Source organism: Butyrivibrio sp. DSM 10294, assembly GCF_028539135.1.
In the GTDB taxonomy this organism is placed as follows: Bacteria; Bacillota; Clostridia; order Lachnospirales; family Lachnospiraceae; genus Butyrivibrio.
The window spans coordinates 1-115,343 of sequence record NZ_JANSWL010000078.1 but is presented as its reverse complement, the minus strand read 5'-3'; the positions used below and the strand labels follow the sequence as shown (position 1 = coordinate 115,343).

The following is a 115,343-nucleotide window of genomic DNA, read 5'->3' as shown; positions in this document are numbered from 1 at the left end:
CATGAAGGTTATTGCGGATTCTCTTCTTGCTCAGGAGGAAGTACCAAATGAGCTGTACAGGGATTTCATGAATGATATTTCCCATGAGATTGACCGTGAGGACAAGATAATCAACGATCTTCTGGTGCTGGTCAAGATGGACAAGAAGGCATCGGGACTTATTGTCACCAATGTTGATGTGGTCAATCTTACGGAATCTGTTCTTAAGAGGCTTCGTCCCATTGCCATGCAGAGAAACATTGACCTTACTCTTGAGAGTAAGAGAGCTGTTACGGCTGAGATTGATGAGGTCAAGATATCGCTGGTAATAATGAACCTGGTGGAGAATGCCATCAAATACAACAATGACAACGGCTGGGTCAGAGTTACTATAGATGCGGATCATCAGTATTTTTACATTGAGGTTAAGGACTCGGGGGTAGGTATTCCCGAGGACTGCTTCGACCATATTTACGAGAGATTCTACAGAGTGGACAAGTCCAGATCCAGAGAGGTAGGAGGCACAGGCCTCGGACTGTCCATAGCAAGAAGCGCGGTTATTATGCACAGAGGTTCAATAGACCTTAAGAGTAAGCCGGGAGAAGGCACCACCTTCACCATCAAGATTCCGCTTATCTGTGCAGGCAACAAGAAGCAGCAGTGAGAGGCTACGGATATGATAGGAGCAAAGCATAAGCTTTTTATTAAAAAACTGAATACCCTGCTGGTTGTCACGCTGCTTGGCATCGTTTCTTTTGGCTGCAGCAAGCAGAAGGAGCCGCCGGAAGGCAGTATCAAGGTATATTATGTGAACAGTGAGGAGACCGGCATTATTTCCGATGATTATGTTCTCAATGCCGGTATGGAGGATGCTGACGCCGCCATAGCGGAGCTGATGGAGGTTCTTCGGACCATGCCTGACAGGCTGCAGTATGAGGCGCCTATTTCCGATAGCAATGAGCTGATCAGCTATACCCTTAAGGATAAGCTCCTTACCTTGAATTTCGGGGCAGGTTATATGGAACTTGGAAGAACCATAGAGATCCTTGACAGAGCTGCAATAGTCAGGACTTTTACCCAGCTTGACAGCGTTGATTATGTGTCCTTCCAGATAGACGGAGCGCCCCTTACAGATCACTACGGGAATATTGTCGGAAATATGTCAGCAGATACCTTTATCAATAATGTGGGCAATGAGATCAACACCTATGAGAAGGTACAGCTCAAGCTCTATTTTGCCACCAAGGAAGGCAACAGGCTAAGCCCTGTGTACAGATCCGTTGTGTATAACAGTAATATTTCCATGGAGAGACTTGCGGTTGAGCAGATCATAAACGGGCCCAACACAGACATAGTTTTTCCTTCGATTTCCAAGGATACCAAGATTAAGAGTGTCAATGTCAAGGACGGAGTCTGCTACATTGACTTTGACAATGGCTTCCTTAGCCCGGTGGATAATGTTACGGCAGAAGCTGCAATCTATTCCATCGTCAACACGGTAACAGAGCTTCCTGCAGTTAACAAAGTGGCATTTTCCGTTAACGGTGAGGATTCCTTTACTTTCATGGACTTTCTTATAAGCGGACAGTACGAGAGAAATCTTGATATTGTCGACTAATTCTAAATAATCAGGAGTTTGTCATTAATTATGAAACGGCCGTTATGTCTGATTACCATAGTCATTGCGGCGGCTGTGTTTTTGTACCTGGAGTTATTTTCAGACAATCTGCTCTCTGATACTTCGGGGGAGATTGACGGAAGCCACATTTCCATATGCGGCACCGTCAGCTTTCGCGAGTATCGGAAGGACTATATCGGCAATGTTTTGCCTGTCTTGTATCTTATCCCGGATAACGGTGAGTATTCCGGGAATCTGAAATATATTCAATGTTACATGAGTTCTTCAGAAGGGTATATTCCTTCAATTGGGGAAAAAATTAAAGTTGAAGGCAGGGTGAAGGCATTTATGCCTCCCACCAATCCCGGAGAATTCAACAGTCTGCTGTATTATTCAACCTTAAAAATTTCATACAGATTGACCGGAGCGCAGGTGCTGGGAGCCTCCGGAGAAATGGATCATGTAAAAGAGTACCTGTGCAGGATCAGGTTCTTCCTTGAGAGATCACTGGACAGAGCACTTGAGCCCCGGGACAGCGCCATGCTTAAGGCAGTTCTTCTCGGGGACAGGGCCTATATGGACGAGGAGCTGAAAGAGCTCTATAAGCAGTGCGGGATTATTCATATTCTGTCGGTCAGTGGTCTTCACATTTCAATAATGGGAATGGGAATATATGAACTTCTTAGGAAAATCCGGGTGAACCAAAATCTGGCGGGACTTCTTTCCATAGGCTTTATATACCTGTACGGCACCATGTGCGGTATGGGAACATCACCCTTTAGGGCAATACTTATGTTTTCGCTAAGAATGCTGGCGCCTATGTTGAGAAGAACCTATGATATTCTGACAGCTTTGGGGCTGGCGGGATTACTGCTCCTTATAAGCCAGCCCCTTTACCTGTATAACAGCGGCTTTTTGTTCTCCTTCGGGGCTGTTATTGGAATCGCTTATTTAAGACAATCACTTTTACCTGTGTTTTTGGAAAAAAAGTGGAAAATGCATCTGGTTACGGATGATGAGGAAAAGCGGTGGCAGAAGGTATTTTACTTTTGTACGGAAAGCCTTATATCTTCGCTGGCGATATTTATTGTGACGCTGCCGGTATATGCCTCGTCTTACTATACTTATCCGGTCTATGGCTTTATGCTCAATCTTTTGATAATTCCTCTAATGATCCCATTTATGATTGTGGGATTCATATGCCTTGTTCTGGCAGCCATATCATCGAAACTGGCGTTTATACCGGGAATAGTAGTGCATGTGATACTTGAGGGGATCAGTTTATCCTGCGAAGCGATGAGGGGAATTCCCGGCAAAACCTGGTACATCGGGCATACCGATCATATTAAGATCACCATATATCTTGCGATCATACTGGCTTATCCGCTTATATCGGATATGGTGAAGAAGAGGCTATCCGGTAAGAAAAAGATAACCGCGCAAAGGAGACTGTTATATGAGGCGGCAAGGTATGCGGTTCTTATAGGAGCCATGGTCATATTACTGTTTAGCATAAAGGCGCCTGTCACGGTGACGGCGCTTGATATCGGACAGGGAGATGCGATTGTTCTTGAGGTAGAGAATAAGACCATGCTTATTGATGGCGGTAGTACCTCCGAGAAGCAGATAGGTAAATATAAGCTGATTCCCTTCTTGCAATATGAAGGTATCGGTTATATCGACATAGCGGTTATGACCCATGAGGATACGGATCATATAAGCGGGCTTCTGGAGCTTATGGATGATATGGAAAAGGGTGGAATTGCTATTGGTAACCTGGTGCTTCCGGGGATTCCTGAGAGCCTTAAGGGCGATAATTATCATGAGCTGGAGAGTAGAGCCTCTAAGCTTAATATTCCCATAACATATATCTGCGAGGGCAAGAAGCTGGTTATTCCCGGAACAAGCGCTGAACTTATCTGCCTCAATCCGGATCCGCATATTTCCTATGAAGGTGCCAATGAATACTCTACTGTTCTGTATATGCGATATGGTGATTTCTCCGCTCTTTTTACCGGAGATGTGGAAGGCGCCGGGCAGGAGAATCTCAAGGAAAATATTGCATTGGCAGGGGGTGAATATTCAGGTCTTACGCTACTTAAAGTGGCCCATCATGGTTCCGAATACACCACCGATGAGGAATTTCTTAATATGGTCAGGCCAAAGATCGCAGTGATCAGCTGCGGAAAAGACAATTCCTACGGGCATCCCCACAGAGCCCTTCTTGAGAGGCTTAACTCCTTTGGCGCAGGAATCTGTCGCACCGATGAAAGCGGCGCGATAAGGATAGAAACAAACGGGAAGAACTGCAAAATCATCCCATTCGTGAGCTTAGGAGAGTAAACATGGAAATTGGTCAAATAGTCAGTTGTTATTGGTCAGCCAACTTGCTAAAATATTAGGGATATTATTACAACCATTTGGAAAAGGAATAAAATGCCGGCTAAAACGTCAGACTTTCAGGTAAAGCAAAAACAACTAAACGATGATATCAAGAACGGGGTTTTTAAGCCTTGTTATCTTATCTGTGGTGAGGAAGCCTATCTGAGATACCAGAACAGGGACAAGCTTCTCAAGGCTCTTTCCGCGGATGCTTCTTCCATGAATTTCACAAGATATGAGGGAGACGGCATCAATCCTCTTGAAATAATCGATATGGCAGAGACAATGCCTTTTCTTGCGGATAAAAGAGTACTGCTTATAGAGGACAGCGGCTTTTTCAAAAACGGATGTCCTGAGCTTGCGGATTACCTGAAGAGTCCTGCTGAGTCTGCAGTCATAATATTTGTGGAAAAGGACCTGGATAAGAGGAAAGATATTTATAAGGCCCTCAGTAAGACGGGCTTTGAGATAAGCTGTGATGTACAGGATGATCAGATGCTTATCAGGTGGATCCTTTCCAGAGTCACTTCCGAAGGAAAAAACATTTCACCCGGTGCTGCGTCTTTTTTCCTTGAGAGAGTGGGAACGGATATGTCCAATATCAGCACGGAGATTGAGAAACTTGTGTGCTATTGCATGGACAGAGACCGCATAACGGAGGAGGATATCGAGGCAGTCTGCGCCAACTGGCTTACCAGCCGCATTTTTGCCATGACTGATGCCATTGTTGAGAGGAATCAGAAGAGAGCCATCGATCTTTATTATGATCTGCTGGCACTTAAGGAGCCTCCTGCCAAGATCCTTGCACTTATCACAAGGCAGTTTAATATCATGCTGCAGGTCAAGGAGATGACAGACAACAGGCGTGATAAGGGAAGTATCGCAAGTGCACTTAAGATTGCCCCTTTTCTTGTCGGAAAATATCAGAACTGGGCCAGAGGATACAGCAATCAGGAGCTTATGGATGCTCTGGAGCTGTGTGCCTCCAATGACGAAGCGGTCAAGACCGGCAAGCTGGATTATGTCATCAGTGTCGAAATGGTCATAATAAAATGTACAACGGTCAAAAAGGTGGTTTAAAAAAAACTGACTTAAGGTTATACTAAATAAATGTGTATTGATTTAGGAGGTTATAAGGTGGAAAGACCGGTTAAACCAAGCCCACAGGAGTTATACAGGCATTTTAAAGGAAATCTGTATCAGATAGTTACAGTGGCCACTCATTCCGAGACCAGGGAAGAGATGGTGGTATATCAGGCCTTGTACGGTGATTACAAGATATATGTACGTCCGCTTGATATGTTTATGTCCAAAGTGGACAGAGTAAAATATCCTAACGCCGTTCAGGAATATAGATTTGAGAAAGTCAGCCCTTCCAAGGAGGTTTCCGTTAAGGAGTTGAATGATACTTCTTCCTTCGAAACACCTTCAGGAAAAAGAACTTTTGAACAGGCCAGAGAGGACTTCAGGAAAGAACCATATAAGCCCTCGCAGGTTATGGCCAAGACAGCCGATGAGGAAGCCAGTGAGCTCAATCTTGATCCGCTGGTGATCAAATTCCTGGATGCAGACCTGGCAGCGGAGAAGAACGATATTTTATCCAAGCTTCGCCCCATAATAACCAATGATATGATAGACATAATGGCAATGTCTTTGGGCGTTGTTGTGGAGAAGGGGGATGTGTACGATCGCTTTAACGATCTTCGTACCTGTCTCAGTGCCATAGAAAAATTTGAAAGCAGTAGATTAAGGAGTTAAGAAACAAATGAAATTACTTTCAGTAGCAGTACCTTGCTATAATTCAGAAGCCTACATGGAGAAATGTATCGAATCTTTGCTTCTCGGTGGAGAAGAGGTGGAGATTCTTATCGTAGATGACGGATCCAAGGACAGAACTGCAGAAATCGCAGATGAGTACGCAAGAAAATATCCTACGATCGTCAAAGCAATTCACAAACCCAACGGAGGACACGGTTCTGCTGTAAATGCAGGTCTTGAGAATGCCACCGGACTTTATTTCAAGGTTGTTGATTCCGACGACTGGGTAAAAGAGATAGCTTACAGAAAGATCTTATCAACTCTTTCAGAGCTTTCAGGAGGGGAGAAGCCTCTTGACCTTCTTATCAGTAACTTTGTATACAACAAGGTTGGAGAGAAGAGACACAAGGTAATGCGCTACAACACCATGTTCCCCATCGAGCAGCTCTTTACCTGGAAGGATGTTAAGAGAACTCCAAAGGGACATTATCTTCTTATGCATTCCGTAATCTTTAGGACCAAACTTCTTAAACAGTGTGGTCTGAGACTTCCGGAGCATACCTTCTATGTTGATAACATTTATGTTTTCAATCCGCTTCCTTTTGTTAAGAACATGTATTATCTTGATGTTAATTTTTACTATTACTACATTGGAAGGGAGGATCAGTCCGTTAATCAGAAGATCATGCTTTCAAGAATCGATCAGCAGATCCGTGTAAATAAGCTTATGATCGATTACTATGTAGAGAACTATGGCATGATCCGTTCTCAGCGAGAGAGACATAAATACATGTTTAACTATCTGGAGATCATTACAGCTATTTCTTCAGTGCTTCTTATCACTGAGGATACTCCTGAGAACCTGGCTAAGAGAAAAGAGCTTCTTCAGTACATCAAGGACAAGAACTTCCTTCTGTATATGAAGATCAGATACAGCATTGAGGGCACCTATATTTACCTGCCCGGAAAAGGCGGAAGAAAGATAACTCTTGCAGGCTACAAACTGTTGCAGAAGATCTTCCACTTTAATTGATAACGATAATATGATATAATTTATCTTTGTAGATGATCATAATCTACTTGAGGAGTAATGCGATTTAGTGCAAGAGCTGACATAATTACATATACAGTTTCTTTGCAATGAGGATTTATTTATGAAAAAACTATACGAGAAGTGGGCCGGAAGACCGTTTGACAGAGATACGGTGTCTGATCTTTTGAAGCTTGCGACACCGATTTTTGTCTATGCGCCTATTTATCTTATCTGGTTCATTTGGATAGAGCATCACAGATTTTCGCATTATGCGATAATCCACACGCAGCTCGATGACCTTATTCCCTTTGTGGAAGCGTTTATTGTTCCTTACTACATGTGGTTTTTGTATGTTTCGGTAACACTGCTGATACTTATGTTTAGCTTTGAAGTGGAGGATTATTACAAGAATTTCTTCTTCCTGGCTACAGGAATGACGATATTCCTTATTATTTCAACCCTGTTCCCGAACATGCATCACCTTAGACCTGTAGTAATGCCAAGGGACAATTTATTTACACACCTGGTCCTTGGAATATACAAGGCCGATACACCTGCCAACCTGTGGCCCAGCATTCATGTTTACAATTCAATCGGAACCATGATCGCCATTCAGCGCAGCAGGAGATTTAACAAGACAGCCAAGGTGATCGGACATATCATAGGAGCATCGATTATCCTTTCAACAGTATTTGTTAAGCAGCATTCCGTTTATGATGTTATTACTGCCTTTATCATGGCAACGATTTTCTACTATGTGTTCTATCACACATCACTGGTGGAGAGCTTTTGCAGGAAGAGGCAGGAGCGGGTTGCTTACAGATACAACTAAGATTATCATAACAAGAATATCAGAAAGAGCATGAGATATTACATCCCATGCTCTTTCTTACTGTTGATATTGGTATATGCACTTAGCTCATAAGCTGAAGTTTTTTGCGGAGACACTCAAGTGTGATGTTGTCGGATTTAACCGATACTTCGCCGTCTGTGTGAACCCACATGGGTTTATCTGTCTTGATGGTGATCTTATCCGTGAGATAATGATCAATTCCTCTTATCCAGTAGTGATGTCCGAAGAAAACAAAGGGGAGAGCGCCCAGCATCTTGAATCTTCCCAGATTACCAGCCATGCAGATATCAAAAAGTCCGTCTGTGAGATCCGCTTTGGGAGCAAATTTGAAGCCTCCGCCTTCATAATGATGAATCATAGCTGTTATAACGATGAAGTGATCAAGCTTAACAGTATTTCCGTCGGCAAACTTTACTTCGCAGGGAATCTTCTCAGCACCCAGGAGCTGCTTGATGGCAATGGTTCCATAGGTGAGCTTGCCAAGACCTATTTTGTTAAAAAAGTTCTTGGTTCCGGAGGAGAGGGCCTCTTCGCATACGGCGGCGTCAAAGCCGATTCCTGAACTTACGTCAAAGAGTCTTGTATTAAGAATATGCTCGTCATGAAGACGCGACATGTCTCTGGACATGGCATTGTAGGTGAGTTTACCAAGGTCAAGATGACGTCTGACCTTGCCCTCAACTATTCGGTTCAGCAGATCGTCGATATTCTTGGGATAATCCAGATCCCTTGCAAAATCGTTACTGGAGCCGATGGGAATATAACCCAAAAGAGTGTTGTCGAAGTCTTTGATACCGTTAATGGCTTCGTTTAGTGTGCCGTCGCCGCCCATAACGACGATTTTTTTTGGAAGCTCATGGCCTTTCTTTTTATCGTCGGCGATTTTCTCCGTTATCTGAGATGCAAGCCTGGTTGCATGTCCCGGACCTTTGGTATAAACCACCTGGTATTCGATTTTCTTTTCTATGAAACGTTTTTCAAGATTGTCCCAGATTTCTTTTCCTTTTCCCGAGCGGGCAGAAGGATTAACAATGCAATAATACATATCATTCCCCAACTTTTCTTTTGTTAATTATTAAATTAATACAGTTATTATAGCATTTTTTACGAGAGTGTGTTACGATAAGCGGGATGTTGCTTTAGTGCATTAAATTGAAAAAATATAATAGTATTAATCTATCTTTTTCAGGAGGGAATGGAAAATGTATTCAATTGATGAACTTAAAAAAGTGGATCCTGAGATAGCAGCTCTTATCGAAAAGGAAGTTGCACGTCAGAACGATCACATCGAGCTTATCGCTTCAGAGAACTGGACCAGCAAGGCAGTTATGGCCGCAATGGGCAGCCCCCTTACCAACAAGTATGCTGAGGGCCTTCCGGGAAAAAGATATTATGGTGGATGCTATGTGGTAGACGAAGTAGAGAACATAGCAAGAGACAGAGCCAAGAAGCTCTTTAACTGCGATTATGCCAATGTTCAGCCCCATTCCGGAGCTCAGGCCAATCTGGCTGTTCAGTTTGCTCTTCTTCAGCCCGGTGATACCATCATGGGCATGAACCTTAACCAGGGCGGACATCTTACCCACGGCAGCAGTGCCAATATTTCAGGAACCTATTACAAGGTAGTTCCTTACGGTGTAGACGAGAACGGTGTTCTTGACTACGAAGAAATGTACAGACTTGCAGTAGAACACAAGCCCAAGCTTATCATTGCCGGTGCTTCCGCATACTGCAGAACCATTGATTTCAAGAAGTTCAGAGAAGCAGCAGATGCCTGCGGCGCTGTACTTATGGTTGATATGGCTCACATAGCAGGTCTTGTGGCAGCAGGTGTTCATCCGAGCCCATTCCCATATGCTGACGTTGTTACCACAACAACACATAAGACACTCAGAGGACCCAGAGGAGGACTTATCCTTTGGAACCAGGCTGCACAGGATAAATTCAAGTTCAACAAGGCCGTATTCCCCGGAATACAGGGAGGACCTCTTGAGCATGTTGTTGCAGCCAAGGCTGTATGCTTTAAGGAAGCTCTTTCACCTGAGTTCAAGACCTATGCTGAGAATGTTGTTAAGAATGCCAAGGCCCTTTGCGATGGCCTTATGAAGAGAGATATCAAGATCGTATCAGGAGGCACTGACAATCATCTGATGCTGGTTGACCTTACCAACTACGGTCTTACCGGTAAGGAGGTTGAGGCATGGCTTGACGATGCTCATATCACCGCCAACAAGAACACTATTCCAAACGAGCAGCAGTCTCCCTTCGTTACAAGTGGTATCCGTCTCGGAACACCTGCAGTTACAACCCGTGGCATGAACGAGGAAGACATGGACAAGATCGCTGAGGCTATTGCTATTGTTATCAAGAACAAGGGCGAGAAGAACGACGAAGCCCGCGCTATTATCAAGGAGCTTACAGACAGATATCCCCTTGATTGAAATTGATTTAATATGATCAGATGACAATGGGACGGTTTTTATACCAGTGGGGACGGTTCTGTTTGGTAAAGTTTTGTCTGCAAAACTTTACCAAACAGAACCGTCCCCACTGGTATAAAAACCGTCCCATTGTCATCCCCTCAGTCAACTGTTGGCATAGATCATTAAAAATTCTGTAAATATATCATTTGCTATTTTTGGGGGATGTTAAGTGTGTGAAAACAGATTTTGCATTATCACGGCATTTATAACAGCTGAGAATGAATCTGCATAATTGTGTATAATGTATATTCAATTAGAATAATACACAGATTATTTTACAATTATGGCCTAATAATCAAAAAACATTAATTTTATTGCAAAAATGTATTGACAACTTAATGCCGGGTGCTATAATGAGTACATCAAGAGAAAAGAAACACAAATACTTCTCTAGCCAATATGTCGATTTGGGGAGAAAGAAAGGCAGGTATGGTCCAAAGGGATAGTTAATTAAAATATTCAGGGAAAGGATGGTACAGACCACCAGACTACTAAAAAGGTTTTTTAAAAAGATTTAGAGTTTTAAAAGTATTCAAACGAAGTATTAGGAAATAAGATCCCAAAATACAGCATTTCAAGTACATGAGTAGTGGCTAGGACAAACGTAACGGTTTGCAACCACAGCATATGAATGCAAAAGTAAATGGAACGAATTGGCTGAGAAGATCGGAGGACGGTCCATTGGACGGAATAAACAAGGAAATTGAAGATAAGTACTCGGTATGAGGGCAGAAGCAGGTAATATAGATGAAGCTTCTGCCCTAGTTTTTTGTCTTTTTTATCTCAAGATCAGGCCATTTTATGTTAAAATAGAACAGTAGAAATTAGTTTTGTTTGACGGGGATAAAATGGGTAAATTTGAAGATCAGGATTTAGATGAGAAAAGACTTCGCAGGAGACAGAGGAGGAAGAGAAGCCAGCTGATGGCGGCTATTACTCTTGCTGTCTTTTTATTGCTTATAATTTCGGGAGCGGCATTTGGCATACACTATCTTAAGGGGATTCTTAAGGATAAGAAAATCGTGCAGGAGGTACAGGAGGCTGCAGCTGCTGAACAGTCCAGCCAGGAGATAGTTATTGAGACGCCTCAGGAAGAAGAGGAAGTCCCGGAACTGTCTGAGGAGGACCTTCTGGAGGAAATAGTAGATACCTGTATTTCAGAGATGCCGTTGGAGGATAAGGTGGCAGGATTGTTCATCGTAACTCCGGAGCAGATAACAGGTGTTGAGACGGCGGTTAAGGCCGGAAGCGGAACCCAGGATGCTCTTGCGCAATATGCAGTTGGAGGAATATCCTATGCAGCCAAGAATATCAAGTCAGAGGACCAGATAACCGATATGCTTAAGGCTACAGTATCCATGAGTAAATATCCTATTTTTACCATGGTTTCCGAAGAGGGCAATATTCAGTCAGCCATAACCTCCTCCATAGATACTGTTGGAGCGGATGAGATCACTGATGTAGCATCTGCAGAGCAGGCAGGCTCCAAGATCGGAGCTGTTATGTACAAATACGGATTCAATATGAATCTGGCACCGACAGTAGTGTTATCAGAGGACAATCATTTCGGAGCGGACCCCGGTGAAGCCGGAAACCGTATGACATCGTTCATAATAGGACTTAAGAGTCAGGGCATTAACAGCTGTGCCAATTCTTTCCCGGTATCAGCTGATACAGATGAAGAGACCCTTTCTCAACTGACCAAAGAGGATCTTGAGGCAGGGGCATACATACCTTTTAAGAATGCTATTGAAGGGGATAATCTTACGGCAGTGCTCGTTGGCAATGCGGTACTTCCTAACATTGCAACTGATTCATCTCCCGCAAGTCTCTCCGAGACAATGATAAATACAGAGCTTAGAGGGAACCTTGGTTTTAACGGAATCGTTATTTCCGGACCTTTTAATGACAAGGCTATAACAGACAGTTATCCTGCAGACAGAATTGCAGTGCAGGCTTTGAGTGCCGGAGCGGATATGATTTACCTCTGCAGTGATTTTGAAGCAGCCTACAATGGCCTTCTGGAAGCAGTTAAGAGTGGTGAGATATCCGAGAGCAGGATTGATGATTCCCTGAAGCGTATATACAGGATCAAGTACGCTGACAGAGTTGATGAGATAACAAATTGATAGAAAAGGACGGCCATGGCCGTCCTTTTCTGCTATTAATCTCTGGGCTTCATATAGAAGTTACCCATAATTTCTTCTGTTCTGACTGAATTGATAAATGCATTTCTGTCAATCTCTTTGATCTTGGGAATAAGCTTTCTGGTATCAGAAGCGCTTACTATCGAGTAAACAATCTTTTTATTCTTATGTGCAAAAGAACCTTCGCCGTCAATAAGTGTGGCACCGTGTCCGCAGGTTGCGTAGATGAGAGAACATACTCTGTCGGGCATGTCGGTAATGATAAACAGGGTTCTCTGCTGATAGGTCTTGTACAGTACGTGAAGCGCCTGAGTTGTTACATACTGGAATATCATGGAATAGAGCGCTTTGTCCCAACCAAAGACGATACCTGCAACTGTAAGGATGACGATATTACCTGCCAGAATATAAGGGAAGGCATCAATTCCTTTTTTCTGTGACAAAAAGATTGATATGAAATCTGTTCCGCCGGAGGTGGCATCCACCTTAAGGCACATGGTAATGGCTATTGCGTTTACAATACCTCCGAACACAGCCACAAGAAGCGGATCATGTGTCACCTGGAAGGATGGGAGAATATCGACGAATACACCGTTGAAGAACACCATTATCATTGAGAACAGGGTGAACTTCTTGCCGATATATCTGTAGCCGATATAGACGGGAATCGCGTTGAGGACAATGTTTATCGGAGTATACAGCAGGTTGATGCCAAAGTACTTGCTGAATATTCGCTGTGTGATGATGGTGATTCCCTGGGCGCCGCCTGGATACAGTCCTCCTGCATTGATGAAGGTGTTGATGTTAAACGCCATGAGAAGAGCTGACAAAAGAACGACCACCAGTCTGAAGAAGTCTTTTTTGAGCGTCGTTTTGATACTTTTTTCTGATGAATCCATATATTACCCCATATTTTTAAGTATTAATATAATTTAAGTATACAATAAAGTAGGTTCAATGGACAAATCACAAATTATCGTGATCTATAACCGGCAGAACAGGCGGCTGTGTTACCGTAGTAAGTTCACTTGTAGCTTCAACGGAAATGAATTTTTTTGCCTCGGCTGCATTTCTTTTCTGAACAGGAGTGCCGTCTCCTGCCTTGAAAGCTCTGACAAACTCGGAGATTGAACCAATCTTGTAGGGGAAACTTGTTCCGCCCATGTCTTTCTGACCCAGAAGATGAATATCAGAGCCGCCTGTCATCAGGAAATCATGCTCTTTGCCAAAATGGTAACCAAGAGCGTTCTGATAATCCGGGTTGGCTGCATTGTAGCATTCTATTCCATCGCATACAGAGGGCATAAGGTGTATTGCGGACAGATAGTCCCTTTCTCTGTAAGGGTGAGCCTGAACCATAATGCCGCCTGCTTCGTGAACCAGGTCTCTTACAAGGCATCTGTCCCTTTCCATGATCTCAGGGTGGGCAAGAAGCCATTCTTTATCTATTCCGTAGAGAAGGTATTCATCCCCCTGGAAGTTATATTCTATTCCAAACATTACGGTAAAGTCGCGGCCTTTGGCTGCTTCAAGGGCATGCTCATAGCCGCTGCAGTACATCTCGACTCTTTCGCTCCAGGGAAGGTCTGCCGGTACGCAGCTGTTGCCGGTAAAAAAGTGATCGGTTACGATCATTCCGCTGTAACCAAGATCTATCATATAGTCTATGTAGTCTTTACCCGGAGTTTTGCCGCATTTGCTGGCTTCCACAGTGTGAAGATGAGTCTCGTATACGTAATTCATGTTTTATCCTTTTCCTTTTTTTGATTTTGACCAATGGATATTATAACACAGTAAAAAAGGTTGAATATGCGCTTTTTTTTGAAACGAAAAGCAATATAATAAAATATAATGCTTAGGTCAGAGAGGGAAAAAAGATGGGAGAGTTAAGGTATTTTGCGGTAAATGATATTGAAGACAGAAATATAAATATCTACGGAAGACTTGGCAGGGTAAGACAGCCCTTGCCGCTTCTTTTTAACGGCAGCGCCGTTGAGATCAGGGTTTCTGGCTCCGACTTATGGATCGAGGTGGAGACGGACAACGACTTCCATGAGCCATGGGTTGCCTATGAGTTGAACGGAGCACTTATGGGGAGACAGATGCTGCTTCCGGGAAAACACAGGATCTGCCTGTTCAGAAACATGGATCCCGCCGGAATTAAGACCGTGAAATTCTACAGAGAGCTTCAGGCTATGAGCGAGGATGAGAAATGCAAGGTTCTGGTTCACGGCTTTGAACTAAACGGCGAATTTCATGAGGTGAGAAAGCTCACAAGAAGACTTGAATTCATCGGAGACAGCATCACCTCCGGAGAGGGGAGCTACGGCGCTGTTACAGATACAGACTGGCTTGCCATGTATATGAGCGCCTCCGTGAACTATGCTGTTATGACGGCCAAAGAGCTTGATGCTGACTACCACATTCTGTCCCAGGGCGGCTGGGGAGTATTCTGCGGTTGGGACAATGATCCAAGGCACAATATTCCCAAGGTATATGAGAAGGTCTGCGGTCTTGTGACAGGGCCTCTTTCTAAGGAACTTGGTATGGATGAGCCCTATGACTTTACATCCTGGCAGCCCGATGCTATAGTTGTAAACTTGGGAACCAATGACATTACTTCTTTTTCACAGCCACCTCTTGTAAATCCTGAGGATGGCAAGACCTACAAGATGAGAAGAAATGAGGACGGATCCCTTAACAGGGAGGACGAGCTCAAGGTAGAGAATGCAGCGGTGAATTTCCTGAAAATGCTCAGAAAGAACAATCCCAAAGCCCATCTGGCCTGGTGCTATGGCATGCTGGGATGTGATCTGAACCTTACAATCACTGAAGCAATAGCGAAGTACAAGGAAGAAACAGGGGACACCAATGTATCCTTTTTCCAGCTTCCAAACACCACCATGGAGACCTTCGGAGCTCATATGCACCCCGGAAAAAAGTCCCATGAGAATGCCACAGCAGCTCTGACGGCGTATCTCAGGGAGAAACTAAACTGGTAACTAAAACCGGTATTGATATAATTGAGGATTTTTTATGGCCCAGACAGCATCAAAAAAGTTTTCCAGGGACATGACTGAAGGCGTACCCTATAAGCTTATTCTGTCCTTCATGCTTCCCATGATGATGGGAAACATCTTTCAGCAGTTTTATAATATCGTGGATACAATAATCGCAGGAAGATTCATAGACGCCAAGGCACTGGCTGCAGTTGGATCCACCGGCTCAATTACCAATCTGTTCTTTGCACTTGGTAACGGTCTTGCGACAGGAATCGGAATTTTGATATCTCAGAATTTCGGAAGCGGCGATATGAAAAGTGTTAGGAAGGTGATAACCAATGCTTTTGTTATGGTGAGTGTCACAGCGTTGTTTGTGGGATTTCTTGGATTTAGCCTGTCGGGATATGTGCTCAGGAACCTTCTGAAAACTCCTGCGGATATCGTGGATTCCGCCACAGCCTATATGGCCATTACCTGCATAGGTTTCATAGGAACAGCTCTTTACAATACGATTTCCTATATTATGAGAGGTGTGGGAGATTCCAAGACACCTCTGTATTTTCTTATAGTATCCAGCTTTCTCAATGTTTTTATGGATCTTTTGTTTGTAATATATTTCAAGATGGGAGTTGTGGGACTTGCGCTTGCCACAATTACGGCGCAGGCTCTGTCTGCCGCAGGCTCCATTGCATATGCTTTTTGGAGAAATCCTGTCTTTAAGATTGAGAGAAGCGACTGGAAACTGGATCCGGATGTTATCCGCAAGTGCTATACCCTTGGAGGTTCAATGGCACTTCAGAGCGGACTTATTGCGCTGTCCTTCGTTATCCTTCAGAGAGTTATCAATTCCTTTGACTCTATTGTTGTTGCTGCTTTTACCACCACCAGCAAGATTGAGAACATTGTCAATATGCAGTTCAAGGCTCTTCAGGATTCGCTGTCTACCTACACCGGTCAGAATATCGGCGCCAAAAAAGGTGACAGAGTCAAACAGGGCTTTAGAAGCGGCATGATAATGATGGTTATATATGCTGCGGTGATGATATCTGTTATGATGCTTTTCAGCGATATGTTCGTGAAAATATTCATTGATGGTTCGGAGACCGAGATCATAAGCTTCGGATCAAAAGCAATGAAGATCCTTTCTATATTCTATCTGCCACTTGGAGCAATCTATGTGGGAAGGGGAATACTCAATGGGGCAGGAGATGCCAAGTTTCCGCTTATCTCAGGAATAGCCGAGATGACGGGAAGAGTAATATTCCCCGCATTTCTGTGTTCGCTTCCTTTTCTCGGAGCCTGGGGACTGTGGGTTGCAACGGGAGTTACCTGGACTATAGTGGGAGTTACAGCCATTGCCAGATATAATATGAAGGATTGGAGAAATGGACTGTTTTAATTTGTGGGATCAAAGCTTTGAAATATAAGCTTATGAAACTAGAATTAAGAAAAAACAGGAATGGAGAAAGTGATTTAAGTATGTTTAATAAAGAGAATTTTGTTGGGACTATTGTTGGATCAGTGTTATTAGCTCTTGGCTTGATTTTCTTTGGTGTCGGAATTTTTATATCCGTTTTTTTCCATAATTTTCAGGCAAACGCTGTTGAGATAACCGGAGTTATATCTGACATAGAGGTTGAAACCAGAACGGTTCATAGAGACGGAAGAAACAGAAAAGAGAAAACTTATTACACCTATGTGGATTATACTTACGAAGGCAGAGCCTATGAGCATGTAAGTTACGGTTTTTACACTACCGGAATGGAAGTTGGAGATGAGGTGCAGATTCTTTTGAATCCCGATGATCCTTCCAAGATCATGGCACCCGGTATGAATATCATTGGATATATATTTGGCGGAATAGGTTTCGTATTTGCAATAGCAGGAGCCATCATAGTAAGTATCGTCGTGGCTGCGAAAAAGAAAAAAGAGAGACTGCTGCAAAATGGCTGGATTGTACAGGCCATAATTACAAATATTACCGGAACCGGTAACGCTTTTAGCAGGAGACAGCGACCTATTGTTGTATATGCAAACTATGTAGAGCCATCAAGCGGTGCGGAATACCGTTTTGTCAGCGAAGGATTATACAACGTAACTAATGATGTCAGAGCCAGATTAAATGTGGGCTATCCCGTAAATGTATATGTGGAGCCCGGTAATTTCAGAAATTATTACGTTGATCTGGGTGTCTGCTGAAGTTCATAAATTTTAGTTGAAACCTTAAGTTTAGTGTAAATATCGGCATATTGGGATGGAGAAAGATCTTCCACGTAGTTAAGTTGGAAATTTTTCTTTATCCCATTTTTTTTGAGAATATCAGCGGCTTTATTATAGGCGATGGCTGCCTCGGCTTCTGTGTTGTACTTGCCGATCACATAATTACTCTTGACATGTATTACGCTTTTGTAGCGGATGAAGCCTTTTTCGGCAAATTGCCTTACACCTCTGTATCTGTTCAGAATGATGATGTTTTCATATCTAAGGTCTGTACTGTCATCATTGGCAAAGCGGTAATCTCTTCCTTCCACGGCATAGCTCTTGATCCCGTAGCGGGCAAGGACGGACAGCTGACTGCCGTAGTCCGCAACAAAAAGATGACGTCCTCTTTTCATGATCTTATGAGAAGAGTAGTAAAACAGATCCTCTATATCGAATTTGTAGACAAGCGTTGGAGACAGATAATAAAAGAAGTATTTCTTTTCAAGATAAATAGGATTGGAGATGTACATGCCCTTATCCCTGAAATTAATAAGGCACACGCACTTATCAAAGGGAAGGTACATATTGGAGTTGTATGAAGAAACAACAAAGTCAGGGTCCGATAATATGTGACGGGCTTCTTTGTAAACAACGGCAGCAGTGTTCGCATCGGAAAAAGACCCCAGGGAAATATGCTTTCCGCCGTGGGTGATGGAGGCTCTGAAGGAGGGAGTACCGTCCTTCAGGGCAGTTTCGTAGACGCCGATATTGCGGATCTTACTTATCTTTTCTGCCATCTTTACAAACCTTCTGTTTAGTGCTTTAATAATTCAAAGTATTAAAATGAATGGTAGATATTTTCGTGGGTATTATGGTATACTGATTACTCAAAGGGCAAAATCTTACCTTGAAAAATCTATAATTATCGCTATATCAATTAATATTTTACCAATAAATGAGGAGTGAAAGCAATGGCAAAGGAAGTTTTGTACAGCAGTACCAGAGGAGCAAAAGGACAGATCAAGGCGTCTGAGGCGATTCTCAGAGGTTTGGCACCGGACGGAGGATTATATGTTCCGGATCATATTCCCACCCTTGAGAAGTCATTGAGAGAATTAGCACAGCTTGATTATCAGGGCACAGCCTATGAGGTTATGAAGCTTCTTTTGACGGATTATACTGAGGAGGAACTCAAATACTGTATCTCACACGCGTATGATTCCAAGTTTGACACAGAGGAGATTGCACCCTTGTCAGAGGCAGGTGGAGCATATTACCTGGAGCTCTATCATGGAGCAACCATTGCCTTTAAGGATATGGCTCTTTCAATTCTTCCATATCTCATGACAACAGCTGCCAAGAAGAACAACGCCAAGAATGAGATCGTTATTCTTACAGCTACATCCGGAGATACAGGTAAGGCTGCACTTGCAGGTTTTGCAGATGTTCCAGGCACAAGGATCATTGTTTTTTATCCCAAGCACGGCGTAAGCCCCATACAGGAACAGCAGATGGTTACACAGAAGGGTGATAACACCTGTGTTATCGGTATCGAAGGAAACTTTGACGATGCCCAGACAGGCGTTAAAAAGCTCTTTACAGATCCTGAGCTTGCCAAGGTTATGGATGAGAAGGGCTTCCAGTTCTCTTCAGCCAACTCCATAAACATCGGAAGACTGGTTCCTCAGATCGTTTATTATGTTTATTCTTACTGCAAGCTCCTCAAGGAGGGCAGAATCGCCGACGGCGACAGCATCAATGTAGTTGTTCCCACAGGTAACTTTGGAAACATTCTTGCGGCTTATTATGCCAAGAACATGGGTGTGCCTATTGCAAAGCTTATCTGTGCATCCAATTCCAACAAGGTTCTCTTTGACTTCTTCATGTCAGGAGCCTATGACAGAAACCGTGAGTTTGTGCTTACTTCATCGCCTTCAATGGATATTCTTATCTCTTCAAATCTTGAGAGACTTATCTATCACATTGCAGGAGATGATTCAGCAGCAGATGCAGCTTACATGAAGGACCTTTCCGAGAACGGCAAGTATGTTATCACAGATGAGATGAGAAGTAAGCTCACAGATTTCTATGGTAACTTCGCTTCAGAGGAAGAGACTTTTGCCACCATCAAGAAGCTTTTTGAGGATGCAGGATATCTCATCGATACACATACAGCGGTTGCAAGTGCTGTTTACGACAAGTATGTTAAGGACACCGCAGATAAGACCGTAACAGTTATTGCTTCCACAGCAAGCCCATATAAGTTCACAAGAAGCGTTATGAATGCCCTTGGCAAGGGCGATGAGAGCAAGGATGACTTTGCTCTGGCAGATGAGCTAAGTGCTGTTTCAGGAATTGCTATACCCGAGGCAGTTGAATCCATCAGAACCGCTGAGATAAGACACAAGACGGTTGTGGAAAAGAGCGAGATGGAGAGCGCAGTTAAGAACTTTCTTGGAATCTAAAGGATGATTTATGGATACATACAGCAATATTTTTGATATAGCCATCGTTCTGGGCGGTATTTACATGATTTATGCTGCTCAGATGATGAAACTTAATGATATAATAAAAGTAGGCGTTATTTTGCCACCTACAGTGAATGTACACACTCTTACCGACAGAGAGGCTTTCAAGAAATATGCTTACCCAAGGCATCTGGCAGAGGGGATGATCTTGGTGCTTCTGGGAATGGTCGGCATAGGACTGGATCTATACGGATACGGCATTTATCATGCCATTATCTATGCGGTGGTCCTTGTGGTGTGGATAGTATTCTATCTTTCGGTTGAGAGGGGAAAGAGAAGATTTTACAGTCAGAATAACAAGAAACAGAAGAAATGAATATTCCCGACAGGAGGTGCGTATGGATTTAGGTAAAGGTTATTACTCGGAAAACACACCGGAGATTGTTGAACTTTCTAACCTTTCGAGAGAAGCAAATCTTATTGAGAATGAACTTTTTTTGAAGTATGACGTAAAAAGAGGACTTCGAGACCTTAACGGAAAGGGAGTCCTTACGGGGCTGACTCGTATATCCGAGATTGTAGCCAAGAAAGTGGTTGACGGCGTGGAGGTTCCCGCCGACGGAGAGATCTTTTTCAGAGGCTACGATGTTCATAAGCTTATTGACAATGCAGTTGCAGAGAACAGATTTGCATTTGAAGAGTGTGCTTATCTGCTTCTTTTTGATAAGCTTCCCACAGGTAAGGAACTGTTTGAATTTGAGAAGCTTCTTGGTATCTACAAGAGTCTTCCTCCCAGCTTTGTTCGCGATGTTATCATGAAGGCACCCAGCAGGGATATGATGAATACTCTGGCAAGAAGTGTCCTTACACTGTATTCCTATGATGACTATGCAGATGACGTTTCACTTCCAAATGTGCTGCGTCAGTCACTGCAACTTATCAGTATGTTCCCACTGCTTGCTATCTATGGATATCATGCTTACAACCATTATCATGAGGGCAATTCTCTGTTTATCCACCCTCCGAGAGAGGAACTGGGAACAGCAGAGACAATTCTGTACCTCTTAAGGCCTGATAGCAAATATACGGAGCTTGAAGCCAAGCTTCTTGATATCTGCCTTGTGCTTCATATGGAACACGGCGGCGGTAACAATTCATCCTTCACAACCCATGTAGTTAGCTCCAGTATGACGGATACCTATTCCGTTATCGCAGCGGCAATAGGGTCTCTTAAGGGACCACGCCACGGCGGTGCCAATATTAAGGTTGTTCATATGTTTGATGACATTGAAGCTAATGTCAAAGACTGGAAGGATGAGGATGAGGTTGCAGCATACCTTGATAAGATCCTTAATAAGGAGGCTTTTGACAAGGCTGGACTTATCTATGGAATAGGACATGCCATTTATTCCAAGTCAGATCCAAGAGCAATGATCCTTAAGAGCTTCGTCGAGAAGCTGGCAGTGGAGAAGGGCAGGGAAGACGAGCTTGCACTCTATGAGATGGTAGAGCGCCTTGCTCCCAAGATCATCAGCGGCGAGCGCACCATGTACAAGGGCGTAAGTGCCAACGTGGACTTCTATTCAGGTTTCGTTTACAGAATGTTGGATCTCCCTGAAGAGCTGTATCCCACCATATTTGCCATGGCACGTATTGTTGGCTGGAGTGCCCACAGAATGGAGGAGCTGGCCAATAACGGCAAGATCATTCGTCCTGCGTATATGGCTATTGAGCCCCGCAAGGAGTATAAGCCGATGAAGGACAGACAATAATTTAATATGACTACGAAGGATGCTGTCTTTTTGCAGGGCGGCATTCTTTTTTGTTGCACAAGGCCGGCAGGCGAATTCGTTTTGCGCTTCTTATCTGTAATATATATATAAGGACATGTGTTATAATGGATAAAGTCTAAGTTTTAAGACATTCAGAGGAGGACAAAAATGACAAAAAGAATGTTGGCAGTTTTACTGGCAGCTTCCATGACACTGGGTGGCTGCTCAGCTTTAGGCAATCAGGAAGTACCGATAGAGGATGGCGCTGTGGAGGCTTCAAAGTCCAATGATGAGTTATCGCAGGCATCCACTGACCAGACAACCGACCGGGCTACTGATGCAACATCAGAAGATGTATCAGATCAGGCAGATAACATTACGATGGATACCACCGCGCATGGTGTATATGCGGTAGGAACATCATTTTTGGGAGACAGCGAAGAAATCTATTATGATAAGAACCTTGTACCCTCTGTGGAACCAATGACCATCGCAGATGACTTTTCAAACGTTTATGTTGCAGAGCGCTTTGATTATTTGCTGGATCCCAGTAATGAAAGTCAGTATAACCATGTAAAGGACCGCATGAATGCACTTAAGAACAACGGATTTTATGTATCTACAAGTGGCGATGAGGAATTCTTTGATATCTATGAGTACAACAGATATTGCATGTTCCCAAATTTTGTCACTGTAGATTCGCTTTTACATACTTATCACCTTTACTTTGCGCATCTTCTTGAAAAAACCGAAGAGAACTATCTGACTTCGAAGCTTACTTCTCTTACGGATGCCATGACAGCAGAGGCAGAGAGCGCTTATTCGGAACTTAAGGGCACTGAGTGGGAAAGTGCAGCCTTTAGAAATCTTATCTTTTTCTACACCGCAGAGCTTATTCAGAATGATGGAAATGCCACAAGCCTAATGGATAAAGAGGCTCTTGATACAGCAAAAGGAGAGTACGACAAGATAATGGCTGCGGGCAATATTGAGAAATGTCCGTTGACAGATGAGTATGAGGACTACACTCAGTACAAGCCCAGAGGTAACTATACTAAGAGCCCCGAGCTTGAAAAGTATTTCCGCACAATGATGTGGTACGGAAGGATTGGCTTCGTTCTTAAGGATGAAGATCAGGTAAGAAGCAGTATCCTGATAAGTGCGGCTATTTCCGGGAATGAGAGCTCTTGGAGTGAAATTTTTGACATCACTTCATTTTTTGCCGGTGCATCCGATGATCCGGGATATGCTCAGATGAAGGAGATATTAGTCAAGGCTTATGGCAAGATCCCGGAGATCTCTGATATGAAGGATAATTCTTCAGCTTTTGATACGGTTTTGGCAGAGCGTTTAAATCTTGGTGTTCCCCAGATCAATTCGGTTCCCGTAGATGAGGGAGATAACCCGGTTATTCCAACCTTCAGATTTATGGGACAGCGCTTTACCATTGACGCTGCGATCTTCCAGAGACTCATGTACAAAGAAGTTGAGGAAAATGCAAACGGTGAGAGAAGAAGTCTTCCGGATACTCTTGATGTTCCCGCAGCCCTTGGATCACAGAAGGCCTACGAGATCCTGAAGGAGGAAGGTTCCACCGATTATCCCAATTATGATGAGCAGCTTGCAAAGGCAAAGGCTATGTTTAACAACGATGATCCTGTTCTTTGGAATTCAAGTCTCTATGCGGGATGGCTGAACATCTTAAGACCTCTTTTGGAGGAAAAGAAGGAGGGGTATCCTTCCTATATGCAGTCTGATGAATGGACCAGGAAGAATCTTGAAACCTTTGCAGGTTCCTATGCCGAGCTTAAGCATGATACCATTCTTTATGCCAAGCAGGCCTATGCCGCGGAGATGGGCGATGGCTGGGAGGATGAGCCTGATGACAGAGGATATGTGGATCCTCAGCCCGTTGTTTACAGCAGATTCGTATTCCTTTCCGAGAAGACAAAAGAGGGACTTTCAGCAAGAGGAATGCTTGCTGCTGAAGATGCCGAGAACCTTGATAAGCTTACAGAGATAGGAAAAACTCTGCTTACCATTTCCGAAAAAGAGCTGACGAATAAAGAACGCACCGACGGTGAATATGAATTTATCCGTGAGTATGGCGGTTATCTTGAGCATATCTGGTACGATGTAAACAAAGACAGCATTGATGATCTTTTTGAGAGCAACCAGGCTCCCTGTCCGGTAGTTGCTGACATTGCTACAGATCCCAAGGGCACTGTATTGGAGATCGGCTCCGGAAAAGCTGACAATATCTATGTGGCATTTCCCATGGATGGCAAGCTCCATATCGGAAGCGGAAGCGTATACAGCTTCTATCAGTTTGAAACCCCGATAAGTGACCGTCTCACCGACGAAGAATTCAGGGAAAGACTGGACGGCGGCCATATGGATGACAACTGGAACTGGGTTAAATCAGAGCCTGCTCCCGACAGGGCAAAATGGACACTGAGCTATCGTGTGGATTAAAAATGCATAAAAATAAATTTCTAAAAAATCAATATTTTTGGCTACTGCTGCTTTTTACGGCGGCAGTAGTTTTTTGCATCACGATTTTCCTGCGTTTGGGAAAAGGGATACCCCTTCATGTCAGGTGGAATGAGACAAAAAGGTATACCGGGAGCGGAATTGCCGGAATACTGAAGAATAAAAAGCTTGTTGTGACGCTTCCGGGAGGCGAAAAGCTATGGGAATCGGGAAAAGAATACAAGATACAGGATTTTCTTTTTTCCGACCTTGACGGAAACGGGCAGACGGAGATATTACTTCTTCTCTGGAAGAAGGGGATATACGGAAAAGCAAGGCCTTTCTGGATTACGGATAATGAGGATGACAGGTATTCACAGCATATTTTTATCTATGAGATTTCCGAAGATAACGAGGTGAGACAGAAGTGGTGCGCTTCTTACATAGGCGAAGAAATGACCAGGATGAAGCTCATGGAGCAGAATGACAAGATCCTTCTTACCGAGCGGATTTCCGGTAACAGCACCCTCTGGATATGGAATTCATTTGGAATCAAGAGCATCAAAAATGATGTGAAACTTGTTGCTTTTGGAGACAATCTGATCCACAAGGAAATATACGAATATGCCAATATGAAACATGGCGGAAACTATGATTTTTTGTATGAGCCTTTTGTTTCGGAAATTCAGAGCGCCGACATAGCGTCAATACAGTTGGAATCCATACTTGTGAATAATGAGGAGGCTGTTGGAGGTTATCCTTCTTTCGGATCTCCCATGGCAGTTGGGCAGGCAATTGCAGGTGCCGGCTTTGATGTGGCTGTATGCGGCTCCAATCATGCGCTGGACAGAGGAATTACCGGCATTGACGACACTGTCTCTTTCTTTGAAAAAGAAAATATTCTTACTCCGGGGGTTCAAAAGAGCAGCGATACTGAGTATAAGCCCTATGTGATAAAGGCCTGCAACGGCATGAAAATCGCACTTTTTTCCTACACCTACGGAACCAACGGGTATGATGCGAAGGATGAATATCCATACATTGTACACTATCTTCCGAGCAGCCAAAAGGAGAGAGCCAAGGTGCTGGAAGATATGGAAACAGCCGGAAAAGAAGCTGATATTCTCGTGGTTTTTGCCCACTGGGGTGAGGAGTACCAGGCGGAAGTGTCCAAGCAGCAGGAAGAGCTGGCAGAGCTTTTTGCAGAGGGCGGAGCAGACATTGTTATCGGAACTCATCCTCATGTGACCCAGAAAGTAGAAGAAAAAAATAGGCCTGACGGTAAAAAAATGCTGATTTTTTACTCTTTAGGGAACTTCAGAGCCTATCAGGGACTGCATGATAATACAAAAACAGGCCTTGAAGCCATAATTTACCTTGAACACAGCTATGACGGCGTAAGGGTGAAAAGCTACGAAACAAGGGATGTTGAGGCTTTTGTTAAGCATTCGGAATAATGTGAATAAAAATGCGTTTGACAAGGTACACATTCTGTACTACGCTAGTAGAGTAGTTTGTGACTTGCGGGGGACTTGCAAGTACACATGCAATCACAAGTATGAGAAGGGAGAATCAGAATGAACAAGACAGAATTAGTTGAAGCAATCGCAAAAGAGACTGGCCTTACAAAGGCTGCATCAGAGAAGTCTGTAAAGGCTTTCGTTGACGTAGTTACTAAGGAACTTAAGAAGAAGGGCAAAGTTCAGCTCGTTGGCTTCGGTACATTTGAGACCGCTAAGAGAGCAGCTAGAACAGGTAAGAACCCTCAGACAGGCGCTGCAATCAAGATCCCTGCAGCTACAGTTCCTAAGTTCAAGGCTGGTAAGGCTCTTAAGGACGCTGTAAATAAAAAGTAATTCATGACTTTCAAGGCCGCAGCCATTGTGCTGTGGCCTTTTTTCGTGCCCTTCTTTGCAAAGTTGCGCGACTATGCTTATGGGGATATAATGGTCTATGCATGAGAAACGATAGTTTTTTAACTATAAGAGAAAGGATAGAGCTATGGAAGAGAAAGATATTTTGAAACTCATTGATCACACACAGCTTCAGGCTGATGCTAAATGGGAGGATATCGTAAGCCTTTGCGATGAGGCTGTTAAGTACGGCACAGCTACTGTCTGCATTCCTCCCACATATCTTAAGAGAACACATGACAAATACGGCGATGCACTCAAGCTTTGCACGGTAATTGGATTCCCTCTTGGTTACAGCTGCTGCGCATCCAAGGTTGTTGAGGCACAGGAGGCCATCAAGGACGGGGCATCAGAGATTGATACCGTAGTTAATATCAGCGATGTTAAGAACGGCAGATTTGATGAGGTTAAGAAGGAACTTGAGGCAATCCGCAAGGCTTGCGGCGACAAGCTTCTTAAGGTTATCATCGAGACCTGCTACCTCACAGAGGAAGAGAAGATCGAGCTCTGCAAGATCGTAACAGAGGTTAAGGCTGATTATATCAAGACTTCTACAGGTTTTGGCTCTGCAGGCGCCACACTCGCAGATATCGAGCTTTTCAAGAAGCACATCGGCCCTGATGTTAAAATCAAGGCTGCCGGTGGGATCAGAACCATCGAGGATGCCAAGGCATATGCTGAGGCAGGCTGCAGCAGAATCGGTTCATCCAAGGTTGCTCCTCTTATCGCAGCAAAATATAATCTTTAATTGAGCTGGGAGTGCAAAATTTTCATGTCTTACGAAAATACAGTTATAAAAGAAAGGCTTAAAAACCTGCGTGCCAAAATGCAGGAAAACGGCATAGATTATTACATGATGCCTACCTCAGACTTCCACAACTCAGAGTATTCCGCAGACTTTTTTAAGGTAAGAGAGTACTTCTGCGGTTTTGACGGCTCCAACGGAACCCTTGTTGTGAGTAAAGACCATGCCGGTATGTGGACTGACGGAAGATACTTCATCCAGGCTGAGAACCAGATGAAGGGTACAGGGGTAGAGCTTTTTAAGATGATGAATCCCGGCGTTCCCACAATAGAGGAATTCCTGGAGAAGAATATGAAGGACGGCGAGAGCCTCGGTTTCGACGGAAGGGTCATTTCCACCAGTATCGGTGAGAAGCTGGAGAAAAAGCTGTCTCATAAGAACGTTACCTTTAAGATTGAAAAGGATCTTGCGGAAGAAGTATGGACAGACAGGCCGGAACTTCCCTGCCACGATATGTATGTTCTTTCTGACGAACTCTGCGGTAAGAGCTTTGCCGAGAAACTTGCGGATCTTAGAAAGGCTATGAGTGAATATGGCACAACTTCACATCTTCTCAGCAAGCTGGATGACATCATGTGGCTTACAAACTTAAGAGGAAATGATGTGGAGTGCAATCCGGTTGCTCTTTCCTATGCCTATGTGACAGATTCCGAATTTGTTTTGTTTGTTCAGGCAAAAGAGGTTACACCTGAAGTTAAGGCATACTGTGACAGAGTGGGTATCGTGCTTAAGGACTATCATGAGCTCACTGCTTTTCTTACAGATATTAAGTTCTTCGGGGATGTTCTATATGACAAGAGAAATACCAATTTCCTTACCTACAAGGCTCTTGTGAATAAGGCCAAAGAAGCCGGAGTTGAGCTTAAGAACCAGAAGAACCCCACCGAGCTGATGAAGGCAATCAAGAACGAGACTGAGCTTAAGAATATCCGTGAGGTATATCTTAAGGACAGCGCCAAGCTCACTGAGTTTATTTATTGGGTCAAGAAAAATGTGGGCAAGATTCCCATGACCGAATATTCAGCTGCAATGAAGCTGGATGGCATGAGAGCGGAGATTCCCGGATTTATTGAACTGTCATTTCCTACCATCAGTGCTTACAATGCAAATGCCGCTATGGCGCATTATGAGGCTACTGAGGATAACTGCGCGGAGGTTAAGGCAGAAGGAATGCTTCTTGTTGACTCAGGAGCTACCTACACAGGCGGCACAACTGATGTGACAAGAACAATTGTTGTCGGTGAGATTTCCGGGGAGATCAAGAAACATTACACAGCTACAGTTGCAGGTATGCTGCAGCTTGCTGGGGCCAGATTCATGGAGGGCTGCACCGGAAGAAACGTTGATATTTTTGCCAGACAGCCTCTGTGGGATATGGATATAGACTACAACCATGGAACAGGTCACGGAATCGGCTATATGCTCAATGTCCATGAGGGACCTCAGAACATCAGATGGAGATTTGCTCCCGGAATGGAGGAAGCTCTTTTACAGCCCGGAATGATCGTATCCGATGAGCCCGGTGTATACATTGAGGGAAGTCATGGAATCCGTATCGAGAACATCGTTGAGGTCGTTAAAAGAAACGAGAATGAGTATGGCAAATTCTACGGCTTTGATCATCTGACCTATGTGCCCATCGATCTTGAGGCCATAGATACAGCTTATATGAAGCCTGAGAATGTGAAGGCCCTCAATGATTATCATGCACGTGTGTATGAGAAGCTCCTTCCTCTTATCGAGGATCAGGAGGTCAGAGAATGGCTTAAGGAGGCCACCAGACCCATAAATTAAATTGCTATTAAAATAGTGTTAAATTGCGGGTAGAGCCTTGAAAAAAGCCACGTCTTGGATATAATAGAGTTAGAAACTACTTAGTAGTTTTCCTGGGATGTCCGACACCTCCTGTGTAATTTGAACCTACATTACTTTAAACGGGACTCCTACATCATCAATATAAATGTCACGCCTTCGGCCCTGCGCATGCGCAGACCAGCTATGGGAGAGGAAGACAGGCATATTGGTTGCGGTAACCCACCTGGCGTTAGCTAGGAGTCAAATAACAGGAACCGGCACTCTGGGACCAAATTGGAAATAAAAGCAGTCATCTCTGGTGGCTGCTTTTTCCATGTAAGGGGTTAGTTTTATGAATGTTAAGGCAGTACTGATCGCAATGTCCAAGGACTTTGCTGTTAGAATGCAAAAAAAGAATATTGCTGCCTATGCCGGTAGTACGGCATTTTTTCTAATACTCTCATTGATACCTCTTCTTGTGACACTTTCGTCTGTACTTCCCTATACAACGGTTACCGAGACCGATCTGGTAGAGGCGGTTGTTGATATTGCACCGGATTTTGCGGATGATATAATGACCAAGCTTATAAGTGAAGCCTATGAGAAATCCGTGGCAATCTTTTCCATATCAGCCATTGTTACTCTGTGGGCGGGAGCATTGGGAATGCTTGCTCTTATAAGGGGACTCAATGTGATATATGATGTTGATGAGAGAAGAAATTATTTTTATCTCAGGTTCATTGCAACGCTGTATACCATAGCAATGATCATTACGGTTCTGCTGATGCTTATGCTGATGGTCTTTGGTAAACTCATAAAAAGCATTATACTAAAAGCATATCCTGCGCTATCCAAGCCAGTAGTTTTTATGGTGAATTTTAAATTTATTCTGGTCATCGCTATCGCTACGCTGGCCTTTGCGTTAATATATACTTATATACCAAGTGCTAAGATGAAATTTATATATCAGCTGCCGGGAGCAGTATTTTCAGCGATTGTATGGTATGTGTTTTCGTGGCTGTTCTCTGTATATGTCAACAACACGGACAGCTATTCGATATACGGAAGCCTGGCAACTCCGGCAATTATGATGTTCTGGCTTTATACATGCATTTATATTTTCCTCATAGGCGCCTTTATTAACCGCTTTTTCCATCCGGGAGTGAAGGCGCTCTATGATGATCATCACAGAAACAGAGTGAGAAAAAACGTTAAGAAAAAGAGCATGAAACGGGCAAAAAAGTGCAGACGTTACAACGATTTTGGATGATAAGGAGGATGGTAGCTTAATGAAACTAAACGACAAATGGCTTAAGAAAAGATGGGTCGCCAATACCTTTGCACTGTGCGCTGCAGTGGCTTTTTATATGATAATCACGCACTTTTCCGATATTTTTGGAGGAGTCGGATCGTTTTTTAGTTTTCTGAAGCCCATAATAACTGCGGTTGTTATTGCTTATATTTTCAATCCTGTATCCAATCTGTTTCGGGATTATGTGTTTAAGAAATTAAAGAACAGAAAGACAGCCTGGAAGTTGTCCGTTGCCTTCACCATTATCGTCATCATATTGGCGGTGACTTTGCTGTTCGTGGCTCTTATACCGCAGCTGGCAGATTCCGTTATGACACTTGCGAACAATATGGGCGGCTATGTGGAAACAATGCAGTCTATTCTTGAGGGATTCCAGAAGGGCAACCAGAGTTTCTTTGGAGTTGATCTGACCGGCCTTGCGACTTTCAGTGAAAAGCTCCTGACGACTGTTACAGACTATTTTTCACACAATATGTCAAACGTGGTTAATACATCTGCCAATATCGGTAAGAGTGTATTTGATTTGGTTATATCCTTCATTCTTGCCATTTATCTGCTACTTGATAAGGAGAGGATAATAAACGGTGTCTCAAGGCTTTTTGCACTTCTGATGAAGGATGATACCTACAAAAATTCGTGCCTTCTTCTGGACAGATGTAATGCCATTCTTATCAGATATATCAGCTTTGATATAGTTGATGGAATAATCGTGGGCATCATCAACCTGATATTCATGCTCATTGCAGGACTTCCGTATTCGGTGGTAATTTCCTTTATTGTTGGTATCACCAATCTGGCGCCTACCTTCGGTCCCATTGTGGGAGCTGTCATCGGAGCCTTTATTCTGGTTCTGGTCAAGCCCTGGTATGCACTGGCTTTTATCATCTTTACGATCGTACTTCAGACAATTGACGGCTATATCTTAAAGCCCAGGCTTTTCGGAGAGAGCCTTGGAGTATCGCCTCTTATGATCCTGATTTCCATCATTTTGGGCGGAAGACTGTTCGGAGTCATCGGAATCCTGCTGGCTATTCCTTTTGCAGCTATTTTTGATTTTGTCTGGAAGGATTATATATTAAAAAAACTTGAGTTACGCAAAGCAAAGAAGTACAATATATAGTATGATAAGCTTTATGATATAGAGTATCATGGTCAGCTAATTACGGAGGTAATTATTCTATGACAGATTTTGTGGTAACAGCAATTGATTTTGCCAAGGAGAAGATAGACAAGGTTATGGATATCTGGGAGGGCTTTGACGAAGACAAGAAGAAGCTCTTCGTAGGTTGCGCCGTTGCTGCAGTAAGCGTTATTGTGATCGCTGCCATTGCCTATGGCATTGGCAAGAATGCGGGAAGAAGAATCGCTTTCGAGGAAGAAGATTTTTAATAAGGATTACTATGGGCATCTGCAATACTGCGGATGCCTTTTTTAAACATTTTCGAGGGGCATATGGAGATAACAGTTAAAAAGATTCTGAAGATTGTATTACAGATACTTCTTTTACTGCTTATAGTTGCCGGCATGCTGGGCGCATATCTGACGGTGGATGAATACAAACCGGCAGATATTGAACAACTGACTCTTTCCGGTGATAAGGGAGATAAGGTTGTTCTCGGCAAAGAGTATACTATTGAGACCTGGAACGTGGGATACGGTGCCCTTGGTGACAATGCCGACTTCTTCATGGATGGCGGTAAGATGGTCAATACCGCGACCAAGGACAGGGTATATTATAACCTTAAGGGTATCCTTAATCAGATAACTACAGAGGCTCCGGACTTTCTGTTCCTTCAGGAACTGGACAGAAATTCCACCAGGGCTCATTATGTGGACGAGCTGCATTATCTGGCAGATAACAGTACCGGAGGCGTTCTCTCGGGACAGAATGCTTATGCCACCAATTTCAGAGTGGCATTTCTTCCATATCCCATTCCGCCTATAGGCAAGGTTGAATGCGGACTTGGGCTTTTTTCTACCTGTCATATTGATGATGCCAAGAGATACAAGCTTCCTACCACCTTCAAATGGCCGGTCAGCGCCATCAATCTCAAAAGGTGCCTGATGATTGCCAGATGTCCAATTGACGGAAATGATAAGGAACTGGTATTTATAAATTTTCACCTTGAAGCTTATGATGACGGCTCGGGCAAGATTGCCCAGACCAAGATGCTCAAGGAGCTCTTGATACAGGAAGTTGAGGCCGGTAATTATGTTATTGCAGGCGGAGACTTTAACCAGGTATTTACAACCGTGGATACTTCCGATTACCCGCAGCTGGAGGGACTGTGGGTTCCGGGTGTCATAGATGCAACGGAATTCGAGGAGTATGCATCTTTTTATACAGGAGATAACGCGCCTAGTTGCAGATCGCTTGACAGAGCACTTACAACTGCACAGAGCAGAGATCCCAAAGATTTTCAGTATTATGTGATTGATGGATTTCTGGTTTCTCCCAATATCAGCGTGAATGAAATAACGACAAGGGATATAGGATTCGAGTTCGCGGATCACAACCCTGTTGTGATGAAATTCGAGCTTACAGGCGGGGACAATTGATTAGTGACATGGCACGTTTTTTCGACTATAATCAAAAGGTATGAAACTTTCGAAAGGGGACAGGAGTCAATGGTACAGAAAAAGAAACGTAATGTAATTGTTGGACAGTCGGGAGGCCCTACAGCGGCAATCAACTCCTCACTCGCAGGTGTTTACAGAACCGCTATCGACCGTGGATATCAGAAGGTTTACGGAATGATCCATGGTGTACAGGGACTTATGGAAGGCAGATATGTTGACCTTGCTGATCACATTCAGTCAGGACTTGACATTGAGCTTTTGAAGAGAACTCCATCTGCATATTTGGGATCATGCAGATTCAAGCTTCCTGAGATTTTTGAAAGCAAGGAAATCTATGAGAAAATCTTCCAGATTCTGGATAAGCTCGAGATTGACTGCTTCATCTACATTGGTGGAAATGATTCAATGGACACCATCAAGAAACTTTCCGATTACGCTATAATTTCCGGATCAGCCATCAGATTTGTAGGCTGCCCTAAGACAATCGATAACGATCTGGCACTTACCGATCATACACCGGGTTACGGCTCAGCAGCCAAGTATATCGGTACTTCTGTAAAAGAGATCATCAGAGACAGCTGGTCACTTGAGACAAGCAACGGCCAGGTTATCATTGTGGAAGTAATGGGAAGAAATGCCGGATGGCTTACAGGCGCTACAGCACTTGCCAAGGGCGAAGACTGTGACGGACCTGACGCAATTTATCTTCCGGAGCTTCCTTTTGACATGGATGCTTTCGTCAAGAAGATCAAGGGACTTCTCAAGAACAAGGCTTCTATCGTTGTTGCTGTTTCAGAGGGTATCAGAACCAAGGACGGCAAATATGTCAGCGAGCTTGGAAACAGCATCGATTATGTGGATGCTTTCGGACATAAGCAGCTCACAGGTACAGCAAGATATCTCTGCGAAGTTGTTGCCAAGGAATGTGGTTGCAAGACTCGTCCCATCGAGCTTTCAACTCTTCAGAGAGCAGCAAGCCACTGTGCATCACGTGTGGATATTCTTGAGGCCTATGAGGTTGGTGGTGCTGCAATGAAGGCTGCAGACGAAGGCGACAGCGGCAAGATGGTTGTCATCGAGAGACTTTCCGATGATCCTTATCAGGCAGGAACAGAGGTTAAGGACGTTCACAAGATCGCAAACGATGAGCGTACAGTTCCAAGAGAGTGGATCAACAAGGAAGGAACCTATGTTACACAGGAGTTCATCACCTATGTACGTCCTCTTATCCAGGGCGATGTAGGACCTATCATGGTTGATGGTATTCCGAGACACCTTTACAGACCGGGATTCCAGGATATTCTTTGATTGAAGTGTTAAACTAAATATAACGACGAAGGCTGTCATTTCCTAAAGGGGGATGGCAGCCTTTTTAATAGTAATTATCGATAATGCGTTATACTTTTTTTATTTGACAGGCAATTTCCTCGATTTTATTATATTATTAGATACTGTCGGCAACTGACTTTTCAGGGGTCATGAGGTAGAAAAATGATCAATTATAGTACAGGGCAGGTTGTAACCGACGCAGATCTTAATCTGATAAAGACTAATGACGGATATTTGGATTTTGTAAGTGATGGACAGGCCAATGATTTTATGTCTAATGTCTTTTTGGATGATCAGCATCTTCTATATGAAACAGTTGAGCGTCTTGAGAAAAAGACCTCTGATATCCTATGCTTCAGAATGCTTAAAAAAAGCGGTGAATATTCATGGGTTACCGCCAGGTGCAGCAAGGATGAAGCTGACGGTTATATGAAGATAACTATGGATTTTCAGGATATTTCGGTGTTAACTCAGAGCGAAGACAGAAATGTCCTTGATGAGGCCACAGGACTTCTTACGAAGAAGGCCATCACCGATTATGCCAAGGCCAAATGTGCCAGTGTTACTGATAGAGTCATTTGCCTTGCAATTCTTGATGTGGATAATTTCAAGCAGGTCAATGATACCAGAGGACATGCCTTTGGAGATGAGGTGCTTCTGGCGGTAAGTGAAGTCATAAGAAATACACTTGGAAGCTATGGTAAGGCCGGCAGAATAGGCGGCGATGAGATCCTTCTGGTCATAGAACTTGATAACGGCAAAGAGGAACTGCGTCCTATACTCAGGAATATCAGGGAGAAGGTGGAGAAGCTCTTTTTTGATGAAGAGGGGTATCCGCTTATTACGGTATCCATTGGAGCGGCCGATTTCCCGACCTATGTAGATAATTATACAGATCTGTTTAATCTTGCTGACAGGATGCTCTACAGAGCCAAGAACAGGGGCAAAAACAGGTATGTTATGTATACTCCCGAGATTCATGGCATCGTTGTAAACGGTATCCTCAAGGAAGAGGACAATAAGGCTGTTAACAGTGCTTCTCCAAGGGATAAGACCAAGCTGGTTCTTGAAACTATAGATGGGTTCTTTGGTACCATGGGAGAGGCTATATCAGAGGAAATGGCCAAGATTGCCGCAACCTATGAGCTGGATGAAGTCTATTTGTTTTACAAGGATTTACGAAAGAGTGTATATGGTTATAAGAGGCTTGAGAACATCGATCTGCATGGCGTCAAGCTCAGCAAGATCATGGAAGCTGAATCGGATATAAGATATGTTCAGGAGTCTGGATTTGAGCAGAAATTCAACAGTAATGGTGTCTTTGTTGTGGATGTTCCGCAGACGCAGCTTCATATGTCCACCAAAGCCAGGGAGTTTTTTGAGGAGCACGGTATCAAGCATGCCTTTATTTATAAAATGCAGGATATGCCCTACGAAGGTTATATTGCCTTCTATAATACCCGGGATTTATCAAGAAAATACCCTCAGCCGGACATCACAGACTTTACATATCTGTCCAAAATGATAGAAATTGCTCTGAAAACCCGATGAAACAACGTTTTTTCTCCAAAAAAATCGAATTTTTTGCGTATTTTAGCCATTTTTGTGTTGTTTGTAGTCAAAAATAGTGGTAGAATGGGCAATGTAGTAAAATATTTCTTTTTGGAGGGAAAAAAATGAACAAGACAGAACTTATCGATGCAATTGCTAAGGAAGCTGGTCTCACAAAGAAGGATGCTGCTGCAGCACTCAACGCTTTCACAGAGACAGTAACTAAGGAGCTTAAGAAGAAGGGTAAGGTTCAGCTTGTTGGCTTTGGTACATTCGAGACAACAAAGAGAGCTGCTAGAACAGGTAAGAATCCTCAGACTGGCGCTGCTATCAAGATTCCTGCATCTGTAGCACCTAAGTTCAAGGCTGGTAAGGCTCTTAAGGATCTTGTAAACAAGAAATAATTTTTACGAATTCCGGAAGCTGCGCTTTATAGCGCAGCTTTTTCATTATCTGAAAAAAATAAATCCTATCATTGAAATAATAGACACTTTTATATAATATAGTGATATGTACTGAAAAACTTTTCTAAAGGGCGCAAATATGACTTTTGAAAGAAGCTTTGAGAACTTTGTGCAGATACTGTCGGAAGAAGAGGTTACTCCTGAAATTTCGCCAAGCGCATTGGCAGATCTTTCCAAGGAGTATTTTCTGCGCTCCATAATAGCAGTGGTTTCCGATGCCAAGTATTCTGACAGAGCAGGTGAACCTGAGACGGTTATTCCGCTTTTTGGTCCTACACCGGAGAATGAGGCACCGGCATATCTGTTTAAGCACCGTATAGCCGATAAGAAGGTGGTTGTTTACAATATCTATCTTATGCCGGACAAAAGCTGGAATGAAGAGGAATACAAGAGCTTTGCCATTATTCTTGATGTCCTGTCATTTCACATGGAAAAATATCTGCTCACAAGCATTGTCAGAAACAGTGCTCTTACTCAATATCTTACAGGTCTTCCCAATTCGGGAGGCTTTATTGCCTTTGCCACACGTCTTCTTGAATCAAGGGCGATAATGGGCTACGATTCCTTCTATTTTAATCTTAAGAGCTATGGACTTATCAGCAGACGCTACGGCCTGTCTGAAGGTGATGAGATTATGAAGCGTTATGCTGCCAAACTGCGGGAGTTCTGTGAACCTGATGAGATAGTTGCCCATTTTGGAGGGGATAATTTTACCGCCCTTATCAAGAAGGAGAGAACCAAGCAGTTCATCAAATACCTCTCGGGAGTAAAGGTTTTTGGCGTTAAGAATGGCAGGCAGGAAGAAATAAGGATCGAGGCAGTATCTGGAATATATGCCGTAGATGATTCCCTCAAGGAGGCAGGACAACTCATCTCCAGAGCTATGATGGCCTGCAACTATGCCAAGAATGTGGCCAATAAGCCCTATGTATTTGTGAATAAGGCCATGAGCACGAGAATATACAGACAGAAACAGATCGAGGACAGATATGAGGAAGCTCTTGCCAATGACGAGTTCAGAATCTATCTGCAGCCCAAGGTTAATACAAGGACCGGAGAACTTATTGGCGCTGAGTCTCTGGCCAGGTGGTTCTGTAACGGCGTAGTACTGTATCCCACCGAATTTGTGCCTATTCTGGAGCAGGAAGGCATGGTTGCGTCTCTTGATCTCTATGTCCTTAAGAAGACCTGTGAATTTGTCAAAAACTGGGAGAAGAATGGTATTACACCTGTGCCTATATCGATCAACTTCTCCAGAAGGGATCTTAATTACAAGAACCTTGCTGGAGAGATTGTAAAAATAATTGATGACGCCGGTATTTTAAGAAAATACATCCAGATTGAGGTTACAGAGACTGCCAGTGAGGATGAGAGACTTCTTATGACGAACTTTCTTAAGAAGCTTCGTGAGATGGAAATTGAAACCGCTATCGATGATTTTGGAACCGGTTATTCCTCCCTGTCCAATCTCCGTGATTTTCCTGTTACTGAGATTAAAATTGATCGTTCTTTCATCAATAATGATGAGCTCAACAAGAACGATGAGATAGTTCTCCGCAACATTATAATAATGGCCAAAGAGCTGGGAATCAACGTGATTGCGGAGGGTGTAGAGAGACCGGATCAGACCAGACTTTTGGATGAAGTTGGCTGTTATATGGTTCAGGGGTTCCTATATGATAATCCTATGCCGGAACCGGAATTTCAGAAACGATTAATCAAGAGGAAATATACAGAATAGAGTGTTTATCTGCGTTTTTCAAGAAACCGCTTACATTTTATTTTATACTTTTTTAATTTTTATATTGTTCACATTTCCCTTTCAAAGTGGTAGACTAAACACTGTTCGCAGATGCAAGCCTGCAAACTTATGAGAAGGGGAAAAGATATATGAGAAAAGAAGTAAAGGTTTCGCTGGGCGGGAAAACCCAGATCAGGCAGTTCATCAATATGAACTCCAAGTCTTCCTGCGAGATTGATGTTCAGGATGGCCACAGTTTTATTGATGGAAAGTCTATCGTTGGTCTGTTGTCACTTAATCTTTTCAGACCACTTCAGGTAACTGTCATCGGAGACGACAAGACAATAACGGATCTGATCGATAATTACAGCACACATCAGCTTCTTCTTGCCAAATAAGGCATGAAGTTACCAAAAAAAGACTCATGTTTCCGGCGATAATGCAGAAACAGGAGTCTTTTTTATTTACTATTTTTTACAGTTAAACTGTTAATCAGTCGACACGCTTTTTGCCCCAGAAGAACAGTGCTACTGTGCCCGGACCTGTGTGGCTTCCGATGGTGGTACCGATACTGTAGATGCGGACCTTGCCCTTCATTTTGGGGAATTGCTCCTCGATCAAATCCGCAACCTTGCGGGCATCTTCATAGCAGTCGGAGTTGGAAATGAAGCATTCTCCGTCGTAATCTGTGCCGTTTGCTGCATTCTCAACCATCTTCTGAACCTGAGCCTTCATGACGGCGCTCTTACCTCTGATTTTGGATCTTACGATCAGCTTACCCTGATAGTCAACGTTCATAAGAGGGCAGATATTAAGTACACTGCCGATTGTTCCTGCAACCTTGGAGACACGTCCGCCTCTTATAAGGTATTTAAGATCTGAAACGAAGAACCAGTGCTGGCATTCCAGTCTGTGTTCGATGGTCCATTCGTAGAGGGAGTCGATGCTCATTCCCTCGTCACGAAGATCGGCAAGCTTGTCCATCAATAATCCATAGCCTGCGGAAGCGGCCAGGGAATCCACAACATAGAGCTTCCTATCGGGATACTTCTCCTTAAGCTGGTCTCTTGCGATAATTGCAGAATTAAGGGTGCCGGAAATTCCGGAGGAAAGGGTGAGATGAAGAATATCCTTACCTTCCTGGAGCATAGACTCAAAATATTCGATGTATTCACCGACACTTACCTGAGAAGTTTTGGTCATACTGCCTTCGGCCATCTTCTTATAGAAATCCTTAAATGGAAATGATTCACCCAGATCATCGGGGTAATCAGCTCCATCTATCTGAAAATGAAAACAAACATATTTGATGTCTCTTCGCTGAAAATGAGCATTGTCAAGATCGGCGGTAGAACAGCAGCTTAATACGTAGTTACTCATATTTTTCCCCTTTTCTATCGTATTTAATCATTACAATGATACATTAAAAATGACCGAGTATCAATCAAATCATTTAACAGTGCAAATTGCACAAGCGAAAAATGGGGAGTTGTTTGAATAGACTGAAAACTTGCACAATTTTAAAAACAAGGTTGACAACTTTTTGTGCACATGGTATATTATATATACAATCACATAGCAAATAAAACCTACGCAGTCGAGATGGCTTAAGCTTCATCGAAGACGAGCATTGGTTTTCGGAGCGACTGGTATCCACAGCGACGGCGGCGATGCTTCACCTTAGCCAAGGGATTCCAACAAGTCGCGAAGGGTGTGATTTAAAATATATAGTTGTCCAAGACATTGCAACTAGGAAAGATGAGGATAAGACCCTTGGAAATTTCAATTTAAGGGCGGGTATTCATTAGAATAATGGATGCCCGCCTTTTACTGTCCCCTGATATTTTTTGCTTTTAGATCCGGATGCAGGCCTTTTTGATCAGATGCCAAGATTAAATATAATATATAACATATATAATAAATTGTGAAACTTAGCTTCTATAAAGAGTGTCTGACTATAAAATAAAAAAACTATAAACTCTGAAAAAACATAATTGTTATATTGTAGGCAATTTTATTTTTTTATAATATGATATAGGTGCCAAAAGATACTTTTGACACCTACATCATAATATAAAATAAGTAATAATGGGCTGTTAACAAGAAATTTGAGGCTGATATGCAGGAGATTAATTCTCACGAAATCGTGATCGATGCAAAAAATCATACAATGATATCCGGTGACTCCAAGGCGGACAGGATCCTGAAAGAAGTGGGATCTGTCCCTTTTGAGCAGTGCGTGACCGAAGGGTATAGGGATCTTTTTCTTCAAAATTTGAAGGATAAAAAAGGTGTATGGTTCCCTACTGAGCTTCGTTACGATGATGAATTCGCATATTTTTATATCAAGGCTGAACAGGGCGAGACGAAAGATACTGTTTTGCTTAAGATAGTAAGTCTTGACGGACTTCTTGACAGCCAGCAGGATATGTCCCGTACCATCAGATCCTATAGGGCACAGTTGGACATATATGAGGACGTTTTCTTTGAGTATGATCCCAAAACCGGTATGGTTGAGGTGTTTAATGCGCAGGAAGCCTATTTTGAGGCCGGTAGTTATTCCATTGATGCTTTTGAAGAGCTGCTTCTTAAACAAGCTTCAGACAAGCAGATTAGTGCTGTTAAGAGCTTTGTCTCCCAGATAAGATCCAAGACCGGAAGATTCGGAGTTAAGGTAACAGGAAATCTCCTTAATGATGACACATCCCTTAACGTAACCATGCTTGAGGGCGGCTTTGTGTTCTTTGACAAGGAAAGGGAAGGCGTAGTCGGGCATATTCATTTAAGGAGCTCTAAGGGTAAGCTGGTGGCTGCAAGTATTAAACATGACTCCCTTACAGGACTTGTTGATAAGGCAGATATTACCAGGATAGCAATGGAGAGGATAGATGAAAGGTGTCTTTCGGGAACAACACTTGCTATCGTTGATATAGATTTTTTCAAAACTGTAAATGACACCTATGGCCATCAGTACGGCGATTCCGTGATCAAAAAGATTGCAGATATCATCTCCGCAGAAGTGGGGAGCGACGGAATTGTCGGGAGATTTGGCGGTGATGAGTTCCTGGTTGTTTTTTACAATATTACAGATGAGGAGACGCTAAGAGGGTATCTTCGAAATATGAAGAAAAAGATAGAAGCTGCCTTTCCTGATAAAGGGGTTGATGAAAACACTCCCCTTTCTATTTCGGTGGGAGCAGCCATATATCCCAAGGATGCAGATACCTATGAGGACGTCTTTATGGTGGCGGACTATTGCCTTTATATAGCCAAGGATAAGGGCAGGAATCGCTACATCATATATGATGAATGCAAGCATGGTCTTGTGGAAGCGATACGTCTTAAGAAAGACACTGTCAAGAAACGCAATGACAGAGATGTTTCTCTGGGGGATGTGATGGTTCGGATGTTTGATCAGATCCTTCACGGAGATGGCAGTAGTCCTGAAAGGATTCTGGATGAGTTTGCCCTTTCTTTTGATCTTCAAAGAATCACTCTTCTTGTGGGTGAGCCCTTCAGATTCAGGTATTCATCCGGAACGGAGGCTATTAAGAATCCTGAGGATGCACAGTTTTTGCTGGGCTTTCTTAACAGTGATTTCAAGAATAAGTATCTTGGAGATCAGACTTTTATTGTAGTTAACAGGATAGATTCCCTTCCGGTTCAGGCCGGTGCCATTAAGTCCTTTTTGAGAGAAGCCGGGATTTTGTCGTATGTCATTGTGAAGTTTTTTGACAAAAATAAAAGAGAGTGTATACTTATGATTTCAAGCATCGGTAAACAGACACAGTGGAATCAGATGCATTATAAGTATTACAGGGCGTTAGGAGATCTTCTGTCTCTTTATTCGCTGAATTTCTGAATTATATATAATAAACACTGACTGATGCTGTGATTTGATTGCGGCATCAGTTTTTTGGGAGAGTGTATGGCAGCTTTGGCAAAATTTTTTCTAAATAGCATAATGCTTGGCGTAGGACTGGCAATGGATGCTTTTTCCGTGTCATTGGCAAACGGATTCGCGGAAAGCAGGATGAATAAGAAAAGGATGGCATTTATTGCCGGAATATATGCGGGATTTCAGTTCCTTATGCCGGTGATCGGCTGGGGATTGGTGCATGAGGCTCTTAGCTTTTTTAAGGCTTTTGAACCATTTACTCCCTGGATTGCGCTTATTCTTTTGTGCTTTATCGGTGTAAAAATGCTGATTGAGGGTATTAAGGACAAAAAGTGCGGGGGTGAAGAGGACTGTGCCTGTTCAGACAGGATATCAACCAAGCTCTTGATGACTCAGGGCGTCGCAACTGCAATAGATGCTCTTTCAGTTGGCTTTACCATTGCTGAGTATACGATGATCATGGCGGTTACAGCATCACTTATCATTGGTGCCGTAACATTTGTTATATGCTTTGCGGGCCTTAAACTTGGAACCAGATTTGGAACTAAACTTGCCGGAAATGCCAAGATTTTAGGCGGAATCATTCTTATTGCCATAGGGCTTGAGATCTGTTTCTTCTAAGACTGTGGTGAAAATAAGTATATTTTTAAGTTGACGGTTGACTTTTTTTATAAAGAAAAATAGAATATTTAAAGCGAATATAGAAAATGCATTGATGGTGCGGGGGTAACCCCAAGATGTTATGTCATCCTTCTAGAGAATCGGAGTCATCGGCTGGAAGCTCCGCAGGTAATGGCATATACGGAAATTTCCCACCGGAGCAGTCCAAATGAAACGATCACCGAGTATTCGAAAGTAGTTTGGAACGTCAGTCTACGTTACAGATAGCAAAGAGCCTGTTATTTATGACAGGAACATGGGTGGTACCGCGGAACAATTCGTCCCATAGCATTATTAGAAATGCTATGGGACTTTTTTGCGCGTGAAGCAGAGCCATGCTTCACACGCAAATCCAATCAATAGGAGGAAGGAAATTTGGAGAACAACGCTTTACGTGAAAAAATCGAAGCAATCCGTGAAGAAATCAAGGCAAATGCCGAAAAGCTTGATAATTCCAAGCTTGTTTACGAGATGAGAAAGACTTTCTTGGATAACAAGGCCGGCAAGATCAGCGCTCTTATGAAGGAAATGAAGAATATTCCCGCAGAGGATCGTGCTGAGTACGGAAAAAATGTAAATGAATTAAAGCAGTGGGCCCTTGAGCATTTTGAAGAGCTTGATAAGAAAATGAAGGAAAAAGAGCTTCAGCTTAGATATCAGGCTGAGAAGCAGGATGTTACAATGCCCGCCAAGATGCGCTATGAAGGAAACCTTCATCCGGTAACACAGATGAGAGAGACTCTTATCGACATTTTTGCCGGAATGGGATTTGAGATTTATGAGGGCACTGAGATTGAGAATGATTATTACAATTTCACAGCTTTGAACACCCCCAAGGATCACCCTGCAAGGGATATGCAGGATACCTTCTATCTTAGCCCTGAGTTCCTGTTAAGAACACAGACCTCATCAGGACAGATCCATGTTATGGAGAACTCCAAGCCTCCTATCAAGATCTTATCCCCCGGTAAGGTTTTCCGTTCTGATGATGATGCTACGCATTCACCTATGTTCTCACAGATGGAAGGACTTGTGGTTGACAAGGGAGTAAACCTCTGTGATTTGAAAGGAGCACTGGAAACATTTGCGCAGAAGATCTTTGGAGAGGGAACAACCACAAGACTTCGTCCTTCATACTTCCCATTCACAGAGCCTTCTGTAGAGGTTGATTGCAGCTGTTTTGCCTGTGGCGGCAAGGGATGTAATCTTTGCAAGGGTACAGGCTGGATCGAGGTACTTGGAGCCGGCGTAGTTAATAAAAAAGTTTTAGAGAACTGCGGAATTGATTCTGAAGAGTATAGTGGATTTGCTTTTGGTATCGGTATTGAGCGTGCAACAATGCTTAAATACGGTATCAACAATATCAAGCTTTTGTACGAGTCAGATCTTGATGTTTTGAAGCAGATTGATCACTACGAATAATTCAGGTTTTCTAAAATAGGAGGAAGATAAAATGTTAGTACCCTTAAGTTGGCTTAAAGATTTTGTTGATATAGATATTGAACCCAAGGAACTTGAGAAAAAACTCTTTGACTGCGGTTTCGAAGTAGAAGAGTGCTGGGAAGTGGGTAAGGATATTTCCAAGGTTGTAGTTGGTGAGGTTCTTACCTGCGAAGCTATTCCCGATACACATCTTCATGTATGTACAGTAAATGCCGGTGAGCACGGTACATTCCAGGTATGCTGCGGTGCTGATAATGTTCAGGCCGGTGGCAAGTATCCTCTGGCTCTTGTAGGAGCTACAGTTATCGAGACTGCCAAGGACCATGTGACCGTTGTAGGTGTTGCAACCATCAAGAAGGGCAAGCTTCGCGGTTACGATTCAGAGGGTATGCTCTGCTCAGGAGTTGAGCTTGGCGTAACTGAGGACATGTACCCCGGTGCAGGCTATAACGGACTTCTTGTATTCCCTGAGGATACAGAGGTTGGCGCAGATGTTAAGCCTCTTCTTGGCCTTGATGAGTGGATCTTTGATGTTTCCATCACTGCCAACAGGCCTGACTGTCAGAGCATTTACGGTCTTGCAAGAGAGGTTGCGGCTGCTCTTGACAAGCCATTAAAAGAAATTGATCTTAGCTATACAGAAACTGATGTGGAGAACGAAGGCTTCAGCGTAACAGTTGAAGACCCTGATCTCTGCCCAAGATATATCGGACACTATGTATATGATGTAAAGCTTGGCGAGAGCCCTCTCTGGATGAAGAGAAGACTTGCTATGGTTGGCAATAATGCCATCAACAATATCGTTGATATCACTAACTATATTATGAGAGAGCTTGGTCAGCCCATGCACGCTTTTGACGGCAAGTTCCTTGAGGATAACAGGATCGTTGTAAGACGTGCCAAGGCAGGAGAGAAGATCACAACTCTTGATGAGAACGAGTTTGAGCTTACTACAGATAACCTTGTTATCTGCGATGGCAAGAAGCCCGTTGCTCTTGCCGGTATCATGGGAGGTCTTAATTCAGAGATCCGTGATACAACAACTACAGTTACTTTTGAGGCTGCCAAGTTCATGCGTGACAACATCCGTAAGAGTTCAAGAGCACTGGGCCAGTCTTCTGACTCTTCAGCTGCTTTTTCAAAGGGTGTTTATGAGTACACAACAGTTATCGCCATGAAAAGAGCTCTTCACCTTATCGAGCAGCTTGGAGCAGGTAAGGTTTCCAAGACTCATGTTGACGTTAATACAGGAAACAGCCTTGAGAAGAAGGAAATGAAGGCTTCCATCAAGAAGGTAAACGGAGTTCTTGGTATCGAGGTCCCTGAGAATGAGATCAGGAGAATCCTTACAAACCTTAATTTCGAGCCTGTAATAAACGGCGATGAGCTTACTATCAAGATTCCTGCATATCGTGAGGATATGGAGAACTATCCTGATATTGCAGAAGAGCTTATCCGTATGTATGGCTATGATCATGTACAGCCTACATTCCTTAAGAGCTCAAGTGTAACAATGGGAGGAAGAAATCAGAAGCAGAAGACAGAGCTTAGGATCAAGAGAGCTCTTTGCTCACAGGGCGCATTTGAGTGCATGCACTATTCATTCTTCTCACCCAGTGACTTGGATCTCCTTAGATTCCCTGAGGACGCTGCAGAAAGGACTGCCATCAGGATTCTTAATCCTATCAACGAGGATCTTTCTCTTATGAGAACAACTCTTGCAGCTCAGATGATCCATGCTATTGCAAGGAACCAGAAGAAGGGAACCCTGGAGGGAAGACTTTTTGAAGTAGGTAACAGATTTGTTCCTAAGGCACTTCCTCTTACAGAGTATCCTGAGGAGAAGGCAACTCTTTGCATCGGTATTTTCGGTGATGGCGAGGATATCTTTACATTAAAGGGACTGGCAGAAAATGTTGCTGCTGCACTTCATATCAGCTTTAAGTATGAGGCTGCCACAAAGACATTTTTACACCCCTACAGAGCAGCTAAGATCCTTTGCGAGGGCGAAGAGGTTGGATATCTTGGCCAGATCACCTATGAGATCCAGGATGATACAGATATGAGAATTCCTGCATACATCTGTGAGATTGACCTTTCTCTTCTTGAGAAGTGGTATGGCAAGACACCTACATTCCAGCCACTTTCAAAGTTCGCCACTGTTAAGCGTGACCTTGCGCTTGTTATGGACAAGACAGTTACCTGCGGAGAGGTTGAGGATGCAATCTATGGTTCCTGCAAGTATGTAACAGATGTTAAGCTCTTTGACGTGTACGAAGGACTTCCTATTCCTCCTACCAAGAAGAGTATGGCATATACAATTACCTTCACTCCCAAGGATGAAGAACTTACAGATGATGCTATAAACGGATACGTTGACAAGATGCTCAGAAAGCTTTCATTTACAATGGGTATCGAGATCCGTAGCTGATTTGATTAGAAACAAAACAGATGTTATAATAGCCATTGCTTACAAGTGAAGCAATGGCTATTTTTTCCAGAAAGGAGCTTTCATATATGAACAGAAAAAATGTATGGACAACATATTCACAGGCACAGCTTAAGGCTTGTGACAAATTTGCAGAAGACTATAAGAAGTTCTTGGACAATTCCAAGACAGAGCGTGAAGCCATCGACGAGATCGTAAACGAGATCGAGGCAGCAGGCTACAGAGAGCTTAACACTCTCATTGGTTCAAAGACCAAGCTTAAAAAGGGAGACAAGGTTTATTCAGTTTGGATGAACAAGTCAATTGCCATGTTCCAGCTGGGATCTGAGCCACTTGAGGCGGGACTTAATATTCTTGGAGCACATATCGATTCTCCAAGACTTGATGTTAAGCAGAACCCTCTTTACGAGGACGGCGGCTTTGCTTATCTTGATACCCACTACTACGGCGGAATCAAGAAATATCAGTATGTTGCAATGCCTCTTGCCATCCACGGTGTGTTTGTTAAGACCGATGGAACAACAGTACAACTCAATGTAGGTGAGGATGAGGATGATCCTGTATTCTTCGTTTCAGATCTTCTTATCCACCTTGCGCAGGATCAGATGGGCAAAAAGGCATCTGAGGTGATCACAGGTGAGGCTCTTGATCTTATCGTTGGTAACAGACCTTTCGTTATCGAGAGCAAGGAAAAAGAGAAGGCCGAGAAGGAAGATGCCAAGCTCTCAGCAGGCGAGAAGTATGCCATCAAGGCCGAGAAGGAAGAGAAGGCTGAGTCAGGCAAGGTTTCAGGTGCTGTAAGACGTGGTATTCTTGCTATCCTTCATGATCTCTACGGTGTAGAGGAAGAGGATTTCATTTCAGCTGAGCTTGAGATCGTACCTGCCGGAAAGAGCAGAGATGCAGGCTTTGACAGATCAATGATCCTTGGCTATGGCCACGACGACAGAGTGTGCGCATTCCCTTCAATGAGAGCGCTCCTTGAGGCTAAGAATCTTAAGAGAACAGGTTGCTGCATCCTTGTTGACAAGGAAGAGATCGGCAGCGTTGGCGCAACAGGTATGAGAAGCAGATTCTTCGAAAATGCCCTTGCAGAGCTTATGAATCTTACAAAGGAAGGCTACAATGATCTGGCTCTGAGAAGATGTCTTGCTAATTCCTGCATGCTTTCTTCTGATGTTAATGCAGGTTTTGATCCTACATATGCATCCTGCTTTGAGAAAAAGAACGCTTCTTTCCTTGGACAGGGTCTTGTATTTAGCAAGTTCACAGGTTCAAGAGGAAAGTCAGGCTCAAATGATGCCAATGCTGAATTCATTGCAGAGATTAGAAGAGCCTTCGAGAAGGATAAGATCGTATATCAGACAGCTGAGCTTGGTAAGGTTGATGTTGGCGGCGGCGGAACTATCGCTTACATTCTTGCCCTCTACGGAATGAATGTTATCGATGCCGGAGTTGCGGTTCTTAACATGCATGCACCTTGGGAAGCTATCAGCAAGGCTGACCTCTTTGAAGCTAAGAGAGGTTATGTTGCATTCCTTCAGAATATTGATTTCAGAAATGAATGATTGAACTTATGAGGGAGAAGATGATTTCAGTACTGCTCTCTGTTTATAACAGAGAGCAGTATTTAAGGAAATGTATAGACAGTGTTCTTGCGCAGAATGCTGATTTTGAACTGATAATTGTAGAGGACGGAAGCACCGATGGTTCCGGGGCTATCTGTGATGAGTATGCCAAAGAGTACTCAAACATAAGAGTTATCCATCAAAAGAATCAGGGAATAAGTGTGGCACGCAATGTGGCACTTGATGAAGCAAAAGGGGATTTCATCATGTTCCTTGACAGTGATGATTATTTGCCGGCGGGGAGTTTTGAGACGCTGTTAAGGCTCCAGGAAGAAAACGACGCTGATTGTGTTGCCGGCAATTATGCCTGCTGCAATGATGATGGTTCTTTCGACAAAGTAATAGATATTCCGGACAAATACAATAACAGACTGCTTACAAACAGAGAAATCTGCGAACTGCTATTGTACTCAGGTGAAACCCATGTGCTTATCGTATCCTGGGGGAAACTTTTTAAAAGAGAGGTTTGGGATAATATCAGGTTCCCTAACGAAGTTGTAAAGAGCGAGGATCAGTTTGTGTTCCCTGCGCTGATGGAAAAAATGCCAAGGTTTTATTATACCAACAAGATTGTATATAACCAGGTGTTTTCCAATAGCAGTATCACAAGAAGTCCGTTTTCAAGAGAACATCTTTTTGATGCTGAAGGTGTTGCTATCGTAATCGGTTATCTCATGGATAAGGGGTATTATGATATTGCACTCTATAAGTTTGGTGTTGGAACGAGAAGGATCATCAACATGAAACGAGTGCTTGAGGACGACGAATCTAAAGCAGAGATTAAGAGGCTGTATAAGGTTTACTGCGACATTGCCAAGAGGCTGTCGCCGCATTTGACTTTTAACAATAAACTAAGGATGGCCCTTTACAGAATAAATATGGATGTTTATGCCCACATCAGAGATCGGATGTGTGATTCAAAGTGAGAAATACTATGAGTGAAAATGAAATGTTAGGACTGTCTACCGCGGATTATTATTTTGATCTTCCGGAAGAACTGATTGCTCAGGATCCCATGGAAAAAAGGGATGAGTGCAGACTGCTGGTTGTTGATAAGGAAACCGGAGAGACAGAACACCACAAATTTAATGAAATTATAAATTACCTTAATCCGGGAGATTGTCTGGTTCTTAATAACACCAAGGTAATCCCTGCAAGGCTTCTCGGACAGAAGGAGGAGACAGGCGCAGCAGTTGAGATTCTGCTTCTTAAGAGAAAAGAAGCTGATGTCTGGGAAACTCTGGTTAAGCCCGGTAAGAAGCTTCGCCCCGGTGCGAGAGTAACCTTTGGAGATGGAATTCTGAAGGCGGAGATTCTTGATATTGTGGATGAAGGCAATCGACTTGTTAAGTTTTACTACGACGGAATATGGGAAGAGGTTTTGGACAGACTTGGTGAGATGCCGCTTCCTCCTTACATTACCCATAAGCTTCAGGACAAGAATATGTATCAGACGGTCTATGCCAAGTATGAGGGATCGGCTGCTGCACCTACTGCCGGACTTCATTTTACAGAGGAACTTCTTAAAAAAATCGAGGACAAGGGTGTTGATCTTGCCTACGTAACTCTTCATGTTGGTCTTGGTACCTTCAGACCCGTTAAGGTTGACAATGTAAAAGAGCATCACATGCACACTGAGTGGTATCAGGTCACCCAGGAGGCTGCCGATAAGATAAACCGAGCCAAAGAAAACGGCCATAAGGTAGTCTGCGTCGGGACAACCAGCTGCAGGACAATAGAGAGTGCAGCTGATGAGAATGGCAGACTTACTGCCTGCAGCGGCGATACTTCGATATTTATCTATCCGGGATATAAGTTTAAGGTCCTTGATAATCTGATCACCAACTTCCATCTTCCTGAGTCAACACTGGTTATGCTGGTATCCGCGCTTGCGGGAAGAGAGCATGTTCTGGCTGCTTACGAGGAGGCCATTAAGGAGAAATACAGATTTTTCTCCTTTGGAGATGCCTGCCTGTTTTACAAAAAGTAAATGCTTTGTTACAATAAAATGGTAACTAAAAACCGTTTATTTTTATGGGGAACATGAGCAGATGGAAGAGAGAAGAAAGAATAAGAGGTTAGAGCTTACCGGAGAACTTATTTTGAATCAGCTTGGCGGAAACGGTGAGGCAAAGACAGCCAGAATAGATATCCATGACTGTTCCAGAGACGGATTGGGTTTTAACTGCAGCAATCAGCTTGTCATAGGTGATAACTATGAGGCTAATCTGACTATCTGGACCAAGGAAGTCCTTCATGTCTTTGTGCAGATAGTAAGAGCTGTTAAGCTTGAGGATACTTTTAACTACGGCGGAATCTTTATCGGAATGCCTGATGCGGACAAGATGCGTATTGAGGTATATGAGACCGTTAAGGATACACTGGAGGCAGAACATAACGCTTAAATTGATTAATATTCCATTATGGAGTAAGATTAGGAGGGCACTTTGTGCCCTCCTATATTTTGCGAATAAGTAATTATGACTAAAGAGAGGTAATGATTTTGAAAATTGCAGTTGTAGGAACCGGCTATGTTGGCCTTTCCAATTCAATTTTACTTTCCCAATACAATGATGTAACAGCAGTTGATGTTATCCCTGAGAAGGTTGAGATGATCAACAACAGGAGATCACCTATTGTTGACAAGGAGATAGAGGAGTATCTTAAGAAGGATTCTTTGAGACTCCATGCCACTCTCAATGCATCTGAGGCTTATGAAGATGCGGACTTTGTAATTGTTTCCACACCCACCAACTATGATGAGAAGATGAACTATTTTGACACATCTTCCGTTCTTAGCGTCATCGATCAGGTCAGAAAAGAGAACCCCGATGCCTATATAGTTATTAAGTCCACTATTCCCGTTGGATATACCCAGGAACTTCTTGAGGAGTATCACACAGATCACATCATGTTCTCACCTGAGTTCCTGAGAGAAGGTCATGCTCTGTATGATAATCTGTATCCGTCAAGAATTATTGTGGGATATGACACCGACAGCGAGGAGGCAAGGGAAAAGGCTGAGCTTTTTGCCGGACTTCTCAAGCAGGGAGCCATCAAGGAGGATGTTCAGGTACTCTTTATGAACTCCACAGAGGCTGAGTGTGTTAAGCTTTTTGCCAACACTTTCCTGGCACTTAGAGTTTCATACTTCAACGAGCTTGATACCTATGCAGAGGTAAGAGGACTTAATACCAGAAATATCATCGATGGTGTCTGCCTTGATCCCAGAATCGGTAATTTCTATAACAATCCTTCCTTTGGCTACGGCGGATATTGCCTTCCCAAGGATACCAAGCAGCTTCTTGCCAATTATGAGGATGTACCCAATAACCTCATTACAGCAATCGTAGATGCCAACAGAACCAGAAAAGATTTCATCGCAGACAGAATCTGGGCACTCAAGCCCAAGAAGGTTGGCGTATACAGGCTTACCATGAAGGCCGGTTCCGATAACTTCAGACAGTCAGCCATCCAGGGCATCATGAAGAGAATCAAGTCCAGAGGTATTGAGTGCGTTGTATACGAACCTACACTCAAGGACGATGATTTCTTTAATTCCAAGGTCGTAAGAGATCTTGACAGCTTCAAGAAAGAATGCGATTTTATCATCGCCAACCGTCTCACTCCTGAGCTTCAGGATGTAGTGGACAAGGTATATACCAGAGACCTGTTCGGCAATGAATAATAAATAAAAATTAGGGGCCTGTCCCCATTAACAAACTGTGAACAGCAATGAATATCGCAAGTCTGTGAAGTTCACAATTTGTTGATGGGGACAGGCCCCTTTCAGTTGAATTTGCTACTTTAAAGTGCTATAGTATAACTTAGAGATACTGAACAATACTGGCTTTTTGGGGGTTATACATAGATGAACGGCGATATATACGGTTTTGTGGGACTTGGGCTTATCGGAGGCTCTATAGCAAGAGCAATCAGGAACAAGGAGCCTGATTCAACGATAATAGCCTACACACCGCACAGAGAGACTGTTGACACTGCCCATGCGGAGGGCGTTGTTGATAAGCCTCTTTATGAGATAGGAGAAGAATTTCGCAGTTGCGATTATATTTTTCTGTGTGCTCCGGTTGAGATCAATAATGAGAACCTGGAGAAACTGGTGCCATACCTGTCTGAGAAGACAACGATCACAGATATTGGCAGCGTTAAGAACAGCATCCATGAGGTGGTCAAAAGACTTGGTCTGGAGGACAGATTTATCGGCGGTCATCCCATGGCCGGCACCGAGAGGATAGGCTTTAACAATTCCAAATCAGAGATACTCAAGAACGCATATTATATCCTGACCAAGACGGATTCAACACAGGAGGAACGTCTGTCAAGATATTACGAACTGGTTCGCATGATAGGAGCTATTCCGCTGGTGGTGCCCTTTGCTCAGCACGATTACATAACAGCGGCGATATCACATGTTCCTCATGTGATATCAGCTTCCCTTGTTAATCTGGTTCATGACAATGATTCAGAGGATGAACTGATGAAGACCATTGCTGCAGGAGGTTTCAAAGATATTACAAGAATATCTTCTTCCTCCCCTGTTATGTGGCAGCAGATCTGTATGACCAATTCCGGCAATGTTTCGGAACTTTTAAGCAAGTACATAGATTCTCTTTGCGATATTAAGAAAGCTATTGATGATCACGACAAGGACAGGCTGTTTGAGTTCTTTTCATCTGCAAGAAGCTACAGAGAGTCCTTTATCGAGACCTCCAGCGGGCCGATCAGGACATCCTATGTGGTCAGAGTTGAGATCGATGACCAGCCGGGACGTCTTGCCAAGGTCGCAACGCTTTTGTCTGATAACGACATTAACATCAAGAATATCGGTATCGTGCACAACAGAGAATATGAGAGAGGTACACTTCGCATCGAACTCCATGACAGGGAGGGACTTGACAGAGCTACCGAGCTGCTTAGGGATAACAGCTACAATATTTATACCAATCATTGACGTATAGCAACAGGAGGATGCATATGATTGCATTGGAAAAAGCGGCAAAACCCTTAAGGGGTGACGTTTTTGTACCGGGAGACAAGTCGATTTCCCACAGAAGTATTATGTTTGGTGCCATATCGGAGGGAACCACCGAGATTACAGGTTTCTTGGAGAGCGCCGACTGCTTGTCAACCATTGATTGTTTCAGAAAAATGGGAATTATTATCGATCATTCCATGAGACCCTCCAATGGAGTTCCGGTTATAACTGTTCACGGCAAGGGACTTGGCGGCCTTAATGCACCTAAGGATACCCTTTACACCGGCAACAGCGGAACTACCACCAGGCTCATGTCAGGAATTCTTGCAGCCCAGCCCTTTGACTGCAATATCACAGGCGACAGTTCCATTGAAAAAAGGCCCATGAACAGAGTTATGAAGCCCCTTAATCAGATGGGGGCAGACATTACTTCTCTTAGAGGTAACGAGTGTTGTCCTCTTCATATTTCGGGAGGCAAGACTCTTAGGGGAATTAATTACAGGAGTCCGATAGCGTCGGCACAGGTTAAGTCGGCAGTCCTTCTTGCGGGATTATATGCAGTGGGAGATACGGTTGTGTATGAACCGGCCCTTTCCAGGAATCATACGGAAATTATGCTGACAGCCTTTGGAGCGGATATTCATAATGAAGTGGCTACAGACGGCTCCGCAGCTGCAATTCTTCATCCCGGAATGCCTCTTCACGGAATTAAGATCAATGTTCCCGGTGATATTTCCTCTGCGGCATATTTCATAGCAGCAGCCCTTGTGGTACCCGGCTCAGAACTTCTTATCAGGAATGTGGGAGTTAACAGCACAAGAGACGGAATTATCAGAGTGCTTGGTCAGATGGGAGCGGATATTACGCTTCTTAATCTTGATGAGTCCCAGGAACCCAAGGCAGATATCCTTGTCAGATACAGTGAGCTCTCCGGAGGAGCAAACGGCAAATTCGAGATAGGAGGCAAGGATATACCGACTATGATAGATGAGCTTCCTGTTGTTGCTGTTATAGCAGCCTGTGCGGATTGTGACACCATTATCAGAGATGCAGCCGAACTTCGCGTCAAGGAGTCCAACAGAATAGATGCCGTTGTTGAGAATCTAAAGGCTATGGGCTGTGACATAGAGGCCACTGAGGACGGAATGATCATACATGGCGGCAAGCCTCTTCACGGAGCTGATATCAAGACCTATAATGACCACAGACTCGCCATGAGCTTTGCCGTCGCAGCGCTTGCGGCGGAGGGAACAACCAGGATTGTGGACGATCGCTGCGCCGGAATTTCATACCCAAGCTTTTTCAAAGATTTGCAGTCTCTGTTATAACGATAATGTTTTAACCACTAGATGTAGTATAAAAATGCTTGTGCAAAACGTCTAAAATACTTGTTTTAGTACATCGTTTTTAGTAGAATATTGTTATGAGATTTTTGGGGGGAAAACTTCATATCTCATGAATAATACCCAAAATATTGCAACTGGAGGACCAAAGATATGAACGTTTATACAACTGACAAGATTAGAAACGTGGTACTGCTCGGACATGGCGGTGCAGGCAAGACAAGTCTCTCTGAGGCAATGGCTTACCTGGCAGGTATTACATCCAGAATGGGGAAAGTAGAAGACGGAAATACTATCAGCGATTTCGATAAGGAAGAGCAGAAGAGACATATTTCCATCAGCACAACAACCATACCGCTTGAGTGGGATGGACACAAGATCAATCTTCTCGACACACCGGGCTTTTTCGATTTTGTCGGTGAGGTGGAAGAGGCTATCAGCGTAGCGGATGCTGCTATCATAGTGGTATCCGGCAAGGCAGGAATTGAAGTTGGAACAGAGAAGGCTTGGGACCTTTGCGAGAAGTACAAGATTCCCCGCATGTTCTTTGTTTCAGACATGGACATCGATGATGTTTCCTACAGACAGGTAGTACAGGATCTTACCGATAAGTATGGTAAGAAGATGGCTCCTTTCAATCTCCCTATTCGTGAGAATGAGAAGTTTGTAGGTTATGTAAATGTAATTCAGGAGAAGGGCTTTAGGTGGCAGGGCAAGGAAGTTGTTGAGATTCCTGTTCCTGAATATAATGAGGCCAACCTCAAGCTTTTCCGTGACACTCTTATTGAGTCCGTAGCTGAGACCTCCGAGGAGTTCATGGAGAGATATTTCGGCGGTGAGACCTTCTCAGAAGCTGAGATCAGAGCCGCTGTTCGTTCTAACGTTTGTGATGGCTCCATCGTTCCTATCGAGATGGGATCCAGCACTCTTTGTCAGGGTATCTATACCCTCCTTGATGATATAGTAAAATATATGCCCAGCCCTGAGAACCGTAAGATGGCAGGCATTAATACCAATACAAATGAGATCTTCGAAGCTGACTTTGATTTTGCTAAGCCTAAGACAGCTTTCGTATTCAAGACCATGATCGATCCTTTCATCGGTAAGTACTCACTTATCAAGGTTCGCTCCGGCGTACTCAAGCCCGATGATCAGATGTACATCGCAGGCAAGGATCAGGATGTGAAACTTGGCAAGCTCTATATTCTTCAGGGCAACAAGGCTACTGAGGTTTCAGAGCTTCATGCAGGAGATCTCGGTGCTCTTCAGAAGCTTGACATTTCTACAGGAGATACACTTTCAACCAAGGCTACTCCTGTACAGTATGCTAAGATGGATATTTCACAGCCATATACCTACATGAGATATCACGCTCAGAACAAGTCCGATATCGACAAGATTGCGCAGTCTCTTGCTAAGCTTTCAGCTGAGGATCAGACTCTTAAGGTTGTCAATGATGCCGAGAATCGCCAGACTCTGCTCTATGGTATGGGCGACATGCACCTTGAGGTTGTTCAAAGCAAGCTCCTTAATGTATACAAGGTTGCCATTGATCTTACCAAGCCCAAGGTTGCTTTCAGAGAGACCATCCGCAAGAATTCCGATGTGGAATACAAGTACAAGAAGCAGACCGGTGGTCACGGACAGTACGGACATGTTAAGATGCGCTTCGAGCCTTCAGGTGATCCCTCGACACCTTATGTATTTGATCAGGTAGTCGTAGGCGGAGCAGTTCCCAAGAACTTCTTCCCTGCAGTTGAGAAGGGTATAAATGAATCTGTTCAGAGAGGACCTCTTGCAGCATATCCCGTAGTTGGCGTTAAGGCTACATTGTATGATGGATCCTATCACCCTGTAGATTCTTCCGAAATGGCCTTCAAGGTTGCAGCATCCGGAGCCTTCAAGAAGGGCTTCATGGAAGCTGGCCCTGTACTTCTTGAGCCAATTGTATCTCTCAAGGTTACCGTGCCCGACAGCTTCACCGGAGACGTTATGGGTGACCTTAACAAGAGAAGAGGTCGTGTGCTCGGAATGAATCCTTCACTTACAGGTAAGCAGGTGATCGAGGCCGAGGTTCCTATGATGGAACTCTACGGATATTGCACACAGCTTCGTTCCATGACAGGAGGAAGCGGTGATTTCGAGTATGAATTTGCAAGATATGAGCAGGCTCCTTCAGATGTTCAGGCTAAGGAAGTTGCAGACAGAGCTGACAAGGTTGCAGCTGCCAACTCTGAGGAATAATTTTACAGTAAGTATCAGCCTCCCGGTATTTTCCGGGAGGCTTTTTTACGATGGGGCTTCCCTGCTTTAAATCTTTAATATTTTTTAATATTCTTTTTGTTATCGATATTTAGTTTTATGTTAATATAAAATTATGGAAAACATTAGATTTGTAGAATACAATTCCATAGGTGAATTTGCGGGACTTCTCATGGCGGGACTCCTGCTTTTTGTCATGTTGTACACCAAGCCTAAGAGAACCTATGTATACAGATATGTCTTCCAGGGAATAATATGGTCAATTGCAGCCATTTTAGTGCAGTTGTCCATCGTCATGGTGGCCAATAATCCGGCAAAGCTGTACAACAGATATCTGTTCATGGGACAGCTCATGGTATTTCTCCTTTTGTATAACGGAATCCTGTTTTACATTTTTTCCTATGTAAACATGATGTCCATTGTCAGAAGAAAGCAGAGAAAAGAGTTCGTGCTTATGTTTGTGGCTCTTACGCTGGTGTACCTGGCAGCCGTCGCCGTTGAGATTGCGTCAAGAGGATTGTATACAGTCAATCTTGATGGAATTGATATAAGCAATTTCACCAGATTTTATTGCAGTGCAGGCATTATCTGTGCGGTCATCTGCTTCAATGCCAGCATAACCAACAGAAAGAATATCTCCAGAGTTATTTGGCATGCGGTATGTCTTTTTGTTCCAATGGATCTGATAATCTTGATATCACAGATAATAGGTGTCGGAATTAATCATACCATTTATTCGGCTACGACCTATGTGCCTATCTTTGCGCTGGGGTATCTGATGTTCCACAGCGTTCCCTATGATGAGGTCACGGGATGTCAGAGTATATATGCTCTGGATGCATTCGTATCCAAAAATACAGGCAGAAAAAAATATTATGTATCTTATCTTATGGTCTTTTTACCCGGAATTGAGGCTGTATCCAATGACGGAAGTGAAGATACGCTCAAGGGAATTGCCATATGCAGAGCAGTGGAAGCCATTTCTCCCCAAATAAGGATGTATAAGATTTCTGACTATAGATATGTGAATATCATCGATACAGACAAGGAAGAGGAATATGAGAACTATTGTCAGCAGCTGAGGGGGATTTTTGATAATGTAAGGGCCAGTACAGATATTCCTTTTAACTATGTGATGGTAAATGCAGAAGCAAAAGCAGAGCTGGAAAATCCTGTTAAGGTGAGACAGTTCTTTGAGTTCCTGGCAGGCAGATATAAGGATCAGAACAGCAGCCATTTCTACATGGCTACCACCATGGACTACGATGAATTTGCCGAGAACTATGAGATCACCACTACGCTGAAGGATATAAGGAATCGCCTTGATCTGATGGATGATAGAGTTCAGGTTTTTGCGCAGCCTATCTACAGCGTTGAGACAGGGAGCTTTAGGGTAGCAGAAGCTCTGATGAGACTCAGAATCGGTGACAGGCTGTTTTCGCCTGACAGATTTATACCTCTGGCAGAAAGGATCGGATGTATCCATGCACTGACCTGTATTATATTGAATAAGGTCTGTGATGCCGTATCTCTTCTGTCTGAGAATTATGATTTCGATGCTATATCCATTAATTGTTCCTCCAAGGAACTGTCCCAAAAGGATATGACAGAGGACCTTATTGAGATTATCGAAAAATATGATATCGATATGGCCAAGATAAGGCTTGAGATAACTGAAAGTGCTATGTTTGAGAACTTTGATATGGCAAAGGATAATATGACTGTTCTTACAAAAGCCGGAATTCAGTTCTATCTTGATGATTTCGGAACAGGATATTCCTCCCTTGAAAGAGTAATGAACTGTCCTTTCAAGACGATCAAGTTTGATAAGACTCTTTTGTACAAGTCTCTTGATGATGATCGTATGGATGATATCGTAACCTATATGATAGAAGTCTTTAAAAAGAACGGATTCATCACTCTGGTGGAAGGTGTTGAGGACGAATGCCAGAATCAGTACAGCGTTGAGAGAGGTTTTGACTATATTCAGGGATATCATTATGCCAAGCCTGAACCTATCGAAGAGATGAGAAAGTATTTCACAAGGAAGAGTAAATTCTGATCTGATATACAAAAATACAATGGAACAAGAGCCTGCGGCTGTCGGATTTTTTCCGTAACCACGGGCTTTTTTAATGTGCTAAAATAGCATTTTCGCCTTCTTGACACGGATGGTATGATTGTATACAATTATACCCAAGGTTATTTGTTGAGTTTTCAAGAGAGGTTTTCAGCTATGCAGGATAATAACACATTCCAGAATCGCCCCGTGACTATGAATGACAAGAATAATCTTCTTCAGATAGAAGAGCACATGTACATTCTTGACGATGTAGTCAAACCTAATGTCTTCAGAAATATGTTTCCTTACGAGGAAGTTCCCAAGATTCCTTTCAACGATAGAATCGTTCCCCACAACATGCCAAAAGATATATGGATAACAGATACCACCTTCCGTGACGGCCAGCAGTCCAGAGCGCCTTATACCACGGAGCAGATTGTTCATATCTATGATATGTTCCATGAACTGGGCGGCCCCAACGGTATGATCCGTCAGAGTGAGTTCTTTTTGTACAGTAAAAGTGACAGAGACGCGGCTCTCAAGTGTATGGAGAGGGGCTATAAGTTCCCGGAGGTAACCAGCTGGATCCGTGCCAGTGAAGAGGACTTCAAATTGGTTAAGGAGATCGGAATGAAGGAGACAGGTATCCTTGTCAGCTGTTCCGACTATCATATTTTCCTGAAACTTAAGATGACGAGAAGACAGGCTTTGGATCATTATCTTAGCATTGTTCGTTCCTGTCTTGAGGAGGGCATCAGCCCAAGATGCCATCTTGAGGATATTACAAGAGCAGATATATACGGCTTCGTTGTTCCCTTCTGTGTGGAGCTTATGAAGCTTAAGGACGAATATAAGATTCCCATTAAGGTGCGTGCATGTGATACAATGGGATACGGTGTCAATTTCTCAGGTGCCGTTATTCCCAGAAGCGTACAGGGAATCATCTATGCCATCAATACCAACGCAGGTGTTCCCAGTGAACTTATTGAATGGCATGGTCATAACGATTTTTACAAGGCTGTTACCAATTCAACCACAGCCTGGATATATGGTTGTTCCTCCGTCAACACATCATTGTTCGGAATCGGAGAGAGAACAGGCAATACGCCTCTTGAAGCCATGGTATTTGAGTACGCACAGCTCAAGGGCACCCTTAACGGCATGAATACCCAGGTTATCACGGATCTTGCCGAGTACTATGAGAAAGAGATAGGATTTACGGTTCCTGCCAACACACCTTTTGTAGGCAAGAACTTCAATGTTACAAGAGCCGGAATCCATGCGGACGGTCTTCTTAAGAACGAGGAGATCTACAATATATTCGACACCGAGAAGTTCCTTAGAAGACCTCCTGTAAGTGCTGTTTCAAATACATCGGGTCTTGCGGGAATAGCCCATTGGATCAACGTTCATTACAAGCTCAGAGATGAACATTCACTTTCCAAGAATTCACCGCTTGTTACAGAGATCAAGAAGTGGGTGGATCAGGAATATGCAGGCGGACGTGTTACGGTTATGACTGATAATGAGCTTGTTAGAGAGATAAACAGGGTTTCTGAGGACTTGGGACTAATTGTAAAAGAAGGGGAGATTCTAGAGGTCTCCAAATGATGAGGTTTTTATGGAAACTAATGATTTAAAGCAGGAAGTAACAGATAAGTATTCCCTTAGAGGCAGAGTTTTTAACAGAATCAGAGAGGATATCCTCAACGGCAAGTACAAGGACCATGAGGAACTCAAGGAAGTGGCTATCGGACAGGAGCTTGGCGTATCAAGAACTCCTGTAAGAGAGGCTTTCAGACAGCTTGAGCTGGAGGGACTTATTCAGATCATTCCAAACCGTGGTGCCTATGTGACCGGAATTAAGGTTAAGGACATCCAGGATATCTATATGATCCGTTCCAAGCTTGAGGGACTGTGTGCAAGATGGGCCTGTGAGAATATTACAAAGGAACAGCTGGAGGAGATGGAGGAGAACATCTATCTGGCTGAGTTTCATGCTGCAAGAGGACATATGGAGCAGATGGCTGAGTTGGATAACAGATTCCACAACATCCTCTATGAGTCATGTAACTCCAAGATGCTGGAGCACCTTCTCAAGGACTATCATCAGTATGTATGGAGAGTGAGACAGAAGACTCTTTCCAGCAGCAGAGGCGCTGTATCCAATGTTGAGCACAAGTTCATTATGGAGGCCATCAGGGAGAACAATCCCGACAAGGCAGAGGAACTGGCCAATCAGCATATGATCAATGCCTATGAGAATATGCTGGATAAGGGACTTCTAGAACTTTATGAGCAGTGATAATATGGGGCAATAAAGAACAGGGACAAGAGTAATTGTGGCATGTCTTGACGTGTCACCGAGTGGAATGGGGACATGTCTTGACGTGTCCCCTTACATATAAGGAGGAGAATTATGAGCAGGATTGCGATGACTACACCCATTGTTGAGATGGACGGAGATGAGATGACAAGAGTCCTTTGGCAGATGATCAAGGACAAGCTGATCCTTCCATATGTTGATCTTAAGACTGAGTATTATGACCTTGGACTTAAGCACAGAGATGACACCGATGATCAGGTTACTGTTGACAGTGCCAACGCCACACTTAAGTACGGCGTTGCAGTTAAGTGTGCTACAATAACTCCCAACAATGAGAGAGTTGAAGAGTACAAGCTCAAGAAGATGTGGAAGAGCCCTAACGGCACAATCAGAGCAATTCTTGACGGAACAGTGTTCAGAACTCCTATTATGGTCAAGGGAATCGAACCTAACGTCAAGACCTGGGAAGCACCCATCACTCTTGCAAGACATGCCTACGGCGACGTATACAAGAATGTTGAGATAAGGGTACCCGGACCCGGCAAGGCCGAGCTGGTATTTACCGGAGCAGACGGAACCGAGATCCGTGAGACTATTCATGAATTCGACGAGCCCGGAATCATACAGGGTGTTCACAACAAGGATTCATCCATCAGAAGCTTTGCAAGAGCCTGCTTTAAGTATGCACTTGCTGAGAAAAAAGAGTTATGGCTTGGAACCAAGGATACCATCAGTAAGACCTACGACAGAAGATTTAGAGAAATCTTCGATGAGATTTTTGAGACAGAGTTTAAGGCTGATTTCGAGAAGGCAGGAATAACATATTTTTACACACTTATAGATGATGCCGTTGCCAGAGTAATGAAGTCTAAAGGCGGTTTTATCTGGGCTTGCAAGAACTATGACGGTGATGTTATGAGTGATATGGTTTCTTCAGCCTTTGGCTCACTTGCTATGATGACTTCCGTGCTTGTTTCTCCTACAGGTGTATATGAGTACGAGGCTGCTCACGGAACAGTTCAGAGACATTATTACAAGTACCTCAAGGGAGAACCCACATCCACCAATCCTGTTGCAACAATTTTTGCCTGGACAGGAGCCCTCAGAAAAAGAGGAGAGCTGGACAATCTGGCTGACCTGTCAGCATTTGCCGATAAGCTTGAGAGAGCAACACTTTCAGTTATCGAATCAGGCCGCATGACAGGAGACCTTGCGCTTATCACAACTCTTCCTAACCCTCAGAAGCTTGGCTCAGAGGAATTCCTTGATGCCATTGCAGAGGCTTACGAGGCCATCTGATAGTTAGAAACGATCAGAAGATAAAAATAACAGTGCAGAGACCGTATTACCGGCGAATCTGCACTGTTTTTTTATTGTTCGTTATTGTTTAATCCATGTCGGAAGAGATGCTTTCCCATTCATCGTAGAGGGCTGAGAGCTTCTCTGAAATCTCTGTCTGCTCGTCGCTGAGCTTACGGAGCTTGGCCAGATCTGTTCCGATGGAAGGATCTGCGAGAGCTTCGTTTATTTCAGAATCACGCTGCTCTAATTTGGCAATTTCATCCTCACATTTCTTAAGAGCTGCTTCCAGCTTTCTCTTTTTGGCCTGGGCCTCCTTCTGGGCCTTCCAGTCCTGGGCGCCGCCGGAGGGCGCTGAAGAAACTGTTGAAGCTGCTGTGGTAGGAGATGAAGTTGTAGCTGCCATGCCCTGGTATTTGTAGCTTGTATCGGTGACAAGGTCTTTGCCGGCAGCAGCGGGGCTTGCAACTGAACCTACGCCTTCGCCGAAGAGTCTTGCATTCTGTTCATCCACATGCTCCAGATAATAGTCGTAGTTGCCGATATAGTTAACCAGCCTTCCGTGGGTAAGATCCAGAATACGTGTGGCGGTTTTGTTGATGAAGTAGCGGTCATGGCTTACATACAGTACTGTGCCTTCATAGCCTGAGACAGCCGATTCCAGAATCTCCTTGCTGGTGATGTCAAGGTGGTTGGTGGGCTCGTCCAGGATAAGGAAGTTGGCGTCAGAGAGCATGAGCTTGGCAAGGCTGACACGTCCCTTCTCACCGCCGGATAGATCTCCGATTCTCTTAAATACATCGTCTCCGGTAAAGAGGAAGGCTGCGAGTGTGTTTCTAATCTCGGTGTTATTTAAGGATGGATAGTCATCCGATATCTCATCGAAAAGAGTCTTCTCATCGTGGAGTACATGGTGTTCCTGATCGTAGTAGCCGATGTGAACCCTGGTTCCCAGCTCAATTTCGCCGGCATCCATTCTTTCAACACCGTTAAGGATCTTGAGAATAGTGGTTTTGCCGGTTCCGTTGTCGCCGATGATGGCAACGTGCTCGCCCTTTTTGATGCTGAAATCAAGTCCGGAGAACAGATGCTCATTGCCAAAGGACTTGGTAAGACCTGTTACCTCCAGCACATCATTGCCGCTTTCGCAATTCGGCTTAAGGGATATTTTCATACGGTCGTCAATATCTATGGGTTTATCGAGAACGTCGATCTTAGCCAGCATTTTTTCGCGGGATTCAGCTCTTTTTATGGATTTCTCCCTGTTGAAGGATTTGAGCTTGGTGATGACCTCCTCCTGATGCTTGATCTCCTGTTGCTGCTTTAAGTAGGCATTCCACTCATTCGCGCGAAGCTGCTCTTTTTTGGCTGCGTAAGCAGAGTAGTTGCCTATAAAGGAGGTGACTTTTTTGTTCTCTACTTCGATGACCTTGTCTGCAATCTTATCAAGGAAATATCTGTCATGGGATACGATAAGTACTGCACCCTTGTAGTTAAGAAGATAGTTCTCCAGCCATCTGATGGAATTCATATCAAGGTGGTTGGTGGGCTCGTCCAGGATGATAAGATCAGGACTCTGTAAAAGGAGCTTACCGAGGGCAACTCGCGTTTTCTGACCTCCCGAGAGAGTTGAGATGCTCTTGTCAAATTCCTCGTCGGTAAATCCGAGACCTCTGGCGACGCCGGTTATCTCGCTTTTCCAGGCGTAACCTGACAGCCTCTGGAACTCATCGTGCATTCTTGCGTAATTCTCCATGTGCTTTTCAAGTTCTTCTCCGGAGAGGATATCCATCATGGTCTCGGCATCTCTGATGTTCTGCTCAAGGTCGATGACATGCCTCTTGACCTCTTTGAGCTCTTCGTAGATGGTGTTGTCGGAATCGATGTTCTGATTCTGGGCAAGATATCCGTAGGTAAGCCCCTTGGAAAAAGTTACCTCGCCCTCATCCGGCGCAAGATCGCCAATAAGAATCTTGATGAGTGTGGTCTTACCGGCACCGTTGATACCGACTATGGCGGTTTTCTCGCCGGCTTCTATATGAAAAGATGCGTTTCTTAAGATGTCTTTGCCATCAAAGGATTTAGTTATATTAACTGCTGAAAGTATCATTTTATATCTCCGTTTTATACCCAATATCAATTTCACATTTTAGCATGAGAGGGAAAATATGTAAAAGCTTATTGACCGAAAAGATTAGCGTATATATAATAAATACGGCGTTTGTCTTTATTTTACTATGAATAATGAAGGAGTCAGTTTTGAAACGTTTATATATTCCGTTTGCGTGGGAACTGCTATTTATTATTGCAACGATACTATTGCCTAAGCAGGCTTTTCATTTATATTTTGTTTTTTACACGGGTTTACTTATCTATTTTTATTATTTTTACAAGCAGTTTTCCTTCCGCAAGTTAGGTAAGAACATGACCAGATTCGTAAGATTCTGGCTTCCGGTGGCGGCCACCTTCTGTGGTCTTGTGCTCGCCAATTATATCAAGAATAATTTAATTCAGGCCAATTTACCGCTGGTTAAGGACGGAACCGTCAGCATCATAACCCATAATGATATTTTGCCGACTGTGTTCTATGCCATCATGATGATAGTCATGAAGCCGGTGGCAGAGGAACTGTTTTTCAGGAAAGCGATCATCAAATTCGGTAGCGATAAGAGGGTATTTGTTATGTGCATAGTGAGCCTTCTTTTATGTGCTGTTACAAGGGCACACGGCCTTTTGGGGATAGGCGAGTGGGTGCTCATGGCGCTGCCGGTGACAATAGCCTATGTGATCAGCAGGAACATCTACATTTCCGTTATGGCACATGTGGCATTTGAGTTCTATGACAATATTTATTCAGTTGTATATGCTATCGGAAGGATTCTTAACAGATGATCATCCGACTTGTATATAGAAACCATTAACGCACAGCGAGGAGAAAAAAGTATGTTGGAGAAGCTATTCAAACTCAAGGAGCACAACACTACAGTCAAAAGAGAGATCCTTGCAGGTCTCACCACATTCCTTACCATGGCCTATATTCTGGCTGTTAACCCTAACATTTTGGGAACCGTCATGAACAGGAATGGTGTATTTGTTGCAACAGCACTGGCATCAGCCATTGCAACCTTTATCATGGCATTTCTTGCCAATTATCCTATCGGACTTTCAGCAGGCCTTGGACTTAACGCTTATTTTGCTTATACAGTCTGCCTCGGAGAGCTGGCTAATGAGGCTGAGCCTTTTAGAATCGCTCTTACAGCAGTTTTTGTTGAAGGTATTATTTTCATCCTTCTTTCATTCTTCAAATTCCGTGAACAGATCATCAATAGCATTCCTCAGAACCTGAAATTCGGTATCTCTGCAGGTATCGGACTTTTCATCGCATTTATCGGAATGCAGAACGCAGGCATCATTGTAAACAGCGATGCTACACTGGTTGATCTCGGAAGCTTCAGAAATCTTGACGTTGTTCTTGCACTTATCGGTGTTATCGTTATCGCAGCACTGGTTCACTATAACGTTAAGGGTGCTGTTCTTATCGGTATCCTTGCAATCTGGATCGTTGGTATGATCCTTCAGGCCTGCGGCATTTATGTTCCTGCTGAGGGAACAAGCCTTTTCCCTTCCTTCGAGGGTGGCCTTGCATTTGATGGCATCAAAGAAACAGCCTTCAAGCTTGATTTTGGATGGGCTGCTTCACATATCATTCAGTTCCTTGCCATCACCTTCAGTTTCCTCTATGTAGATCTGTTTGATACAGTCGGAACAGTAGTAGGTGTTGCCGACAAGGCAGGACTTCTTGATGAGAAGGGCAACCTTCCCAGAGTTGGTAAGGTATTCCTTGCAGATGCTGTTGGTACTACAGCAGGTTCACTTCTTGGTACATCAACAATCACCAGCTTCGTTGAGTCAAGCGCAGGCGTAGCTGCAGGCGGAAGAACAGGACTTACAGCCCTTACAACAGGCGTTATGTTCCTTGTATCCCTGATCCTTAGCCCTATCTTCCTTGCTATACCTTCATTCGCTACATCTCCTGCACTTATCTATGTAGGAATGCTGATGCTTATGAGCATCGGTAAGGTTAAGTTTGACGGAGACATTGCTGATTCTGTAGGTGCATATCTTGCAGTAGTTATGATGCCTCTTGCATATTCAATCGCTACAGGTATCATGTTTGCGGTTATCGCATGGGTTATTCTTAAGGTTGCTACCAAGAAGGCCAAGGATATTTCACCTGTAATGTGGGTAGTATTTGTATTGTTTGCACTGAGAATTGTAGCACTGGTTACTAATTTCCAGTAATCGGTATTACATATATGTAACCATAATTGCCGGCCTGCAGTCATAATATGTGGGCCGGCATAGTTTTTTAAAAGGAGAATATTATGAATAACAATGGTCAGTTTTTTCAGGGGAATTTTAACAACATTCCCAATGGAGGGGGCGGTAAAGGCTCCGCAGCAAAGGGTGTCAAAAGAGGCATCATTATCGGAGCTATCGTTCTCTTTTTACTGCTTTGTCTGGGACAGAGCTTCTATCAGGTAAAAGAGCAGGAGCAGGCAATCCTTACCATGTTCGGTAAGGTAATAAGGGTCGATACCGCAGGACTTTATTTTAAGGTTCCTTTTATCCAGAAGGCTCATCTGGTTGATATGACAACCCATGGCATAGGAATCGGATATGTCATCAAGGACGGTCAGAACATCACGATTGATGATGAGGGAGTTATGATCACCTCCGATTTCAATTTTGTTGATATTGATTTCTACCTTGAGTACAAGGTAAGCGATCCGGTGGCTGCTTTTTATAACACCGAGAATCCGGCAGAGGTCATGAAGAATATGGCTCTTGCCAATATCAGAAATACAGTGGTTAATTACACGGTTGATGATGTTATAACCACAGCCAAGGGACAGATTCAGTCCGAGGTTAAGGAGAAGCTTCAGAAGGAGCTTGCGGACAACAACATAGGCATAACTGTTGTGAACCTGTCAGTTCAGGATGCAGAGCCGCCAACACAGGAAATCGTTCAGGCCTTCAAGTCTGTTGAGACTGCCAAGCAGGGCAAGGAGACAGCTGTTAACAATGCCAAGAAGTATAAGAGTGAGGAGCTTCCCAAGGCAGAGGCAGAGGCTGATAAGATCGTTCAGGACGCAGAGGCTTCCAAGCAGGCAAGAATCGCAGAAGCCGAGGGTCAGGTAGCCCGTTTTAATGAGATGTATGAGCAGTACAAGCTTCAGCCCTATATCACCAAGAAGAGACTTTTCTATGAGACCATGGAGGATGTACTTCCTGATCTCAAGGTTATAATCACTGACGGAAACACAGAGCAGATGCTGCCTCTGGATAGTTTTAACAATTAAGGGAGGCTGAGTATACTATGAAAAAGAATGGAATTATCAAAGCAATTATCATAATAGCTGTAATAGCGGTGATCGGAGTTATCTCCTCCGCAGGTTACGTTGTACATCAGAACGAGTATGTTACCGTAAGAAGATTCGGTAAGATCATAGCCATCGCCACTGAGCCCGGTCTTCACTTCAAGACTCCTTTCGTGGACGATACACAGTCAATCAGTGCCAAGATAGTACTGTATGATATTCCTGCATCTGATGTTATTACCAAGGACAAGAAGTCAATGATCACTGACACTTATGTCCTTTGGAAGGTATCAGAGCCTCTTAAGTACGTGCAGACTCTTAACGCCATCAGCGACAGGGCAGAGGAGAGAATTGAGGCTTCTGTGTACAATGCTACCAAGAATGCCATCTCTTCCATGACTCAGGATGAAGTTATTGAGGCAAGAGGAGAGCAGCTTACATCTCTTATCACTCAGGAAGCCAACTCTGATATGTCAGGCTATGGAATTACCATTGTACAGGCTCAGATCAAGTCTCTGGATCTTCCGGATGACAACAAGCAGGCTGTATATGAGCGTATGATCTCAGAGAGAAATAATATCGCAGCAGCTTATACCGCTGAGGGTGAAGCTGAGGCCCAGAAGATTCACAATGAGACAGATAAGCAGGTAAGGATCATCACAGCTAAGGCTGAGAAGGATGCTGCAGTTCTTGAAGCTGAGGGTGAATCTGCTTATATGGCTACACTTGCCAAGGCCTATGATACAGAGGAAAAGGCTGAGTTCTATAGTTTTATCCGCGGACTTGATACACTTAAGCAGTCACTTAAGGGAGAGAAGACGATAATACTCGACAAGAACTCAGAGCTTGCAAAGATATTGTATGGAAATTTCTGATATTTATAATGATTTTCAAGAATTTATGTGATTAACAGACAGGCGTCAGCGGGCAATAAGGTCCCTACTGATGCCTGTCTGCTTTTGATTTATCTGTCTTTTTAAAGTCTATGTTGATTTTTGTCTCCAAATGGTGTATTTTTTATAATATAGCTGATTATTTATGGTTCTTAAACAAATGCATTTATGCAGTCGTTTATTATTCCCACTTGTGCTAACAGAACATAGTAGAGAGAAACATAGCTTAAACATATATGCAACAGTGCCTTTAGGCGCAGAATGGAGTTATTTTGAGAGAGAGATATGAAACACTGAAACTAACTGACCTCAGGGAGATTGCCAAGAAGAGAGGCATCAAGGGAGCCACCGCCCTCAAGAAGTCTGAGATCATCGACCTGATGTGTGAGCTTGACCAGAAGGAAGCAGAGCAAAGTGCCGCTGCCAAGAAGGAAGAGCAGCCCAAGGAAGCTACAGAGGAGAAGAAGCCTCTTAAGAAAAAGAAGGTTATCGTTACCACTTCCGGAACGAATAAGTCTGATAAGAAGGAGATGGCAAGACCTGCAAGACCGGAGGGGAGATCCGAGAACAGATCAGATAACAGATCCGAGAACAGATCAGATAGCAGATCTGAAAGCAGATCTGAAAGCAGATCCGAAAACAGACCTGAGGGAAGACCCGAGGGAAGATTCGATAAATCACAGGAGACAGCACAGAAGACTGAAGAGGTTAAGAAAGCTGAATCCGCTGATTTTGAGGATGAGGCAGACGGAGATAACGCAGACGGAATTCTTGAGGTAATGCAGGACGGTTACGGTTTCATCAGATGCGAGAACTACCTTCCGGGTGAAAATGATGTCTATGTGGCACCCAGCCTTATCAGGAAGTTCAACCTTAAGACCGGTGATATCCTTAAGGGAAGATGCAGAGCCAAGAAGGAGACAGATAAGTTTGCTGCTCTTTCCAGACTTGATACGGTTAACGGTTACAAGCCCGAAGTTGCCATGGGAAGATGGAACTTCGAGAATATGACACCTATTTTCCCTAATTCAAGGATCAGACTCGAGCAGCCCGGCTGCAGCGTTGCTATGAGAATCATGGATCTTATCAGCCCCATCGGTAAGGGCCAGAGAGGTATGATCGTATCACCTCCCAAGGCAGGTAAGACAACACTTCTTAAGGAAGTTGCCAAGTCAATCCTTAAGAATAACAGCAATATTCACCTTATCATCCTTCTTATTGATGAGCGTCCCGAGGAAGTTACGGATATCAAGGAAGAGGTAGAGGGACCTAACGCAGAGGTTATCTATTCAACCTTCGATGAGCTTCCCGAGCATCACAAGAGAGTTGCCGAGATGGTTATGGAGAGAGCCAAGAGACTTGTTGAGCACGGTCAGGATGTAGTTATCCTTCTTGACTCCATCACAAGACTTACAAGAGCCTACAACATCGTTGTCCCTCCTTCAGGAAGAACACTTTCCGGTGGTCTTGATCCTGCAGCCCTTCATATGCCTAAGAGATTCTTTGGTGCAGCCAGAAACATGAGAGAGGGCGGCAGCCTTACAATCCTTGCCACAGCTCTTATTGAGACAGGTTCCAAGATGGATGACGTTATCTACGAGGAGTTCAAGGGAACAGGTAACATGGAAATGGTTCTGGACAGAAAGCTCCAGGAGAAGAGAATTTTCCCTGCTATCAATATCCCCAAGTCCTCCACCAGAAGAGAAGATCTTCTTCTTTCCGCAGAGGAGCTTGCAGCTATCAACAACCTGCGTAAGGGCTTTAACGGCATGAAGGCAGATGATGCTGTAGACCAGTGCATCAATCTCTTCTCCAAGACAAGAAATAACGTTGAATTTGTCAGAATGGTAGAGAAGCAGGTTCGCTTCTGATACAGTATCAGTGATATAACAATAGAAAACGATTTGTGAACATCAAAAGACCAAGGCAATCACATCACTACATGTGACATGCCTTGGTCTTTTGATATCATTACATATTTCGAAGATCCAGAAGGTTGGCAATCTCTTCAGCTTCCTTGGCCTGACGTTCCTCCCTGCGCTTCTGCCTAAGAGTCTTCTCGGCGGAGACATGTTCAAGACGCTCCGGTGCGAAGGGATTCTCATCGGTGATCCTGACGGCGCCGGACTTATTCCTGGCGGGAATTGTCTGAGCGGCCAGATCCTGCTCAACATGCTCTATCTGCTGGCTCTCGCTGATCTCAGGATTAAGATCTGTGCCGGGAGATTCTCCGAGGGGAGTGTATTTCTCCCTGCGCTTGGTGGTAAGAAGGCTGATGAGATCCACGTTGAGATTGGAGATTGCACAGCCCACGGCGGTCTTGTCCTGAACCATGAAATGCCTTACCACGATGGTGCTGACCTCATAGCTGTGAAGGGTGGCGCCATAGCGGAACCTGATATCCAGCCTGTCGCCTATCCTTAGCTGTACCGATCTGTCCACGATGACGGATATTCCTCGCATGGAAAGGTCGTGAACGATACAGTTATAAAGAGTCTTAGTGTTGCCGTTAACGGACAGAAGCCCCAGCTTTTCAATATAGAAGCGTTCTGATTTTCTGGAATTCTCCGGTTCAAGTTTGGAGGAACATCTGATGAGATGGAAATTGCCGTAACGGGTTTTGACCGGAGTTATGGTGGTTGACATGAATTTGTAGATTCGCCCGTCTCTTTTGTTGCGGATTTCAATCTGAGAGGGTTCCAGGAACTGCATGTATTTGCCAAAATACTCCATGGGCTTTACCAGAAGGCCTGCCGACACACCAAAAATAGCCTCAGTCATAAGTACAAGGCTGTGGCCGTTTATCGAAGCATGGATTTTGACTTCCGAGCCGTTGGAAATATCGTTTACATTCATGCAGGATACCTTTTGAATTGTAACATTGTATCAATTCTATGATATAATATCCTGATAAAAAAGGAAACACAAAATGTAGTATTTAAACTGCATTATATAACAAAAAAATACATTAAATAGTGATTGGAGCAGCCATGATAAAAGAAAATCTTGAATTTGTGGAAGAAAACATACAAAAGGCCTGTGACAAGGCAGGAAGGAACAGAAGCGAGGTTACCCTTATTGCTGTCAGCAAGACCAAGCCCGTTGAGGCTTTAAGAGAGGCTATGGAATGCGGAATAAGGGTCTTTGGAGAGAACAAGGTTCAGGAGATGAGGGACAAGCATGCTGAGATCACCGAGGATCTTGACTGGCACATGATCGGTCATCTTCAGGCCAACAAGGTTAAGTATCTGCCGGGGATGGCCTGCATGATCCACTCCGTTGACAACATCAAGCTGGCGGAGGAGATTGAGAAGCAATTTGCCAAGCACGATCTTAAGATAGATGTTCTTCTTGAAGTTAATATGGCTCATGAGGATACCAAGTTCGGACTTGCTCCGGAAGAGGTTATTCCTTTTGTGAAGGAAATAAGCTCTCTTTCGCATCTTAATATCCGAGGACTTATGACAATAGCACCTTATACCGATGATCCGGAGAGTAACAGAGTATACTTCAAGGGACTGAGAGAGTTAAGAGACAGTATCAATGAGCAGAAACTCCTTCCTGCTCCGATGGACACACTGTCAATGGGTATGACAGGCGATTATATGATAGCCATAGAGGAAGGTGCCACCTTCGTAAGAGTTGGAACAGGAATCTTCGGTGAGAGGGATTATTCCAAAAAAATGTAATGTAAAAACACAGAATCTTAAATAAATATAAACGAATTTACACTAATAAGGCCAGATAGTATAATTATTCTATATCGGGAAGAATATAGGAATAGGAAGTCTGAGCATGCAAAGAACGGAACTGTTGTCAAAAAAGGTCTCTATTGAAGACCTAAATCACCTGATAGATACCGGCCATGTTTTTGTGACTCCCTTTGGTCTTAACAGGCAATGCTACATTGTGGTTAATCACAAACCCTTTATGGTTATAGCTACAGACGTTTCCATAAGGGGTGTGCAGCTTAGCGGAGCCTGGTACACCTGGGAGGATCTGGATGCCATGGGCGGTGTTTATGATTCGGAATTTGAGGCTCTTAAGGCTATAGCCGGCGGAGCATAACATAATAGCATTATTACGAGGATGTAAGACGAAAGCCGTGACGGCCTTCGTCTTATTGCATTCATGGGAAATTATAAAGAATGTATAAACTCTTTGCAGATAATGATAATTTTAGCCTGTTTCATGTTAAAATAAATGTTACGCACGATTATTTGGAGGAGTAGTTTTGGGGTACGTTAATTTCTATATTGAAGCACACATAGCATGTATACTTTTGATCGGTCTTATCGGCATCAAGATTGCCAAAGGCGTCAATAAGCAGTTTACACAGATGATATTGGGGAATATCGTCGTTGTTCTGATTGCGTATTACTGCGCAGAGATTTTCTGGGCCCTGGTGGATGTGGGCTATCTGGGAGAATCCAAGTCACTTTTGTACTTATCCAATTTGTTTACTTATCTGCTTTTGAGTGTTGGCGCGTATTTATGGTATATTCTCTCGGAAGCGATTCAGAACGATAAGTCTGTGGAAAACGACATCACCAGGCTTATTCTCAGCATACCGGTATGGATATCCGGAATCCTGTGTGTCTCCGCTTACAGGACAGGTCTTGTTTATTATATTGATGAAAACGGCAAACTGGTGGGGGGTAAGCTCTATCTGATCCTTGTTATAGTTCCCTTCAGCTATATGATAGCGGCTTCAGTCAAGGCTTTTTACAGAGCCTTCAACAAGGATAAATATGCTGACAGAAATATATATTTCATGATCGGTATGTTTCCGCTCACACCTATCGTAATGGGAGCGCTTCAGGCCAAGTACTGGAGAATCCCCATGGTATGTTACGGAACAGTTGTGGCGGTCTACTATGTTTACATTACTATGCTGGATAATCTCATATCTCTTGATCCTCTTACCCAGATCAACAACAGACATCAGATGTTCAAATATCTGGCTCAGAAGATGAGAAATGAAGAACCCGGCATGTCTCTTTTTGTACTGATGGTGGATATTGATGATTTCAGAAATATCAATGAGACCTATGGGCGACTTGAGGGTGACAGAGCCCTTGTAAGAGTTGCCAATTCCATTAAGAGTGCCTGTCAGGGTCCAAGAAACAGATTTTTTGTATCAAGATATGGTGGAGACGAATTCGTGGTAATTGCACAGATGGCCTACAAGGCTGAGGCTGTCTGGCTCTCAGATCAGATCAAGAACAATATCAAGAGAATGACACAGGATCTGGGACTTAGCTACAATATCACCGTTAGCGTTGGAATTGCCCAGTATGACTACGCTGCTCCGATCTCTCTTAAGGCATTTATATCAAGAGCTGATCTTGATCTGTACAATCAGGCAGCGAAGGAGTGACAACAGAATATGCAGAGTTTAAACGTGGTCTAGAACAAAGAGCTGACCACGTTTATTATTATTCCGGCAAGTATAAATGCTGCGAGTATGGATATTGCATAAATGAATTTCATTCTGGCCATTGTATTTCCCCCGTATATGTACTCTTTATCTAATCATACTATATATTTTTCTTGTATGAGAAAAGAATTTTGTATGGAATATATTGTATAATTAATTTGGTGCGTGTTGAGGCAAATTGACTATAAAGGGATAAAAAATGAGGGTAAAGATGATAACCTCTCCGACCAGGGAGCTATACAAAAACATGATAATGCCGGATGTCTATCAGGCTATCGAAAATGGTGTGCCCATGACTGCTATAGGTCTTAGTAAGGACAATATTGCTGTAGGTGCGCTGGTAGGTGCGATAACAAACGGAGATGTATTTGAGGTACAATCGCTATACGTTGACGAGAAGTACAGAAGGCAAGGAGGCGGAACCATGCTGGTTAAGGCTCTGCAGTCTCTTTTGGAGAAGAGGGAGCTTCCGGCTGTGCTGTCCTGTCTTGAAGGTTATGATGAGAGCGATGCGTTAATGTCGTTTATGGAGTCCATAGGAGCCGCCCAGGATACTGAGCTGGAAGGAATCTATCGTGGCCGGCTGAGATCTTTCTGGGAATCGGGACTTTTTAGCAGGGATTACAACAATCCCGATATTAAGAGGTTTACGCAGCTAAGTGATACGGAATTGGATGATGTCACGAAAATCATTTCAAGGTTTGAGGTTCCGATAGAAGGCGACTTTCTTCAGTCCGGGGGGATACTTAAGAAAGCCAGTCTGGCTGCAACCAAAAATGGAACTGTGCAAGGCATAATGCTATATTGTTCCGATGGCAGCAGTGAGCCAATTATCCTTGTTTCCAAAATTGAGGATGCTTCAGTTCTGGCAGGGCTTATAAATACCGGACTGATTGTCTGCGAGGAGGTTCTGGGGGCAGATGCCTATGTCAGAATACCGGTCTGGGCCGAACGTTATCACAGATTGCTTGAAAACATAGATGGAATGACGAACCTGCAACATAACTATATATTCTAAAATCATTTTTCTTATATGAGGGGAAAAAATGGATACTAAGAATCTATACGAGAAGAGTCTAAGCAAAAAGGTAACAGAGGTAAATAAGGGCGGTATCAATACCGGTGCCGACCAGAGTCAGGAACTTCTTAAAAACATCATGACAGTTCCGAAGCTCCGGGAGTCTAATAATAAGACTCTTGAAAAAAAGTCAAACAAGATAAGCGAAGATGTAAGCAAGGACGCTTCTTTAAGTGGTCTTCTCAAGAAAAACGAAGATCTGTTTGAAGAAGGATTGAGCATTTTGGGGGAAGAGGATGAAAAAGACTTAAGTCTTGATGAGTCCCTTTCCGGAATTGATAAGGAAATCTTAGCACCGCTTCATGACAAGACTACGAGATTTAAGAGATATACGGACTATCCTTCACTTGTTCAGAAGGATAAGATCAAGGTTGGAAATTTGCTTAATAATGCCGCCGCAGTGGTTAAAAAGGGCGCTTTTGATGACCAGATGCTGGAGACCGGCAGGCAGTTCATTCAAAAGATCAACCAGCATTTCGGCATTGATAGCAATCCCACAGATACAGAGAAGAAGTTCTTCCGGGAGATAGGATCAAAGGAGACCGTAGATTTTCTGTATGTTGACGGAAAACCTATTAAGAAATACGTTTCAGATGAATACGGCTACAAGGGTTCTGGAAACAAACAGCAGGAGAAGCAGATTCTGGGAGCCTATGCGGCCATGATAGCTGCAAGGCAGAACCATGCCATTACCCTGGTGCGCCCTGTTATCATCAACGGCGTAGCTGAGGTGGACATACAGAATGTTGGTACTTACACCGGCGGGAATCTTAGCCGCTCTGATAAGGTTAAGGCCATCGGCTATGGATTAAAAGGAAATGAGTACGTAAAGTATTGCGAGAGTGCCTTCAGAATTGATATGAGAGCCAAGGCCGGAAGGGCTCTCAGGCGTGCCACCGGCAAAAATGTGCAGGGGCTTGATAAGCTTTTGCAGCTTAAGACTAATCTTGAGGAAGCCGGAAGGGGCTCCCATGAGGACTACAACGCATTTTTGAGAGCCTTTAACAATTATTTTAAGGCGGTTGAATTCATAGGTCTGAATCCTGACAATATGGAAGTTGACGCCAAAGACCTTAAGAAATTGCATAAGCTCAGCGAAAAAGTCACCTCCACTGCTATAGACTATCTCAAGGGAAAGAAGATGAATCTTCCCAGACACCTGGCTGTCAGGGACATCAGAGACCTTGTATCTACTCATTCAGGCACTATGTGGGGATACCTGCGTGACGGAATAAAAGACAATGGCACCATATCCCTTAAGGACATTTTGGACAAAGAGCAGGACGGCTTTGCTATCTACGGAATGCAGCAGGAGATCGATAACCTGCAGGAAAATAAAAAAGCCGGTGATAAAAACGAATATCAGAGGCTTGAAGGCACCGTAAAGATGGAGACCGGGCAAAAGAGCCGAATGAACGTCAAGACAGCTCTTTTAGCGGATGCAAATGTAAATGACACCTATAAAAAGCTGGTGAAAGCGCAGAATGACAACAATGTCGGGGATGAGGTAAGAACCCAGTATGCAAGACAGTTTCTGCAGATGGCTGCAACCTGTATGGTACATAGTGAAACCTATGGACAGCAGCTGCGAGACAGATATGCAGAAGATGCCGGAAGTGAAGATAAGCTGATCTTCAGAACGGCTCAGGATCAGGTCTTCAAGGCCTTTAGCAGTGAATTTAAGAATATTCCTGCCCTTAAGAGCGCTCTTGATTTCATGAAGGAGCAGTATAACTCGCAGGTGGCTATGGAGATGACTTATGCTACAAATACAGTCGGTAACAATATCACCTTTGAGGAGTTCAAAAAGTACGGCGGTTCTGCGGAGCATACCTATGTAACGGAGAAGGAAGCTGCAGAGATAGTCGCTACCAGCAGCGGTTTTCTATGTACCAAGAAGGTTCAGGGTAAGGACGGAATTGTTGAGCTTAGACCGTCACTTCCTGAATTTGCAGTACTTGATAAGGGTAACCCCATCGAGAAGCCCGTTCCCTTAAGGAAGACCATGAAGACAGTATTTAAGGCTATAGCCTATTTCGCAATGGATGAAAACGGTCAGATGAAGCTGGATGTGGGCAAAAAAGAGGAGGAAAACCTGATCTATTGGCTGGACAGGCTTTTTACCTTGGAACAAAAAAGATCTGATAAAGAGAAATTTGAACTTACCTGTGATGAGGTTCTGTTCGATGCTGTGAAGACTATGCTGACTGCGGAATACAGGCGCAAAGGCAGGAGGCATGCTGAGCATTATGCCCATAATGATGCAGTTGATATTGTCGAGGACTTTAAAAAGATCTATCTGGGTAATGAGGACAATATGGTTAGCTCTCCGGATGTAGGAGTTTTGGGACTTGCTGTTGGCGCAGACGTTATGAAGAAGATCAATGTAGATGAATTCTTTAACGACCCGAAAGTACAAAGCATTAAGGTTGCGGGGCAGCCCATAACAAAAGCTGAATATGAAGAGATCATCAATGAGATGAAGAAGGAGGTGACTCAGGCAGAAGCCGAGTTTAAACAGATAAGGGATATGGATCTTGATGATGAGGAGATGCCATGTTTTTCGTCCTGTTTTGATAATGTGCACTATCAGAAGGACTTATATTACAGCCATGTGGGAAGGCAGCCCAGACAGAGTTTTCTGTATAAATTAAACGCCCTGGCCAAGGCAGATCCCAATGGGCTTCTTGATGCGATGTTAAGTCACCTGGACTATATGCTTGATAGCTCAGGAAAAGAGCAGGAGGTTAAGGACGCAGATCGCCAAAAGCTTATGCAGCTGGATCAGCAGAGAAAGAAAAACGGCTCCCTTACACCGAAAGAGATTGAATCGCTTAAGGAAACATACAGGGAATATTCCAAATATGATGCTCATAAAGGAGCAAATCTCGGAACAACAGGCAAGACAACTTATACCATTGAGACCTATGCCTGCACACCCGATAAGCTATATCAGTCACCCTATACCTTCAAGGCCCGCATCGGAAGATACAATTCAAACAAGGCCCAGCAGAAATTAGATGGTGATACCAACGAAATAATGCATGACGGAATGGAAGCATTTTATAACAAAGATAACGGATTAGTTCATTGCGAGAGCAGAAAAAATGCGTTGAGATGTCTTGTCAAAGAAGCTATCAGGACTAAGTATGTTGTTAAGGAAATAAACAAGCAGATCTAAGGAATATGTAGATATTAGAAAAGCAGATTGGAGGGGCGTATGCAGATTTATGTAGCGGGTAATGTGCTAAGAAGCGGAGACGGATCTATCAAGCATCCCTTTAAGACTATTCAGGAGGCTGCGAATATTGCAACCCCCGGAGATACTGTTTTTGTGGCACCGGGTATTTACAGGGAACATGTCAGACCCATGAACTCCGGCACTGAGGATAAGAGAATAACCTATGTCAGCACCGCAAGAGGCGAGGCTGTTATTACCGGTGCTGAGGAACTTACCGGGTGGGAAGCCTTTGAGAACCTGTACAGAGTAAGGATTCCGGACAGCTTTTTTGGGAGTTTCAACCCTTATGCAGAGGCAGTAAGCGGCGACTGGTGCTGGATGAAAAATAGTCCCGCACACCTGGGGGAACTGTACCTTGATGGCAAGTCCATGTATGAAGTTCAAGATATTCCGTCCTGTATGCATCCCGAGAAGAGCAAAAAATCCTGGGATCCTGAATTTAGCGTGTATACATGGTTTACAGCAAGGGAGAATGGTGAGACTATTATTTATGCTAACTTCCAGGGCAAGGACCCCAATAGGGAAAATGTGGAGCTCTCTGTCAGGAAGGCATGCTTTTTCCCTGAAAAATCAGGAATAAACTATATCACTGTGTCCGGCTTTTGCATCAGACAGGCTGCAACTCAGTGGGCGCCTCCAACTGCATACCAGGAGGGAATGATAGGTCCTAACTGGGCCAAGGGCTGGATAATCGAGGACTGTGATATCTATGAATCCAAGTGCAGCGGAATTTCCCTTGGAAAATACTATCAGAGAGGCAGTAACAACAAGTGGACCACCACCTTCGTCAAGGATGGAACCCAGACCCAGAGGGACGCCGTATGTCAGGCTGTCAATGAGGGCTGGAGCAAGGAGACGGTGGGCTCTCATATTGTAAGGCGCTGCGATATCCATGACTGCGGTCAGACCGGAATCGTGGGCCATATGGGCGGTGCTTTCTCAATCATTGAGGATAACCACATACATCACATCAACAACAAACATGATCTGGCTGGAGCGGAGATAGGCGGTATCAAGCTCCATGCTGCAATTGATACAATCATAAGGCGCAATCACATTGACCATTGCACAAGAGGAATCTGGCTGGACTGGGAGGCCCAGGGCACGAGAGTAAGTCAGAACTTTTTGCATGACAACGTGCCGCCCAAGGGGACTCTTATCGACAACGGACTGTCCCTTGGTGAGGATATATTTGTGGAGGTATCCCACGGGCCTACGCTTATTGACCACAACCTTATGTTGTCGGACATTGCGGGCAGGATCAGTACACAGGGTATAGCCTTTGTTCATAACCTGATCGCAGGCTCCTTTAGCTATGTGGGACAGGGGTGCGATAACGGCGGCAAGAAATTTGCCAGCGACAGATATACGCCCTATCATTTGCCTCACTCTACCAAGATTGCGGGCTTTATGACCATACTTCACGGAGATGCCAGATTCTACAACAATATTTTTGTGCAAAAGACCGTGAGACAGGACCTGGTGGATTTCTGCGTGGAGAACAGAACAGATACCATGGACAGAAACAATTTCATCTGCGGTACAGTGCCCTACAACAGTTTTCCGTCACCTTCTGAGTATTTTAAGGGATTTGACGGGCTTAATGTTGAGGAACACTGTCCAAGAGATGTATACTATGACAGACTGCCTGTTTATTTTGGCGGCAATGCATATTTTAACGGCGCAAGATGCTGCACAGGTGAGACCGCTCATGTGGACAATGACCATAAGATCAGCTTCTATATGGACGAGAACGAAGGCAGATACACACTTCACACCAATCTCTATGAGTTCCTGCCAAGGAACTTCACAATACCGGTGAATACCCAGCTCCTGGGCCTTGCCTTTGAACCGGAGCAGAGATTTGAGAACCCCGACGGCTCCGAGATATCCTTTGACACGGATTACTTCGGAAGAAAAAGAGGGAGATATCCCGTTGCCGGACCTTTTGAGGAGTGCGGAAGTGACAGATTTACGGTGCAGACTCCGGGCTTTGGCTCTTTTCTTGTAAACAATGCGCCAAAGGGCAGGATTGAGGAAAAGGGAGATAACAAGTCCGATGTGGGCTTCGAGGAAGCAGACGAAGTCTATGAAGAGATCAGGGATGAAGAACCTGCGGACAGCATTTTTGCCGAAGAACTGAAACAGGCCTCAGCACCCAATTTCACAATAGATGAGGATGATTTTGAGAAAAAGGATCTGGTGAGCGAAGTAAATGCAAACATACTTCTCACCGGCTGCGATAATGTGGGCGTCAAATTCCCCTTTGAGGATGAGCTTTTTATCGTTAGTGACATGTTCGTCAAGGGCAATGAAGTATGGCTCTATGACAGCATCAATGAAAAGCTGGTGGAGCTGGACTGCGAATACGGTATCTACAGAAACCTGAAAAAATGGTCTGTGGGAGCCATGCAGTCAATTGATGTATCTGACGATCCCAACTGCGAGGGCTTCGTAAGAACTGCCGGGACACTTCTGTGTATCTTAAGTAAGAGCCTGGCTCACGACCCGGCAGACACCTGCGCAACCATTCAGGACAAGGTTAATGCAGGCATTGAACCTAAGGGTATCAAAATGCGTTTTACGCCCAGATACCTTAAGTTCATAAGGAATAAGAAATTCATATCCCTTGAGGATGTAATATATCGAATGAGTAAAGGTGCCATGGACATAGTTACGGAGCGCCTTGAACATCTATAAACTTAAGTGAGGAAGATATTTTTTAATGGCAGCAAGTACAAACTTGTATGAACTTGATAATGCGGCAAAGATAATACCCGCATCGGCGAAGGGGGCCAACACCAGAGTTTTCAGACTCTCCTGCGAACTCAAGGAGAATGTGGATCTGGAGACTCTGCAGAAAGCTCTGGATGAGACCATAGAGGAGTTTCCGTTTTTTAACTGCGTACTTCACAGAGGAATCTTCTGGTATTATCTGGAGGAGAGTAACCTAAGGGCAGTGGTGGAGGAGGAACATACTCCCGCCTGTATGCCGCTGTATATCCCGGGACATAAGAACCTGCTATACAGAGTCAATTTCTATAAAAAGAGAATAAATCTTGAGATGTTCCATGTGCTGGCGGACGGAACAGGAGCCTTCATGTTCTTTAAGAGCATGGTGACCAGGTATCTTCAGTTTCGTCACAATCTTGATGAGAACATCAAACCCACGGATGATTTCTCCGTCGAGGAAAAAACGGGAGATGCTTTCGGGGATTATTACAGCAAGCAAAAGGGGCTTAAGCAGCTCAAGGAAATGTCATCCACCAAGGCCTATCAGGTCAGCGGTGAGCTGGATGATTACCTGCTTCCACATCTTGTGGAGGGCTGCGTTTCCGCAGGTAAATTCCTGGAACTGGCTCACAGTTACAACACCACAGTTGGTGTTCTGTGTGTGGCAATCTATATCAAAGCCGTTATTCAGGGCATGAACAGACTCCAGAAGAGAAGACATGTGGTTGTGAGCGTGCCGGTTAATCTCAGACAGTATTTTAACAGCGGAACCACCAGGAACTTTTTTGGCGTAATCAATATTGATTACGATCCGGCAGACTACAACGGCGAGCTGGAGAGCATCATAACTCCCGTTGCCAGAGACTTCAAGGAGAAGCTTTCCTCCGACAGCATAGAGAAGACTATGAATTCCTATGCCGCTCTGGAGCACAATTTCGGAATCAAGATGATACCCCTTCCCCTTAAGGATATCGGTATCGGTTTCTTTGACAGATCGGCGAAAAAAGGAGTTACCAGTTCCATGTCCAACCTTGGTCAGATCAAGATGCCCAAGGAGGTGGAGGATTATATCGAGGGTTTCTCAGCCTTCATGACAGCCTCCTCCCAGCAGGTATGCGTATGTTCTTTCAAGGACAGAATGGTATTTGGAGAGGTTTCGCCCTATAAGACCCACAAGATCATGCTCAATTTCTTCAGATGCCTTACGGAGCTGGGAGTTGAGGTGGTTCTTAGCAGAAACGACTATGACGAGGAGTAAGTTAGTATGCAGTATTGTCCCAAATGTAAGGTTAATATAAGAGGAAACAAGAGGTGCTGTCCACTGTGTCAGGGCCAGCTCAAGGACTCGGAACTTCAGATGGAGCCTCCTTTTCCCAGGATAAAAATGAATAAGGTCAGCAATATCACTTTTATGAAGATGTGCACCTTTCTTTTCATAGCGCTGGAGATCATTTTTGAAACCATTAATATTATGACCCACAGAGAGCACTCCTTTATCGGAGTTGTAATGCTGGGATTAGTGGCAGGCTGGGTTACGATCATAACCACCTTGTATCTTAGGAACAACCTTCTTAAGGTTATAACCTGGGAGGTATTTGTTGCTATTGTTGTTGATATTTATATCGATATGAAAACGGGGTTCCTGGGTTGGAGCCTTGTGTGGATGGTGCCCGGAACTCTGATAGGGCTGGCGATCGCCACAATAATCATAGCCAAGGTGCTTAAACTCAGGCTTGACGAGTACGCACTGTACATAGTATTTGATATTCTGATGTCTCTTATCCAGATAATATTCATCAGAAACGGAATGAACAAATTTCCATGGCCTGCGGGCATCAGCATTATGATCTATCTGATCCTGGGGGTTGCCATGGTGATTTTCAGATTCAGGGATCTGAAGAATGCATCACAAAAAATGTTTAACATGTAAGGTTGACCTATGAGCATAAAAAACCGACTCACCAAAAGGAATTTCAAAAGAGGAATTGTTTTTGCCGAGGGGCTTGGAGATTTTGTGGAGAGCAGGCTGGGGAAAGCTGTGGAAGAGGGGCGATTCAAAGCCCACGATCTTCCGGAGGAGCCTGAGAAGCTGACCTGGTACAGAGTGCCTCTTGAAAAGGGCCTTTCCGGGGATGGCTCGGAATATTATATCTATGTAAAGCTTGGGGACCCGGATAAGCTTTGCATCTTTTTCTCGGGGGGAGGAGTTGCGTGGAATGAGTACACCGCCGCAAGGCCTGTTACAGGCGGCAAGGTGGCGGCAGGACTTCCCAATTATTATTGGAATAACCTAAGACCCTTTACCCAGATCATGAACATCAACGTGGGAATCACGGATGTCTTTACGGATAAGAATCCCTTTAAGGAGTGGAGCTTTGTGGTAATAACCTATGCCACAGGGGATTTTCATATCGGAAACAACGACTATCCCTACAAGACCGAGGACGGCAGGGATGAGGTTCTTCATTTTCACGGTTATGTGAACTTTCTGCAGAGCATGCAGGTGGCAAAAAAGCTGTTTCCTAAGCCGGATACCCTTCTTATAGCCGGTAATTCCGCCGGAGCCTTCGCTGTACCGGCTCTTGCGGGAGAAGTGGTGGAGGACTACTATCCAAAGGCACGAAACATCACGCTTTTTTCCGATAGCGGACAGCTCCTATACAAGAATTGGAGGAAGACCGCCAAGAACATCTGGATGAGCAAAGAGTCCCTCTGGAAGCCTATCCACGGGGACAATATTACCCTGGAATGGTACAAGGACCTCTACAGCAGGTTCGGAGACAGGTTCAGGTATCTGTATTCCAGCTCCAGTCATGACTATCTTCTGAGCGCCTATTATAACGATATTGTACACAAAAAGTACAAGACCGATGCAGATGTTCAGGAAGAATATTATCAGCAGCTTAAGGTCATGGTGGCAGAGCTCAAGGCCATCACTCCGGCCTTTGGAATGTTCATAAATGACTGGAGGATTCCTCTGATAACCATGGGGGGAACGGTTCATACCAGCGTCAGGGAGCCCCATTTCCTTCTTTTTAACCAGGATGGGATAACTCAGGCTGCATGGCTCCATGATGCAGTGGAGGGCAAGGTATATGACGTCGGGATGGATCTTCTTAAAAAAGATAAGACTAAAGGAAACACGAAATAACCGTAATATGGAATAACGTAAACAATAGAATATTGGTAAAACGGAGGTTATATGGCTTACACAGCGGATTGGAACTCATTATCAGGATACAGAGTACCACAGTGGTATCAGGATGCGAGATTCGGAATATTCATCCATTTCGGAATCTACAGCGTCCCTGCTTATGCCAATGAGTGGTATTCAAGAAACATGTATATTCAGGGAACCAGGGAGTTTGAGCATCATGTCAAGACCTATGGTCCCCACAAGGATTTTGGCTACAAGGATTTTATTCCCATGTTCAAGGCGGAGAAGTTTAACGCCGATGAGTGGGCAGAGCTTTTTGCCAAGGCGGGAGCAAAATATGTAGTTCCCGTTGCGGAGCACCACGACGGCTTCCAGATGTACAAGAGCAGCATCTCCAAATGGAATGCCTATGAGATGGGGCCCAAGGTGGATTATCTCGGGGAGCTTAAAAAGAGTGTTGAGAAGAAGGGCATGAGAATAGGTGCTTCCTCCCACAGGATTGAGCACTGGTTCTTCATGAGTCATGGTAAAGAGTTTGACAGTGACATCACCGAGGATATCGGACCTGACAGCCTCTATTGGCCTGCAATGAAGGAGCCTGAGGATCATTACAATCTCTATGCGGAGCCTGCACCCACAGCAGAGTTTATGGAGGATTGGTTTAACAGGACCAAGGAGATCATTGATAACTATCATCCGGAGGTTCTTTATTTTGACTGGTGGATACAGGAAGCCTGCATGAAGCCTTACCTTCAGAGAATGGCAGCATATTATTACAATGAGATGGAAAAAATCGGAAAGTGCGGCGTTATCAACTACAAGCACGATGCCTTTGCCTTTGGATGTGCCGTTCCTGATGTGGAAAGAGGACAGCTCCCCACAGCCCAGCCTTACGTATGGCAGACTGACACGGCAATAGGAAGACATTCCTGGTGCTATACTACCGACAATGAATATAAGGACGCAGAGGAGATTGTATTTAACCTGGTAGATGCAGTATCCAAGAACGGCAATCTGCTCCTTAACGTTGGACCAAAGCCTGACGGAACCATATCCGAAGAGGATAAGAAGACCCTTCTGGGAGTGGGAGAGTGGCTCTCTAAGAATGGAGAAGCTATCTACGGCAGCAGATGCTATAAGTTCACCTGCGAAGGCCCCACCAAGACAGAAGGCGGTCAGTTTACCGATAAGAAAAAGCCCGAGTATACTCCCGAGGACTTCAGATTCACACAAAATAACGGCTGCATCTATGCAACAGCCCTTAAGTGCGCTGACAACGGTGAGTATCTCATTAAGAGCTTTGAGACAGAAAAAAACGCCGCTAACAGCGGCGGGTTCTCCGGAATCATTAATAAAGTTACAGTACTGGGAGATGGATCGGAAACAGTGTTCAAGAGAGATGAAGCCGGGCTTCATATCAAAACAGAGTATAGGAGCGATCTCCCGGTAGTATTCAAGATTGAAGTTCTGTAAAAAGAACAGATATCAATCAGTCAACAAAACATTCCTCGATGCGGGCTTCGTATTCTTCACGGAGCTCCTCGGGGATATCGTATTCATCAAGTGCCTCGGCTACGGACCAGTGTTCATTGGCCATAGAACGAAGAATGTTGCGAATTACATGAGAATCCAGAGCTTCTAAAGTAGCAGCGTTATTCATAATTTCATACCCTCCACACAATACATTAAAAACACTAAATAACGTTAACAAAATTTATGTTTTTAACTACAATATATTGTAGTATTAATTTTTTTTGATACAAGTATTGACATTTATTTTGAAATAATTTTTGTAGAAAATGCACAGAAAATGAGAGGAAATTGGTGCAAATGGTGGTTCTTGCAATTGTGCTTTCTATATGTGGACTTCTGACATCTTTTGGAGTTATCGGAATAATTCCGTCAATAATTGCATTTGGTCTGAGTACTTTTCTTTTTGTGCGGGAAAAGTCTATTAATGCTGCCAGAGCCATGGCAATTTCCGCTGTGGGTATTATTCTTCCCTTTATCATGTATATCAACAGCTATGGGCTGGGACTTCCCAGGGTAAAGGATGAGAGACTTAATTTCCTCACCCAGATAATCTACGACAATTATTCAAATATGGGCTTTGATATGGATTTCCTTCTGAAGGAAAACGGTCTTTTTGCTGAAGGCATTTTTGAAAAGAGTAACAGAGGCCTCGACGGAGATGAGATCTATTATGTTTCAGAGGGCGCGTCTGTTGATTCACTGGCAGAGGCCAAGAAAACAGCCAGAAAGGATGCGGCTCAGGTGGCAAGTACTGAGGACTATGGTTATGCATCAGGTGATGGAAGCCTGGACGAGAGTTCAGAAGGAAGCTCCGGTAAAAAGGGCATACTTAACGAGGTGTTCTTTGCAGATGTGGATCCGGACAGTATCTTTGAGAGCATAGACAGCAATGGTGATAAGAACAGCGGCTACGGAGCCGACAGGGTAGGACCCTCCGATGATACTATTCCCTCCTATGGCGGCCTTCCCATGGGAACAATGCTTCTTGGACAGTACTTCAGAGAGGATGATCATAACTGTAATCCAATTTTGGTCTTACAGAATAAGACTGATGAGGAGTATCGTTATGAATGCCGGTTTATTGCCAGGGACGAGGAGGGTGAGGAACTGGCAGTTTCCGAAAAGACTGTTGAAGTTGTAAAAGAAGGGGCCAAGTTCATATTTGAGGGAAGGTTCGACAAGGCAGAGCTGGCCGGTAAGCTTCCCGATATGTATGAGTTCTCAGTGACGAGAAGAGCACCCTATGAGAAGGATATGTCCGAACAGGTGGCGGTATCTTCCAGGGTTGAAGGGGGCACGACAGTGCTTACCGCCAACAACGTAAGTGATAAAAAAGTCAAGGTGGATGCCTATGTTCTGTTTTTTGACGGAAATGAGCTGGTGGACTGTATCTGGATGATTCCCCAGAATAACGGCTTAGTCTCCATAGAGCCCGGAAGCGCCGCATCCATTAAGGGCGATGCCTATTACAGATTTGACAGGATTGAAACATACTATACCGCCTATGAGGCAGTGGGAGAATAAAGCGATGGACAAAGCCCGTAAGATGGACTACAGCAAGTACGAGATATATGATTTTGACAACAGCAGCGCCTTCAATATGTCCTCCGGTTACAAGGAGAGAAGTTATAAGACTCATTGGCACTCCTATGGGGAGATCATTTTGGTGGGCCCCGGAGACACCAACGTGTTTAAGGTCAATCAGAGTACCTACAAACTGGTGGAAGGGGATTTTGTGATCGCCTGGCCCATGGAGATGCATGCCATAGTGGATGCGGACAGGAAAGATTCCCTTGTGATGCAGTTCAGTAATGCCTTCCTGAATACTCTTTTTGACCTTCAGAGGATAATGCATATCTACAGAAATCTGCATGTTATCTGTATCAACACACATCCTGAACTGGCTGAGAAACTCAGGAAGGTCACAATGCAGATGCGAGACATCTTTTTCTCAGGCGGAGCCAACAGGGAGCTTAAGTGCTGTATGCTTCTTATGGAGTTTATGCTGATTCTGGATGAGCACAGAGAGGAGTTGTCGCCGGAGCTTAACCTTAATTCCCAGAATGCCTATGAAGATGACGTCATGAGACGCATGATGATGGTCACGGATTACATCAAAAATAACCTGACGGCAGATGATCTGTCTCAGGGAGCAATGGCCGAAATGGCAGGTATAAGCAGGGATTATTTCTCAAGGATATTCAAGAATATTACCGGGATGAACTACAGCAAGTGGCTCAATATGATCAGAATGGAGAAGGCCACGGAGCTGCTATCCCATAACAATATGACTCTTACTGAGGTGGCAATGTACTCCGGATTTAAGAGCATTCCCAGTTTCAACAGAGTTTTTCATGATGAGAAGGGAATGGCCCCGGGAGAGTACAGGACGCTGTTTGTGGAGGATAAATGATCATTCGCCCTCGGACTTGGAGCTGTCCGCCACCATGCCGATGGATTCCATGGCAACTTCATAGAGGCTTGCAAGCTGTTTGGCGCCTTCATCGTCTTTTTCCGCAAGTCTTCTGTACTGGGTGGTAAAATAGCTTTTTGCCTGTTCGATGGTAGCTTTGGTTATCATATGACCATTGCAGTACATTGCTCCGGTCTCGGCATTGTATTTGCCTGAACTGAAGCTCTTTTTCTGAGCATCACCCATACCCATGGATTTGGCAAGTGACTGGATAAGATCTTCTCTTCCCTGTGGCATAACTACCTCCGACGTTGTTAACAGTTTTGTATATATACTAATAATATTATAACGTATATCAGGGCTTTTGTACCAGAATTTTGGCATTCTGCAAATAAATTATATGCAATTAAATTTTGCAATTGCAATTTAAACCGATATGGATTATACTCCAAAGAAGAATGGAGGTACGATTATGGCATTTTCAATATTTGTTTTGATAATCGGATTAGTATATATTGCAATACTTGAGCTGTCCAAGAACATTATTGCCGGCTGGATCGTGGCTATTCTGGCAATGGCAGCCATGATAATAGGCAGGGTATATCTTATTAAGAAGGACAGGTATGACAAAAAGACCCCCTTTATCCTGTGGGCATGCTTCATACTTGTGCTTATCGTGAATCTCAAAGTGACAGAGCCTCCCATTAAGAGAGTCCCTGCCGTCGATAACAAAAATCCCGATGTGACAGACGTAATAACAATAGATCAGGGTGATCTGACCGGGGTATATAACGCCGATCACTCCGTTAAGGTATATGCAGGTATTCCCTACGCTGCAGCTCCCGTTGGCGACTTAAGATTCAGGGAACCCCAGGCTCCCGAGAGCTGGGAGGGAGTAAGAGCCTTCGACCATTTCGGACCTATGGCAATGCAGAAAAGAGACTCGGAACTATATAGTTCTTTATCCCATATCGTTGGCTGGAATGAATACAATTTCAGATTCGGAGATGAGTACAGAGAGGAAGTCAGTGAGGACTGCCTGTATCTCAATGTCTTTTCCCCGGAGAACAGGCAAGAGGATGAGCTTCTTCCTGTAATAATCTATATTCATGGAGGTTCACTTACCACAGGTACGCCCTCTTATTCAGAGTACAGAGGTGAGGACCTGGCTAAAAGAGGAGTGGTATTTGTTAACTTCGCTTATCGACTCGGTGTCTTTGGCTACTATACCGCCGACGATCTCAAGGCGGAGTCTCCGAACGCAGCAACAGGTAACTACGGACTTCTTGATCAGATAGCAGCTCTTCAGTGGGTATATGACAATATCGAAGCCTTTGGCGGAGACAAGGATAGAATAACAATTGCCGGAGAATCAGCCGGTTCTTCAAGTGTGAATGCGCTGTGTGTTTCGCCTTTGTCTGAAGGGCTTTTCCAATATGCCATAGCAGAGTCCAGCGGTATTTCCATGAAGGTGCCTTTCCATACCTTCAGAAGCTATGAGGATGCAGTTGAGACGGGAAATAAGGTGAGAGAGGAATTCAACGCAGCTTCTTCCCAGGATCTTCGAAACATCCCCGCAGAGGAACTTGTTAAGACAGCAACCCATAACGGCTCCATGACAGTTGACGGCTACGCCATAACAGAGCAGCCCTATCTGACATATCTTAAGGGTGAAAATCATGAGAAGGCTCTTTTACACGGCTTCAATGTTAAGGAGTCTGATGCCTTTATGCTGGGTACAAAGGCAACTAAGGAGAACTATGTTGAACTCCTGGCAGAGGATATCGAGGACTACGCCAAGGAGCTGGCACAGGTGGTTCCCTATGATACCCCTCAGAGAGACCACCACTACATTGTTGATGCCATGGGAGAAGCCAAGGGAGCTCTTAACGTGGCCTACAGCGCCATGTGGTTCTCATATTCCCACCATGTCTGGAACAGATGGATGGTGGAGCAGGGGCGCCCAAGCTATGAATATAACTTCACCAAGACCAACAAGTCCCTATCCAATTATCACGCCGGCGAGCTTCCCTATGCCTACGGCAATCTCTGGAGACATCCCGGCCTCTACGATGAGGAGGATTACAAGCTCTCTGAGATAATGCAGAGCTACTGGGTGAACTTTGCCAAGACCGGCAATCCCAATGGAGATGGGCTTCCTGAATGGGAGATGAGAGATGAGGATCAGACTAAGGTGCTTCAGTTGGATACGGAGATTAAGATGGTAGATGATCCCAATGAAGCTATATATGAGGTAATTGATAAGTTCCAGGATAGTAAATAATGAAATTCATCAAAGATGAATTCATAGTGAGTATAAAAAAATTTGGAGAGAATTGGTACTACATGGAGACGCGTTACTAAAGAGATGTACAAAAATGAAGAGTGATATTTGTTGGATATGCACAAAAATTGTAAAGAAAAGCGGAAACTATTCTATATCCATTGCGTTTTTATAAGCAAAAGTATATTATAGTGTCATGAAATTAATGATGAGACTTGAGAAGAGAGTGTACAGGTGCACGGGAGAGAATCCCGATGTATTCGTGCGCTCAATTTTTATGCAAAAAAACTGCATAAAAATTGAAAATATTATATGCACACTCGCACGATAGGAAGATGTTGCTTGTCGCAACCGTGCTCGGTGCATGAATTTCGCAAGCAAAATTCAAATATATTTGTGCGATAGGAATAATATATGACCAACCGAGAATTCATTGAAAAAGTGGAAGCCTGCCCCATAATCGCGGCGGTGAAGGACGACGAAGGACTGGAAGCGGCCCTTAGGGAGGAAGTGGAGATCATCTTTGTTTTGTACGGAGATATCGTTACCATTCCTGGGATCGTGGACAGGATAAAGGCAGTGGATAAGGTGGCAATGGTCCATGTGGATCTACTTACCGGTCTTAATAATTCCAAGGACGTTTGCACCGACTTTATCAAGAACAACACCAAGGCAGACGGCATCATAACCACCAAGAGCGGGCTGATCCAGCATGCCAAGGAGCTGGGCCTTAATACGGTGCTGAGGTATTTCATCCTGGACAGCATGGCGCTTACAAACATAGAGAAGCAGGCTGCCAATAAAACCATAAGACCCGATCTCATCGAATTTCTGCCGGGAATAGTACTTCCCAAGATGATCAAACGCATCAACAGAGTCAGCAGAGTTCCCATAATCGCAGGGGGACTGATCTCAGACAAAGAAGATGTAATGAATGCCCTGGACGCAGGAGCAATCGCCATTTCTTCCACCAACGAGGAAGTATGGCAGCTGTGACCTGCAGGTCAGACAGACAATAAATAAGCTAAGCAATGGTTTCCAAGCAAACCGTTCATATAAAAGGAGAAGTGAGTATGGCAAAATACGTAATGGCCTTGGATTCAGGCACAACCAGCAACAGATGTATTCTGTTCAATGAAAAGGGAGAGATGTGTTCTGTGGCTCAGAAGGAGTTCACACAGTTTTTTCCTCAGCCCGGATGGGTTGAGCACGACGCCAGTGAGATATGGCAGGTACAGCTGTCGGTGGCAAGGGAGGCAATGAGCAAGATCGGCGCCACCTACGAGGATATAGCCGGCATCGGAATTACCAACCAGCGAGAGACCGTGATCGTCTGGGACAGAAAGACAGGACAGCCCATATCCCACGCCATAGTATGGCAGTGCAGACGTACAGCGGACTTTGCTGAGGAGATGAAGGCCAAAGTCCCCGGAATCGTTGAGAAGTTCCAGCAAAAGACAGGACTTAAATTCGATCCTTACTTCTCAGGAACCAAGATCAGATGGCTTCTGGATAACGTTGAAGGCGCAAGAGAAAGAGCGGAAAAAGGCGAGCTCTGCTTTGGAACCGTTGATTCCTGGCTTATATACAAGCTCACCAAAGGCGCCGTTCATATTACAGATTATTCCAACGCATCTAGAACTCTTTTGTTCAATATAAATACCCTGGAATGGGATGAAGAGTTATGCGAAATTCTTGATATACCCATGAACATGCTTCCTGAGGTTAAACCCTCCAGCTGCGTATACGGTGAGACCGATGAGGAGTTCTTCGGAGGCCCCATCAAGATCGCAGGAGCGGCAGGAGACCAGCAGGCAGCCCTCTTCGGACAGACCTGCTTTAACGAAGGAGATGCCAAGAACACCTATGGTACAGGGTGCTTTATGCTGATGAATACCGGTGACAAGCCGATCTTTTCCAAGAATGATTTGCTGACCACCATCGCCTGGGGCATCAACGGCAAAGTTACCTACGCCCTTGAGGGGTCGGTATATGTGGCAGGAGCCGCAATTCAGTGGCTTAGAGACGAGCTTAGAGCTATCGACTCAGCTCCCGATTCTGAATATTTTGCCACAAGAGTTGATGACACCAACGGCTGCTACGTGGTTCCCGCATTTACAGGCCTTGGCGCACCCTACTGGGATCCTTACGCAAGAGGAGCAATCGTGGGACTTACACGAGGCGTTAACAAGTACCACATCATAAGGGCAACACTGGAGTCACTGGCATTCCAGACCTACGATGTGCTTCACGCCATGGAACTTGATACAGGCAAGAAACTCACCTCCCTTAGAGTGGACGGCGGGGCTTCCAAGAACAACTTCCTGATGCAGTTCCAGGCAGATATCATCAACACCAATGTAATAAGACCAAGCTGTGTTGAGACTACAGCCCTGGGAGCTGCCTACCTCGCAGGCTATGCGGTGGGCTTCTGGAAGGACAGAGACGATGTGTGCAGCAACTGGTCCATAGAGAAGACCTTTGCCTCACAGATGTCCAAGGAGAACAGGGAAAAAGAGCTTAAGGGCTGGCAGCAGGCAGTTGCTTCCACCAGAGGCTGGGCTAAAGAAGTGTATTAATAGATTTATATAGATACAGCCGGGGGGCTGTAAAGGAGAATGACGATATGTATGATGTGATTGTAATCGGAGCCGGTGTTAGCGGCTGCGCGGTAGCAAGAGAACTCTCACGCTATCAGGTAAATGTATGTGTCCTTGAAAAATGCGAGGACGTCTGCGAAGGAACCTCCAAGGCTAATTCAGCTATTGTTCACGCCGGATTTGATGCCGATGAAGGTTCACTTATGGCTAAGCTCAATGTCCGCGGAAATGAGATGATGGATCAGCTTGCAGCAGACCTTGATATTCCCTTCAAGAGAAACGGCTCAATGGTAGTCTGCATCCATAAAGAGGAGCTGGACGGTCTTCAGAAGCTCTATGACAGAGGTGTAAAAAACGGTGTTAAGGGCCTTAAGATACTTTCCAGAGAGGAAGCTCTTACCATGGAGCCTAACCTCTCAGATGACGTGGAAGGCGCTCTCTATGCACCCACAGGCGGAATCATCTGCCCCTTTGAACTGACAATAGCCATGGCTGAGAATGCCAATGTCAACGGCGTGGAGTTCAGATTCAACACAAGAGTTGAGGATATCAAAAAAGGCGAGGACGACCTTTGGCACCTTCGTACCAACAACGGTGAATACGTGGCTAAATACGTTGTCAACGCAGCCGGTGTCTACGCTGACAAGATCCACAACATGGTAAGTGCAGACAAGATGCACATCATCGAGAGACGAGGCGATTATTGCCTTCTTGACAAAGAGGTTGGCGGATATGTTTCTCACACTATTTTCCCTCAGCCTACCAAGTACGGTAAGGGCGTTTTGGTAACTCCCACCGTTCACGGTAACCTCCTTGTAGGCCCCACAGCCATCGACATCGAGAACAAGGAAGGCACAGCCACAACAGCAGAGGGCATTAACGAGCTCCAGGCCAAGGCCAGCGAGAATGTGAAGAACCTTCCTCTTAGAAACGTCATCACCTCCTTCGCAGGACTTCGTGCTCACCTTGAGCAGCATGAATTTGTAATTGAAGAAGTCAAGGATGCACCTCATTTCATTGACGTGGCAGGTATCGAGTCTCCCGGACTTTCTGCTTCTCCAGCCATCGGCGAGATGGTAGCAGGAATGCTCAAGGATAAGATGGAACTTAAGGAAAAAACAGATTTCATCGCCACACGAAAGGGCATCACAAGAACTGAAGGCCTTACTATAGAAGAGATGAATGAACTTATCAAAAAGAATCCAGCCTACGGAACCATCGTCTGCAGATGTGAATCCATCACAGAGGGTGAGATTCTGGATGCAATCCACAGACCTCTTGGCGCCAGAAGCCTTGACGGTGTTAAGCGCAGGACCAGAGCAGGAATGGGAAGATGTCAGGCAGGCTTTTGCTCACCCAGGACCATGGAGATTCTTAACAGAGAGCTGGGTCTTACATTTGAAGAGATAACAAAGAGCGGCGGCAAGTCCAACATTGTAATAGAGAGAACCAAAGGGGAGGTATCAGGATCATGAAGACATACGATATTGTGATAGTAGGCGGTGGTCCTGCCGGCCTTGCAGCAGCAGTAGCCGCTAAAGAAGCAGGAAATGACAGCATTTTAATATTGGAGAGAGACCACGAGCTGGGCGGAATCCTGAACCAGTGCATCCACAACGGCTTCGGGCTTCACACCTTCAAAGAAGAACTTACAGGCCCTGAATATGCCTACAGATTCATCAAGCAGGTTCTGGACCTGGGAATCGAATACAAGCTTAACACCATGGTAATGGACATAGCAGAGGACAAGACTGTTACCGCCATGAACAGGGAGGACGGAATGTTCCAGATCCCTGCCAAGGCAGTTATCCTTGCCATGGGCTGCAGAGAAAGACCCAGAGGAGCCCTGAATATCCCCGGCTACAGACCTGCGGGAATCTTCTCAGCGGGAACAGCCCAGAGACTTGTTAACATCGAAGGCTACATGCCCGGAAGAGAAGTTGTTATCCTTGGCTCCGGCGACATCGGACTTATCATGGCAAGACGCATGACCCTCGAAGGCGCCAAGGTCAAGGTAGTGGCAGAGCTTATGCCATATTCCGGCGGCCTTAAGAGAAATATCGTACAGTGCCTTGACGACTATGGAATTCCGCTCAAGCTCTCACATACAGTAGTTGATATTGAGGGCAAAGAGCATGTGACCGCAGTTACCATCGCAGAAGTAGGCCCCGACAGAAAGCCTATTCCCGGCACCGAGGAGAGATACACCTGCGACACACTTCTTTTATCCTGTGGACTTATCCCTGAGAACGAGCTCTCAAGAGCAGCCGGCGTCAACATGAGCCCCGTAACCTCAGGCCCTGTTGTAAATGAGTCCCTTGAGACCAACATCCCCGGCGTATTTGCCTGTGGTAACGTGCTTCACGTTCATGACCTGGTGGACTATGTTTCTGAGGAAGCTAAGAGAGCAGGTCAGAACGCGGTTAAATACATTAACGATGGTTGCAAGACCAAAGGCTCCGATAACATCATTGAACTGGTGGCTACACAGGGTGCAAGATACACCGTTCCCAGCACCATCAATGTTGACAGAATGGATGACCTTCTCACAGTTAGATTCAGAGTTGGCGATGTGTACAAAGACTCCTATGTCAGCGTATATTTTGACGATGAGAGAGTGATGCACAACAAAAAGAGGATCATAGCCCCCGGCGAGATGGAGCAGATAATACTTAAGAAGACTCAGCTCACAGAGAAACCGGGCCTTAAGAAGATCACCGTCAAGATCGAGCAAGAGTAATCAGGAATCGGAAGGAGCTTAAATATATGGAGAACAGAGAACTTACCTGCATAGGCTGTCCCATGGGCTGCCAGCTGACGGTAACAATGGATAACGGAGAGGTTACCGAGGTTAAGGGTAACACCTGCCCCAAGGGCGATATATATGCAAGAAAAGAGGTGGTTAACCCCACCAGAATCGTCACCAGCACTGTTAAGGTAACAGGCGGAGACAAGGAGAGAGTATCGGTGAAAACAGCAAACGATATTCCTAAGAGCAAGATTTTTGAAGTGATGAAGGATATCGACGCAGCTACCGTAGCAGCTCCCATCAGCATAGGAGATGTTCTGGTAAAAGATGTTGCCGGAACAGGCGTAGACGTTATCGCCACAAGAAACATCCTTGCTGTATAATGTGACTGCACATGTTATTACTGTTTTTTGCCATAAGCGTTTTTTATTCGTATATAATTATAGAGTAGGATATAACGGCTTACGGGAGGGTATAATATGGCCAAAAACAATGAAAAGACTAAGAAACAGAAGGATGAAAAGCTTACCGGCAAACAGCTTTCCAAGGTAACCGGGGGAGTAATGGGTGGCAGCGGAGCAACGACGAGGATTGGTGGAAAGTCTATGGGGGCTGGTAGCATCGGTCTTGTTCCCGACAATCCTCCGGATGGCAATGGGCCGTACCTGTGAAGATGAAACAGGCTTCTCAAAATAAGAATAATTCACTTCAGAGGGTAGTACTTGAGGCTATCCTCTTTTGTGCGTGCACAATTCTGGTAATGTTCATAGTGCTTGATGGCCTGATCGTTATAGGACCAACTTTGAGGGCCTATAAACGAGAAGCTAAGCATTTGGGGAATTTTGTTACCTCCCTCATCGGCAATGAGTATCTGGAGCAGTGCTACGCTGCGGTAAAAGATGTATATTACTCTACACCTGAAGAAATAAGAGCTGACCAGTTCGCAGACGATTATGTACAAAGAATCATTGTCAATATTGATAATGAGTACAAGGCTAACAGAAATATGATCTCTGCCTGCAGAAGCGATGCGGAGCTTCAGAACATTTATTATGTTTTTTACGATGAAGAATACGATCGAATGGTCATAGTTTTTGACGGAAACGAAAGATCCAGGGCTTTTCTGCCCGGACAGTGGATTTCCAATGAGAACGGCAGTATCGAGAGCCTTCCTGTCATTAACAAAACTATTTCCTCTGAGTGGTTCATGCCGGTCTCTTATGGAGAACAAATTGGTTTTGTGGGAACCGATTATGAAGGGATATATGACAGCGAGGGTAACCTAATAGGCTACCAGGCAATTACCATAACCATCAACACTATTTCCCAGAGAATCAATACATTCCTTGCTCTGGTCATTCCTGTCCTGATCATATTCATGATTCTAATAGGCATCAGAATCAACAAATGGATAAAAAAGAGATTCTTAAGCCCTATAGAACGACTTACGGAAAGAGCCGGTATCTACAATGAACTAAGTAAAGCTAAGGAGGGCAAAGAGAAGGGCGGAGTGTTTAAGGACCTTAACATCAACACAGGAGATGAGCTGGAGGTTCTCTGGAGAACTATGGTGGACATGGAGGATGATATTGATGATGCCATGAAGCGGATAGCAGTGGAAGCTGCCGAGAGTGAGAGAATGGCCACCGAGCTGGAAACCGCCAGAAATATCCAGTGCGGTATCGTTCCGCTGGAATATGAGCTTAAGGGCGAAGGCTTTGAGGCCTTTGGCTGCGGACATCCCGCCAGGATGGTAGGAGGAGACTTTTACGATATCTTCCAACTGGACAGTGACAATACCTGCGTCATCGTAGGTGATATCTCCGGAAAAGGAATCTCTGCCGCACTCTTTATGATAATGGTCAAATCCACTATTAGAGAAAAGCTCCGAACCGGAGAGTCCCTTTCAGAGGCCCTTAACACCGTCAATAAAGAGATCTGCAAGAGTAACCCCGAGTCCATGTTCGCCACAGTATTTGCAGCCAGACTTGACACAAAGACCGGAATCATCACCTTTGCAAACGCAGGCCACAACACACCGGTGGTTCTGGCGGATACGCCTTCATTCCTTGACGTCGACAGCGGAATCATACTTGGTCTCTTCGAAGACATGAACATTCAAGAATCAAGCATCACCCTCAAACCAGGGCAGGGTATCTTCATCTACACCGATGGTGTAACTGAAGCCTTCAACAAGAACGACGAGGAGTACGGAGGCGACAGACTCATTGAGACTATCAGCACAAGCTATAGCCATTACAATAACTCCTACGACTCCAAACTCGTAGTATCCGATGTAGTCGACTCCGTCAACCTCTACTCCCAGGGCCTTGACCAATCCGACGACATCACCTGCGCAGCAATTATCTATAATCCAAATTAGCACATATAGAAAGGCCCACAAGATGATCAGTCTTGTGGGCCTTTCATTGTTTAGCCTTACCAGGATGTAATCATATTAGTTTAGTTAAGTGTGTATCCGATTGTGCTTCCGATGGATCCGCTACCCTGAATTCCGAAGTAAGCAGCATCGCCTGCGTAGATTGTAGAGTTCCATGACTCAGGAGTGATCACATAATAATCACCTACGGATGCAACCTTTACACACCAGCTGTTGTCAATCTTAACATCGCTCTTCTTAAGCTTAAGTGTCCAACCGTTAACAGCAGTCTTGGAATTGTTAACAACCTTAAAGTTGATTGTGTAGTTACCCTGACCACTGATTGTGTACTCAAGAGTAAGGTCGTTATCTACAACGATAGGCTCGGGTTCGGGCTCGGGTTCAGGCTCGGGTTCAGGTTCGGGCTCAGGCTCGGGCTCCGGCTCAGGTTCAGGCTCGGGCTCGGGTTCCGGCTCAGGAGTAGGCTCGGGCTCTGAAGTACCTTCACCAACAGCGAAGAGCTCGATCTTATCCTTTACATGTGATGAACCCTGGAAGCCAAATTCTACGGATCTGCCGGGATCGATCACTGAATTCCAAACAACAGGAGTGATTACGTAGTAGTTGCCTTCTTCAGTAACATTTACATTCCAGATAGAATCGATACCAACATCGTTCTTGTTAACCTTAACTGTCCATGTCTCAGCCTTAGCTGTTCCATTGTTGGTAACCTTAACATTTACCTGATATCCTGATCCCCAGTTATTAACTGTGTAAGAGGTTGAAAGACCGGTCACTACAGGCTGAGGTTCGGGTTCGGGCTCGGGTTCGGGCTCGGGTTCAGGCTCGGGTTCAGGCTCGGGTTCAGGTTCGGGCTGAGGATCGGGCTTAACGGGAGCTTTTCTTGCGTGCCAGGAATCGACACCAATTGATGTGCCTGACAGTGTAGAAACGAAGTAAACATCATGTATTCCTGTAACTACAGTCTTGGGCTGGAAGTGCTTCTCTGTGAAAGTATCAGCATCGTTAGCCTTGAAGTTTCCGATTGATGCTCCGTCAGGGCTGTCAAGTCTTACATCAACAACTGCAAACTGATTGGACTTAACTGTTGCATAGAGAACAGCAGCGCCGTCAGAACCAAACTCAACATTCTTGAATCCGATGTATCCGTTAGCACGAAGAAGAGCATATGTTGTGCTGCCTGATACAAGAGTAGCAGCGGCCTGCTTAACAGTAGCTGACTCAGCCTCTACAGTGTTGTAAGGATCAACTGCTGTAGGCTCGGGCTCGGGTTCCGGCTCAGGTTCGGGTTCCGGCTCAGGTTCGGGCTGAGGATCGGGCTTAACAGGAGCCTTCTTAGCATACCAGGAATCAACGTTTACAGATGTGCCGTCAAATACTGATACGAAGTAAACATCATGAACACCTGCAACAGAAACCTTGGGCTGAACAGACTTGGTATAGAATGTATCTGTAGCATTAACCTTGATGTTGCCTACGAATGTTCCGTCAGGGCTGTCAAGTCTTACTTCAACAACAGCGGGTTTGCTGGACTTGGCTGTTATAGCTATGAAAGCTGTATCCTCAGCGAACTCAACGTTCTTGAAACCGATATAGCCGTTAACCTTCATAGAAGCATATGAAACACCGTCAGCTGAAAGAACCGCAGCGCCCTTCTTTTCAGTAGCGGACTCGGCCTCTACGGTTGTGTAAGGATCGATAGTGTCGTATACAGGTGTAGGCTCTGGCTCGGGTTCGGGCTCAGGTGTAACATCTGCGGGAGTTGCTGACCAGAAGTCTACATCAACACTTCCGTAGGTTCCTACAAAATAGAGAGCGGAGTAATTCTTGGCACTTGTGAGTGCGTTGGCTGTGAAATCCTTGAATTCTCCGTTAGTGTTTCCAATTCTGAATTTAGCAAGTACGGGGCCGTCAACGGAGCCAAGTCTGGCTTCTACGATGGAAGCACCTTCTGAACTTGCATTAAATGTAAGTGACTTAACATCCTGGCTAAAGTCTACGTCCTTAACCATGAAGTAGTCGTCCTTCTCAAGACCTGTAACGATGACCTGTCCGGGAATTCCTCTGGCTGTTGATACGCCTGAGCTTCCGAAATTGGACTCAGCCTGGATGGTCTGATAAGGGATGAGCTTAGGAGCAGCATAAGACGTGAAAGACGATAAGCTGCTTGTTACTACCATGAATCCTGCGAGAGCAAGACTCGTCAATAAAGCAAATTTTCTTCTCATAAAATACCCCCAAATGATGTTCTGTAAGGCTTGGTTAGTGGTTTGCTCGAGCACTTAAATAGTAACATTAAACGATTAAGGGCACTTTCGAAAACTTGCACACACGCTATCAAAAATTGTCCAATATTACGGCTTTTGTAAAAAAACGGCGAAATAGCCAAAACCTTGAAAGGTTGCATGGTTCCTTTTACTTAATAAAATTTGTGACCATTTCGTGAACTGTAATTTTGAAATATACATTACAGATACAGTAATATGTGTCCGCATCACAAAGACATTTGTCTTTTTGCCTAAAGAATGATATTATTCTCAATAACATTTGTGCAATAATATACATTGTTTTTCTCATTCAAGTATGTTAAATTCTGATTATAATTTTTTTTGCTTTAATGAGTCAACGTATTAAACACTGTATAAATATCCAGTTTATACTGGAATTATCCACTAATATTCATCTTTTATACAACATTTTTCAACCGATTTTACTTAACTTACTTAACACTTACATAATTATTTAGATATTGGAGATTTACGATGGCACAGTTATGGGGCGGTAGATTTACCGGAAATATCAATGAACTGGCATGGAATTTCAATGCTTCCATCACCTTTGACAAGAGGTTTCTGGAGGTGGATGTCATGGGTAGCAAGGCTCATGCAGCCATGCTGGCAAGACAGGGCATCATCACCAAGAAGGAACAGGAGCAGATTACAGAGGGACTTGATTCCATCCTTTCCGATGTTAAGGCAGGGAAACTTGAGATTACCACCAAATATGAGGATATTCACAGTTTTCTCGAGGCCAATCTCATAGACAGGATAGGAGATGCCGGCAAGAAGGTTCACACAGGCCGCAGCCGCAACGATCAGGTGGCTCTGGACATGAGGCTATATGCAAGAGGCGAGGTCGAGCATACCGCAGATCTTCTTATGAATATGCTTAAGACCCTGAATGATATCATGAAGGACAACCTCACCACCTACATGCCGGGCTTTACTCATCTTCAGAAGGCTCAGCCCGTTACACTGGCTCATCACGTAGGTGCCTACTTCGAGATGTTCAGAAGAGACCTTCTTAGAATGAAGGATATCAGGAATAGAATGAACTATTGTCCTCTTGGAGCAGGGGCTCTTGCCGGAACCACTTATCCTCTGGACAGAGAGTTCACAGCTTCCGAGCTTGGCTTTTTTGGCCCAACACTTAACAGCATGGATTCGGTAGCCGACAGAGACTACCTTATAGAATACCTGTCAGCACTTTCTACTATAATGATGCATCTCTCCAGATTCAGCGAGGAGATCATCATCTGGAACTCCAACGAGTACAGATTCGTGGAGATTGACGATGCCTATTCCACAGGCAGCAGTATCATGCCTCAGAAAAAGAATCCGGACATCGCAGAGCTGGTAAGGGGCAAGACAGGAAGAGTATACGGAGACCTCACATCTCTTTTGACAACCATGAAGGGTATACCTCTTGCCTACAACAAGGATATGCAGGAGGACAAGGAGGCGGCCTTTGATGCCATAGATACAGTGGACAACTGCCTCACACTTTTCACCGACATGCTCCGTACCCTCAAATTTAATAAGGACAACATGGAAAAGAGCGCAATGATGGGCTTTACCAATGCGACAGATGCAGCAGACTATCTGGTAAACAAGGGAATGCCTTTCAGGGACGCACATTCCGTTATCGGACGTCTGGTGCTTTTTTGTATTGATAAGAAGTGTGCGATTGATGACCTTACATTGGAGGAACTCAAGGAATTCTCAGAGCTCTTCGATAAGGATATATATGATGCCATCAGTCTTGAGACCTGCGTTAACAAGAGACTTACGATAGGAGGACCAAGCCCTTCCAAGATGCAGGAAGTTATAGCATTCAATGAGGAGTTCATGACATCATTTACCATGGAGTAACAGTTTGCATTAGTGTAAATTAGTGACATATGTCACCATTAATATTTATAAGAAAGAGGAGAAATATTATGAGCGAGAAGTTACAGGTAGCGGTTCTTGGCGGAACAGGTATGGTAGGACAGAGATTTATTTCTATTCTCAACAACCACCCCTGGTTTGAGGTTAAGACTATTGCAGCAAGCCCCAGGTCAGCAGGACAGACCTATGAAGAGGCTGTAGGCAGCAGATGGAAAATGGATGGTCCTATCCCCGAGTCTGTTAAGAATATCGTTGTTAAGGATGTTACAGATGTTAAGGCTGTTTCAGAGGACGTTGACTTCGTACTCTCAGCTGTAAACATGTCCAAGGATGAGATCAAGGCCATTGAGGAAGAGTATGCCAAGACTGAGACTCCCGTTGTTTCCAACAACTCAGCTCACAGATGGACTCCCGATGTTCCCATGATCATTCCCGAGATCAATCCCGAGCACATGGATGTCATCGAGTTCCAGAAGAAGAGACTTGGAACCAATGCAGGCTTCATCGCAGTTAAGCCCAACTGCTCAATTCAGAGCTACACACCTGCTCTTACAGCATGGAAAGAGTTCGAGCCCTACGAGATGGTAGCAACAACCTACCAGGCTATCTCAGGTGCCGGCAAGAACTTCGAGGAGTGGCCGGAGATGGTTGGTAACGTTATTCCTTTCATCGGAGGAGAAGAGGAGAAGTCAGAGAAAGAGCCCTTAAGAATCTGGGGTAAGGTTGAGAACGGCGTTATCGTTCCTTCCAATGACATGAAGATCACCTGCCAGTGCATCAGAATCCCTGTTCTTTACGGTCACACAGCAGCTGCCTTCGTTAAGTTCAGGAAGAACCCTACCAAGGAGCAGCTTGTTGAGAAGCTCGTTAACTTCAGCGGACTTCCTCAGAAACTGGAGCTTCCCAGCGCACCTAAGCAGTTCATCCAGTACATGGAAGAGGAGAACAGGCCTCAGGTTACTCTTGATGTCAACTACGAGAACGGCATGGGCGTAAGCATCGGAAGACTCAGAGAAGACACAATCTATGACTGGAAGTTTGTAGGACTTTCACATAATACACTTCGCGGCGCAGCAGGCGGTGCAGTAGAGTGTGCAGAGCTTCTTAAGGCCAGCGGATATATCAATAAGAAGTAATGTAATTGTTCACAATACTATTTAAAGAAGCGAGAACCTATTATGGAAGCCCAGAGACAGATAGATCTTAATTTTTTAAACAGATATTATGAGAGCGGACTCAGCAATATTCTTGTGGTTTACGGCCACAGGAATATTGCTCTTGATCCACTTCTTACCAAATTCCTCGAAAACAGACGAAGCGTTTATTACTGCGCCCGCTCGGTATCACTGAGAGAGCAGCTTTTTTTGTGGGCCAAGGAGCTTAGTCTTTCAGGAATAAATATGAGTAAAAAACCTGATTTTCAGGAGATTCTTGATGTGTGCCTCAAGACTGCAGGCCACAATCCCATTATTCTTGTAATAAGGAACTTCGAGCATATTGTTAAGGCTTCCGCGGATTTTATCAAGGAACTGTCTGACTATGTGACGGAACACGGCAAGCTCAGACAGATCCTTGTTCTTCTTGTGAGCAACGATATCAACTGGGTGGAGAACAGCATGGTTGCGAGCATTGGGAATACGGCCGGCAGTATCTCAGGCTTTCGCAAGATCAAGCCCCTTCCTTTCTCGGAGATGAGGGCATATTATCCCAAGATGTCCTACAGAGATGCGGTTCTGACCTATTCGGTTTTGGGTGGTCAGACGGGCCTCTGGAGATATTTTGACGAGAACCTCTCCTTCAAGGAGAACATATGCAAGAACATGCTTGACCCCGGCTCATTTTTGCACGATGAGGCCATGAGGCTGACTTCGGAGAACCTCCGTGAGACAGCCGTATATCACACCATCCTGGCTCAGATGGCAAGGGGCATCAACAAGCTCAACGATCTGTATCATGCCACCGGTTTTTCCAGGGCAAAGATTTCTGTTTATATTAAAACACTTATTCACCACGATTTTGCCTACAAGGCTTATTCCTTCGGAAATGCCGGCAGGGAAAATGTCATGAAGGGAGTCTACAAGATAGCAGACCCCCTGCTCAATTTCTATTTTAGATTTATTTTTCCAAATGAAAGTAGTCTTTTGCAGATGCCTGCGGATAAATTTTATGATATATTTATATCTGCGGGAATGCAGAATTATGCCAATGAATACTTCAAGTCCGTTTGCCGCGAATATCTCTTCAGACAGGAGGAACGGGGATTATTTCCTTTTGAGATCGGAGATGAGGGCGAGTGGCTTGGCAAGGATGGCAGCATAGACATCATTACCCAGAGCGATACCGGGGATACCGCTTTCGGAATGTGTTTCTGGCAGAAACAGGCCACCCATTCAGACTTGGACAATATCTACTCCTGCGCACAAAAAGCAAGACTTGAGGGAGATATAATCTATCTCTTTTCAACTTTCGGCTTTGATGATTATCTGCAGGATGCGGCTATGAAATCTTCAGGGAGCCTTAAGTTGATCGGAATAGATGAACTTACGAATGGCTAAAAAATTAATTATTACCGAGAAACCTTCTGTTGCCAGGGATTTCGCCAGAGTTCTGGGGGTATCCGGAGGCAACAGAAATTCAGGTTATATAGAGAATGATAATTATGTAGTTTCCTGGTGCTACGGACATCTTGTTGAGATGGTGTACCCGGAAGTCTACGACGAGAAGTACAAGAAATGGAAGCTGGAAGACCTTCCCTTTCTACCTGAGAATTACAAATATGGCGTGGTGGAAACCGCCAAGGAGCAGTACCATACAGTCAATGCTCTTTTGCACAGAGACGACATCGATACCGTCTACTGGGCAGGAGACTCGGGAAAAGAAGGACAGACAATTGAAGAGAATATCAGGAACTATGGCGGTGTAAGACCCGGCATGACTGAGCTTCGCGTATGGATCGACTCTCAGACCGATGAGGAGATCAGACGCGGAATCAATGAGGCAAGGCCCATGAGCGACTACGCGCTCCTTGGAGAGTCAGGTATCATGAGAGCCATAGAGGATTACAGCCTTGGTATCAATTTTTCAAGAGTCCTTTCCGTCAAATACGGCAAGCTAATCAATGACGCCGCAGCAACCACATCCTACACAGCAATTGCATTAGGAAGAGTTATGACCTGCGTTCTGGGCATGGTAGTTCAGAGAGAGCGTGAGATCAGGAACTTTGTTGAGACCCCTTTCTATCGAATAGTAGGGGATTTTGGTGATGCTCATTTACGTGCGGAGTGGAAGGCAGTTCAGGGTTCCAAATATTTTGAGTCCCCTCTTTTGTACAAGGAGAACGGCTTCAAGAAAAAAGAGAGCGCCGAGACCCTTATTCAGGAACTTACAGGCAAGCAGGCTCTCATCGAGAATATCGAGAAGGGTAAGAGCAAGAAGAGAGCGCCGCTGTTATTTAACCTGGCGGAGCTTCAGTCCGAGTGCTCCAAGATATTCAAGATAAGTCCTCAGCAGACTCTGGAGGTGGCTCAGGAGCTCTATGAGAAGAAGCTTACAACCTACCCAAGAACAGATGCCAGAGTTCTCACAACGGCAGTTGCCAAGGAGATAACCAAGAATATCAGAGGCATTACAGCCTATGAGGATGTCAAGAAATTCGCTGAGAACGTACTGACCCATGGCATGTACAAGAATCTGGAGAAGACCTCCTATGTGGACGACTCCAAGGTTACCGACCACTATGCCATCATACCTACGGGACAGACGGGGGCTGTCGGCTCTTTGTCACCCCTTGCCAAAAATGTTTATACCCTTATCTGCAAGAGATTTCTGGCGATCTTTTATCCCCCTGCGGAGTATGACACCGCCAAGATCCAGATAAGAGTGGGAGATGAGCAGTTTTTTGCATCAGCCAAGGTCCTTACAACTCTTGGATATATGGAAGTGTCGGGTAAGCCCACAGAGAAGCCTTCCGAGGATAACGGCGAAGAAGATGTAAATATGTCCAAGGAGGACTTCATCGCCTTCGTTAACAGCGCCAATAAGGGCGATGTCATCACCGTCTCCGGCTACGTCATCAAGGAGGGAAAGACCTCACCGCCCAAGAGATATACTTCCGGTAACCTTATTCTTGCCATGGAGAATGCGGGTAACCTCATAGAGGACGAAGAACTCCGTGAGCAGATCAAGGGCTCCGGCATCGGAACCTCAGCCACAAGAGCTGAGATCATTGCCAAGCTTGTCCGGATCAAATATCTTAATCAGAACAATAAGACCCAGATAATAACCCCGGAGAATCTGGGAGAGATGATATATGAAGTCGTAAGGCTCACAGTGCCTACGCTTCTGAACCCCGAGATGACCGCCAGCTGGGAGAAGGGCCTTGAGGGAATCGTCAACGGCTCAGTCAACGGCGGCGAGTACAGACGCAAGCTCGAGGACTACATAAGGCGCGAGACCAACAAGATGATAGGAGGGGACCTGACTAACGCCATCGTCTCCAACATCGGTCAGTTCACAGGCAAAAATGCCAAGGGAATCGCCGCAAGACGCCCAATAGGTGTCAAATGTCCCGCCTGCGGAGGAGAGATCACCACCACCTCCTTTGGCTACGGCTGCAGCAATTACTTTATAGATGAGATCAAATGCGGCTTCAGCATCGGCAAGATCGCCGGAGTTGACCTGTCCGAGGAGGATGTTAAGACTCTTCTTACTGAAGGTAAGACAGGCGTTATCTCAGGTTTTGTCGGTAAGAATAAGAAGAAATTCAGCGCAGTTCTTGTACTTAATAAGGATGAGAATGACAAGCCTTCCATCGGATTTGATTTTTCAGAGGTTCCTCTTGAATATGTGGAGGACCTTACCTGCCCTGTCTGCGGCGGCAGGATCGTCAAGACCGGCTACGGCGTAACCTGCGAGAACAGAACAAGGGAAGAGAATCCCTGTTATTTCAGTATCGGCGAGATCGCAGGCAAGAAGCTGGATGACGAGACCATTAAGACCCTTATTACCGAGAGACAGACCGATGTGATCAAGGGTTTTAAATCCAAGAATAAAAAGAGTTTTGATGCCAAACTTAAACTTGCTGAAGGTGAAGAGGGAAGGCTTCAGATAGTATTTGATTTTGAAGGCATTGAACCCGAGTACCTTGAGGGAGTGGTATGCCCTGACTGCGGCGGCCGTATCATGAAAAAGAACATCGGCTTTGGTTGCGAGAACTTCAAGGCGGACGATCCTTTTTCCTGCAAGTTCTTTATTGGCAAGGTTGCTCAGAAACAGCTGTCGGAGGCCAATGTCCTGGAGCTTCTTAAGGAAGGTCATACACAGACAATCCGAGGCTTCAAGGGAAAGAGCGGCAAGAAATTCGACGCCTGTCTCGTGATGAAAAAGAATGAAGCCGGCAAGGCGGAAGTTACCTTTGACTTTGAAAACGTGGAAGCCAAGACCGTGAAGGATGTTAAGTGTCCTATCTGCGGCGGCGACATAGTGGTTACTCCTTTTGGCTATGGCTGTAGCAATTACAACAGGGAAGACCCTGGGAACAGTTGTAAGTTCAATATCGGTAAGATCGCAGGAGTCAAGCTAAAGGATGCCCAGGTCAAGGCTCTTCTTACGAATGAGATAACAGACACCATTACAGGCTTTAAGTCCAAGGCAGGCAATCCCTTCGAGGCGAAGCTTGCTCTGTCCAGGGATGAAGAGGGCAAGGTCACCGGAGTAAGATTTATCTTTGAGAGCGAGGATGAGACCCTGGAGGGCCTTAAGTGTCCTAAGTGCGGTAAGAACATCATCAAGGGCCATCTTGGCTATCGCTGTGAAGACTATTCAAGAGAAGAGGGTGGCTGCAAGTTCTTCATAGGTAAGATCGCAGGAGTGGAGCTATCCAAAGAGCAGTTCACCAAGCTCTTAAATGATAAGATCACTGATACCATCACAGGCTTTAACAGCAAGAAGGGAACCACCTTCGATGCAAGACTCAAATTTGATGAAAATTTCACTGTGGTATTTGACTTCGATCAGCAGTAAGATTAATTGAGGTCATATTGTTAATAGGTTATCGAAATGAAGAAGATTATATCAGCCAGAAAAGGGTTCTACTACGAACTCTTTGTACTGGTAATTCCAATTGTAATACAGAATCTAATAGCATCCGCCGTAAGTATGGCGGATGTTGTTATGTTGGGCCGGGTTGACCAAACGTCAATTTCCGCATCGAGCCTTGCCGGTCAGGTGATGTTTTTATTAAATGTTGTTTTCTTTGGCCTTAATTCCGCCCTGACTATTCTTGCGGCGCAGTATTGGGGCAAGGGAGACAGGAAGACTATTTCCAAGATCCTGGGAATCGGCCTTATTATCTCACTGGCAATTACGGTCACTTTTGCCGTGCTGGCTTTTTTCTTCCCAAGATATTTAATAAGGATCTGGACCAATGTTCCGGAACTAATTGATGCGGGAGCGGTGTATTTAAGGTATGTTGCAGTTTCCTATATATTCCTGGGAATAACACAGCCCTATCTGACTATACTTAAGAGCTGCGAGAGAGTAAGATTTGCAACAACCCTTTCTGCAGCAACGCTTTTAATCAATGTGTGTTTAAACGCACTGCTTATTTTCGGACTGGGTCCCTTTCCTGAGATGGGGATTGCGGGAGCTGCCCTTGCAACGACTATATCTTGCGGGACAGGGCTGGTTGTGTGCATAATTGATTTTTTGAAACAAAATATTTTACCGAAGAATGTTTTGGACATGTTCAGGATTCCGGGATATCTGGTTTCGGATTTCGGCAAATATTCGTTGCCGGCATTTATCAACGATGCCATGTGGGGCCTTGCCTTTAACATGAACTCCATAATTATGGGGCATCTGGGATCGGACATTGTTGCTGCCAATTCTGTGGTGTCTGTGGCACGTGATCTGGTAACGGTTGTGGGCTTTGGTATCTCCGCAGCTTCTTCCATTATGCTGGGCAAAGAGATAGGGGAGAACCGGTTGGAGGATGCAAGAAGGGATGCTTCTTCTATAATGAGGGTGGCACTGGTATCCTGCCTGATTTCGGGATTGGTACTGTTTATTATAAGTCCTTTTGTTCCGGGACTTGTGAAGATATCAGAAACTGCGGCGCATTATCTTAAGATCATGCTCTATATCAACTGCGTGTATCAGATGGGGCAGATAATAAATACCGTACTCATCGCATCGCTCTTTAGATGCGGCGGAGATTCCAGGTACGGAATGATTCTGGATATATCGTGTATGTGGGGGTTCGCAGTTCCGCTGGGACTGATCAGCGCCTTTGTGTTGAAGCTACCACCACTTATTGTATATGTTCTTATGTGTACCGATGAGTTTGCCAAGATGCCTTTTGCTATTCATCATTATTTCAAGAGCGATTGGATCAAGAATATTACTAGGGATTAGAAATGAATATTTATGAAAAATAGTCGATAATTTTCGGATTATCGACTATTTTTATTGCAAATATAAAGTGAACTTTTAGAAATTAGTTTCAAAAAACACAGATTGTTCACAGTTTCAATGTTTACGGCGTTTACGGAAATTTAATAAATTTGCTACTATACTAGCGGAAACATGAAAGAGTTTCATAGTTTCCTAAAAATGATTAAGTATTACAGATGAATGTAATGAATGGGTGTTACGAAGGAGTAAGTTATGAAAGAGAAATTCACCAGAACAATAGCGTTTATACTTGCCATTGTAATTATGGTGGGATCAATTAATTTCACTGCCGTTAAAGCAGAGGCAGCCAGCTCAAGTATAGTAGGCTTTTATGTGAGCTGGGGAAATACTGCCAATGTGCCGGGTAGTGCGATTAAAACATTTTCAAAATCAAAAGTTGTTACAGACAGATGGGGGAAACTGTCTGAGCAGAAGTTGCAGGAAATCAAATTTGATGTTAATTACAGGGACCAGTATAACGAATATGTTCTGGACCTTGGTAAAGCATATTATGGTTTTGAGGTTGACCATATTGCTATCAAGTTCAGAACGGATAATTCGAAAAATACGATAGACAGAGATAATCCGGGCTTTGGAGTACGTCTTCTTGATACCAATGCTCTTAATGCTACATCTGCTGAGAGCTTAAAGAAGAATAATACCAGTGTATATTATACATGTAAGACCATGCGTAGATCTGATTGGATTTCTAAGGAATTAAAGAAATCAAACAGCTATGAGCTTAATATTTATCCAGGTAGTTATACACCTCCTGTAAATATGGGCGATTGGAGCGGTGAATTCAGCGGACATTTTAAAGCAATCAGCTTTTATCGTGACGATGAAATCAAGAGCTCAGCTTCTTATAACAAGGGCACTTTTAAAGTTGGAATTGAGTCTATCATTATTTACGGTAAGCCATCTGCTACTAAAAAACCTGTATATTCTGATACTAATAATACATATAAAATCACCTATGATTGCACATCCGGAAGCGAAGATAACGTTGAATTTTATAATAGAATCGAAGGCGGAAAACATTGCACAGATGGTTACTTGACATTTACTCATGATTTTCAAGAGAAATACTTCCAGATGAAGAAAGAAGGTAAGAAAAACGAGGTTGATTTAAGCAGGCTCGTAAGTATGGAAGTTGATATGGAAAACAGCTACGATATAAATGTACCTGCATCTTATCCAATATTTACCTATAAGCTGCTGGATGAGAATCAGAATGAGATTTTCTCTTATGAGGATGCATCACGTAAAGGTGTGAATTATATTGAACCTTCAACCGGTATTGCTAAATATTTCGATATTATGGTAAATAACGGTGATTATTATGATTATGATCATCCAACATGGGGAAATAATTATAAATACTCGAAGGATATCAGGATCAAGTCAATAACTTTCACAATGGCCAAAGAGGTCAACCCTTATTCCGGTGGTTCAACAGAAACGCAAGGCAATTCTTCAACATCAGAAAGTACATATTATTATGATGATGAAACATTACAAGAAATGTATGATGCCGCAAATGAAGCATTCAGTGCATATATGAACGCTTTAGCAGCAAAAAGAGATGTTGAAAGTACCCCCACAGCAGCTAATATTAAAAAGGCAAAGGATGCTGCTGATAGAGCAGCAGCAGCAGTAGAGCCTGCTAAGAAAGCAGCTGAGACTGCAAAAAAGATTTCCGAGAATGCACCTAGTTGCCAAGACCGTGATGCGGCGAAAGAATGGATGGAGTACGCAAAACAATTTGGGGAATTAGTAGGTCCCGCCGGAGAGGAAGCTGATGCAGCAGCAGAAACAGCAAAGAAAATCTTTGATAATGCGGCAATAGAGGCAGGAAATAAAGCATCAGATGTTGCTTCGACAACATATGCATTAGGTGGTGCTGCTAAAACCGCCGCTGATGCACTTAAGACAACAGTAAATATCATAACTATAGACGCAGCCAAGAAAGCTGCTCAAGAAGCCAAAGACGCAGCAGGTGTTAAAACAAGTACTAACGAAGAAACAGCTTACGGTGCAGCGCAGGCAGCACATACAGCAGCAGAGCAGGCTTATGCGGAAATAGCCAAGAATACAGCAACAGCCGGTGAAAAAATAGCTAAGGAAGCTGCAGAATATGCAATCGCGCAGGCTAATAGCGCAGAGACAGCAGCAGAGGCAGCGCTGACAAAATTAAATGGCGATGCAGAAGATGCTACAACTGCTGCCAAAAACAAAAAAAGTACTGCAGATACAAGAGCATCAGAAGCGATAACTGCAGCTGCCAACGCAATGACAGAAGTTGCAAAAAAAGAACCTTCTATAACTGAGTTGAAGAGTTTGGCTGATAGAGCAGATGATAAGGCAAAGTCCGCAGAAAATGCAGCCAAGGCAGCAAATAATGCAGCAACTGCTGCAGAAGAGGCAGCAGCACTTCTTATCAGGAAAGATAAAACAGTAGATAATGATTCTGTAGAAGGCAAGGCTCAGCAGGCAGCAAAAGATGCAAAAGAATCGGCTGACAAAGCCAGTGTGGCAGCGGATGCAGCAAGAGCAGCAGCTGCTGCTGCAAGAGCAATAAAGGCAGCTGAGGAAGTAAATGTTGCCATAAAGAACCTTGAGAATAATCCCTCAACAGAGAATGTTGCAGCTGTAAGAAGCGCTGCTTCAGCTGCTTCAACAGCAGCTACTGAGGCAGAGACCTGGGCAGGTAAGAAATCAGTATCAACAACAGATCAGGATGTAGCAGATGCCGCTGTTAAAGCTAAAAAAGCAGCAGCTGCTGCAGCAGAGGAAGCAAAAGATGCAGTTTCAGCTGCAGATATTGCAGCGGGAAATGCAGAAGAAAACATGGATGCTGCAGCAAAGGAAGCTGCAAAAGCAATCAGAGAAGCAAAGGAAGCAGCAGAAGCAGCAAAAAAAGCAGCAACAGCTGCAAAAAATGCATCTGAATCAGTTGATACTAAAGCGGAAATTGAAGCTGCATATAAGGCAGAAAAAGCAGCAACAGCCGCAGCAGCAACTGCAAATGCAAAAGCTGCAGCTGCAAATACTGCAGCAAGTAAAGTTGTTGATAATGCAGACTTAAAGCAATCTGTTATAGATGCTGCAACCGAAGCTACAAAGCAGGAGAGCGAGGCAAAAAAACAAGCTACAGCAGCTAAGAATGCAGCAGATAATGCCAGAAAGGCTCTTGATTCTGCCGCAAATACTCAGACAGGATCTGACATTACATCAGTTGCCAGCTTAAAAGAGCAGTTAGAAAGTGCAATGACTGCATTAAGCAATGCAGTTGGATATCTTAATGACGATAAAACAGCAGGTAACATCGCCGCAGTTTATATGAGTGCAAATACCGCTGAGTCTACTGCAACAACAATTAAAGCTACTGCAGAAGGATATAAGGCAGCAGCGGAGAAAATAATAAATGAAAAGCTTCTTATAAATGAAGACTCTGAAAACGAAGCTTTTTACAGTGAAAAGACTATTGAAATTGCCAAGCAGCTTTTGGAAGCAGCTAATAGCATTATCAATGAAGCAAATACTGCTATAGATACAACCATTCCGGCAGCACGTCAGGTAGCAGATAATGCCCAGAAGGATCTGGACGACAAGGCAATGAATGATGCTATTTATGCTGCAAAAAAAGCAAATGATTCTATGCAGCTTGCTAAGGATGCAGAAGATGCTGCAACAGGTAAGAATAATGCTCTTACAAAAGCACTTAATAAGCTGGGAGAAGAGCTTACTTACGACAATATAAATGCAGTAAATAATGCCGCTACCGATGCACAGACCGCAGCAGGAAGCGCTGCAACCAAAGCATCTGAGGCAAGTACTGCCGCAACTAATGCCAAGAATGCTGCTGAAGCAATTTCACAAGAAAAAGCTGATGCAAATGAAGATTATAATAATGCCAAAACTGCAGCAAGTAATGCTTCGGAAGCTGCAAATAGCGCAGCTGAATCAGCTAAAAAAGTAGCTGATGAGGTATCCAAAGCTGCTATCGATGCTTTGGCAGAAGCGGAGAAAGCAAGGAAAAAACTGAACGCACAGAGCGCAGTAGATGCATTAAATACAGCAAAAGGAGAACTTGATAAAAAAGTAAAAACAGAGAATGCTGATGAGAATGATACATTGGATTTAGCCAATGATGCTCTCACAAATGCAAATAATGCACTTGAACAGGATGAAAAGACTTCAGAAGAAAAAATTGCTGACCTAAGTGATGCAGCTATTGAAGCCATAAATCTGGCTCTGGATATCATTAATGCAGCAGAGGCAGTAATAAATGCAGCAGATGCTGTAATCAGCGCAGCCGAAGAGATGGAAGAAGGCGATGCTAAGAATAATGCTATCAGCGCTGCTAACGAAGCTAAAGGGCAGGCAGAAAACATTAAGGCAAAAGCACAGGAATTACTGGAAAATGCTGAAAAAGCACAGGAGATTGCAGAAGATGCTCAGACTGCTCTTGACCTTGCCAAAAAAGAAGGAGCTCTTAGAATAGCGGAAGAAACCGACAAGGCAGCAGAAGATGCCCATAATAAGGCAATTATTGCAGAAAATGCCGGTAAAAAACTTAAATCCGAAGAAGAGCCGACAATAGAAGATGTACGTGCTACCAAAAAAGCAGCTGAAGAAGCAGAAGAAGCAGCCAAAGAGGCCGAGAGACTTCAGGAATTGGCAGAAACAGCAGCTAATGCAACTTTAGATCCCGATGCCAGAAAAGCAGCTGAGGATGCAGCCGGGAATGCAAAGGATGCAGCCAAAGAAGCGAGGGATGCAGCCAAAGATGCAAAGGCAGCTGCAGATAAAGCTGCTCGTGAAATTATTGATGATCTTATCAAGAAAATAATTGATGCAGCTGAGGTTGCAGAAAACAGAGCAGGTGATGCAGCAGATGAATACGGAAAAGCGCAGACAGCTGCAGCAAAGAATCCTTCCGAAGCTACAATAAAGGAAGTTCAGACAGCTGCAGACAATGCACAGACCGCAGCAAATGAGGTGCATGACAAGGCTCTTGAAATCTCTGATGCTTATGAGAGAGCCATAGAAGCAGCTAAGGAAATCAGTGATCCCGACAAAAAGTCCGCAGCAGCTGCAGCTATTGAAAAGGTTGCAGATGATAAAGATGCAGTATTGGGCAAAGGGGATGAAAAGGGCTTCGATGCTCAGGCTGCCGATGATGCAGCAAATGCTAAAGCTATGCTTGATGAAGTTAAGAAGAACTTTGCAAGTGATGCAGTAAAAAATGCAGGGATTGCAGTAAGTAGTGCCAATACAGCAATACAGGCCGCAAAGGATGCAGCTGACAAGGCAAATAAGGCAGCTCAGGTAGCAAGAAAGGATCCTTCAAAGGAAACAATTGCAGCAGCAAAGACAGCTGCCGGTGAAGCAAAGACTGCATATGATAATGTAATTGCAACAGTACAGCCCGCCAAGGAGGCAGCTAAGGCAGCAATTTCAGCTGCAGCCGTAACTGATGATGGTGATATTAGCTCACAGGCAATACAGGCAGCAATTGATGCTGCCGGAATTTCAGCAGATGCCGCAACTGCAGCAGATACTGTTGATAAGGCAATGGAAAATGCCACTACAGCAGCCGGTGAAGCTACGGCTACCCTTGAGAGTGCAGCAACAGATGCAATCCGGGCAGCAAATGATGCAGCATCAGCTATAACAAAAGAGGAAGGCGTAGTTAAAAAGGCAGAGGCAGCCATTGAGGCAACCAACACTCCTTCAATAGAAACAGTTTCAGCAGCTAAAATTGCAGCTGATGAGGCAGATGATGCCGC

86 protein-coding genes, 1 other RNA gene and 1 pseudogene (1 of these 88 running past the window's edge) are annotated in these 115,343 nt (G+C 44.3%); 77 read left to right on the top strand and 11 right to left on the bottom strand.

Annotation, left to right across the window (positions count from 1 at the left end):
• The 7 genes from NXH67_RS11260 to NXH67_RS11230 all read left to right on the top strand — a co-directional run.
• Positions 1 to 643, top strand: the 3' end of a protein-coding gene (locus tag NXH67_RS11260; protein ID WP_272797437.1) for a sensor histidine kinase. It extends 860 nt beyond the left edge of the window; only the last 643 of its 1,503 coding nucleotides appear in the window; the start codon falls outside the window, past its left edge; its stop codon occupies positions 641 to 643.
• A gap of 12 nt (positions 644 to 655) precedes the next feature.
• Positions 656 to 1,597: a GerMN domain-containing protein gene (locus tag NXH67_RS11255; protein ID WP_272797436.1), complete on the top strand. Its 942-nt coding sequence runs from the start codon at positions 656 to 658 to the stop codon at positions 1,595 to 1,597.
• A gap of 30 nt (positions 1,598 to 1,627) precedes the next feature.
• Positions 1,628 to 3,940, top strand: a complete 2,313-nt coding sequence (locus NXH67_RS11250) for a DNA internalization-related competence protein ComEC/Rec2 (RefSeq protein WP_272797435.1) — start codon at positions 1,628 to 1,630, stop codon at positions 3,938 to 3,940.
• A gap of 93 nt (positions 3,941 to 4,033) precedes the next feature.
• A complete protein-coding gene (gene holA, locus NXH67_RS11245) occupies positions 4,034 to 5,059 on the top strand; it encodes a DNA polymerase III subunit delta (protein ID WP_272797434.1) in 1,026 nt (341 codons plus the stop codon).
• A gap of 57 nt (positions 5,060 to 5,116) precedes the next feature.
• A complete protein-coding gene (locus NXH67_RS11240) occupies positions 5,117 to 5,737 on the top strand; it encodes a DUF1653 domain-containing protein (protein ID WP_022777045.1) in 621 nt (206 codons plus the stop codon).
• A 7-nt stretch (positions 5,738 to 5,744) separates the two neighbouring features.
• Entirely contained in the window at positions 5,745 to 6,770 is a 1,026-nt protein-coding gene (locus NXH67_RS11235; protein ID WP_022777046.1) for a glycosyltransferase family 2 protein, read from the top strand.
• A gap of 121 nt (positions 6,771 to 6,891) precedes the next feature.
• Positions 6,892 to 7,602: a phosphatase PAP2 family protein gene (locus NXH67_RS11230; RefSeq protein WP_272797433.1), complete on the top strand. Its 711-nt coding sequence runs from the start codon at positions 6,892 to 6,894 to the stop codon at positions 7,600 to 7,602.
• 82 nt (positions 7,603 to 7,684) lie between these two features.
• Here NXH67_RS11230 and NXH67_RS11225 read toward each other — a convergent pair whose 3' ends face one another.
• Positions 7,685 to 8,668 carry a diacylglycerol/lipid kinase family protein gene (locus NXH67_RS11225; RefSeq protein WP_272797432.1) on the bottom strand — a complete coding sequence of 328 codons (984 nt, stop codon included), beginning with the start codon at positions 8,666 to 8,668 and terminating at the stop codon, positions 7,685 to 7,687.
• A gap of 157 nt (positions 8,669 to 8,825) precedes the next feature.
• Between NXH67_RS11225 and glyA the strand changes: the two genes are divergently transcribed.
• Both glyA and NXH67_RS11215 read left to right on the top strand, forming a co-directional pair.
• Complete coding sequence (gene glyA, locus NXH67_RS11220; RefSeq protein ID WP_022777049.1) at positions 8,826 to 10,064, top strand: serine hydroxymethyltransferase; 1,239 nt, start codon at positions 8,826 to 8,828, stop codon at positions 10,062 to 10,064.
• Positions 10,065 to 10,954: 890 nt separating this feature from the next.
• Entirely contained in the window at positions 10,955 to 12,235 is a 1,281-nt protein-coding gene (locus tag NXH67_RS11215; protein ID WP_272797431.1) for a glycoside hydrolase family 3 N-terminal domain-containing protein, read from the top strand.
• Positions 12,236 to 12,270: 35 nt separating this feature from the next.
• Here the strand turns inward: NXH67_RS11215 and NXH67_RS11210 are convergent, their stop codons facing one another.
• Complete coding sequence (locus NXH67_RS11210) at positions 12,271 to 13,152, bottom strand: YitT family protein (protein WP_272797430.1); 882 nt, start codon at positions 13,150 to 13,152, stop codon at positions 12,271 to 12,273.
• A 67-nt stretch (positions 13,153 to 13,219) separates the two neighbouring features.
• Positions 13,220 to 13,996: a PHP domain-containing protein gene (locus tag NXH67_RS11205; protein ID WP_272797429.1), complete on the bottom strand. Its 777-nt coding sequence runs from the start codon at positions 13,994 to 13,996 to the stop codon at positions 13,220 to 13,222.
• Positions 13,997 to 14,130: 134 nt separating this feature from the next.
• Here NXH67_RS11205 and NXH67_RS11200 point away from each other — a divergent pair, with 134 nt between their 5' ends.
• From NXH67_RS11200 to NXH67_RS11190, 3 genes are all read left to right on the top strand, one after another.
• A complete protein-coding gene (locus NXH67_RS11200) occupies positions 14,131 to 15,255 on the top strand; it encodes an SGNH/GDSL hydrolase family protein (protein WP_022777053.1) in 1,125 nt (374 codons plus the stop codon).
• Positions 15,256 to 15,289: 34 nt separating this feature from the next.
• Positions 15,290 to 16,654 carry an MATE family efflux transporter gene (locus NXH67_RS11195; protein ID WP_272797428.1) on the top strand — a complete coding sequence of 455 codons (1,365 nt, stop codon included), beginning with the start codon at positions 15,290 to 15,292 and terminating at the stop codon, positions 16,652 to 16,654.
• A gap of 80 nt (positions 16,655 to 16,734) precedes the next feature.
• Positions 16,735 to 17,454: a DUF3592 domain-containing protein gene (locus NXH67_RS11190; protein ID WP_272797427.1), complete on the top strand. Its 720-nt coding sequence runs from the start codon at positions 16,735 to 16,737 to the stop codon at positions 17,452 to 17,454.
• On the opposite strand, the gene NXH67_RS11185 is transcribed toward NXH67_RS11190, so the two are convergent.
• Complete coding sequence (locus NXH67_RS11185; RefSeq protein ID WP_272797426.1) at positions 17,430 to 18,254, bottom strand: hypothetical protein; 825 nt, start codon at positions 18,252 to 18,254, stop codon at positions 17,430 to 17,432. The genes NXH67_RS11190 and NXH67_RS11185 overlap by 25 nt on opposite strands.
• Before the next feature lie 174 nt (positions 18,255 to 18,428).
• On the opposite strand from NXH67_RS11185, the gene thrC reads away from it, so the two are divergent.
• From thrC to NXH67_RS11095, 18 genes are all read left to right on the top strand, one after another.
• On the top strand, positions 18,429 to 19,922 hold the full coding sequence (gene thrC / locus NXH67_RS11180) for a threonine synthase (RefSeq protein ID WP_022777057.1): 1,494 nt from the start codon (positions 18,429 to 18,431) through the stop codon (positions 19,920 to 19,922).
• Positions 19,923 to 19,932: 10 nt separating this feature from the next.
• A complete protein-coding gene (locus NXH67_RS11175; RefSeq protein WP_022777058.1) occupies positions 19,933 to 20,301 on the top strand; it encodes a hypothetical protein in 369 nt (122 codons plus the stop codon).
• Positions 20,302 to 20,323: 22 nt separating this feature from the next.
• Positions 20,324 to 21,697 carry a citrate/2-methylcitrate synthase gene (locus NXH67_RS11170; RefSeq protein WP_272797425.1) on the top strand — a complete coding sequence of 458 codons (1,374 nt, stop codon included), beginning with the start codon at positions 20,324 to 20,326 and terminating at the stop codon, positions 21,695 to 21,697.
• A 168-nt stretch (positions 21,698 to 21,865) separates the two neighbouring features.
• A complete protein-coding gene (locus NXH67_RS11165; protein WP_272797424.1) occupies positions 21,866 to 24,172 on the top strand; it encodes a DUF3160 domain-containing protein in 2,307 nt (768 codons plus the stop codon).
• Between the two features lie 95 nt (positions 24,173 to 24,267).
• Positions 24,268 to 25,626, top strand: a complete 1,359-nt coding sequence (locus NXH67_RS11160) for a CapA family protein (RefSeq protein ID WP_272797423.1) — start codon at positions 24,268 to 24,270, stop codon at positions 25,624 to 25,626.
• A gap of 120 nt (positions 25,627 to 25,746) precedes the next feature.
• A complete protein-coding gene (locus NXH67_RS11155) occupies positions 25,747 to 26,025 on the top strand; it encodes an HU family DNA-binding protein (RefSeq protein ID WP_022777062.1) in 279 nt (92 codons plus the stop codon).
• 145 nt (positions 26,026 to 26,170) lie between these two features.
• Positions 26,171 to 26,830: a deoxyribose-phosphate aldolase gene (deoC, locus tag NXH67_RS11150; RefSeq protein WP_022777063.1), complete on the top strand. Its 660-nt coding sequence runs from the start codon at positions 26,171 to 26,173 to the stop codon at positions 26,828 to 26,830.
• Positions 26,831 to 26,854: 24 nt separating this feature from the next.
• Positions 26,855 to 28,681, top strand: a complete 1,827-nt coding sequence (locus NXH67_RS11145) for an aminopeptidase P family protein (RefSeq protein WP_272797422.1) — start codon at positions 26,855 to 26,857, stop codon at positions 28,679 to 28,681.
• Positions 28,682 to 28,767: 86 nt separating this feature from the next.
• Positions 28,768 to 28,975, top strand: a non-coding RNA gene (ssrS, locus tag NXH67_RS11140) — 6S RNA.
• Between the two features lie 58 nt (positions 28,976 to 29,033).
• A complete protein-coding gene (locus tag NXH67_RS11135) occupies positions 29,034 to 29,951 on the top strand; it encodes a YihY/virulence factor BrkB family protein (RefSeq protein WP_272797421.1) in 918 nt (305 codons plus the stop codon).
• A 19-nt stretch (positions 29,952 to 29,970) separates the two neighbouring features.
• Positions 29,971 to 31,113 carry an AI-2E family transporter gene (locus NXH67_RS11130; RefSeq protein ID WP_022777066.1) on the top strand — a complete coding sequence of 381 codons (1,143 nt, stop codon included), beginning with the start codon at positions 29,971 to 29,973 and terminating at the stop codon, positions 31,111 to 31,113.
• Between the two features lie 59 nt (positions 31,114 to 31,172).
• A complete protein-coding gene (locus NXH67_RS11125) occupies positions 31,173 to 31,382 on the top strand; it encodes a hypothetical protein (RefSeq protein ID WP_022777067.1) in 210 nt (69 codons plus the stop codon).
• Between the two features lie 63 nt (positions 31,383 to 31,445).
• Entirely contained in the window at positions 31,446 to 32,552 is a 1,107-nt protein-coding gene (locus NXH67_RS11120) for an endonuclease/exonuclease/phosphatase family protein (RefSeq protein WP_272797420.1), read from the top strand.
• A 69-nt stretch (positions 32,553 to 32,621) separates the two neighbouring features.
• The gene (locus tag NXH67_RS11115; RefSeq protein WP_022777069.1) at positions 32,622 to 33,881 is read left to right on the top strand and encodes a 6-phosphofructokinase; all 1,260 of its coding nucleotides are present in this window, start codon (positions 32,622 to 32,624) and stop codon (positions 33,879 to 33,881) included.
• A 183-nt stretch (positions 33,882 to 34,064) separates the two neighbouring features.
• Positions 34,065 to 35,453: a GGDEF domain-containing protein gene (locus NXH67_RS11110; RefSeq protein ID WP_272797419.1), complete on the top strand. Its 1,389-nt coding sequence runs from the start codon at positions 34,065 to 34,067 to the stop codon at positions 35,451 to 35,453.
• Between the two features lie 125 nt (positions 35,454 to 35,578).
• Positions 35,579 to 35,857, top strand: a complete 279-nt coding sequence (locus NXH67_RS11105; protein WP_022777071.1) for an HU family DNA-binding protein — start codon at positions 35,579 to 35,581, stop codon at positions 35,855 to 35,857.
• A gap of 139 nt (positions 35,858 to 35,996) precedes the next feature.
• Entirely contained in the window at positions 35,997 to 37,658 is a 1,662-nt protein-coding gene (locus NXH67_RS11100) for a GGDEF domain-containing phosphodiesterase (RefSeq protein ID WP_022777072.1), read from the top strand.
• A 149-nt stretch (positions 37,659 to 37,807) separates the two neighbouring features.
• Entirely contained in the window at positions 37,808 to 38,056 is a 249-nt protein-coding gene (locus NXH67_RS11095; protein WP_022777073.1) for an HPr family phosphocarrier protein, read from the top strand.
• Between the two features lie 94 nt (positions 38,057 to 38,150).
• Here the strand turns inward: NXH67_RS11095 and NXH67_RS11090 are convergent, their stop codons facing one another.
• Positions 38,151 to 39,038, bottom strand: a complete 888-nt coding sequence (locus NXH67_RS11090; RefSeq protein WP_022777074.1) for a DegV family protein — start codon at positions 39,036 to 39,038, stop codon at positions 38,151 to 38,153.
• A 739-nt stretch (positions 39,039 to 39,777) separates the two neighbouring features.
• Between NXH67_RS11090 and NXH67_RS11085 the strand changes: the two genes are divergently transcribed.
• From NXH67_RS11085 to NXH67_RS11010, 16 genes are all read left to right on the top strand, one after another.
• On the top strand, positions 39,778 to 41,520 hold the full coding sequence (locus NXH67_RS11085; protein ID WP_272797418.1) for a GGDEF domain-containing protein: 1,743 nt from the start codon (positions 39,778 to 39,780) through the stop codon (positions 41,518 to 41,520).
• A gap of 66 nt (positions 41,521 to 41,586) precedes the next feature.
• On the top strand, positions 41,587 to 42,177 hold the full coding sequence (locus NXH67_RS11080; RefSeq protein ID WP_272797417.1) for a manganese efflux pump MntP: 591 nt from the start codon (positions 41,587 to 41,589) through the stop codon (positions 42,175 to 42,177).
• 414 nt (positions 42,178 to 42,591) lie between these two features.
• Positions 42,592 to 43,638: a phenylalanine--tRNA ligase subunit alpha gene (gene pheS, locus NXH67_RS11075; RefSeq protein WP_272797416.1), complete on the top strand. Its 1,047-nt coding sequence runs from the start codon at positions 42,592 to 42,594 to the stop codon at positions 43,636 to 43,638.
• A 31-nt stretch (positions 43,639 to 43,669) separates the two neighbouring features.
• A complete protein-coding gene (gene pheT, locus NXH67_RS11070) occupies positions 43,670 to 46,090 on the top strand; it encodes a phenylalanine--tRNA ligase subunit beta (protein ID WP_272797415.1) in 2,421 nt (806 codons plus the stop codon).
• Between the two features lie 86 nt (positions 46,091 to 46,176).
• Positions 46,177 to 47,676 (top strand): aminopeptidase, encoded by a 1,500-nt coding sequence (locus tag NXH67_RS11065; protein ID WP_026668523.1) that lies wholly within the window; start codon positions 46,177 to 46,179, stop codon positions 47,674 to 47,676.
• Positions 47,677 to 47,696: 20 nt separating this feature from the next.
• Complete coding sequence (locus NXH67_RS11060) at positions 47,697 to 48,662, top strand: glycosyltransferase family 2 protein (protein ID WP_272797414.1); 966 nt, start codon at positions 47,697 to 47,699, stop codon at positions 48,660 to 48,662.
• 8 nt (positions 48,663 to 48,670) lie between these two features.
• Positions 48,671 to 49,726: a tRNA preQ1(34) S-adenosylmethionine ribosyltransferase-isomerase QueA gene (gene queA / locus NXH67_RS11055; RefSeq protein ID WP_022777081.1), complete on the top strand. Its 1,056-nt coding sequence runs from the start codon at positions 48,671 to 48,673 to the stop codon at positions 49,724 to 49,726.
• 61 nt (positions 49,727 to 49,787) lie between these two features.
• Positions 49,788 to 50,141: a PilZ domain-containing protein gene (locus NXH67_RS11050; protein ID WP_022777082.1), complete on the top strand. Its 354-nt coding sequence runs from the start codon at positions 49,788 to 49,790 to the stop codon at positions 50,139 to 50,141.
• Positions 50,142 to 50,233: 92 nt separating this feature from the next.
• Complete coding sequence (locus NXH67_RS11045) at positions 50,234 to 51,424, top strand: nucleotide sugar dehydrogenase (protein ID WP_022777083.1); 1,191 nt, start codon at positions 50,234 to 50,236, stop codon at positions 51,422 to 51,424.
• A 183-nt stretch (positions 51,425 to 51,607) separates the two neighbouring features.
• The gene (locus NXH67_RS11040; RefSeq protein ID WP_022777084.1) at positions 51,608 to 52,708 is read left to right on the top strand and encodes a prephenate dehydrogenase; all 1,101 of its coding nucleotides are present in this window, start codon (positions 51,608 to 51,610) and stop codon (positions 52,706 to 52,708) included.
• A 23-nt stretch (positions 52,709 to 52,731) separates the two neighbouring features.
• Positions 52,732 to 54,060: a 3-phosphoshikimate 1-carboxyvinyltransferase gene (aroA, locus tag NXH67_RS11035; protein ID WP_272797413.1), complete on the top strand. Its 1,329-nt coding sequence runs from the start codon at positions 52,732 to 52,734 to the stop codon at positions 54,058 to 54,060.
• Positions 54,061 to 54,228: 168 nt separating this feature from the next.
• Positions 54,229 to 56,319: an elongation factor G gene (locus tag NXH67_RS11030; protein ID WP_022777086.1), complete on the top strand. Its 2,091-nt coding sequence runs from the start codon at positions 54,229 to 54,231 to the stop codon at positions 56,317 to 56,319.
• Between the two features lie 133 nt (positions 56,320 to 56,452).
• Positions 56,453 to 58,399: an EAL domain-containing protein gene (locus tag NXH67_RS11025; RefSeq protein ID WP_272797412.1), complete on the top strand. Its 1,947-nt coding sequence runs from the start codon at positions 56,453 to 56,455 to the stop codon at positions 58,397 to 58,399.
• A 174-nt stretch (positions 58,400 to 58,573) separates the two neighbouring features.
• A complete protein-coding gene (locus tag NXH67_RS11020) occupies positions 58,574 to 60,010 on the top strand; it encodes a 2-isopropylmalate synthase (protein ID WP_022777088.1) in 1,437 nt (478 codons plus the stop codon).
• 10 nt (positions 60,011 to 60,020) lie between these two features.
• A complete protein-coding gene (locus NXH67_RS11015) occupies positions 60,021 to 60,704 on the top strand; it encodes a GntR family transcriptional regulator (protein WP_022777089.1) in 684 nt (227 codons plus the stop codon).
• A 114-nt stretch (positions 60,705 to 60,818) separates the two neighbouring features.
• A complete protein-coding gene (locus NXH67_RS11010) occupies positions 60,819 to 62,024 on the top strand; it encodes an NADP-dependent isocitrate dehydrogenase (RefSeq protein ID WP_272797411.1) in 1,206 nt (401 codons plus the stop codon).
• Positions 62,025 to 62,112: 88 nt separating this feature from the next.
• Here NXH67_RS11010 and NXH67_RS18460 read toward each other — a convergent pair whose 3' ends face one another.
• Positions 62,113 to 62,430 (bottom strand): ABC transporter C-terminal domain-containing protein, encoded by a 318-nt coding sequence (locus NXH67_RS18460; RefSeq protein ID WP_442870187.1) that lies wholly within the window; start codon positions 62,428 to 62,430, stop codon positions 62,113 to 62,115.
• A 255-nt stretch (positions 62,431 to 62,685) separates the two neighbouring features.
• A pseudogene (locus NXH67_RS11005) lies at positions 62,686 to 64,134 on the bottom strand (ABC-F family ATP-binding cassette domain-containing protein); the annotation flags it as partial.
• A gap of 314 nt (positions 64,135 to 64,448) precedes the next feature.
• Here NXH67_RS11005 and NXH67_RS11000 point away from each other — a divergent pair.
• From NXH67_RS11000 to rho, 5 genes are all read left to right on the top strand, one after another.
• Positions 64,449 to 64,916, top strand: coding sequence for a CPBP family intramembrane glutamic endopeptidase (locus tag NXH67_RS11000; protein WP_035787667.1), 468 nt, complete (start codon positions 64,449 to 64,451; stop codon positions 64,914 to 64,916).
• A 54-nt stretch (positions 64,917 to 64,970) separates the two neighbouring features.
• Positions 64,971 to 66,326, top strand: coding sequence for an NCS2 family permease (locus NXH67_RS10995; RefSeq protein ID WP_272797450.1), 1,356 nt, complete (start codon positions 64,971 to 64,973; stop codon positions 66,324 to 66,326).
• An 83-nt stretch (positions 66,327 to 66,409) separates the two neighbouring features.
• Complete coding sequence (gene hflK / locus NXH67_RS10990; protein WP_022777094.1) at positions 66,410 to 67,387, top strand: FtsH protease activity modulator HflK; 978 nt, start codon at positions 66,410 to 66,412, stop codon at positions 67,385 to 67,387.
• A gap of 17 nt (positions 67,388 to 67,404) precedes the next feature.
• Positions 67,405 to 68,280, top strand: coding sequence for a protease modulator HflC (gene hflC / locus NXH67_RS10985; protein WP_022777095.1), 876 nt, complete (start codon positions 67,405 to 67,407; stop codon positions 68,278 to 68,280).
• A 290-nt stretch (positions 68,281 to 68,570) separates the two neighbouring features.
• Positions 68,571 to 70,169: a transcription termination factor Rho gene (gene rho / locus NXH67_RS10980; protein ID WP_272797409.1), complete on the top strand. Its 1,599-nt coding sequence runs from the start codon at positions 68,571 to 68,573 to the stop codon at positions 70,167 to 70,169.
• A gap of 100 nt (positions 70,170 to 70,269) precedes the next feature.
• Here the strand turns inward: rho and NXH67_RS10975 are convergent, their stop codons facing one another.
• Positions 70,270 to 71,154, bottom strand: coding sequence for a PilZ domain-containing protein (locus tag NXH67_RS10975; RefSeq protein ID WP_022777097.1), 885 nt, complete (start codon positions 71,152 to 71,154; stop codon positions 70,270 to 70,272).
• 134 nt (positions 71,155 to 71,288) lie between these two features.
• Here NXH67_RS10975 and NXH67_RS10970 point away from each other — a divergent pair, with 134 nt between their 5' ends.
• The 10 genes from NXH67_RS10970 to NXH67_RS10925 all read left to right on the top strand — a co-directional run bounded on the left by NXH67_RS10970 (position 71,289) and on the right by NXH67_RS10925 (position 85,420).
• A complete protein-coding gene (locus NXH67_RS10970) occupies positions 71,289 to 71,987 on the top strand; it encodes a YggS family pyridoxal phosphate-dependent enzyme (protein ID WP_022777098.1) in 699 nt (232 codons plus the stop codon).
• 106 nt (positions 71,988 to 72,093) lie between these two features.
• On the top strand, positions 72,094 to 72,366 hold the full coding sequence (locus NXH67_RS10965) for a hypothetical protein (RefSeq protein WP_022777099.1): 273 nt from the start codon (positions 72,094 to 72,096) through the stop codon (positions 72,364 to 72,366).
• A 166-nt stretch (positions 72,367 to 72,532) separates the two neighbouring features.
• Complete coding sequence (locus NXH67_RS10960; protein ID WP_022777100.1) at positions 72,533 to 73,678, top strand: GGDEF domain-containing protein; 1,146 nt, start codon at positions 72,533 to 72,535, stop codon at positions 73,676 to 73,678.
• 259 nt (positions 73,679 to 73,937) lie between these two features.
• On the top strand, positions 73,938 to 74,756 hold the full coding sequence (locus tag NXH67_RS10955; protein WP_272797408.1) for a GNAT family N-acetyltransferase: 819 nt from the start codon (positions 73,938 to 73,940) through the stop codon (positions 74,754 to 74,756).
• Positions 74,757 to 74,784: 28 nt separating this feature from the next.
• Positions 74,785 to 77,997, top strand: coding sequence for a hypothetical protein (locus tag NXH67_RS10950; protein WP_272797407.1), 3,213 nt, complete (start codon positions 74,785 to 74,787; stop codon positions 77,995 to 77,997).
• A gap of 39 nt (positions 77,998 to 78,036) precedes the next feature.
• A complete protein-coding gene (locus NXH67_RS10945; protein ID WP_330676680.1) occupies positions 78,037 to 80,757 on the top strand; it encodes a right-handed parallel beta-helix repeat-containing protein in 2,721 nt (906 codons plus the stop codon).
• 25 nt (positions 80,758 to 80,782) lie between these two features.
• Positions 80,783 to 82,048, top strand: a complete 1,266-nt coding sequence (locus NXH67_RS10940) for a hypothetical protein (RefSeq protein ID WP_272797406.1) — start codon at positions 80,783 to 80,785, stop codon at positions 82,046 to 82,048.
• A 6-nt stretch (positions 82,049 to 82,054) separates the two neighbouring features.
• Complete coding sequence (locus tag NXH67_RS10935) at positions 82,055 to 82,720, top strand: DUF6320 domain-containing protein (protein ID WP_022777104.1); 666 nt, start codon at positions 82,055 to 82,057, stop codon at positions 82,718 to 82,720.
• A gap of 9 nt (positions 82,721 to 82,729) precedes the next feature.
• Positions 82,730 to 83,941, top strand: a complete 1,212-nt coding sequence (locus tag NXH67_RS10930) for a pectin acetylesterase-family hydrolase (RefSeq protein ID WP_272797405.1) — start codon at positions 82,730 to 82,732, stop codon at positions 83,939 to 83,941.
• 51 nt (positions 83,942 to 83,992) lie between these two features.
• On the top strand, positions 83,993 to 85,420 hold the full coding sequence (locus tag NXH67_RS10925) for an alpha-L-fucosidase (RefSeq protein ID WP_272797404.1): 1,428 nt from the start codon (positions 83,993 to 83,995) through the stop codon (positions 85,418 to 85,420).
• 16 nt (positions 85,421 to 85,436) lie between these two features.
• Here the strand turns inward: NXH67_RS10925 and NXH67_RS10920 are convergent, their stop codons facing one another.
• Entirely contained in the window at positions 85,437 to 85,607 is a 171-nt protein-coding gene (locus NXH67_RS10920; protein WP_022777107.1) for a hypothetical protein, read from the bottom strand.
• 188 nt (positions 85,608 to 85,795) lie between these two features.
• Here NXH67_RS10920 and NXH67_RS10915 point away from each other — a divergent pair, with 188 nt between their 5' ends.
• Together NXH67_RS10915 and NXH67_RS10910 are read left to right on the top strand one after the other, a co-directional pair.
• On the top strand, positions 85,796 to 87,004 hold the full coding sequence (locus NXH67_RS10915; protein ID WP_272797403.1) for a hypothetical protein: 1,209 nt from the start codon (positions 85,796 to 85,798) through the stop codon (positions 87,002 to 87,004).
• A 4-nt stretch (positions 87,005 to 87,008) separates the two neighbouring features.
• Positions 87,009 to 87,893: a helix-turn-helix domain-containing protein gene (locus NXH67_RS10910; protein WP_272797402.1), complete on the top strand. Its 885-nt coding sequence runs from the start codon at positions 87,009 to 87,011 to the stop codon at positions 87,891 to 87,893.
• Here NXH67_RS10910 and NXH67_RS10905 read toward each other — a convergent pair whose 3' ends face one another.
• Positions 87,894 to 88,190: a hypothetical protein gene (locus NXH67_RS10905; RefSeq protein ID WP_272797401.1), complete on the bottom strand. Its 297-nt coding sequence runs from the start codon at positions 88,188 to 88,190 to the stop codon at positions 87,894 to 87,896.
• A gap of 175 nt (positions 88,191 to 88,365) precedes the next feature.
• On the opposite strand from NXH67_RS10905, the gene NXH67_RS10900 reads away from it, so the two are divergent.
• From NXH67_RS10900 to NXH67_RS10865, 8 genes are all read left to right on the top strand, one after another.
• Positions 88,366 to 90,177, top strand: a complete 1,812-nt coding sequence (locus NXH67_RS10900) for a carboxylesterase/lipase family protein (protein WP_272797400.1) — start codon at positions 88,366 to 88,368, stop codon at positions 90,175 to 90,177.
• 414 nt (positions 90,178 to 90,591) lie between these two features.
• Positions 90,592 to 91,173 carry a glycerol-3-phosphate responsive antiterminator gene (locus NXH67_RS10895; protein ID WP_022777112.1) on the top strand — a complete coding sequence of 194 codons (582 nt, stop codon included), beginning with the start codon at positions 90,592 to 90,594 and terminating at the stop codon, positions 91,171 to 91,173.
• Between the two features lie 77 nt (positions 91,174 to 91,250).
• Entirely contained in the window at positions 91,251 to 92,756 is a 1,506-nt protein-coding gene (gene glpK / locus NXH67_RS10890) for a glycerol kinase GlpK (RefSeq protein ID WP_272797399.1), read from the top strand.
• A gap of 47 nt (positions 92,757 to 92,803) precedes the next feature.
• Positions 92,804 to 94,252, top strand: a complete 1,449-nt coding sequence (locus tag NXH67_RS10885; RefSeq protein ID WP_272797398.1) for an NAD(P)/FAD-dependent oxidoreductase — start codon at positions 92,804 to 92,806, stop codon at positions 94,250 to 94,252.
• A complete protein-coding gene (locus NXH67_RS10880; protein ID WP_272797397.1) occupies positions 94,249 to 95,517 on the top strand; it encodes an NAD(P)/FAD-dependent oxidoreductase in 1,269 nt (422 codons plus the stop codon). The genes NXH67_RS10885 and NXH67_RS10880 overlap by 4 nt, the downstream gene beginning before the upstream one ends.
• A 26-nt stretch (positions 95,518 to 95,543) precedes the next feature.
• A complete protein-coding gene (locus tag NXH67_RS10875; protein WP_022777116.1) occupies positions 95,544 to 95,909 on the top strand; it encodes a DUF1667 domain-containing protein in 366 nt (121 codons plus the stop codon).
• Between the two features lie 96 nt (positions 95,910 to 96,005).
• Positions 96,006 to 96,197 (top strand): hypothetical protein, encoded by a 192-nt coding sequence (locus NXH67_RS10870; RefSeq protein WP_272797396.1) that lies wholly within the window; start codon positions 96,006 to 96,008, stop codon positions 96,195 to 96,197.
• Between the two features lie 2 nt (positions 96,198 to 96,199).
• Entirely contained in the window at positions 96,200 to 97,909 is a 1,710-nt protein-coding gene (locus NXH67_RS10865; protein ID WP_272797449.1) for a PP2C family protein-serine/threonine phosphatase, read from the top strand.
• A gap of 80 nt (positions 97,910 to 97,989) precedes the next feature.
• On the opposite strand, the gene NXH67_RS10860 is transcribed toward NXH67_RS10865, so the two are convergent.
• Entirely contained in the window at positions 97,990 to 100,155 is a 2,166-nt protein-coding gene (locus tag NXH67_RS10860) for a cellulose binding domain-containing protein (protein ID WP_272797395.1), read from the bottom strand.
• A 534-nt stretch (positions 100,156 to 100,689) separates the two neighbouring features.
• On the opposite strand from NXH67_RS10860, the gene argH reads away from it, so the two are divergent.
• The 6 genes from argH to NXH67_RS10830 all read left to right on the top strand — a co-directional run.
• Complete coding sequence (argH, locus tag NXH67_RS10855) at positions 100,690 to 102,078, top strand: argininosuccinate lyase (RefSeq protein ID WP_022777120.1); 1,389 nt, start codon at positions 100,690 to 100,692, stop codon at positions 102,076 to 102,078.
• 68 nt (positions 102,079 to 102,146) lie between these two features.
• Positions 102,147 to 103,232 carry an aspartate-semialdehyde dehydrogenase gene (gene asd, locus NXH67_RS10850; RefSeq protein WP_022777121.1) on the top strand — a complete coding sequence of 362 codons (1,086 nt, stop codon included), beginning with the start codon at positions 102,147 to 102,149 and terminating at the stop codon, positions 103,230 to 103,232.
• Positions 103,233 to 103,274: 42 nt separating this feature from the next.
• Positions 103,275 to 104,651 (top strand): ATP-binding protein, encoded by a 1,377-nt coding sequence (locus tag NXH67_RS10845; RefSeq protein ID WP_022777122.1) that lies wholly within the window; start codon positions 103,275 to 103,277, stop codon positions 104,649 to 104,651.
• On the top strand, positions 104,644 to 108,117 hold the full coding sequence (locus NXH67_RS10840; protein ID WP_272797394.1) for a DNA topoisomerase III: 3,474 nt from the start codon (positions 104,644 to 104,646) through the stop codon (positions 108,115 to 108,117). Before NXH67_RS10845 ends, NXH67_RS10840 begins: the two co-directional genes overlap by 8 nt.
• 36 nt (positions 108,118 to 108,153) lie before the next feature.
• Entirely contained in the window at positions 108,154 to 109,509 is a 1,356-nt protein-coding gene (locus NXH67_RS10835; RefSeq protein ID WP_272797393.1) for an MATE family efflux transporter, read from the top strand.
• A 252-nt stretch (positions 109,510 to 109,761) separates the two neighbouring features.
• On the top strand, positions 109,762 to 115,343 hold a 5,582-nt coding region (locus NXH67_RS10830), incomplete at its 3' end, for a hypothetical protein (RefSeq protein WP_272797392.1).

What these genes read in the sequence shown, in the direction of transcription:
- NXH67_RS11255 (WP_272797436.1), top strand. Translation starts at nt 656, where the DNA reads ATGATAGGAGCAAAGCATAAGCTTTTTATTAAAAAACTGAATACCCTG.
- NXH67_RS11250 (WP_272797435.1), top strand. Translation starts at nt 1,628, where the DNA reads ATGAAACGGCCGTTATGTCTGATTACCATAGTCATTGCGGCGGCTGTG.
- holA (WP_272797434.1), top strand. Translation starts at nt 4,034, where the DNA reads ATGCCGGCTAAAACGTCAGACTTTCAGGTAAAGCAAAAACAACTAAAC.
- NXH67_RS11235 (WP_022777046.1), top strand. Translation starts at nt 5,745, where the DNA reads ATGAAATTACTTTCAGTAGCAGTACCTTGCTATAATTCAGAAGCCTAC.
- NXH67_RS11230 (WP_272797433.1), top strand. Translation starts at nt 6,892, where the DNA reads ATGAAAAAACTATACGAGAAGTGGGCCGGAAGACCGTTTGACAGAGAT.
- NXH67_RS11225 (WP_272797432.1), bottom strand. Translation starts at nt 8,668, where the DNA reads ATGTATTATTGCATTGTTAATCCTTCTGCCCGCTCGGGAAAAGGAAAA.
- glyA (WP_022777049.1), top strand. Translation starts at nt 8,826, where the DNA reads ATGTATTCAATTGATGAACTTAAAAAAGTGGATCCTGAGATAGCAGCT.
- NXH67_RS11215 (WP_272797431.1), top strand. Translation starts at nt 10,955, where the DNA reads ATGGGTAAATTTGAAGATCAGGATTTAGATGAGAAAAGACTTCGCAGG.
- NXH67_RS11210 (WP_272797430.1), bottom strand. Translation starts at nt 13,152, where the DNA reads ATGGATTCATCAGAAAAAAGTATCAAAACGACGCTCAAAAAAGACTTC.
- NXH67_RS11205 (WP_272797429.1), bottom strand. Translation starts at nt 13,996, where the DNA reads ATGAATTACGTATACGAGACTCATCTTCACACTGTGGAAGCCAGCAAA.
- NXH67_RS11200 (WP_022777053.1), top strand. Translation starts at nt 14,131, where the DNA reads ATGGGAGAGTTAAGGTATTTTGCGGTAAATGATATTGAAGACAGAAAT.
- NXH67_RS11195 (WP_272797428.1), top strand. Translation starts at nt 15,290, where the DNA reads ATGGCCCAGACAGCATCAAAAAAGTTTTCCAGGGACATGACTGAAGGC.
- NXH67_RS11190 (WP_272797427.1), top strand. Translation starts at nt 16,735, where the DNA reads ATGTTTAATAAAGAGAATTTTGTTGGGACTATTGTTGGATCAGTGTTA.
- NXH67_RS11185 (WP_272797426.1), bottom strand. Translation starts at nt 18,254, where the DNA reads ATGGCAGAAAAGATAAGTAAGATCCGCAATATCGGCGTCTACGAAACT.
- thrC (WP_022777057.1), top strand. Translation starts at nt 18,429, where the DNA reads ATGGCAAAGGAAGTTTTGTACAGCAGTACCAGAGGAGCAAAAGGACAG.
- NXH67_RS11175 (WP_022777058.1), top strand. Translation starts at nt 19,933, where the DNA reads ATGGATACATACAGCAATATTTTTGATATAGCCATCGTTCTGGGCGGT.
- NXH67_RS11170 (WP_272797425.1), top strand. Translation starts at nt 20,324, where the DNA reads ATGGATTTAGGTAAAGGTTATTACTCGGAAAACACACCGGAGATTGTT.
- NXH67_RS11165 (WP_272797424.1), top strand. Translation starts at nt 21,866, where the DNA reads ATGACAAAAAGAATGTTGGCAGTTTTACTGGCAGCTTCCATGACACTG.
- NXH67_RS11155 (WP_022777062.1), top strand. Translation starts at nt 25,747, where the DNA reads ATGAACAAGACAGAATTAGTTGAAGCAATCGCAAAAGAGACTGGCCTT.
- deoC (WP_022777063.1), top strand. Translation starts at nt 26,171, where the DNA reads ATGGAAGAGAAAGATATTTTGAAACTCATTGATCACACACAGCTTCAG.
- NXH67_RS11145 (WP_272797422.1), top strand. Translation starts at nt 26,855, where the DNA reads ATGTCTTACGAAAATACAGTTATAAAAGAAAGGCTTAAAAACCTGCGT.
- NXH67_RS11135 (WP_272797421.1), top strand. Translation starts at nt 29,034, where the DNA reads ATGAATGTTAAGGCAGTACTGATCGCAATGTCCAAGGACTTTGCTGTT.
- NXH67_RS11130 (WP_022777066.1), top strand. Translation starts at nt 29,971, where the DNA reads ATGAAACTAAACGACAAATGGCTTAAGAAAAGATGGGTCGCCAATACC.
- NXH67_RS11125 (WP_022777067.1), top strand. Translation starts at nt 31,173, where the DNA reads ATGACAGATTTTGTGGTAACAGCAATTGATTTTGCCAAGGAGAAGATA.
- NXH67_RS11120 (WP_272797420.1), top strand. Translation starts at nt 31,446, where the DNA reads ATGGAGATAACAGTTAAAAAGATTCTGAAGATTGTATTACAGATACTT.
- NXH67_RS11115 (WP_022777069.1), top strand. Translation starts at nt 32,622, where the DNA reads ATGGTACAGAAAAAGAAACGTAATGTAATTGTTGGACAGTCGGGAGGC.
- NXH67_RS11110 (WP_272797419.1), top strand. Translation starts at nt 34,065, where the DNA reads ATGATCAATTATAGTACAGGGCAGGTTGTAACCGACGCAGATCTTAAT.
- NXH67_RS11105 (WP_022777071.1), top strand. Translation starts at nt 35,579, where the DNA reads ATGAACAAGACAGAACTTATCGATGCAATTGCTAAGGAAGCTGGTCTC.
- NXH67_RS11100 (WP_022777072.1), top strand. Translation starts at nt 35,997, where the DNA reads ATGACTTTTGAAAGAAGCTTTGAGAACTTTGTGCAGATACTGTCGGAA.
- NXH67_RS11095 (WP_022777073.1), top strand. Translation starts at nt 37,808, where the DNA reads ATGAGAAAAGAAGTAAAGGTTTCGCTGGGCGGGAAAACCCAGATCAGG.
- NXH67_RS11090 (WP_022777074.1), bottom strand. Translation starts at nt 39,038, where the DNA reads ATGAGTAACTACGTATTAAGCTGCTGTTCTACCGCCGATCTTGACAAT.
- NXH67_RS11085 (WP_272797418.1), top strand. Translation starts at nt 39,778, where the DNA reads ATGCAGGAGATTAATTCTCACGAAATCGTGATCGATGCAAAAAATCAT.
- NXH67_RS11080 (WP_272797417.1), top strand. Translation starts at nt 41,587, where the DNA reads ATGGCAGCTTTGGCAAAATTTTTTCTAAATAGCATAATGCTTGGCGTA.
- pheT (WP_272797415.1), top strand. Translation starts at nt 43,670, where the DNA reads ATGTTAGTACCCTTAAGTTGGCTTAAAGATTTTGTTGATATAGATATT.
- NXH67_RS11065 (WP_026668523.1), top strand. Translation starts at nt 46,177, where the DNA reads ATGAACAGAAAAAATGTATGGACAACATATTCACAGGCACAGCTTAAG.
- NXH67_RS11060 (WP_272797414.1), top strand. Translation starts at nt 47,697, where the DNA reads ATGATTTCAGTACTGCTCTCTGTTTATAACAGAGAGCAGTATTTAAGG.
- queA (WP_022777081.1), top strand. Translation starts at nt 48,671, where the DNA reads ATGAGTGAAAATGAAATGTTAGGACTGTCTACCGCGGATTATTATTTT.
- NXH67_RS11050 (WP_022777082.1), top strand. Translation starts at nt 49,788, where the DNA reads ATGGAAGAGAGAAGAAAGAATAAGAGGTTAGAGCTTACCGGAGAACTT.
- NXH67_RS11045 (WP_022777083.1), top strand. Translation starts at nt 50,234, where the DNA reads ATGATTTTGAAAATTGCAGTTGTAGGAACCGGCTATGTTGGCCTTTCC.
- NXH67_RS11040 (WP_022777084.1), top strand. Translation starts at nt 51,608, where the DNA reads ATGAACGGCGATATATACGGTTTTGTGGGACTTGGGCTTATCGGAGGC.
- aroA (WP_272797413.1), top strand. Translation starts at nt 52,732, where the DNA reads ATGATTGCATTGGAAAAAGCGGCAAAACCCTTAAGGGGTGACGTTTTT.
- NXH67_RS11030 (WP_022777086.1), top strand. Translation starts at nt 54,229, where the DNA reads ATGAACGTTTATACAACTGACAAGATTAGAAACGTGGTACTGCTCGGA.
- NXH67_RS11025 (WP_272797412.1), top strand. Translation starts at nt 56,453, where the DNA reads ATGGAAAACATTAGATTTGTAGAATACAATTCCATAGGTGAATTTGCG.
- NXH67_RS11020 (WP_022777088.1), top strand. Translation starts at nt 58,574, where the DNA reads ATGCAGGATAATAACACATTCCAGAATCGCCCCGTGACTATGAATGAC.
- NXH67_RS11015 (WP_022777089.1), top strand. Translation starts at nt 60,021, where the DNA reads ATGGAAACTAATGATTTAAAGCAGGAAGTAACAGATAAGTATTCCCTT.
- NXH67_RS11010 (WP_272797411.1), top strand. Translation starts at nt 60,819, where the DNA reads ATGAGCAGGATTGCGATGACTACACCCATTGTTGAGATGGACGGAGAT.
- NXH67_RS18460 (WP_442870187.1), bottom strand. Translation starts at nt 62,430, where the DNA reads ATGGCAGCTACAACTTCATCTCCTACCACAGCAGCTTCAACAGTTTCT.
- NXH67_RS11000 (WP_035787667.1), top strand. Translation starts at nt 64,449, where the DNA reads ATGACCAGATTCGTAAGATTCTGGCTTCCGGTGGCGGCCACCTTCTGT.
- hflK (WP_022777094.1), top strand. Translation starts at nt 66,410, where the DNA reads ATGAATAACAATGGTCAGTTTTTTCAGGGGAATTTTAACAACATTCCC.
- hflC (WP_022777095.1), top strand. Translation starts at nt 67,405, where the DNA reads ATGAAAAAGAATGGAATTATCAAAGCAATTATCATAATAGCTGTAATA.
- NXH67_RS10975 (WP_022777097.1), bottom strand. Translation starts at nt 71,154, where the DNA reads ATGAATGTAAACGATATTTCCAACGGCTCGGAAGTCAAAATCCATGCT.
- NXH67_RS10970 (WP_022777098.1), top strand. Translation starts at nt 71,289, where the DNA reads ATGATAAAAGAAAATCTTGAATTTGTGGAAGAAAACATACAAAAGGCC.
- NXH67_RS10965 (WP_022777099.1), top strand. Translation starts at nt 72,094, where the DNA reads ATGCAAAGAACGGAACTGTTGTCAAAAAAGGTCTCTATTGAAGACCTA.
- NXH67_RS10955 (WP_272797408.1), top strand. Translation starts at nt 73,938, where the DNA reads ATGAGGGTAAAGATGATAACCTCTCCGACCAGGGAGCTATACAAAAAC.
- NXH67_RS10950 (WP_272797407.1), top strand. Translation starts at nt 74,785, where the DNA reads ATGGATACTAAGAATCTATACGAGAAGAGTCTAAGCAAAAAGGTAACA.
- NXH67_RS10945 (WP_330676680.1), top strand. Translation starts at nt 78,037, where the DNA reads ATGCAGATTTATGTAGCGGGTAATGTGCTAAGAAGCGGAGACGGATCT.
- NXH67_RS10940 (WP_272797406.1), top strand. Translation starts at nt 80,783, where the DNA reads ATGGCAGCAAGTACAAACTTGTATGAACTTGATAATGCGGCAAAGATA.
- NXH67_RS10935 (WP_022777104.1), top strand. Translation starts at nt 82,055, where the DNA reads ATGCAGTATTGTCCCAAATGTAAGGTTAATATAAGAGGAAACAAGAGG.
- NXH67_RS10930 (WP_272797405.1), top strand. Translation starts at nt 82,730, where the DNA reads ATGAGCATAAAAAACCGACTCACCAAAAGGAATTTCAAAAGAGGAATT.
- NXH67_RS10925 (WP_272797404.1), top strand. Translation starts at nt 83,993, where the DNA reads ATGGCTTACACAGCGGATTGGAACTCATTATCAGGATACAGAGTACCA.
- NXH67_RS10920 (WP_022777107.1), bottom strand. Translation starts at nt 85,607, where the DNA reads ATGAATAACGCTGCTACTTTAGAAGCTCTGGATTCTCATGTAATTCGC.
- NXH67_RS10910 (WP_272797402.1), top strand. Translation starts at nt 87,009, where the DNA reads ATGGACAAAGCCCGTAAGATGGACTACAGCAAGTACGAGATATATGAT.
- NXH67_RS10905 (WP_272797401.1), bottom strand. Translation starts at nt 88,190, where the DNA reads ATGCCACAGGGAAGAGAAGATCTTATCCAGTCACTTGCCAAATCCATG.
- NXH67_RS10900 (WP_272797400.1), top strand. Translation starts at nt 88,366, where the DNA reads ATGGCATTTTCAATATTTGTTTTGATAATCGGATTAGTATATATTGCA.
- NXH67_RS10895 (WP_022777112.1), top strand. Translation starts at nt 90,592, where the DNA reads ATGACCAACCGAGAATTCATTGAAAAAGTGGAAGCCTGCCCCATAATC.
- glpK (WP_272797399.1), top strand. Translation starts at nt 91,251, where the DNA reads ATGGCAAAATACGTAATGGCCTTGGATTCAGGCACAACCAGCAACAGA.
- NXH67_RS10885 (WP_272797398.1), top strand. Translation starts at nt 92,804, where the DNA reads ATGTATGATGTGATTGTAATCGGAGCCGGTGTTAGCGGCTGCGCGGTA.
- NXH67_RS10880 (WP_272797397.1), top strand. Translation starts at nt 94,249, where the DNA reads ATGAAGACATACGATATTGTGATAGTAGGCGGTGGTCCTGCCGGCCTT.
- NXH67_RS10875 (WP_022777116.1), top strand. Translation starts at nt 95,544, where the DNA reads ATGGAGAACAGAGAACTTACCTGCATAGGCTGTCCCATGGGCTGCCAG.
- NXH67_RS10870 (WP_272797396.1), top strand. Translation starts at nt 96,006, where the DNA reads ATGGCCAAAAACAATGAAAAGACTAAGAAACAGAAGGATGAAAAGCTT.
- NXH67_RS10865 (WP_272797449.1), top strand. Translation starts at nt 96,200, where the DNA reads ATGAAACAGGCTTCTCAAAATAAGAATAATTCACTTCAGAGGGTAGTA.
- NXH67_RS10860 (WP_272797395.1), bottom strand. Translation starts at nt 100,155, where the DNA reads ATGAGAAGAAAATTTGCTTTATTGACGAGTCTTGCTCTCGCAGGATTC.
- argH (WP_022777120.1), top strand. Translation starts at nt 100,690, where the DNA reads ATGGCACAGTTATGGGGCGGTAGATTTACCGGAAATATCAATGAACTG.
- asd (WP_022777121.1), top strand. Translation starts at nt 102,147, where the DNA reads ATGAGCGAGAAGTTACAGGTAGCGGTTCTTGGCGGAACAGGTATGGTA.
- NXH67_RS10845 (WP_022777122.1), top strand. Translation starts at nt 103,275, where the DNA reads ATGGAAGCCCAGAGACAGATAGATCTTAATTTTTTAAACAGATATTAT.
- NXH67_RS10840 (WP_272797394.1), top strand. Translation starts at nt 104,644, where the DNA reads ATGGCTAAAAAATTAATTATTACCGAGAAACCTTCTGTTGCCAGGGAT.
- NXH67_RS10835 (WP_272797393.1), top strand. Translation starts at nt 108,154, where the DNA reads ATGAAGAAGATTATATCAGCCAGAAAAGGGTTCTACTACGAACTCTTT.